The 115,343-nt window shown below is 44.8% G+C and carries 105 protein-coding genes and 2 tRNA genes (1 of these 107 running past the window's edge); 56 read left to right on the top strand and 51 right to left on the bottom strand.

The genetic code is table 11. The features are described 5' to 3' along the window. The 3 genes from flgA to flgN form a co-directional block, all read left to right on the top strand. Positions 1-84, top strand: the final stretch of a protein-coding gene (gene flgA / locus OPS25_RS03510) for a flagellar basal body P-ring formation chaperone FlgA (RefSeq protein ID WP_265616277.1). Its footprint begins 639 nt before the window's first position; 84 of the gene's 723 nt are visible here — the last part of the coding sequence; the start codon falls outside the window, past its left edge; its stop codon occupies positions 82-84. 111 nt (positions 85-195) lie between these two features. After that, positions 196-531 (top strand): flagellar biosynthesis anti-sigma factor FlgM, encoded by a 336-nt coding sequence (gene flgM, locus OPS25_RS03505; protein WP_265616276.1) that lies wholly within the window; start codon positions 196-198, stop codon positions 529-531. A gap of 9 nt (positions 532-540) precedes the next feature. Continuing rightward, a complete protein-coding gene (flgN, locus tag OPS25_RS03500; protein ID WP_265616275.1) occupies positions 541-972 on the top strand; it encodes a flagellar export chaperone FlgN in 432 nt (143 codons plus the stop codon). A 12-nt stretch (positions 973-984) separates the two neighbouring features. Here flgN and OPS25_RS03495 read toward each other — a convergent pair whose 3' ends face one another. Then, positions 985-1,452, bottom strand: coding sequence for an LPP20 family lipoprotein (locus OPS25_RS03495; RefSeq protein ID WP_265616274.1), 468 nt, complete (start codon positions 1,450-1,452; stop codon positions 985-987). Positions 1,453-1,823: 371 nt separating this feature from the next. Between OPS25_RS03495 and OPS25_RS03490 the strand changes: the two genes are divergently transcribed. Further along, a complete protein-coding gene (locus OPS25_RS03490; RefSeq protein ID WP_265616273.1) occupies positions 1,824-3,011 on the top strand; it encodes a flagellar assembly protein T N-terminal domain-containing protein in 1,188 nt (395 codons plus the stop codon). A gap of 11 nt (positions 3,012-3,022) precedes the next feature. Here the strand turns inward: OPS25_RS03490 and OPS25_RS03485 are convergent, their stop codons facing one another. Then, positions 3,023-4,015, bottom strand: coding sequence for a 2-hydroxyacid dehydrogenase (locus OPS25_RS03485; protein WP_265616272.1), 993 nt, complete (start codon positions 4,013-4,015; stop codon positions 3,023-3,025). Positions 4,016-4,318: 303 nt separating this feature from the next. Between OPS25_RS03485 and OPS25_RS03480 the strand changes: the two genes are divergently transcribed. Next, a tRNA-Arg gene (locus OPS25_RS03480) sits at positions 4,319-4,394 on the top strand. 100 nt (positions 4,395-4,494) lie between these two features. After that, the gene (gene smrA / locus OPS25_RS03475) at positions 4,495-5,079 is read left to right on the top strand and encodes a DNA endonuclease SmrA (RefSeq protein ID WP_265616271.1); all 585 of its coding nucleotides are present in this window, start codon (positions 4,495-4,497) and stop codon (positions 5,077-5,079) included. Positions 5,080-5,375: 296 nt separating this feature from the next. On the opposite strand, the gene purL is transcribed toward smrA, so the two are convergent. Then, complete coding sequence (gene purL / locus OPS25_RS03470; protein WP_265616270.1) at positions 5,376-9,275, bottom strand: phosphoribosylformylglycinamidine synthase; 3,900 nt, start codon at positions 9,273-9,275, stop codon at positions 5,376-5,378. A gap of 170 nt (positions 9,276-9,445) precedes the next feature. On the opposite strand from purL, the gene mltF reads away from it, so the two are divergent. Next, positions 9,446-10,852, top strand: a complete 1,407-nt coding sequence (gene mltF, locus OPS25_RS03465; protein WP_265616269.1) for a membrane-bound lytic murein transglycosylase MltF — start codon at positions 9,446-9,448, stop codon at positions 10,850-10,852. Positions 10,853-11,046: 194 nt separating this feature from the next. Here the strand turns inward: mltF and tadA are convergent, their stop codons facing one another. Further along, entirely contained in the window at positions 11,047-11,559 is a 513-nt protein-coding gene (tadA, locus tag OPS25_RS03460; RefSeq protein ID WP_265616268.1) for a tRNA adenosine(34) deaminase TadA, read from the bottom strand. Positions 11,560-11,773: 214 nt separating this feature from the next. Between tadA and OPS25_RS03455 the strand changes: the two genes are divergently transcribed. Further along, positions 11,774-11,998 (top strand): hypothetical protein, encoded by a 225-nt coding sequence (locus tag OPS25_RS03455; protein WP_407080213.1) that lies wholly within the window; start codon positions 11,774-11,776, stop codon positions 11,996-11,998. A gap of 511 nt (positions 11,999-12,509) precedes the next feature. Here OPS25_RS03455 and OPS25_RS03450 read toward each other — a convergent pair. Further along, entirely contained in the window at positions 12,510-14,480 is a 1,971-nt protein-coding gene (locus tag OPS25_RS03450) for a monovalent cation:proton antiporter family protein (protein WP_265616656.1), read from the bottom strand. A 160-nt stretch (positions 14,481-14,640) separates the two neighbouring features. On the opposite strand from OPS25_RS03450, the gene OPS25_RS03445 reads away from it, so the two are divergent. Further along, a complete protein-coding gene (locus tag OPS25_RS03445) occupies positions 14,641-15,546 on the top strand; it encodes a GGDEF domain-containing protein (protein WP_265616266.1) in 906 nt (301 codons plus the stop codon). Positions 15,547-15,581: 35 nt separating this feature from the next. On the opposite strand, the gene tilS is transcribed toward OPS25_RS03445, so the two are convergent. The 17 genes from tilS to rpsB form a co-directional block, all read right to left on the bottom strand. Continuing rightward, positions 15,582-16,919 (bottom strand): tRNA lysidine(34) synthetase TilS, encoded by a 1,338-nt coding sequence (tilS, locus tag OPS25_RS03440; RefSeq protein ID WP_265616265.1) that lies wholly within the window; start codon positions 16,917-16,919, stop codon positions 15,582-15,584. 34 nt (positions 16,920-16,953) lie between these two features. After that, a complete protein-coding gene (gene accA, locus OPS25_RS03435) occupies positions 16,954-17,910 on the bottom strand; it encodes an acetyl-CoA carboxylase carboxyl transferase subunit alpha (RefSeq protein WP_265616264.1) in 957 nt (318 codons plus the stop codon). 33 nt (positions 17,911-17,943) lie between these two features. Continuing rightward, a complete protein-coding gene (gene dnaE / locus OPS25_RS03430; RefSeq protein WP_265616263.1) occupies positions 17,944-21,408 on the bottom strand; it encodes a DNA polymerase III subunit alpha in 3,465 nt (1,154 codons plus the stop codon). A 10-nt stretch (positions 21,409-21,418) separates the two neighbouring features. Continuing rightward, a complete protein-coding gene (gene rnhB / locus OPS25_RS03425; protein WP_265616262.1) occupies positions 21,419-22,000 on the bottom strand; it encodes a ribonuclease HII in 582 nt (193 codons plus the stop codon). Beyond that, a complete protein-coding gene (lpxB, locus tag OPS25_RS03420; protein ID WP_265616261.1) occupies positions 21,993-23,144 on the bottom strand; it encodes a lipid-A-disaccharide synthase in 1,152 nt (383 codons plus the stop codon). Before lpxB ends, rnhB begins: the two co-directional genes overlap by 8 nt. Positions 23,145-23,150: 6 nt before the next feature. After that, positions 23,151-23,918 carry an acyl-ACP--UDP-N-acetylglucosamine O-acyltransferase gene (lpxA, locus tag OPS25_RS03415; protein WP_265616260.1) on the bottom strand — a complete coding sequence of 256 codons (768 nt, stop codon included), beginning with the start codon at positions 23,916-23,918 and terminating at the stop codon, positions 23,151-23,153. A 1-nt stretch (position 23,919) separates the two neighbouring features. Beyond that, on the bottom strand, positions 23,920-24,369 hold the full coding sequence (gene fabZ / locus OPS25_RS03410; protein ID WP_265616259.1) for a 3-hydroxyacyl-ACP dehydratase FabZ: 450 nt from the start codon (positions 24,367-24,369) through the stop codon (positions 23,920-23,922). Between the two features lie 180 nt (positions 24,370-24,549). Next, complete coding sequence (locus tag OPS25_RS03405) at positions 24,550-25,065, bottom strand: OmpH family outer membrane protein (RefSeq protein WP_265616258.1); 516 nt, start codon at positions 25,063-25,065, stop codon at positions 24,550-24,552. Between the two features lie 43 nt (positions 25,066-25,108). Beyond that, positions 25,109-27,583, bottom strand: coding sequence for an outer membrane protein assembly factor BamA (gene bamA, locus OPS25_RS03400; protein ID WP_265616257.1), 2,475 nt, complete (start codon positions 27,581-27,583; stop codon positions 25,109-25,111). A gap of 82 nt (positions 27,584-27,665) precedes the next feature. Then, positions 27,666-29,018, bottom strand: coding sequence for a sigma E protease regulator RseP (gene rseP, locus OPS25_RS03395; protein ID WP_265616256.1), 1,353 nt, complete (start codon positions 29,016-29,018; stop codon positions 27,666-27,668). Further along, on the bottom strand, positions 29,018-30,202 hold the full coding sequence (gene ispC / locus OPS25_RS03390) for a 1-deoxy-D-xylulose-5-phosphate reductoisomerase (RefSeq protein ID WP_265616255.1): 1,185 nt from the start codon (positions 30,200-30,202) through the stop codon (positions 29,018-29,020). Before ispC ends, rseP begins: the two co-directional genes overlap by 1 nt. After that, positions 30,202-31,065: a phosphatidate cytidylyltransferase gene (locus OPS25_RS03385; RefSeq protein ID WP_265616254.1), complete on the bottom strand. Its 864-nt coding sequence runs from the start codon at positions 31,063-31,065 to the stop codon at positions 30,202-30,204. Before OPS25_RS03385 ends, ispC begins: the two co-directional genes overlap by 1 nt. A 65-nt stretch (positions 31,066-31,130) precedes the next feature. Next, complete coding sequence (gene uppS, locus OPS25_RS03380; protein WP_265616253.1) at positions 31,131-31,934, bottom strand: polyprenyl diphosphate synthase; 804 nt, start codon at positions 31,932-31,934, stop codon at positions 31,131-31,133. Between the two features lie 7 nt (positions 31,935-31,941). Beyond that, entirely contained in the window at positions 31,942-32,499 is a 558-nt protein-coding gene (gene frr / locus OPS25_RS03375; RefSeq protein ID WP_265616252.1) for a ribosome recycling factor, read from the bottom strand. A 21-nt stretch (positions 32,500-32,520) separates the two neighbouring features. Continuing rightward, positions 32,521-33,261: a UMP kinase gene (gene pyrH / locus OPS25_RS03370; RefSeq protein WP_265608857.1), complete on the bottom strand. Its 741-nt coding sequence runs from the start codon at positions 33,259-33,261 to the stop codon at positions 32,521-32,523. A 214-nt stretch (positions 33,262-33,475) separates the two neighbouring features. Next, positions 33,476-34,348, bottom strand: coding sequence for a translation elongation factor Ts (gene tsf / locus OPS25_RS03365; protein ID WP_265616251.1), 873 nt, complete (start codon positions 34,346-34,348; stop codon positions 33,476-33,478). Positions 34,349-34,474: 126 nt separating this feature from the next. Continuing rightward, on the bottom strand, positions 34,475-35,206 hold the full coding sequence (rpsB, locus tag OPS25_RS03360; RefSeq protein ID WP_265616250.1) for a 30S ribosomal protein S2: 732 nt from the start codon (positions 35,204-35,206) through the stop codon (positions 34,475-34,477). 336 nt (positions 35,207-35,542) lie between these two features. Here rpsB and map point away from each other — a divergent pair, with 336 nt between their 5' ends. From map to OPS25_RS03335, 5 genes are all read left to right on the top strand, one after another. After that, positions 35,543-36,337 carry a type I methionyl aminopeptidase gene (gene map / locus OPS25_RS03355; RefSeq protein WP_265616249.1) on the top strand — a complete coding sequence of 265 codons (795 nt, stop codon included), beginning with the start codon at positions 35,543-35,545 and terminating at the stop codon, positions 36,335-36,337. Between the two features lie 110 nt (positions 36,338-36,447). Then, entirely contained in the window at positions 36,448-39,099 is a 2,652-nt protein-coding gene (gene glnD, locus OPS25_RS03350) for a [protein-PII] uridylyltransferase (RefSeq protein ID WP_265616248.1), read from the top strand. Continuing rightward, positions 39,096-39,920 (top strand): 2,3,4,5-tetrahydropyridine-2,6-dicarboxylate N-succinyltransferase, encoded by an 825-nt coding sequence (gene dapD, locus OPS25_RS03345; RefSeq protein ID WP_265616247.1) that lies wholly within the window; start codon positions 39,096-39,098, stop codon positions 39,918-39,920. The genes glnD and dapD overlap by 4 nt, the downstream gene beginning before the upstream one ends. Positions 39,921-40,413: 493 nt before the next feature. Further along, positions 40,414-41,133: an alpha/beta hydrolase gene (locus tag OPS25_RS03340; protein ID WP_265616246.1), complete on the top strand. Its 720-nt coding sequence runs from the start codon at positions 40,414-40,416 to the stop codon at positions 41,131-41,133. A gap of 279 nt (positions 41,134-41,412) precedes the next feature. Further along, positions 41,413-42,252 (top strand): alpha/beta hydrolase, encoded by an 840-nt coding sequence (locus OPS25_RS03335; protein WP_265616245.1) that lies wholly within the window; start codon positions 41,413-41,415, stop codon positions 42,250-42,252. A 247-nt stretch (positions 42,253-42,499) separates the two neighbouring features. Here OPS25_RS03335 and OPS25_RS03330 read toward each other — a convergent pair whose 3' ends face one another. The 3 genes from OPS25_RS03330 to OPS25_RS03320 are packed head-to-tail and all read right to left on the bottom strand — an operon-like array spanning position 42,500 to position 44,014. Next, positions 42,500-42,943, bottom strand: coding sequence for a flavodoxin (locus tag OPS25_RS03330; protein WP_265616244.1), 444 nt, complete (start codon positions 42,941-42,943; stop codon positions 42,500-42,502). 16 nt (positions 42,944-42,959) lie between these two features. Then, positions 42,960-43,697 (bottom strand): pseudouridine synthase, encoded by a 738-nt coding sequence (locus tag OPS25_RS03325; protein ID WP_407080207.1) that lies wholly within the window; start codon positions 43,695-43,697, stop codon positions 42,960-42,962. After that, a complete protein-coding gene (locus OPS25_RS03320) occupies positions 43,694-44,014 on the bottom strand; it encodes a YqcC family protein (RefSeq protein ID WP_265616242.1) in 321 nt (106 codons plus the stop codon). The genes OPS25_RS03325 and OPS25_RS03320 overlap by 4 nt, the downstream gene beginning before the upstream one ends. 100 nt (positions 44,015-44,114) lie before the next feature. Between OPS25_RS03320 and OPS25_RS03315 the strand changes: the two genes are divergently transcribed. Both OPS25_RS03315 and OPS25_RS03310 read left to right on the top strand, forming a co-directional pair. Further along, on the top strand, positions 44,115-45,167 hold the full coding sequence (locus OPS25_RS03315; protein WP_265616241.1) for a DUF3549 family protein: 1,053 nt from the start codon (positions 44,115-44,117) through the stop codon (positions 45,165-45,167). Beyond that, on the top strand, positions 45,164-45,469 hold the full coding sequence (locus tag OPS25_RS03310) for a DUF3301 domain-containing protein (RefSeq protein ID WP_265616240.1): 306 nt from the start codon (positions 45,164-45,166) through the stop codon (positions 45,467-45,469). The genes OPS25_RS03315 and OPS25_RS03310 overlap by 4 nt, the downstream gene beginning before the upstream one ends. Before the next feature lie 1,222 nt (positions 45,470-46,691). Here OPS25_RS03310 and OPS25_RS03305 read toward each other — a convergent pair. Then, positions 46,692-47,339 (bottom strand): GNAT family N-acetyltransferase, encoded by a 648-nt coding sequence (locus OPS25_RS03305; protein ID WP_265616239.1) that lies wholly within the window; start codon positions 47,337-47,339, stop codon positions 46,692-46,694. Between the two features lie 239 nt (positions 47,340-47,578). Then, entirely contained in the window at positions 47,579-47,941 is a 363-nt protein-coding gene (locus OPS25_RS03300; protein WP_265616238.1) for a DUF3192 domain-containing protein, read from the bottom strand. 209 nt (positions 47,942-48,150) lie between these two features. Here OPS25_RS03300 and OPS25_RS03295 point away from each other — a divergent pair, with 209 nt between their 5' ends. Then, a complete protein-coding gene (locus tag OPS25_RS03295) occupies positions 48,151-48,441 on the top strand; it encodes a hypothetical protein (protein ID WP_265616237.1) in 291 nt (96 codons plus the stop codon). A gap of 285 nt (positions 48,442-48,726) precedes the next feature. Here the strand turns inward: OPS25_RS03295 and syd are convergent, their stop codons facing one another. Further along, on the bottom strand, positions 48,727-49,275 hold the full coding sequence (gene syd, locus OPS25_RS03290) for a SecY-interacting protein (protein ID WP_265616236.1): 549 nt from the start codon (positions 49,273-49,275) through the stop codon (positions 48,727-48,729). A gap of 113 nt (positions 49,276-49,388) precedes the next feature. Between syd and queF the strand changes: the two genes are divergently transcribed. The 7 genes from queF (at position 49,389) to OPS25_RS03255 (ending at position 56,976) form a co-directional block, all read left to right on the top strand. Next, positions 49,389-50,237 carry an NADPH-dependent 7-cyano-7-deazaguanine reductase QueF gene (gene queF, locus OPS25_RS03285; protein ID WP_265616235.1) on the top strand — a complete coding sequence of 283 codons (849 nt, stop codon included), beginning with the start codon at positions 49,389-49,391 and terminating at the stop codon, positions 50,235-50,237. A 59-nt stretch (positions 50,238-50,296) separates the two neighbouring features. Further along, positions 50,297-51,808 carry a GGDEF domain-containing protein gene (locus OPS25_RS03280; protein WP_265616233.1) on the top strand — a complete coding sequence of 504 codons (1,512 nt, stop codon included), beginning with the start codon at positions 50,297-50,299 and terminating at the stop codon, positions 51,806-51,808. Continuing rightward, positions 51,808-53,172 (top strand): nucleotide 5'-monophosphate nucleosidase PpnN, encoded by a 1,365-nt coding sequence (gene ppnN / locus OPS25_RS03275; RefSeq protein WP_265616232.1) that lies wholly within the window; start codon positions 51,808-51,810, stop codon positions 53,170-53,172. The genes OPS25_RS03280 and ppnN overlap by 1 nt, the downstream gene beginning before the upstream one ends. Positions 53,173-53,251: 79 nt before the next feature. Further along, positions 53,252-53,626: a DUF3192 domain-containing protein gene (locus OPS25_RS03270; RefSeq protein WP_265616655.1), complete on the top strand. Its 375-nt coding sequence runs from the start codon at positions 53,252-53,254 to the stop codon at positions 53,624-53,626. Between the two features lie 5 nt (positions 53,627-53,631). After that, on the top strand, positions 53,632-55,278 hold the full coding sequence (locus OPS25_RS03265; RefSeq protein ID WP_265616231.1) for a hypothetical protein: 1,647 nt from the start codon (positions 53,632-53,634) through the stop codon (positions 55,276-55,278). 284 nt (positions 55,279-55,562) lie between these two features. Next, on the top strand, positions 55,563-56,570 hold the full coding sequence (locus tag OPS25_RS03260; RefSeq protein ID WP_265616230.1) for an isocitrate dehydrogenase: 1,008 nt from the start codon (positions 55,563-55,565) through the stop codon (positions 56,568-56,570). A 94-nt stretch (positions 56,571-56,664) separates the two neighbouring features. After that, positions 56,665-56,976, top strand: coding sequence for a ComEA family DNA-binding protein (locus tag OPS25_RS03255; RefSeq protein ID WP_265616229.1), 312 nt, complete (start codon positions 56,665-56,667; stop codon positions 56,974-56,976). A gap of 40 nt (positions 56,977-57,016) precedes the next feature. Here the strand turns inward: OPS25_RS03255 and galU are convergent, their stop codons facing one another. The 5 genes from galU to wecA all read right to left on the bottom strand — a co-directional run bounded on the left by galU (position 57,017) and on the right by wecA (position 62,207). Then, positions 57,017-57,910, bottom strand: a complete 894-nt coding sequence (gene galU, locus OPS25_RS03250) for a UTP--glucose-1-phosphate uridylyltransferase GalU (protein WP_265616228.1) — start codon at positions 57,908-57,910, stop codon at positions 57,017-57,019. Between the two features lie 2 nt (positions 57,911-57,912). Then, the gene (locus OPS25_RS03245; RefSeq protein WP_265616227.1) at positions 57,913-59,256 is read right to left on the bottom strand and encodes a UDP-glucose dehydrogenase family protein; all 1,344 of its coding nucleotides are present in this window, start codon (positions 59,254-59,256) and stop codon (positions 57,913-57,915) included. Between the two features lie 55 nt (positions 59,257-59,311). Beyond that, on the bottom strand, positions 59,312-60,169 hold the full coding sequence (locus OPS25_RS03240; RefSeq protein WP_265616226.1) for a glycosyltransferase family 2 protein: 858 nt from the start codon (positions 60,167-60,169) through the stop codon (positions 59,312-59,314). After that, positions 60,166-60,987 carry a glycosyltransferase gene (locus tag OPS25_RS03235; RefSeq protein ID WP_268741377.1) on the bottom strand — a complete coding sequence of 274 codons (822 nt, stop codon included), beginning with the start codon at positions 60,985-60,987 and terminating at the stop codon, positions 60,166-60,168. The genes OPS25_RS03240 and OPS25_RS03235 overlap by 4 nt, the downstream gene beginning before the upstream one ends. A 155-nt stretch (positions 60,988-61,142) precedes the next feature. Continuing rightward, complete coding sequence (gene wecA / locus OPS25_RS03230) at positions 61,143-62,207, bottom strand: UDP-N-acetylglucosamine--undecaprenyl-phosphate N-acetylglucosaminephosphotransferase (RefSeq protein ID WP_265616224.1); 1,065 nt, start codon at positions 62,205-62,207, stop codon at positions 61,143-61,145. Positions 62,208-62,879: 672 nt separating this feature from the next. On the opposite strand from wecA, the gene OPS25_RS03225 reads away from it, so the two are divergent. The 12 genes from OPS25_RS03225 (at position 62,880) to OPS25_RS03170 (ending at position 74,792) form a co-directional block, all read left to right on the top strand. Continuing rightward, entirely contained in the window at positions 62,880-64,709 is a 1,830-nt protein-coding gene (locus OPS25_RS03225) for a polysaccharide biosynthesis/export family protein (RefSeq protein ID WP_265616223.1), read from the top strand. Between the two features lie 2 nt (positions 64,710-64,711). Further along, entirely contained in the window at positions 64,712-65,491 is a 780-nt protein-coding gene (locus OPS25_RS03220; protein ID WP_265616222.1) for an ABC transporter permease, read from the top strand. Further along, positions 65,488-66,141: an ABC transporter ATP-binding protein gene (locus tag OPS25_RS03215; protein WP_265616221.1), complete on the top strand. Its 654-nt coding sequence runs from the start codon at positions 65,488-65,490 to the stop codon at positions 66,139-66,141. The genes OPS25_RS03220 and OPS25_RS03215 overlap by 4 nt, the downstream gene beginning before the upstream one ends. Before the next feature lie 22 nt (positions 66,142-66,163). Beyond that, positions 66,164-67,276, top strand: coding sequence for a capsule biosynthesis protein (locus tag OPS25_RS03210; RefSeq protein ID WP_265616220.1), 1,113 nt, complete (start codon positions 66,164-66,166; stop codon positions 67,274-67,276). Between the two features lie 445 nt (positions 67,277-67,721). After that, complete coding sequence (locus tag OPS25_RS03205) at positions 67,722-68,315, top strand: DUF2726 domain-containing protein (RefSeq protein WP_265616219.1); 594 nt, start codon at positions 67,722-67,724, stop codon at positions 68,313-68,315. A 116-nt stretch (positions 68,316-68,431) separates the two neighbouring features. Further along, positions 68,432-69,145, top strand: a complete 714-nt coding sequence (locus OPS25_RS03200; protein ID WP_265616218.1) for a 5'-methylthioadenosine/adenosylhomocysteine nucleosidase — start codon at positions 68,432-68,434, stop codon at positions 69,143-69,145. A gap of 1 nt (position 69,146) precedes the next feature. Further along, positions 69,147-70,112, top strand: a complete 966-nt coding sequence (locus tag OPS25_RS03195) for a cobalamin biosynthesis protein CobD/CbiB (protein WP_265616217.1) — start codon at positions 69,147-69,149, stop codon at positions 70,110-70,112. Next, a complete protein-coding gene (locus tag OPS25_RS03190; protein WP_265616216.1) occupies positions 70,113-70,925 on the top strand; it encodes a cobalamin-binding protein in 813 nt (270 codons plus the stop codon). A gap of 59 nt (positions 70,926-70,984) precedes the next feature. Further along, positions 70,985-72,376 carry an adenosylhomocysteinase gene (ahcY, locus tag OPS25_RS03185; RefSeq protein ID WP_320411947.1) on the top strand — a complete coding sequence of 464 codons (1,392 nt, stop codon included), beginning with the start codon at positions 70,985-70,987 and terminating at the stop codon, positions 72,374-72,376. Between the two features lie 127 nt (positions 72,377-72,503). Next, the gene (locus tag OPS25_RS03180) at positions 72,504-72,905 is read left to right on the top strand and encodes a DUF2721 domain-containing protein (protein ID WP_265616215.1); all 402 of its coding nucleotides are present in this window, start codon (positions 72,504-72,506) and stop codon (positions 72,903-72,905) included. Next, positions 72,892-73,467: a GNAT family N-acetyltransferase gene (locus OPS25_RS03175; protein ID WP_265616214.1), complete on the top strand. Its 576-nt coding sequence runs from the start codon at positions 72,892-72,894 to the stop codon at positions 73,465-73,467. Before OPS25_RS03180 ends, OPS25_RS03175 begins: the two co-directional genes overlap by 14 nt. After that, positions 73,464-74,792: an NAD(P)/FAD-dependent oxidoreductase gene (locus OPS25_RS03170; protein ID WP_265616213.1), complete on the top strand. Its 1,329-nt coding sequence runs from the start codon at positions 73,464-73,466 to the stop codon at positions 74,790-74,792. Before OPS25_RS03175 ends, OPS25_RS03170 begins: the two co-directional genes overlap by 4 nt. Before the next feature lie 6 nt (positions 74,793-74,798). Here the strand turns inward: OPS25_RS03170 and tyrS are convergent, their stop codons facing one another. Then, a complete protein-coding gene (tyrS, locus tag OPS25_RS03165) occupies positions 74,799-75,998 on the bottom strand; it encodes a tyrosine--tRNA ligase (RefSeq protein WP_265616212.1) in 1,200 nt (399 codons plus the stop codon). 192 nt (positions 75,999-76,190) lie between these two features. Between tyrS and OPS25_RS03160 the strand changes: the two genes are divergently transcribed. Together OPS25_RS03160 and OPS25_RS03155 are read left to right on the top strand one after the other, a co-directional pair. Continuing rightward, the gene (locus OPS25_RS03160; protein ID WP_265616211.1) at positions 76,191-77,507 is read left to right on the top strand and encodes an OapA family protein; all 1,317 of its coding nucleotides are present in this window, start codon (positions 76,191-76,193) and stop codon (positions 77,505-77,507) included. Between the two features lie 3 nt (positions 77,508-77,510). Next, positions 77,511-78,614: an anhydro-N-acetylmuramic acid kinase gene (locus OPS25_RS03155; protein WP_265616210.1), complete on the top strand. Its 1,104-nt coding sequence runs from the start codon at positions 77,511-77,513 to the stop codon at positions 78,612-78,614. On the opposite strand, the gene OPS25_RS03150 is transcribed toward OPS25_RS03155, so the two are convergent. Both OPS25_RS03150 and OPS25_RS03145 read right to left on the bottom strand, forming a co-directional pair. Continuing rightward, positions 78,611-79,042, bottom strand: coding sequence for an SRPBCC family protein (locus tag OPS25_RS03150; protein WP_265616209.1), 432 nt, complete (start codon positions 79,040-79,042; stop codon positions 78,611-78,613). The two genes, OPS25_RS03155 and OPS25_RS03150, sit on opposite strands and share 4 nt — an antisense overlap. A 110-nt stretch (positions 79,043-79,152) precedes the next feature. Continuing rightward, on the bottom strand, positions 79,153-80,931 hold the full coding sequence (locus OPS25_RS03145; protein ID WP_265616208.1) for a trans-sulfuration enzyme family protein: 1,779 nt from the start codon (positions 80,929-80,931) through the stop codon (positions 79,153-79,155). Between the two features lie 107 nt (positions 80,932-81,038). Between OPS25_RS03145 and OPS25_RS03140 the strand changes: the two genes are divergently transcribed. Then, positions 81,039-81,995 carry a D-2-hydroxyacid dehydrogenase gene (locus OPS25_RS03140; RefSeq protein WP_265616207.1) on the top strand — a complete coding sequence of 319 codons (957 nt, stop codon included), beginning with the start codon at positions 81,039-81,041 and terminating at the stop codon, positions 81,993-81,995. On the opposite strand, the gene OPS25_RS03135 is transcribed toward OPS25_RS03140, so the two are convergent. The 3 genes from OPS25_RS03135 to OPS25_RS03125 all read right to left on the bottom strand — a co-directional run bounded on the left by OPS25_RS03135 (position 81,992) and on the right by OPS25_RS03125 (position 83,971). Next, a complete protein-coding gene (locus OPS25_RS03135) occupies positions 81,992-82,564 on the bottom strand; it encodes a glutathione S-transferase family protein (protein ID WP_265616206.1) in 573 nt (190 codons plus the stop codon). The genes OPS25_RS03140 and OPS25_RS03135 overlap by 4 nt on opposite strands. Before the next feature lie 77 nt (positions 82,565-82,641). After that, positions 82,642-82,986 (bottom strand): iron-sulfur cluster insertion protein ErpA, encoded by a 345-nt coding sequence (gene erpA / locus OPS25_RS03130; RefSeq protein WP_265616205.1) that lies wholly within the window; start codon positions 82,984-82,986, stop codon positions 82,642-82,644. 283 nt (positions 82,987-83,269) lie between these two features. Then, on the bottom strand, positions 83,270-83,971 hold the full coding sequence (locus OPS25_RS03125; RefSeq protein ID WP_265616204.1) for a DUF6776 family protein: 702 nt from the start codon (positions 83,969-83,971) through the stop codon (positions 83,270-83,272). Between the two features lie 88 nt (positions 83,972-84,059). Between OPS25_RS03125 and OPS25_RS03120 the strand changes: the two genes are divergently transcribed. From OPS25_RS03120 to OPS25_RS03110, 3 genes are all read left to right on the top strand, one after another. Beyond that, positions 84,060-85,736 (top strand): chloride channel protein, encoded by a 1,677-nt coding sequence (locus tag OPS25_RS03120; RefSeq protein WP_265616203.1) that lies wholly within the window; start codon positions 84,060-84,062, stop codon positions 85,734-85,736. Positions 85,737-85,762: 26 nt separating this feature from the next. Beyond that, on the top strand, positions 85,763-86,191 hold the full coding sequence (locus OPS25_RS03115) for a CopD family protein (RefSeq protein ID WP_265616202.1): 429 nt from the start codon (positions 85,763-85,765) through the stop codon (positions 86,189-86,191). A gap of 79 nt (positions 86,192-86,270) precedes the next feature. Further along, positions 86,271-86,441 (top strand): hypothetical protein, encoded by a 171-nt coding sequence (locus tag OPS25_RS03110; protein WP_265616201.1) that lies wholly within the window; start codon positions 86,271-86,273, stop codon positions 86,439-86,441. A gap of 315 nt (positions 86,442-86,756) precedes the next feature. On the opposite strand, the gene OPS25_RS03105 is transcribed toward OPS25_RS03110, so the two are convergent. Further along, positions 86,757-87,392 carry a UPF0149 family protein gene (locus OPS25_RS03105; RefSeq protein ID WP_265616200.1) on the bottom strand — a complete coding sequence of 212 codons (636 nt, stop codon included), beginning with the start codon at positions 87,390-87,392 and terminating at the stop codon, positions 86,757-86,759. 105 nt (positions 87,393-87,497) lie between these two features. Between OPS25_RS03105 and OPS25_RS03100 the strand changes: the two genes are divergently transcribed. After that, positions 87,498-88,694, top strand: a complete 1,197-nt coding sequence (locus OPS25_RS03100) for an Nramp family divalent metal transporter (RefSeq protein WP_265616199.1) — start codon at positions 87,498-87,500, stop codon at positions 88,692-88,694. 6 nt (positions 88,695-88,700) lie between these two features. Here the strand turns inward: OPS25_RS03100 and OPS25_RS03095 are convergent, their stop codons facing one another. From OPS25_RS03095 to typA, 3 genes are all read right to left on the bottom strand, one after another. After that, positions 88,701-89,831, bottom strand: a complete 1,131-nt coding sequence (locus OPS25_RS03095) for a MalY/PatB family protein (protein WP_265616198.1) — start codon at positions 89,829-89,831, stop codon at positions 88,701-88,703. Positions 89,832-89,925: 94 nt separating this feature from the next. Continuing rightward, positions 89,926-90,309: a response regulator gene (locus OPS25_RS03090; protein ID WP_265616197.1), complete on the bottom strand. Its 384-nt coding sequence runs from the start codon at positions 90,307-90,309 to the stop codon at positions 89,926-89,928. Positions 90,310-90,707: 398 nt separating this feature from the next. After that, entirely contained in the window at positions 90,708-92,546 is a 1,839-nt protein-coding gene (typA, locus tag OPS25_RS03085) for a translational GTPase TypA (protein WP_265616196.1), read from the bottom strand. A gap of 447 nt (positions 92,547-92,993) precedes the next feature. On the opposite strand from typA, the gene glnA reads away from it, so the two are divergent. The 4 genes from glnA (at position 92,994) to glnG (ending at position 97,645) form a co-directional block, all read left to right on the top strand. Beyond that, positions 92,994-94,403: a glutamate--ammonia ligase gene (gene glnA, locus OPS25_RS03080; protein WP_265616195.1), complete on the top strand. Its 1,410-nt coding sequence runs from the start codon at positions 92,994-92,996 to the stop codon at positions 94,401-94,403. A gap of 107 nt (positions 94,404-94,510) precedes the next feature. Continuing rightward, positions 94,511-95,044, top strand: coding sequence for a DUF4124 domain-containing protein (locus tag OPS25_RS03075; RefSeq protein ID WP_265616194.1), 534 nt, complete (start codon positions 94,511-94,513; stop codon positions 95,042-95,044). Between the two features lie 110 nt (positions 95,045-95,154). Next, complete coding sequence (glnL, locus tag OPS25_RS03070) at positions 95,155-96,240, top strand: nitrogen regulation protein NR(II) (RefSeq protein ID WP_265616193.1); 1,086 nt, start codon at positions 95,155-95,157, stop codon at positions 96,238-96,240. Continuing rightward, a complete protein-coding gene (gene glnG / locus OPS25_RS03065) occupies positions 96,233-97,645 on the top strand; it encodes a nitrogen regulation protein NR(I) (protein WP_265616192.1) in 1,413 nt (470 codons plus the stop codon). The genes glnL and glnG overlap by 8 nt, the downstream gene beginning before the upstream one ends. A gap of 30 nt (positions 97,646-97,675) precedes the next feature. Here glnG and OPS25_RS03060 read toward each other — a convergent pair whose 3' ends face one another. Continuing rightward, a complete protein-coding gene (locus OPS25_RS03060) occupies positions 97,676-98,818 on the bottom strand; it encodes an HD domain-containing phosphohydrolase (RefSeq protein ID WP_265616191.1) in 1,143 nt (380 codons plus the stop codon). A gap of 165 nt (positions 98,819-98,983) precedes the next feature. Between OPS25_RS03060 and OPS25_RS03055 the strand changes: the two genes are divergently transcribed. From OPS25_RS03055 to OPS25_RS03045, 3 genes are all read left to right on the top strand, one after another. Beyond that, positions 98,984-99,709, top strand: coding sequence for a 1-acylglycerol-3-phosphate O-acyltransferase (locus OPS25_RS03055; protein WP_265616190.1), 726 nt, complete (start codon positions 98,984-98,986; stop codon positions 99,707-99,709). 34 nt (positions 99,710-99,743) lie between these two features. Beyond that, complete coding sequence (gene rraB / locus OPS25_RS03050) at positions 99,744-100,118, top strand: ribonuclease E inhibitor RraB (protein ID WP_265616189.1); 375 nt, start codon at positions 99,744-99,746, stop codon at positions 100,116-100,118. Positions 100,119-100,245: 127 nt separating this feature from the next. Further along, on the top strand, positions 100,246-100,962 hold the full coding sequence (locus OPS25_RS03045; RefSeq protein ID WP_265616188.1) for a choice-of-anchor H family protein: 717 nt from the start codon (positions 100,246-100,248) through the stop codon (positions 100,960-100,962). Here the strand turns inward: OPS25_RS03045 and OPS25_RS03040 are convergent. Further along, a complete protein-coding gene (locus OPS25_RS03040) occupies positions 100,959-101,171 on the bottom strand; it encodes a hypothetical protein (RefSeq protein ID WP_265616187.1) in 213 nt (70 codons plus the stop codon). The two genes, OPS25_RS03045 and OPS25_RS03040, sit on opposite strands and share 4 nt — an antisense overlap. 3 nt (positions 101,172-101,174) lie before the next feature. Next, positions 101,175-102,026 (bottom strand): SPFH domain-containing protein, encoded by an 852-nt coding sequence (locus OPS25_RS03035; protein WP_265616186.1) that lies wholly within the window; start codon positions 102,024-102,026, stop codon positions 101,175-101,177. 161 nt (positions 102,027-102,187) lie between these two features. On the opposite strand from OPS25_RS03035, the gene OPS25_RS03030 reads away from it, so the two are divergent. Next, positions 102,188-103,453 (top strand): ABC transporter substrate-binding protein, encoded by a 1,266-nt coding sequence (locus OPS25_RS03030; RefSeq protein ID WP_265616185.1) that lies wholly within the window; start codon positions 102,188-102,190, stop codon positions 103,451-103,453. 24 nt (positions 103,454-103,477) lie between these two features. After that, positions 103,478-106,171 (top strand): hybrid sensor histidine kinase/response regulator, encoded by a 2,694-nt coding sequence (locus OPS25_RS03025; protein ID WP_265616184.1) that lies wholly within the window; start codon positions 103,478-103,480, stop codon positions 106,169-106,171. A 34-nt stretch (positions 106,172-106,205) separates the two neighbouring features. On the opposite strand, the gene OPS25_RS03020 is transcribed toward OPS25_RS03025, so the two are convergent. From OPS25_RS03020 to pepA, 3 genes are read right to left on the bottom strand one after another with little or no spacing between them, the layout of a single operon-like run. Further along, a complete protein-coding gene (locus OPS25_RS03020; RefSeq protein WP_265616183.1) occupies positions 106,206-108,977 on the bottom strand; it encodes a valine--tRNA ligase in 2,772 nt (923 codons plus the stop codon). Positions 108,978-108,985: 8 nt separating this feature from the next. Beyond that, positions 108,986-109,411: a DNA polymerase III subunit chi gene (locus OPS25_RS03015; RefSeq protein WP_265616182.1), complete on the bottom strand. Its 426-nt coding sequence runs from the start codon at positions 109,409-109,411 to the stop codon at positions 108,986-108,988. A gap of 6 nt (positions 109,412-109,417) precedes the next feature. Then, a complete protein-coding gene (gene pepA, locus OPS25_RS03010; protein ID WP_265616181.1) occupies positions 109,418-110,923 on the bottom strand; it encodes a leucyl aminopeptidase in 1,506 nt (501 codons plus the stop codon). Positions 110,924-111,175: 252 nt separating this feature from the next. Here pepA and lptF point away from each other — a divergent pair, with 252 nt between their 5' ends. Both lptF and lptG read left to right on the top strand, forming a co-directional pair. Next, positions 111,176-112,279, top strand: a complete 1,104-nt coding sequence (lptF, locus tag OPS25_RS03005; RefSeq protein ID WP_265616180.1) for an LPS export ABC transporter permease LptF — start codon at positions 111,176-111,178, stop codon at positions 112,277-112,279. Next, positions 112,279-113,340 carry an LPS export ABC transporter permease LptG gene (lptG, locus tag OPS25_RS03000; protein WP_265616179.1) on the top strand — a complete coding sequence of 354 codons (1,062 nt, stop codon included), beginning with the start codon at positions 112,279-112,281 and terminating at the stop codon, positions 113,338-113,340. Before lptF ends, lptG begins: the two co-directional genes overlap by 1 nt. A gap of 12 nt (positions 113,341-113,352) precedes the next feature. On the opposite strand, the gene OPS25_RS02995 is transcribed toward lptG, so the two are convergent. Beyond that, positions 113,353-113,868 (bottom strand): RDD family protein, encoded by a 516-nt coding sequence (locus OPS25_RS02995; RefSeq protein WP_265616178.1) that lies wholly within the window; start codon positions 113,866-113,868, stop codon positions 113,353-113,355. 68 nt (positions 113,869-113,936) lie between these two features. Between OPS25_RS02995 and OPS25_RS02990 the strand changes: the two genes are divergently transcribed. After that, positions 113,937-114,131 carry a hypothetical protein gene (locus tag OPS25_RS02990; protein WP_265616177.1) on the top strand — a complete coding sequence of 65 codons (195 nt, stop codon included), beginning with the start codon at positions 113,937-113,939 and terminating at the stop codon, positions 114,129-114,131. Positions 114,132-114,244: 113 nt separating this feature from the next. After that, positions 114,245-114,331, top strand: a tRNA-Leu gene (locus tag OPS25_RS02985). A gap of 508 nt (positions 114,332-114,839) precedes the next feature. Here OPS25_RS02985 and OPS25_RS02980 read toward each other — a convergent pair. After that, entirely contained in the window at positions 114,840-115,103 is a 264-nt protein-coding gene (locus OPS25_RS02980; protein ID WP_265616176.1) for a hypothetical protein, read from the bottom strand. Positions 115,104-115,343: the final 240 nt, after the last annotated feature.

Here is a 115,343-nt window from a genome sequence, read left to right as displayed (position 1 = left end):
AGTATTCGGGTAACCAATGTGAGTTCACGTAAGTCTGTGATCGCACAAGTCGCGAATACGAATGAGGTTGTTGTCAGTCTTTAGCGAAGTTACTGAGTATAAGTTTTCATTACAATAAACGAAAATTTAGACTAAAGTATTGAAGACTGTTGCCGATAACCTAATTGAGGTGTTAACGGTAGTGGAATTTTTATTATGGCAATCAATAATGTAAACAATAATGGTGTACACAAAACACCATTAGACAATGCAAAGCTGAGTAATCAGCAGAACGCGAATCAGGCGGCTGCACAACAGCAGGCTGCAAAAGGTGCGGCTGCAACTGCGCCTCGTCAGGATTCAGTGTCTTTGACACAATCTGCACAGCAGTTAAATCAGGTGCAGAAGAAAAGTAATGAAGCGCCAGTTAATCAAGAGCGAGTGGAAAAGTTGAAAAAAGCCGTTCAAAGCGGTGAGTACAGCATCAATCCACAAGCTTTAGCAACAAAAATTGCCAGACTGGAAGCTGAGGTATTCGGTTCTAATTCATAAGGCCAGGTAATGGAACAATCATTGCAATCTTTGTTATCACAACAAGTTGAAAACCTTAATCAGCTTGCCGTGTTACTTGAACAAGAATTGCATCTAATTAGTTCCAGAGATGCTGAAGCCTTAATGAATTTGCTTAAGGACAAAGAGCAGACCCTCGAAGATATACAGCAACTAGATGACACTGTGAACAAGCAGTACAGCGATCTGGTTGCTACCGGCTCAATTCCAGGTGAAATCGAAGACCTGATAGCCGACGCCAAAGCCCTTTTGGAACAATGTCAGTACCGTACCCAAGTTAATCAGAAAGCTGTCGAACAAGGGCAGCTTCGTCTCACTCATTTGCGTAATTTGATGCTCGAACTTCGCGCTAAAGAATCGCTCACCTACGATAAAAGTGGTAAGCCCAGACCAAGTAGTTCTGGGAAAGGTGTTAGCGCCTAATCTTTTGCTCTGTTAGTAATACTTCACTTCCTTGATCTGACGCGGCTTAGCTGTGGATAGATACAATTGATAAACGGTTTCCATATCTAATTCGAGCTCAGTGGCATAGGTATCTTCGCCCACAGGATAAGATTTGACCACCCGAGCGCCACGAATAATCCCCTCGACCGACGCTTGTAGCTGCGTATCCCCCATCACCATATTGGCGATCGATTGATTGCCGGCGATGCGCTGACCATAAACTTGCTCCGCCAACTCACGATAAGCATCTAACTTGGATGCTTTCATCGCCATGATCTCCTTGATACTGGGTGTGGTTCCCTGTTGAGCATTTACCGGGGCATAACCCACCGCTGTTAACACGGGATACTCTTTTGGTTGAATCACTTCCCACTCTACATGTTTATCATACATACTGGTGCAGGCGCCCAGCGAAAGCACTAACGATACGGATAATAGAATTTTTTTGCTGACTGACATCCTGTTACCTACCCCTTGAAGGTGACAATGAACTGACACTGTAATAATGTTTTAATGAAAGGCAAATAACGTGCCTGAGTGTATAAAACCTATTTTCATAGGCTGGATTCGCCCAAAGATAATGTTTTTTCTACAGTCCAAAAAGGCCCCCTCCCCCTTAGTTTTTGTCCATAAATCTTCGTTCTACTGATGGTTGGAAATTTAAATAGTAGGTGTGGGGAGTGGCTCCATCATGGAGCAAGTCAGGTAAGGCTAAACCACAAGTTCGGTAAAACTCGTGGTTTATTTGCAGGCAAGGATAAAAATAGGAATACATTATGCTTTACACGTGGTGAGTCGAGATTATGGCGCGTAGTTAAGCAGGAAAAAACATGATAAGCAGTCTTTTAGAAAACCGTATTAGCAGTATAAAGATAATTAAAGGATGGTTACTACTAGCCTGCTTGTGTTTTTATCAAGGGCAAAGTCATGCCGTCTGGTATGAGGCGCGGGGGCAAGCGCTGGTCATATCAGGGGATAGAGAGCGTGCGAAAGAACAAGCAACCAATGAGGCAATCAAGCAAGCATTGTTGTTCGCCGGGGCATCCATACGCAGTGTCCAGACGTTGACCAATGGCCTTCTGCAAAACGAAGCGTTTCATATTGCGGCCAATGGTGAGATAGACAGTGTAGAGCTGGTTAGTGAAACCTGGCATGATGATTATGTCACCGTCACAATAAGAGCGGATGTTGTACCTCAAACAGCGCAATGCGAACCCGCGGCCTATTTAAAAACAATTGCAACTAGTTACTTACCCTTGCAGCATCCTCTGCAGGCACAAGATGGTCAGTTACATCGAATCGGTGAGGAAACCAGCCGCAGGCTGAAAACACAGTTTGATAATGCGACGGATACCGTCGTCATCAACTATATCGCCCCTTACTCAGCGCGTTGGGACGATGTAAATGTGGTGCGTCAAGCTCCAGCTTTAGCACGACAGAGTAAAGCACAATTCATTTTAGCGGGAACGATTACAGATATCAGTGTGGCGCGTAACCAACCTTCGTCTTATGCATTTTGGAAAGAAGAGGAAGCAAGTCGACACTTCGGATTAGATGTACAGTTGATTGATGGGATGAACGGTGCCACGTTGTTAAGAAAACACTATTCCACCACCGCGCACTGGCAATACGACCGTTTTGCGCAAATAGATACTAGCAGTCATACGTTCTGGCAGTCGTCCTATGGTCACGCCGTATCTTCTACACTCGCAGAACTGGTTGAAGATGTAGCCGACACCTTAATCTGTCATCCAGCTACTGGCAGAGTACTAAAAATTATCAATGACCAGATCCAGGTGTCCATTGGTCGAGAGCATGGTATTAAAGTGGGCGACGAATTGTCTTTATACCAAACGAATATGGTTGAGGATGCGTTTGGACAAGGCTTTTTGCAATATCGCTTATACCCCGGCAAAGTAAAAGTGGTCGCCGCGTTTGCGGATACTGCTACCGTCGAGCCGGTAGGTAATTTTATTATGGCTAATATTCAGCCAAATGATTTTGTCGCAAAGCGCTAAATCAGCCAGCGTTAGACAAGAAAGTTTTCTGGGTTAGCCTGTGGTGTATTGCAGGTCACCAGGTTGGCGACTACAGTACTGGCTATTTCATTCATGGCCTCAAGTGTGAAGAAGCCCTGATGCCCAGTGATAATTACATTGTGGAAGGTGGCTAACCTCTCAAATACATCGTCACCAATAATTTCAGTTGAGCGGTTTTCGAAAAATAAGTCTGACTCCATTTCATAAACGTCCAGGCCAAGATAACCGATTTTTCCGCTCTTTAGCCCTTTGATTACCGCCTGTGAATCAACCAGCCCTCCACGAGAGGTGTTAATCAACATTACCCCGTCCCGCATACGTGAGATTGATGTTTGATTTATTAAATGATAAGTCTTTTCATTGAGAGGACAATGTAGCGAAACAATATCGCTTTGGGTCAAAAGTCTATCCAGGTCAACGTAGGTTACGCCCATATCCATTATCTCTGGCGAGGGTACAGGGTCACAGCAAATTACCTCACAACCAAAGCCTCGCATAATGGTAACCAACGCCTTACCGATATGTCCTGTGCCGATGACTCCCACACGTTTATTTTTCAGGTTAAATCCCATTAAACCATTCAGTTCGAAATTACCCTCTCTGATTCGATTATAAGCCTTATGGATTTTTCGATTCAGCGTCATGATCAAGGCAACAGCATGCTCCGCTACCGCTTCAGGGGCATAAGATGGCACACGTGACACCCTGATTCCGTTCCGGCTTGCGGTCTCAATATCCACATTGTTATAGCCCGCGCATCGTAACGCGATATGGCGGATATTTTGCTTGGCGAGCATATTGACAACCTGACTATTCACGTCGTCATTAACGAAAACGCAAATAGCTTCGAACTTATCTCCTAATGTCGCAGTGATCGCATTTAGAGAATGGGTAAAATAGGTGAACTTCAACTCTGAGGTCTCTGACACCTTTGCTAACAGCGCTTTCTCATAGGATTTTGTGCTGAACACGGCAACTTTCATCCGGACTTTTCCACCTCTTAACTCAAGTACCTTAGATAGTAGTAGGTGGAAAGCGGAATGAAAGGAAATAATTTATTCTCACCTTCGGTATATACACAGCAAAAAGCTGACATTAATCTACGACGGGTCACAAGGCTAGGTAAACACCATTTTTTACTCACCTATTGATGCTTGAACTATGCCCATGGTAACCGCTGAGGTAGGCGGCTAATATGATGAGAATGCGTGTCCACAGCATTCGTATCGTTTTGGGGTGAGTCTTAACAAGACTTACAATTTTGACTACAATACTTGCGGCGTAACGTCCCTATAGTTTAACTGGATAAAACAAGAGCCTCCTAAGCTTTAGATCTGCGTTCAAGTCGCGGTGGGGACGCCATAATGTGATGTTCTGGTTAAACTTGCATTTTTGACCCATGGTCATAAATAGTACGTAAGACTAATTGAGATTATTGAGCAGTCATTCTCAGGAGGGGTACATGTCTTCATCAGATCACGATGATTTATCTTTTTTCGAAGCGTTTTCAGATGTAAAACCATTACCAGCTGATGACAAGATTAATCTTCACTCCCCAAAAAATAGCCTGGCGCAAAAAGCCAATAAGCTTGCACACAACAAAGACCGCAAGCCTGCCTTTGTCAATCCATTAAGCCTGGAGGCGGTGGTTCCCGTTTCTCCTGACGATTTTATTAGCTTCCAACAACCCGGCATACAAGATGGGGTTTTTAAAAACCTCCGGTTAGGAAAATATGCCCTCGAACACCGCCTGTCGCTAAAAGGCTTAACACTCAACCAAAGTCGAGATGTTCTTTACCAGACCGTGTTAAAGTGCCATGAACAGGGCATGCGAGCGATACTTATTCAACATGGCAAAGGAGAGCAGAGTCAACCTTTTCCCGGATTAAAGAAAAGTTATTTGAACAGATGGTTGCGTGAGTTAGACGAGGTAATAGCATTTCACACCGCGCAGCCAATGCATGGCGGTTTAGGCGCGACATACGCTTTATTGAAAAAACACCCAGATCAGAAGTTAATTAATCGGGAACGCAATCGCAGACGTTAAGTTATTTTGATCTAATTTAGCGGCTTTGGCAGAAGTACTAAATATTGCTGTCAAAATCATAAACAGCACTGCAATAGCAACCCCAGTTAAGCCGAAACCTCTTGTTGAGCGATTCATAGCCGTCTCTTTTTTATTTTTATAGGCTCATTGACTACCTGAACAATATGCCCAGACTAGCGCATTCGTTTTCCTTCATCTATTTGTGCATTCCTTAGCGAGACGCTACTTTAGACTAAATCAGTGGCGTTGACAAGATATGAGGCAAAAACCCACATCTTGTCAACACGTTATAGCAATTAGCCCACAAATACTCGTGCGTTTCTGAAAATTCTCATCCAGGCGCTATCTTCCTGCCAGTCGTCAGGATGCCAAGAGTTAGCAACCGTTCTAAATACGCGTTCTGGGTGAGGCATCATGATGGTACAACGCCCATCTTGTGAGGTTAGACCGGTAATCCCTTCTGGCGATCCATTAGGATTGGCAGGGTAACGTGAAGCGATTTGACCGTTATTATCAATGTAACGCAACGATACCTGATTTGCGGCATTCACCGCGGTTAACGCTTCAGCTTTGCTAAATTGCGCCAACCCTTCTCCGTGGGAAACCGCAATAGGCATCCTTGAGCCAGCCATATCAGTAAATAGGACCGATGCAGAAGGCTGTACTTCTACCATCGCCACGCGCGCTTCAAATCGTTCGGAACGGTTAGTAACAAAATGCGGCCAATGTTCCGTGCCCGGGATCAAACTCTTCAGGTTGGATAACATCTGACAGCCATTACATACGCCCAGACTGAAGGTGGCCTGACGGGCGAAAAACTTACTGAATTCATCGCGAGCTCGCGCATTGAAAAGAATAGATTTTGCCCAGCCTTCACCTGCGCCGAGTACGTCACCATATGAGAAACCTCCGCACGCGGCAAGGCCGTTGAAGCTATCCAAGGTCACCTGACCGCTTAGCACGTCATTCATATGTACATCTATTGCATTAAACCCTGCGCGGGTAAAAGCGGCGGCCATTTCAAGATGCGAATTCACACCCTGTTCTCGCAAAATAGCGACCGTTGGCCTGTGCCCTTTAACAATATAAGGGGCTGCAACATCTTCATTCACATCATAAGTCAGTTTGGCATGCAGTCCAGGATCAGCTGCATCCTGTTTAGCCTGATGCTCTTCATCTGCACACTCTGGATTGTCGCGAAGTTTTTGCATGATATGAGTGGTTTCAGCCCACATGGTTCTTAAATTCACACGACTATCAGAGAATAGTGCGATCCCATTTCGCTTTATTTCCACACTATCCTGACTATTCAACCGGCCAATAGAGTGCGTCAAGTTTTGCAATTCATATTCAGTTAAAATTTCGTTTACCTGAGTCCATTCTTCGTCTTTTACTTGAATTACCGCGCCTAACTCTTCGTTAAACAAAACGGCGATATCATCATTATCAAGGCTATCCAAGTCAACGCTGATCCCCGTTTTACCCGCAAACGCCATTTCTGCGAGCGTAACAAATAATCCGCCATCAGAGCGGTCGTGATAGGCATGTATCAGTCCCTTGCTAATGAGTTTCTGAATAGCCTTGAAAAAATTGAGTAGAATGGCGGAGCTAATAACATCCGCTGGTTTATCGCCTAATTGACCGTAAACCTGGGTCAAGCAACTTGCGCCTAGGCGATTATGTCCAGCGCCTAAATCAAGCAGCAATAAGCGACTTTCACCTATATTGGTTTTCAGTTGGGGGGTAAGCGTTTTACGCACATCCTGCACAGCACCAAACGCTGAGATAACTAACGACAGCGGTGCCGTTACTGCTTTTTCCTTACCTTCTTCATCGTGCCACGCCGTTTTCATCGACATGGAGTCTTTACCCACAGGGATGGTAAGTCCTAATGCCGGACACAACTCTTCCCCGACAGCCTTAACCGCTTCGTACAGCCCTGCGTCTTCACCAGGATGACCCGCGGCGGTCATCCAGTTTGCAGAGAGTTTAATACGCTTAATGTCCTGAATATCGGCTGCAGCAATATTGGTAAGAGCCTCGCCCACCGCCATTCTGGCAGACGCAGCATGGGAAAGGAGCGCTATCGGGGTGCGTTCACCCATTGCCATCGCTTCTCCCTGGTAAGTATCAAACGCTGAGGTCGTTACCGCAACGTCAGCAACCGGTACTTGCCAAGGGCCCACCATCTGATCACGCGCCACCATACCAGTAACCGAACGGTCACCTATGGTTATCAGGAACGTTTTTTCTGCTACTGTGGGTAAACGTAAAATACGCTGAGCGGCATCTTGAATGCTGACTTCACTGCGGTCAAACGCAGTACCCGCTACCGTTGATGATTGTACATCGCGATGCATTTTCGGTGGCTTACCTAACAACACATCCAAAGGCATATCAATAGGTTGATTATCGAAGTGACTGTCATTTAACAACAGATGACGTTCTTCGGTGGCCTCCCCCACCACGGCAAATGGTGCGCGTTCGCGTTCACAGATTGCCGTAAACCTCTCTAAATTCTCAGGGGCGACGGAAAGCACATAACGTTCCTGGGATTCATTACACCACAGTTCAAGCGGTGTCATACCTTGTTCATCACTGAGCACTTTGCGTAATTCAAATTTACCGCCACGCCCCCCGTCATTTACTAACTCAGGCAGGGCGTTGGATAACCCTCCCGCGCCGACATCATGGATAAATTGAATAGGATTTTGTTCGCCCAACTGCCAGCAAGCATCGATGACTTCCTGACAGCGCCTTTCCATTTCCGGGTTATCTCGCTGTACAGAAGCAAAGTCTAAATCTTCGCTGGATTGGCCAGACGCCACAGAGGAGGCAGCCCCTCCCCCCAGACCGATGTTCATCGCTGGCCCACCAAGTACGATAAGCTTAGCTCCTACCGTGATTTCACCTTTTTCCACATGCTCTCGGCGAATATTACCTAACCCACCTGCAATCATAATGGGTTTGTGGTACCCGCGTACTTCTACGCCATTAAAGCTATTGACTTTCTGTTCATAGGTTCTGAAATAGCCAAGCAAGTTAGGCCGACCAAATTCGTTGTTGAACGCAGCACCGCCCAATGGGCCATGGGTCATAATTTCAAGCGCACTGACAATTCGCTGTGGTTTACCGTAATCATGTTCCCATGGTTGTGGTGCATCAGGTAAGTTAAGGTTAGAAACGCTAAAGCCCACCAGGCCGGCTTTGGGTTTAGAACCTCTACCCGTAGCCCCCTCGTCACGAATTTCGCCGCCTGAGCCTGTTGCAGCTCCCGGGAACGGAGAAATCGCCGTGGGGTGATTATGGGTTTCGACCTTCATGAGAATATCTATATTTTCATGATGATATTCATATTGATGAGATTGGGGATCAGGAAAGAAGCGACCCGCTTTCCAGCCTTCCATTACCGCCGCGTTATCTTTGTAAGCCGAATAAACATGATCAGGACACATCTCATACGTGTTTTTGATCATTTTGAATAGCGATTTTTTCTGTTCTTCGCCATCAATGGTCCAACTTGCGTTAAAAATTTTATGACGGCAATGTTCTGAGTTTGCTTGTGCAAACATGTACAGCTCAACGTCATTTGGATTGCGATTCAAGCGAACAAAGTTGTCATACAGGTAATCCACTTCGTCATCTGCTAGCGCCAGTCCCAATTGGCTATTGGCTTGTTCTAAAGCAGCCTTACCTTGCCCTAGAATGTCTACAACCGAATAGGTCTTAGCGTCAGTATGAGTAAACAGAATATTGGCATCTTCCAGGCTTCGAAATACCGTTTCGACCATACGATCATGCAGTAGTGAAGCAGCTGTTTGATATTGTTCTGAGGTTAACGCCGTAGCGGTTTGCAGATAAAACGCGATCCCCCTTTCAATCCGCTCGATTGATTTTAGACCGCAGTTGTGCGCAATATCAGTTGCCTTTGACGACCATGGCGATATGGTTCCGGGCCTTGGGGTGACAAAAAATAAGGTACCTGTAGCGCCCTCATGATTTACTTCGTAAGCACCATATGTCAGCAACTTATCTAGCACACTGGCTTGCTGTTCAGTTAAAGGAGAGGTAGATGAAACAAGGTGAACAAACTCGCTGTGAATACCATCTACAGCAATACCTGATTGACCCAACAACTCAATCAGTTTAGTTTGTCTGAAAACAGACAGTGCAGGCGCGCCTCTTAGGACCAACATATCGCTTTACCTAAAGTAGTGTGGAAACCGTTTTCTGAAGAAAAATGGTTTCTAAAGTTTGAGAAGATTGCGGCGCGGATTATAGAGGAATTTGACGGAATTTTTAACCAGCAATAACATCACTTAAGTGATTTTTTATCTGGTTAAAAGATTTTGGCTTCGATGTGACAATGAAAAGCAGTTGGTTTATTAAATTTAAATACCTGGTCCCCTTATTAACCAGTCTCATGCTGACAAGTTGCCAGCCACTCCACGTTCCTAATTCGCTTAACGATCTGGTGGAGGGGAAAGTACTTAAGCTAGGTACCGTATATGGTCGTACGACATACTATATCGGGCCGGACGGCCCGATGGGTTTCGAATACGAACTGGCAAAGGGGTTTGCCGATTATCTGGGATTAAAACTGCAGGTATACCCCTTTTATTCCTATCCAGCATTACTTGCTCAGATCACTAGCGGTCATATGGATATTGGTGCATCCGGCGATGCCATCACCCCTGCTGTGTCTTCGCAATTTAAACTTGGCCCAGCCTATCAGCAAGTCAGTCATAAGCTGGTATTTCGCCAAGGGGAAGAACGTCCGCGTACGCTGACTGATCTTACCGATACGTTGTTAGTGGTTGAAGGTAGCAGTCATGCCCAGACATTATTGCATGAAGCAGCAGACATCCCAGATTTAACCTGGCAATCCACCGCAGATAAAGACGCAGAAGAACTTCTGCAAATGGTTGCAGAAGGGGCTTTACCGTACACACTAGCTGATTCCAATGCGCTTGCGATTCAGCGTAGGCGTTATCCGCAGTTAAGTATAGGATTCACTGTCCGCCCGTTGCTACCTGTGGCTTGGTTACTCAATCCTTCACAGGATGATTCTCTTCGTGCTGCTCTCATCGAATATTTTGGGCTCATTCAACAAAATGGTCGTTTCAGAGTGTTGGAAGACAAATATTTCGGCCATATTAGAAAATTTAATTATGTTGATACCCGCTCCTTTATCCAAGCGGCAAAAACAGAACTGCCACACTATAAAGACTGGTTTAAACAATACGCTGGTGACATTGACTGGCGCTTACTGGCTGCAATGAGTTATCAGGAAAGCCACTGGCAACCTGATGCCGTCTCAGTTACAGGAGTAAAAGGTCTGATGATGCTTACCCGAAATACGGCCAGGGATATGAATGTCACCTCAAGAATTGACGCTGAACAAAGTATCCGGGGCGGTGCACAGTATTTTTCCAGTTTGGTGAGTCGCATTCCTGATCGCATTCCCCTTCCGGATCGGTTGTGGATGGCGCTCGCCGCCTATAATCTGGGATTAGGCCACCTGGAAGACGCCAGAGTTTTAACCGAAAGACAGGGCGCTGATCCTGATCTGTGGGTAGAGGTTAAACAACGGTTGCCTCTGCTGAGGCAAAAGAAATATTACCGTACCACCAAATACGGGTATGCACGTGGTGATGAAGCAAAACAATACGTAGAAAACATACGACGTTATTTTGACACTTTAGTCTGGTTAGAAGAACGTCATTCAGCTGACGTAAAGCATGATCGAACAGAATTTGGGCTTTCCCCTTGAATTTTGTCACAAAAGCATCATCTTTAAGAGGTAGTTTTAAAATAATAAAAATAAAAATTCTCAACTAAAGCAAAGGATATGAACGAGTACCATGCGTAAAAATCTATCAAATTCAAATCGCAGAAAGAGAATGCTTAAACGCGAACACCAAAAAGTATTGCACCGTCGCAGGGTATTTATTGCCAGTGATCTGTTTACTCTGGTGGAGAAAGCTTCTTAATTGTTTTAGCGGCTTTTATTTGGGCGCGACGCTTTTTGAAAAAGGCTGACAGTTTGTCTCCACATTCTTCAGCCAATATTCCCCCCGTAATCTCTATTTGGTGATTAAGCTGAGGATGTTGCAGTAACTGGAGAATCGAGCCGGCCGCCCCCGTCTTTAAATCATACGCACCAAACACAAGCCGCGAGATTCGGGCGTGCACCAGCATGCCTGCACACATTGGGCAGGGTTCCAAGGTGACATACAAGGTGGAGTTGATCACCCGATAATTTTGAACCTTATTTGCTGCTGTGCGCAGCGCGTTCATCTCAGCATGTGCCGAGGGGTCATGTGACGTGATGGGAGTATTCCAGCCTTCACCTATAACACTTCCGTTTGTCACTACCACTGCCCCAACAGGAATCTCTCCCATTTGCTCAGCTTTATCAGCGAGTTGCAAAGCATGTTGCATCCACATTACATCTTGTTCATGAATTTCGTTATGCATTAGCAAAGTTGACCACTCAGTTGGCGAAAAAAACGATCTCACCTTTAAGGAAAATATTTAAAGCATACCTACCTTATTGAATATAATGATTTTTTTATCCTTGGCCAGTATATTGCTGTCTCAAGTTCAACTGAATTAGGCAAAAAAGAAGAATTTTTGTTCAATTCACATTAAACTCAAATTATATCGAACTGGTAAGGACAAAAAGATGAATATGACTGCTATCGCCATTGTGGGCATTATAGCCTGGGCAATTGTTTCAATAACAGACTCGTTGCGATCTAAAAACGTAAAAAAAGCCAGTAGGGATGTTTCACAGTTAGAATCTGAAGTCGCCCAGCTTAAAGAACGCATAGAGGTGTTAGAAAAAATCGTCACTGACAGTAACTATGACTTGAAAAAGCAGTTTGATGATTTAGAGAAAGATAAGGTGGCGTGATCGATCTCGCGTTGCTGCCCAACTAAACACTAAGCGACAAGGGTTCCCCTATCACTATTTTTACGCATGATAGATGTCAAACCGCATTGATGTTGGATCTGCGCAGAGATAGAAGCGGGTAACGAGTCAAGGCGCTTTGGTGAAAAGTGAAGGATGCTAGAACCCGTGGAGTCAGTGTAACGGGGAATAGATATCCATCTTAACCTTCCTTTGGCAGCGGCGCTTTGGACGTTTAGCAGCACCAATCGCGTTCGATTTAGACCCACTAAAATTTCATATAACTGGCTTGTCGAAAGTGAATAAATTCACGCGCTGAGTGAGCAAATTGTAGCGGGGATTAATGTAAATAGGCCCCTACATCCTGGTTATGGAGGGTAAACGTAATTATGCCCCGCCCAGGCATAGTGATGCCAAAAGAGTATCTGTTAAACACTGAGTCTCGCAGACATGCAAAGGGATCGTAAGTGCGCGAAAAGAGTTCTCCCGCGCATAGGAGGGTCGACAAGACGCATTAACCGCCTTCTAATAAGAAACGCTCGGCCCGCTCTACGCGTCTTGGTTTGCCGGCTATAATTAATACGTCGCCCTTTTGTAAAATTTCAGATTCAGCAGGATTAGTGGCCTCTTTTCCTTCTCTTCTAAGTCCCCTCACACTTATCCTTAAACGGGATAGATTGAGCTCCTCAAGGGATTTTCCCAAGCATGAGGCATGTTCGTTTAAAACGATTGCGTGAATAAATTCCAGTTTATCTTCTGTCCCATAGGATATTTCGGTGGTTTCCCCTGGGTAGAATCCATGAAGATGATCGTAACGGCCTTTTCGTTCTGCGCGTACCCTCTTGAGGATCCTTGACATGGGGACACCTGCATAATGCAACACCTGAGAAATCAGCATCAGACTTCCTTCCTGCATTTCGGGTACCACGTGTGAGGCCCCAGCCTGATAAAGCGCATCTAACTGGTAGTCGCGTTTTATTCTAACCATTACCTCAATATCGGGGTTAAGTTTTTTTGCAGCATCGATAAGCAAGATGGCTTTGTCAGGTAAGTCAAAGGTGATCAAAAGTAGTTTTGCCTGATCCAGTCCTGCCCCTGTTAATATATCTTTCTGACATGCGTCACCAAACATGATGGGTTCGCCAGCGTTACGGCTTTCATGTACTCTCACCGGATCAATATCAACCGCCACAAAGGGAATAGCTTCCATCTTTAATAGACGGGCGACCGACTGTCCGACTCTGCCAAAGCCTACAATAATCACGTGATTAAGCATTCCTTCACTAGAGAATCTTTCCTGTTCGTAAGACTCACCAAATTCAGGAATACCAACAAGTCTTTCAGCCAAACTACGACTATGATTTATTAACCACGGTGTGATCGCCATACTCACCACGCCCATACTGATTAAAATTGATGACAGTTGAGTAGAAAATACCCCCTCTGTGGCCGCCAGTGCCGCGATGACAAAACTAAACTCACCTATTTGGCAGAGCTTAAAACCTGCCGCCCAGCCCTCAATAGGATCGCAGTGGAATAAACGCGTCGCTAAACGTACTAACACCACTTTTACTATCATTAAGGCCAATACGCCTGGTACGATCCATATACCATGCGTAGCCAATACCGATAAATCTAGCTGCATCCCCACGGTTACAAAAAACAACCCCATTAATATGTCGCGAAAGGGACGGATATCGGCTTCGAGTTGGTACTTATACTGACTTTCACCCAGCATCATGCCTGCTAAAAATGCGCCTAACGCCATAGACAGGCCAAAAGCGTAGGTTAAACCCGCTGCCAGTAAGGCTATCAAAATGGTAGTGAGCACAAACAGTTCGTCTGTCCTACTGCGCGCGACTTCGCGAAAAATCCAAGGCAGCACCCACTTTCCAATGGATAAAAGCAATGCAACAACGAACACCCCTTTAAGTAATGCCTGGAATAGAACTGTAGTAAGACTTACGTGCTCACTAGAAGCCATAATTGGAATGGCGATAAGAAATGGGACTACCGCCAAATCCTGAAATAGTAAAATACTGATAGCAAGTTGTGTACGGCGATTGTTTAAAATGCCTAGCTCAGTTACCTGTTTTATAACAATAGCTGTTGAACTCAGCGCAAACATTCCTCCAATAATTAACGCGATAGGTACACTAAAATTAAAGAACAATAGAACTAAACTGAAAACCAGCATGGTTAAGAGCATTTGCAATAAGCCCACGCCGAACACCAAATTGCGCATGGCAAGCAACTTGGGAAGTGAAAACTCCAGACCAAGCGAAAAAAGTAGAAAGACAATGCCTATTTCTGCCAATAAATGCATGTCTTCCGGATGGGCAAAAAGGGAGGTAATTTCGGGACCGGCGATGAGGCCCGCAAACAAATAGGCCAGAATTGGCGGTAAGTGTATCCGTCTAAAAAGTGCCACACTCAGTACGGCAATAATCATAAGAATAACAACTTGTACAAATATATCGCCCAACACATCACTCCCTTTTAAAAATAACAGGCATAGTTTTTGCTGACACTTCTGTTAGCAGCTGCTGAGGGTAAAAAATCGTCAGAAATTTGCCATTCGACGAGTGTAGTAAGCACTAACACCAACCTCAGTATTTTTTAGATGTATATTCAGGAGCCTAGCCATGGATTTTTCCCATACTATCTACGATAGCACAGGTCAGGACAATTTTGTTTCACTCGCGCAAGCAAGCTCAGCATATTCTGCTCATCATATGAATACTTTTATGAAACAGCTGCTTTCAACTATCGATTTAGACACGTTAGGCTCCATTTATTTTCGCCACCTAAGTATGGCTTTACCTTTGGCAAAGATCGACTTGGCTTCTGTTAAAGAAGCTATGTGTTTTGGTCAAGAAAAAATTAGTGCGCCTTGTATAGTCACCCTTCCATTTGTGAATACCGCGATAACCACCAGCGGGGAAAACATTTTTGCTGTATACAGTTTTTACGAAGAGCTTGAGCGCCAGGAGCGCAACACGCTAGCCACTATGCACCAAATCTTCGCCAAGCCGTTACAACATGCGCTAGAGTTTGAACGATTAAAGCTTATGATGACAAAAGATGCGCTAACCGGTCTTGGTAATCGAGCAGGGTTCGATGAAGCAAGCAAGCGGCTTTCAAGTCGCTGCAATCGCCATCGCTCGCAGTTTGCTTTGTTAGTTATTGACTTGGATAATTTTAAGTCCGTGAATGATAACTACGGTCATTTGGAAGGAGACCGTGTACTTCAGGAAGTTGCCTCACACATCGCACACGCCTTGCGCCATTCAGATGAAGCGTTCAGGTTTGGTGGAGACGAATTTTGTTGCTTGATCGATTGCGAAACCTCGACGGACTTATTAGCAGTTGCAAACCGTTTACATCAACGAGTAAATAACTGCAAGTTTATGCAACAAAAGAATATTTCCTGCAGTATTGGAGGTGCGATTTTCCATCCTGAGGAGAATTTAGAAACTGTTTTCAAGCGTGCCGATGAAGCGCTTTACAGGGTCAAACTAACGGGTAAAAATGCTTATCTTGCCGCGTAAAGTGGCAATACCTTTCCCCTATACTATAAAAAATATTACTTATAGGTGAAATCTAAAGGTGGTATGTCAGGCGGCGTTTGAAGTACTAAAATCTCATGTTGTAAACACACTGCCACCGGCGTTTCTTTGAAAAAAATAATAGGTACCTGAATACGCTCCCAAGGCGGCACTTCCCATTCTTTTAACCACTCTTTAAGCCGTTTATTGTGCAGCTTTCCTAGCGGTCTGAATTTAATAGCGGGCATGCCAGTTACTAACGTAATGTGAGCGCGATCTGAAGTTGTATTATCGGGCCAGTTCACACAGAGGGTTTTCTCCCACATTGGTAAGTTAAGCCCGGCCTCTGGAATACTTAGTTGTTCGGGTAAATGGGAAAACCGACTAACACACCAGAGTTTCCCTCGAAAACGTCTCACGGAATAGTCACTCATCTCCACCAGCGGCTGACTATCCTCTCTGGCGGTTAACATCGTTTGGATCTGCGCTAACACTGCAGTGGACGGTGACAGAGGAAAAAACTGCCGCAGCCATTCACGTAAAATTTGCTTCTGCCACATTTCACTTAACGCAGTTAGTGCCACTACATCCAGTCTGCGTTCAGCATCTTGCAAGGTACATAGTTTTTCCCTGCATACCTGTTCCAGTAATACAGCCTGTTCATGGCAATGTTGCGCACTCCGGGCAATAGCTGCGGAAATAGCGGGCCACCTTGCTTGCAACTGGGGAATAATTTGCTGTCTCAAAAAATTGCGGTCATATCGCTCATCCTTATTGGATGCATCTTCAACCCAACTTAACCTTTTCGTATTGGCATATTGATTTACTGCGTCCTGCGCAATAGCCAGCATAGGTCGGATAATAGGTACTTGCTCTTTGTAACTCAAAAGCTGCATGCACGCTAATCCTCGCGGGCCAGCACCGCGTTTGAGTTGCAACAACATGGTTTCCATCTGATCATGTAAATGATGTGCCGTTACGATTGCGCCTTTCACTTGCTTGGTAAATTCAACCAACCGTTGATACCTGAGTTCTCTGGCTTGCGCTTCCAGGCTGGTTCGCGGTTTAGGTGTGATGGTGACAGCGCATGACTGAAAGGGAATATTCCGATGAGCGCAAATATGGGCGCAGTGCTGCTCCCAATCTTCAGCGTCTGAGCTTAAGCCGTGATTTACATGGAATGCGTATATAGAAGGTAAGGTATTTGAACCACCTTTCGTGTCATCCACTAAACGTGAAATAATATCTAATAAGACAACTGAGTCTTTGCCGCCACTTAACGCAATAACTAACGATTGCACAGACTCAGTCTTAGAGGTGATTGCTGAAAGTGCTGTTTGCAGTTCACTTACAACTGTAGCGCGGATTGTATCCAACCGTGTCTCCTGCCCCGCTACCTGATGGCTACCGTTAACAGTAGCCGAATGACATTAATCGCTGGTATCGCTCTTCCATCAAAGTGGACGTATCTAAACTCATAAGTTGGCTTAGCTGTTGCTTAAGCGTTGCTTTTAAGTTAGCAGCCATGCCATCGTGATCACGATGGGCGCCGCCTAACGGCTCTTCAACGATAGTGTTAATTAACCCTAAGTCTTTAATTTGTGGCGCACTGACCCCCATCGCTTCAGCTGCTAACGGTGCTTTTTCAGCGCTTTTCCACAGAATCGACGCGCAACCTTCAGGCGAAATAACCGAATAAGTTGAATACTGCAACATATTGACCCGATCTCCCACACCAATAGCCAGGGCACCACCTGAGCCACCTTCACCAATAACGGTGCAGATGATAGGTACCTCTAGTTCAGCCATTTCGAATAGGTTTCTGGCGATAGCTTCACTTTGACCGCGTTCTTCAGCCCCTACGCCTGGGTACGCTCCGGGTGTGTCAATCAGGGTGATGATAGGCAATTTAAAACGCTCTGCCATTTTCATCAAACGCAATGCTTTTCGATAGCCTTCCGGTTTTGGCATCCCAAAGTTACGTTTAATTTTTTCCGTAGTATCACGCCCCTTCTGATGACCAATAATCATAACTGGCTGTTCATCCAGCATCGCCAAGCCACCCACAATCGCTTTATCGTCTGCGTATGCACGGTCGCCCGCCAACTCATCAAATTCTTCGAAAACTTTACTAATATAATCAAGGGTGTAGGGGCGCATTGGGTGACGGGCCACCTGTGAAATCTGCCACGCTCCCAGATCGGAAAATATCTTTTTAGTCAGATCAGCACTTTTACCCCGCAGGCGATTAATTTCCTCTTCGATACCAATATCGAACTCACCGCCTTGATTGACCAGCCTTAACTCTTCTATTTTTGCTTCTAACTCAGCAATAGGCTGCTCAAAATCCAAAAACTGTATACTCATTCTGTACCCTTTTTTACTACCCTTTTGCTAGGCTCAATGATATTTAAGCGCTACGGCGTCTTCACCCAAGTATTGCTTCAGATCGTGCAGCAATTGATCTTCTGGTGTTACATACCATTGAGCACCACATGCTACGGTTGCCTCAGCATCCGCATGGATGACATCAAACTGGACCGGACAACTGCCGCCTTTAAAAGGTTGTAAAACCTTCTCCAATGCCCCAATACGGTCATTATGCCAATGCTGTAAATCAATTTTTAAGGACAATGCTCGTGCATGTTGTTCACGAGCTTGAATTATATCCATCACATCCCGGGCGGTGATTGTATTGCCGCCAGAGAAATCATCAAAGCTGACCTGTCCCTTTATCAGCAAAATTCTATCCGTTTCCAGTATACTTTCAAATTGTTCATATACATCAGGAAAAAATCTTACATCCATTCTGGCACTTTTGTCGTCTAACGTGACAATTGCCCAACGCCGACCTCTTTTATTGGTCATCACTCTAACACTGAGCACGAGTCCAACCAGCGATGCCATTTGATCTTTGCCGGTTGGCTTAGCGTCTACCAACCGACCATCTGCATAGTGACGAATTTCATCCGCATACTGATTGATGGGGTGGCCGGTTAAATATAGCCCAAGGGTGTCCTTTTCTCCTTCCAACCAGACTTTCTCGGGCCAGTGCGGCACATCTGCAAATGCCTGCGCGACTTGTTCCGGCTCTGTTGTCAATAGGCCAAACATGTCGGACTGTCCATACGATTCCGCTTTAGCATGCTGACCGGCCGCGGCTATCGCCTCTGGTAACGAAGCCATAATAGCAGCGCGATGAGGCCCTAGATTGTCCATGGCACCAGCGAGTACTAATTTTTCAAGTACCCGCTTATTGACGCGTTTGATATCCACTTTAGCACAAAAATCAAACAAATCAGTAAACTTACCGTGGTTTTCACGCGCCTCGATAATGGCTTCGATGGGACCTTCACCTACCCCTTTGATTGCCCCTATACCATACACAATGTCGCCATCCGTATTGACAGTGAACTTGTATAGGCCTGTATTAAGATCAGGAGGCAGAATTTTTAACCCCATACGGTTAACTTCATCTACCAGCGTAACAATCTTATCCGTATTGTCCATGTCAGCGGACATAACCGCTGCCATAAACTCAGCTGGATAGTGTGCTTTAAGCCAAAGGGTTTGGTAAGACACTAGCGCGTAAGCAGCAGAATGCGATTTGTTAAATCCGTAGCCGGCAAACTTCTCTACCAGGTCAAAGATCTTCATCGCTAAGTCAGGATCGATATTATTTTCTTTCGAACCTTCTTTAAATACGGCCCGCTGTTTTGCCATTTCCTCAGGTTTTTTCTTACCCATCGCCCGACGAAGCAAGTCGGCACCACCCAGTGAATAACCTGCCATTTCCTGGGCAATTTGCATAACCTGTTCCTGGTACAGGATAATGCCGTAAGTTGGGTTCAAAATTTCCTTGAGGCATTCATGTTGGTAATCCGCATCGGGATAAGAAATCTCTTCGCGACCGTGTTTTCGATCGATAAAGTTATCTACCATGCCTGACTGAAGCGGACCGGGTCGAAAAAGAGCTACCAGAGCAATGATATCTTCAAAACAATCAGGTTTGAGGCGCTTGATGAGCTCCTTCATACCTCGTGATTCAAGCTGAAACACCGCCGTTGTCTCTGCATTTTGCAGCATTTTAAAGCTACGTTTATCCACTAGCGGGATGGCAGTGATGTCGATTTCTTTACCCTTACCTGCGGCGATCATATCGATAGCCCACTGTATGATCGTAAGGGTTCTTAATCCAAGAAAGTCGAATTTGACTAAGCCTGCCGTTTCAACATCGTTTTTATCGAACTGGGTGACAGGATTTTTACCTTCATCGTCACAATAAAGCGGTGCAAAGTCGGTTATGGTAGTCGGCGCAATAACCACGCCTCCCGCATGTTTTCCGGCATTTCGGGTGACGCCCTCCAGAATCCGAGCCATATCGATAAGGTCTTTTACTTCCTCATCGTCGTTATAAAGCTCAGGCAATCGTGGTTCGACTTCAAACGCTTTTTTAAGTGTCATGCCAGGATCAGAAGGAATTAATTTGGAAATTCTATCTACAAAACCATAGGGGTGCCCTAGCACACGCCCTACGTCCCGCACCACAGCCTTCGCAGCCATCGTACCAAAAGTGATAATTTGCGAGACCGCTTGCCGGCCATATAGGTCAGCTACGTGGTCAATGACTTCATCTCGACGATCCATGCAAAAATCGACGTCGAAATCGGGCATTGAGACACGTTCAGGGTTAAGAAACCTTTCGAAAAGCAGATCGAATTCCAACGGATCCAGATCAGTAATGCTTAACGCATAGGCGACCAATGAGCCCGCACCGGATCCTCGGCCGGGTCCTACAGGGATACCATTGTCCTTACTCCATTGGATAAATTCCATTACGATAAGGAAGTATCCTGGGAATCCCATTTGGTTTATTACGTCTAATTCAATTTTTAAACGCTCGTCGTAGTCGCCACGTTTCGCTGCCCGTTCTTCTTCGTCAGGAAACAAGAATGCAAGACGTTCCTCCAGCCCTTCTTCTGCTTTTTTTACTAAAAAGTCTTCGGTGGTCATGCCACCGGTCGGAAACTGCGGTAAGAAATATTCGCCGAGGCGTACGGTTACATTACATCGTTTAGCTATCTCTACCGTATTTTCTATCGCCTCTGGAATGTCTTCGAACAGTTCCAGCATCTCTTCGGGTGAACGTAAATACTGCTGTTCACTGTATTTTTTCGGCCGACGATTATCATCTAAGGTAAAGCCGTCGTGGATACACACTCGAATTTCATGTGCCTCAAACCCTTCAGGTTCGATAAAGCACACTTCGTTGGTGGCAACGACAGGCAAACCACGTTGTTCGGCCAGTTCCACCGCTAAATGCAGGTAGTCTTCCTCACCACTTCTTCCAGTGCGAATAAGTTCAAGATAAAACCGGTCGGGGAAGTGGGTCTGATAAAAACTTATAGATTGCTCAAGCAGTTTGGCGTTATTTTTCGTCAGGGCAACACCCACATCTCCATGAGATGCTCCAGATAAAACGATAATGCCTTCTGCATGCTCGGCGAGCCATGCTTGATCGATAGCAGGCCGATGGCATACATACCCTCGAGAATAGGCTTTTGAAATAAGAAGGGTTATATTTTTGTACCCTTCATTGTTCATAGCCAGCAGGGTTAAACGAAAAGGTTCCGTCGCAAACTCTTCACTAATCACCCAGAAATCTGTGCCAATTATCGGTTTGATGCCGCGACTATGCGCTTCGGAATAATACTTGACCAAACCGCACATATTCATTTGGTCGGTAATAGCCACGGCTGGCATGTTCATAGCCGATACTTTTTCCAGAATGGGTTTAACTTTGTTAAGCCCATCCATCATGGAAAAGTCACTGTGAACACGTAAATGGATAAATGGAGATGTCATAGAGTAACCCTTACTTCTCAATACATGCAGTAAGGTGTGCCTGCACTGGTTTAAAACTTTTTCTATGCATGGGTAACACGCCATGCTTTGCTAAAGCAGCAAAATGTGCTTGGGTTGGATACCCCTTGTGACCGTCAAAACCATATTGAGGATATCGCTCGTGTAACGCTAGCATATCGTCATCTCTGGTGACTTTTGCCAAGATGGAAGCTGCTGAAATTTCCGCATGTAATGAGTCCCCCTTCACCACAGCTTCAGCAGCATAGGTCCACTGGGGGATACGATTACCATCCACTCTGACAAACGTTGGTTTGATAATGAGATTATCCACGGCCCGTGCCATTGCTAACAGAGTTGCGTGCAGAATATTGAGTGAATCAATTTCTTCAGGACTTGCCCTGCCAATTGCCCAAGCGATAGCATTTTGCTTAATAAGTTCTGCATACCCCTCTCTTTTCTTGGCGGACAACTTTTTAGAATCGGTGAGCCCTGCAATGGGTTTTGCTGGATCTAAAATGACAGCTGCCGTCACTACATCGCCAATCAATGGGCCGCGGCCAACTTCATCAACCCCGGCGATCAGTTTACTCATTCATCACCTCGACTATAGCCTGAGCCGCCTGTTTATCCGCATCTTGTTTTAGCTTCTGATGCAACAGCGTAAATTTCTCGACCAGTTGTGAATTATCTTGTTCCAGGAAATGCAGGAGATAGCGGGCCATATTATTTGCGTTCACTTCACTTTGTAATAATTCCGGAATGATACGCTCATCCGCAAGTAAATTGGGTAAGCTGAAGTACTTAGCCTTGTAGATTTTTTGCATGATGCGGTACGTCAGTGGAGCCAATTTATAGGCTGCGACCATAGGACGCTTACATAACATCGCCTCCAATGTGGCGGTGCCAGAGGCAAGTAAAATCGCATTACTTGCAATCATCACATCTCTTGCATGACCTTGCACTAGATGAATTGACGTATCCATTAACTCTGGCGCGTGAATGTGTAAAAATTCGCTTATCTGATCAAATCGTCGTTGGTTTACTGCCGGAATAAAAAATACGGTCTCTGGCTTACTGGAAAGTACTCTCTTTATAGTGGCGGTAAAACTGGGTAACAAAGTTTTGACTTCCCCCCCACGAGAGCCAGGTAACACGGCTATCATAGTAAGGTCATCCGCCAGCTTGAGCTTTGCGCGGGCTGCCTGTCTATCTGGTTTGAGGGGTATAGCATCTGCCATGGTATGGCCGACAAAAGAATACGGGACGTTGTAACGATCGTAAACCAGGTGTTCGAATGGAAACAGCCCCAATACCCGGTTAGTCGCCTTAGCAATTTTGTGAATGCGTTTTTCCCGCCAAGCCCAAACCGTCGGACTTACATAATGTACGGTCTTAATTCCGCGTTGTTTTAACGCCGTCTCCACACGCAGATTAAAATCAGGTGCATCCACCCCAATGTATACATCAGGAGGATGCTTAAGAAAGTGTTCCACTAATTGCTTTTTAACTTTTAGAATAGCAGGGAGGTGCGCTAGCACTTCGGTTAAGCCCATCACTGAAAGCGTTTCCATTTCAAAAAGTGAATGGCAGCCTTCAGCCTGCATATTATCCCCACCGATACCCTCTATGATGGCATCGGGGAAGAGCACTTTTAATTCCCGAATCAGCCCTGCTGCGAGTACATCACCGGAAGGTTCGCCGGCGACAATTCCAATTCGAACGGGAGTGGTCTTCATGAGTGCTTAACGAATGATACCGCGTTCAGTATTTTCAATGAAAGATACAAGAGGTTGGAGTTCAGTTTGGCTCTGAGCACTGGCTTTGATTATCTGCAACGCTTCAGCCAGGGTATTATTGTTTCTGTAAAGCGCTTTATATGCACGTTTGATGGCCATGATCGCCTCACTGGAAAATCCTCGGCGGCGCAAACCTTCAGAATTAATCCCCTGTGGAACAGCTTGATGACCCACCATGACAAATGGCGGTATATCGCGAAGAATAATTGCACCCGCACCTACAAAGGCATGAGCGCCAACTTTACAAAATTGGTGAATTCCGCAGGCGCCTCCCAGAATGGCAAAGTCACCAATATGAACATGTCCGGCAACCGCTACGTTATTGGCGATAATAATGTTGTCACCTAAAATACAATCATGGGCAATGTGTGCATTAACCATGATCAAATTATGGCAACCAATTTTTGTAAGACTCTGATCTTGAACGGTACCGCGATGTACCGTACAGCCTTCACGAAATATATTGTTATCGCCGATAACTAACCTGGTAGGTTCGCCAGCATATTTCTTATCCTGACAATCTTCACCAATGGACGCGAATTGATAAAAATGGTTCTTCTGACCTATTGTCGTTTCGCCTTTTATTACAACATGCGATTCGAGTACACAGTCATCGCCAAGCGTAACGTTGTCGCCGATATAAGAAAAAGGGCCGACCTTTACATTTTTTCCAATCTTCGCTTTGTCTGAAATGACAGCGGTTTGGTGGATCACGTTATTTCATCTCTCTCATTGCACACATAAACTCTGCGATGCAGGCATCTTCGCCGTCTACACTCGCTTTGCCTCTGAATTTCCAAATACCACGCTTCTCTTTGACAAGCTCAACATCAAATTCCAGGCGGTCCCCGGGTACCACCGGGCGCTTGAAACGAGCGTTATCTATTCCGGCATATAAGTACAACTTGTCGCTTTTGCCCATGGTTTTAAAGCCTAACACGCCTGCCGCCTGAGCCATAGCTTCGAGTATTAACACGCCAGGAAAAATAGGTTGACCAGGGAAGTGCCCCATAAAACATGGTTCATTAATAGTTATATTTTTATACGCTTTAATTGATTCGCCGGTAACATAATCGGTTACGCGATCAACAAGCAAAAAAGGGTATCGATGGGGTAATAGATCGAGAATTTCCTGAATATCGATCGTATTGAGTGAATTGGCCAAAAGTTTCTCCTATGCCACACCCTGCTTCAGCCCACATGGCGAAGCAGATTGCCGTTAATGTTATAAGCGCGGCAACCATACGCTTTTCATCGTTAAAAACAAATCAGACCAACGAAAGAAATATTGGTCTGATGTTTTTGCGAAGAATTTAGCACATCTAACAGGTGCTAACGAACCAAATTAGTTGGTTTTCTTAACCTGTTCTAATACTTGTTCTGATAAGTCATGCTCTTCTTTTGAATAAGCCACTGCCCCAGATGTAAGGACCAGGTCGTAATCGCCCTGTGCAGCTACCTTGTCGATCGCTTGCTTGATCAACGCAATTAACTTATTGCGTTCTTCGTTCTGACGGCGCTGAATATCCTGTTGTAAAGGCTGAGCCTTCTCAGTCAACTTTTCTCTAACGCCCATTATTTTGTCTTGCAGTTCTTTCTTTTCCTGCTCACTCATGGTGGCAGCATCACGCTGTAATCTCTCAGCGAAGAACTGGCCATCTTTTTGTAGTTGATTGACTGCGTCAATCTGATCTTTAAATTCTATTTGGATCTTATTAGCGATTTCAGCCGCCTGAGGCATTGCCTGAAACACACCTTGCACATCTACCAAACCAATTTTTTGCTCAGCCATGGCCGACGTACTAATAAGCGCACTACCAAACATCGCTGTCGCTACGATATGTTTTGCCAACTGTTTCAAAAGAAACTCCTTTCTTGTTGTTTACCGGTATGGACCGAAATTATTAAAATGTTTGTCCAATATTAAATGTAAAGAATTTCGCATCATCACCGTCACGTTCAGTTAACGCACGAGAGAAACTAAATACCATTGGACCCATAGGTGAAATCCATTGTACCGAAATTCCAGCGGAACTACGATACAGTTTCCAGTCAGAATAGTCTAATAAAGAACCGCCTCTAGGGTCCTGCTGCAAGGATTTGAATTCGTTATAATCAAACTCTGTATCCCACACATTTCCCACATCTACGAACAAACTTGTGCGTACAGAATTATCCATGCTCTCTTCTACAAAGGGTGTCGGCACAATCAATTCCAATCCGCCCAGGGCCATGGCATTTCCCCCCAGACTACGACGGGAAATAGAGATAGTGTCTGACATCGGGTCAGCAGGATAAGGTGTGCCGTCGGGACCTTGTGTAGAGACTGATGAAATTCTCGCTATACCGCGTGGGCCAACCGTATTATTTTCGAAACCGCGTAATGTATCCGAACCACCTGCGGTAAAGTTTTGTGTAAATGGCAGAATCTGATCGTTACCATTAATATCACCATATCCGTTACCATACCCTAAGCGAAGTCGGGTTAGCACCGACCATCTTTGATTTCGCGTGAGCGGGAAATAAAACTTGGTATCGAAAATAGTTTTAAAATAATTCACGTCTGAATCAGGCGTGGTGATCGAGAAAGATGCCTGTTGTGAGGAACCTGCTGTGGGGAACAACCCTCTGTTTAGCGTATTTCTGCTCCAACTAACACTAGCCAAGACACTGTCATATTCTACCGCTGCATCAGGATCACTGTCAGAGGTGAATTGTCTATAAAACTTTTCAGTTTGCTCGTAATAGCCTCTGTTGTATAACTCAACGTCTGAGTAGGTTAGGCCAAAATTAATCCGATTAAATTCGTTAATTGGATAGCCAATATTTGCGCCTACAGACCATTGCTTGGAATTGTATCGAATCACGTTGAAGTCCGATCCATCAAACTCACTATAACTAACGCTACCACCAAGGCTGATCCCATCAATGGTAAAATAAGGGTCGTTATAAGTGACTTGTGCGGAACGTTGATAGGAAACCGTACTGATATTAAAGCCCAGACGCTTACCGGTACCTAAAAAGTTATCCTGCTGGATACCCGCCTGGAGGCTCAACTTAGTTCTGTCGCCATAGCCAATACCTGCAGTAAATGAACCTGAGGGCTGTTCTTTGACATTAAAGTTCACATCCACCATATCGTCCTGCCCCGGAATACGAATGGTTTCAAATTCCACGTCTTCCATGTAAGTTAGCCGTGAAAGCGCATTTTTAGACGATTCTAATGTAGCATTGGACAACCAGGTCCCTTCCATTTGTACCACTTTTTGTCTAAGCACTTCATCTGACGTCACCGAGTTTCCATTAAAATTAATGCGTCTTACGTAAATTCGTTTTCCAGGATCCACGGACAGGGTTAATTTTACCGTTTTGTCTTCATCGTTGATTTCTGGAACGGTTCTTACGGTTGGGTAGGCATATCCAAAGCGCCCTAGATACTTGCTGATAAACTCTTCTGTATAAGTCACTTCAGCCTGGTTGTACAATTCACCAGAAGTGAGCGGGAGTACCTGCATAATATATTCTTCGTGACCAAGTACATCTCCCACCAGCTCGACGTCAGAGATGGTATATTGCTCTCCTTCAGACACGTTTAATGTCACATAGATACCATCTTTTTCTGGGGTCATCGAAACTTGCGTGGAATCTACATTGAAACGAAGGTAACCGCGGTCCAGGTAGTAATTACGCAATGACTCCATATCGCCTTGCAGGGTTTGTTGCTGGTAACGGGTTTCAGATAAAAAATCCCACCACGGAGTATCAAACTGTAATTCCCAATTTTCAAACAATTCTGCATCGGTAAAGAGGGTATTGCCCACCACGTTAATCTGCTGGATTTCAGCGGCGTCCCCCTCCTCAAACGAAAATTTCAAATCGACACGATTACGGGGAAGAGGCGTTACAATTGCATCAACTTCAGCGTTATATTTGCCGATGCTGTAGAAAAAGTCTTTCAGGCCATTTTCTATTGATACTAAGACAGTTTTATCGAGGGGTTCACCGACACGTATTCCATTCCCATCCAGGCTTTCCTGCAACTGTTCGTCTTTAATATCATCGTTTCCATCAAAGGTAATAGTGCTGATAGTAGGACGCTCAGAAACGCGCACTACCAGAGTATTACCTTCTCTTGCGACGGCAATGCGTTCAAAGTGAGTGGAGGAGTATAGAGAGCGGATCAGCTGGGTTACCCGAAAGTTGTTCAGCTGATCTCCCACTTGAATAGGAATATAAGTAAGTGCAGCACCTAAGGCTACACGTTGTAAACCTTCAACTCGAATATCTTCAACAACAAATTCACTGTCCGTTGTCTGAGCGTTGGCAAAGCTAGCACTGGATAAAAGGATTCCGGCTGCTACTAACTGTTTTAACTTCATCTATTTTTATTTTCCTGGCCGTGTTTGCTGATTTGCGCACCTAAGAGAGCTGGTTACTGTTTTACCTGGTACTTTTTACTCATCAGGTGATACGGCTTATATCATTAAATATGGCGATACTCATTATGGTGAACAATAACATACCACCGATTCGAAATCCCCACTCCTGCACCTTTTCAGGGACAGGTTTGCCGGTAATTAGTTCAATCATATAATACATTAAATGACCACCATCCAGCATTGGCAAGGGAAGTAGGTTGATAATGCCTAAATTGACACTTATCAACGCAAGGAAACTCAAGAAATAAACCAAACCGTACCCAGCGCTGACTCCAGCCCCTTGCGCGATTGAAATGGGTCCACTCAAACTTTTAACGGACACGTCACCGGTTACCAGTTTGCCAATCATCTGGACACTTAACGTAACCAGGCGCCAGGTTTTATCTGTTGCTTTAATAAATCCGTCGATAGGACCGTAATGATGAGTAAAAACATACCCTTCTGGCCAGGGGGAGAACTCTGGGCTTACGCCTAAATATCCCTGTAACCCCTCAGCGGATTCGCGTTGACCTATTTTAACTTGCACCTCTACGTCGTTATTCTCACGAACGATATCAATTTGAGAGGTCTCTCCAGGACGTTCCTGGATAATGGCCACCACGTCCTCCCAGCGGTCAACCGCCTTGCCATTTACCGCTTTTACCACATCGCCAACCTGAATATTAGCTTCGTCGGCAGGGCTTCCCTCACCTACCATACCAATCGTAAGCGTAGGTTCGGGCCTGAATGGGGTAAATCCCAGGCTACCCAACGCAGATTCCTTGTCGGGATCAAATTGCCAATGGCTTATGTCCAAAGTGAGTTGGCGAAGTGAGCCGGAAACTTTCCTCACTTGAAGAGGAAGTTGCTCATCGCCTATAAATGAAACCAATTCCAGATTGACTGACTCCCAATCTGAGGTTGGTTTATTGCCGACAGCAAGGATGGTATCGCCTGCTTCCAAATTGCCTTCGGCAGCAATACTGCTAGGCTGAATTTCGCCCACAACGGGTTTGACGGTCTCTATACCAATTGAATACATCAACCATAAGGCAAGAATTGCAAACAGAAAATTGACACCTGGACCGGCGGCGATAATTGCCATACGTCGGCCCAGTGATTGGTTATTGAAAGCGCGATGACGATCTTCAGCTTTTACTTGATCCACTCTTTCATCAAGCATTCTGACATAGCCGCCTAAGGGAATAGCGGCGATAACATATTCAGTGCCATCTTTACCAAGACGACGCCAGAGCGGCTTACCAAATCCGATGGAGAACCGTTCGACTTTCACCCCGCAACGTCGGGCGACATAAAAATGTCCCCACTCGTGCACGGCGACTAAAATACCCAGTGCGACGATAAACGCCCCCAGGCTCCATAAAAATGCGAACACTAACTCAAACCTCTGATAACTTCGTGGGCAACTTCCCGTGCGCGTCTGTCTTGCTCCAGAATCTGTTGGAGTGAAGAAACCCTGATTGGTTCCAACAAATTTAACGTTTCTTCGTTTACTTGACTGATCTGGGTGAATTTTATCCGTTTTTTGAGGAAAGCTTCAACTGCTACTTCGTTGGCGGCATTTAAACGGGTGGTTGCACACTGCCCGTCTGCACAGGCATCAATCGCCAGTTTCAGGCACGGATAACGTTCAAAACAGGGCGTATCAAAATCGAAGGAAGCGACAGTGGCAAAATCCAAGTAATCTACCCCCGCCTCAATTCTTGTGGGAAACGCCATGCCGTGTGCTATTGGCGTTCGCATGTCGGGATTTCCTAATTGGGCAATAACAGATCCATCAATATATTGCACCATAGAATGGATAGTACTTTGGGGATGAATTACCACTGATATGTCGTTTGGTTTGGCACCAAACAACCAGCAAGCTTCAATAAACTCCAACCCTTTATTCATCATGGTGGCCGAATCTACGGTGATTTTACGGCCCATATCCCAGTTGGGATGCGAACATGCTTCATCAACGGTAATATCTGCAAAGGTGGATAATTCCCGGGTTCTAAACGCGCCACCGGATCCCGTCAGCAAAATACTGTGAATACCTGAAGCTGCAAAATTCCCGTATTCATAATTATGAGGAAGACATTGGAAGATCGCATTATGCTCGCTGTCAATCGGCAGTATAGTCGCGTTGGACTGTTTCGCAGCTTCGATAAACAGAGCACCTGACATCACCAATGCTTCTTTGTTTGCTAACAGTACTTTTTTACCTGCACGCACTGCGGCAAGGGTTGGCATCAAGCCGGCTGCCCCTACGATAGCCGCCATTACGGCATCAACCTCTGAGGCACTGGCGACATCTTCTAGCGCCTGACTACCGCAGAGGATCTCTGAATGAAATTCACTTAGCGTTGCTGCGTATTCCACGGCCTTTTGATATGCTGATTCATCGGAAATCACCACATATCGGGCTGCACACGACTGCGCCTGGTTTAACAGCTTTTCAATCTGAGTATGCCCTGTTAAAGCAAAGACCCGGTATTTATCCGGGTGACGTTGAATGACATCAAGTGTACTTACACCAATAGAACCCGTGGCGCCAAGTATAGTAATTGTCTGCATTACGCCATCCACATGACATAGCAGAATGCGAATACGGGAAACGCTGCCGTCAAACTATCGATGCGATCAAGAATGCCACCATGACCAGGCAATATTCGACCACTGTCTTTTATCCCCTCACAACGTTTCAGCATACTCTCGTTTAAATCACCTAACGCAGATACACCCACGGTAATCCCGCCGATTAGTAAATGCAGCCAGATACGTGAAGGCTCAACCTGATAATGTAATGCAGCAAACGCTATAATGGCTAAAGATGCGGCAACTCCGCCAATCAGACCTTCAAATGTTTTACCTGGTGAAACATTGGGACGTAATTTGTGACGGCCAAATTTGACCCCGACGAAAAAAGCGCCAATATCCGCTGCCCATACAATACCTAACACATAGAATATGAGAGAGGCGCCATAGAGCGGATCAATATCAAACAAACTTGTACGTAACGAAACAACCCCTACCCAGGTTGGAATTAGGGTTAAAAAACCAAATACACTACGTAGCTTTACACTTTTTCGCCAATAACTGGAATAACGTGGGTAAGCAGAGATCATGGCCAGAGAAAACGCCCACCAGATAACGGCAATAAACAGGATAAACTGATACAGGCCATGCAGTTGGCCCTGATGCCAGATCAAACTATTATCCACCACCATTGCTAATACCATGCAAGAAAGAAACATTGCTACCATGAAAAGCAGCTTTTTAGGACGTTCCTTAATGCCCGACATGTTCGCCCACTCATATCCACCCAACCCGACCACCGCAGCAATCACTATTTCGAACCACCAGATGGGTAAAAACAGGATGGCAATAAGTGCCAGTGGGGCCAGAATTAACGCCGTTACTATTCTTTGTTTAAGCATGATTAGGGTTTCAGATTCGTCAGAGTGAGAACTGTCCTTGGTTATGTGTAATTAATACTGTTTGCTTAGCTGACTTGTTCACCAGTAAGACCAAAGCGTCGTTGGCGCGTTTTATAGTCGTTAACCGCCGCTTGAAATGCCTCTTCGTTGAAATCAGGCCAGAGTACATCGGTAAAATATAACTCTGCATAAGCACACTGCCATAATAGGAAATTACTCACCCGATGTTCGCCACCTGTTCTTATCAATAGATCCAGTTCAGGCATTCCGAAGGTGGAAATATGAGCATTAAATCGGCTTTCATCAATCTGATCAGGCTCAATCTTGCCCTGCTGAGTCTGCATAGCTAGTTGTTTGGCAGCATTAACTATATCCCAGCGTCCGCCATAATTAGCTGCAATATTTAAAACCAAGTGGTCATTCTGGGCAGTAAGTGCCTCGGCTTTACGAATTTTAGTTATAAGCTTTTCATCAAACGCTGATACATCGCCTATTACCTTTAAACGCACCCCATTTTTATTCAGTTTCTTAACTTCACTGTTGAGCACTAAGTTAAACAGATCCATTAACACGGACACTTCTTCTTCGGGGCGTTTCCAGTTTTCGCTACTAAATGCAAATAACGTTAAAGATTGAATATCCGTTTGACGCGCGAACCTCACTGCAGCTCTCACCGACTCTACACCGGCTTTGTGTCCAAAGGTTCTAATTTTCCCTTTTTTCTGCGCCCAGCGTCCGTTGCCATCCATAATTACAGCCACGTGCTTTGGACCCGCAACAGAATCAAGTGTTTGCGCGCTATTGTTTTCAGAGGTTGAAGCCTGACTTGCGTCAGGCTGTTTGGTTTGGCGAGACCGCTTTGCCAGCATAATCGGCTTAAACTTCCATTAACTCTTTTTCTTTGTCTGCCAACAGAACATCAAGCTTTTTGATATACTCATTGGTCAGCGTTTGAATATTTTCTTCAGCTGCACGACTTTCGTCTTCACTGATCTCTTTTTCCTTTAGCAATTCTTTTACATCACTATTGGCATCGCGGCGAATATTGCGCACTGCGACACGTCCCTGTTCAACCTCATTGCGAACTACTCGAATCAGATCCTTACGGCGTTCTTCGGTCAAAGGGGGCAAAGGTATTCTTATCGCAGCACCTGCACTCATTGGGTTGAGACCCAAATCGGATTGCATTATTGCCTTTTCGACGGCCTGAATAGCGCTTTTATCGAATACCGTCAGGGCTAAGGTACGGCTGTCTTCTGCCACCACATTGGCAACCTGTTTCAATGGTGTATCCACGCCATAGTAAGGCACCATGATGCCATCTAATAAGCTTGGATGTGCACGACCCGTGCGAATTTTACTTAATTGACTTTTTAATGCACTAACGCTTTTTTCCATACGTTCCTGGGCATCTTTTTCAATTTCATCAATCACAATCGTGTTCCTATTTTTCTACTAATTTAATTTTTCGGCGTGGTCGATCAACGTGCCTTCTGGCTCACCCATTACCACTCGCTTCAAACAACCCGGCTTATTCATATTAAACACTCTGATGGGGATTTTGTGGTCCCGCGCCAGAGTAAAGGCGGATAAATCCATAACTTTTAATTCTTTTTCCAGTACTTCCTGGTATGTCAGCTGACTATACAGGGTGGCATCCGGATTCTTGACGGGATCATCACTAAACACGCCATCGACTTTAGTGGCTTTCAATACTGCGTCCGCTTCTATCTCGATCCCGCGTAAACAGGCAGCGGAATCTGTTGTAAAGAACGGATTCCCCGTGCCCGCAGAAAAGATCACCACGCGACCGGACTTTAACAAGCTAATTGCTTCTGCCCAGTTGTATGCATCGCAGACGCCATTTAACGGGATTGCAGACATAAGCCTGGCGTTAACAAAGGCTCTGTGCAGCGCATCACGCATTGCCAGGCCATTCATCACCGTAGCAAGCATACCCATGTGATCGCCAACTACGCGATTCATACCCGCTTTGGCCAATCCCTCGCCACGAAAAAGGTTTCCACCACCAATAACTAATCCAACCTGAACACCAAGCTCAACCAACTCTTTAATTTCCTGCGCCATTCGATCCAATACTTTAGGATCGATACCGAAGCCTTCAGCTCCCATCAGCGCTTCCCCACTTAACTTTAATAAAATTCGACGATAAGCAGATTTAGGTGTGATACTCATTAGTTACATAATCCTCATCAAGGCGGCTGGTGTCATTTTTCGTTTAACAAAAAATCACAGCAATCGACTTCGCTAGACTGGTGTAAAAGTTTAGCGTTTTAATGCCTTAAGGCAAACATTCGCTGACGAGTCCCGTCACTTAAAAAAAAGCACCTCTAATGAGGTGCTTCGTAGTGTATCGGACATTCACAAAATGCAAAAGTCTAAGTCACACTTATTTCTTTGCAGCAGCCATTTGTGCAGCGACTTCTGCCGCGAAATCTTCAGATTTCTTCTCAATACCCTCACCCACTTCGAAGCGGATGAAGTTTATCACGTCAGCGTTTTTGCTTTTGACAAGCTCACCAACAGTCATAGAAGGATCTTTAACGAAAGGTTGACCCGTTAAGCTGATTTCGCCAGTGAATTTCTTCATGCGACCTGCAACCATTTTCTCAGCGATGTCAGCTGGCTTACCCGACTGCATAGCGATTTCGATTTGGATCTCTTTCTCTTTTTCTACGACTTCAGCAGGAACCTGCTCAGGTTTAGTGAACTGTGGGCTAGCTGCAGCTACATGCATTGCTACATCTTTTGCTAACTCTTCGTCACCGCCGTTAAAAATAGTGATTACGCCAATACGACCGCCATGTACGTACGCGCCTAGGTTGTCACCTTCCACGTTGATAACACGACGTGGTGAAATATTTTCACCAATTTTAGCCACTAACGTATCACGTACATCAGAAATTTTCTGACCATCAAGCTCTGCGTTATTCAGTTCTTCGATGTCGTTGATATTGTTTTCGTGTGCAACATCAAGGATCTGGTTACCGAACTTAAGGAAGCCTTCATCACGTGCTACGAAGTCAGTTTCACAGTTAAGTTCAAGCATCGTCGCACGGTTACCACTAACTTTCGTCAGGATTACACCTTCAGCTGCAATACGACCCGCCTTTTTGGCTGCTTTAGCCTGACCAGATTTACGCATGTTCTCAATGGCCAGCTCGATGTCACCATCAGTTTCCATCAGAGCCTTTTTACAATCCATCATGCCTGCGCCGGTGCGCTCACGTAGTTCTTTAACTAGTGCTGCAGTCACTGCCATTTTTCAATTCCTCAGCAATAAATTAATTTGATAGGTAAAAGGGGCATGTCGCCCCTCTAAATAAGTATTCTACTCACATCACTGACAATTAAGTCGAAACAAAACTCTCAGTTATTTATGTCAGTATTATTCAGCAGTTTCGACGAAGTCGTCTTGCTCAGCTTGTGCTTCAAGGTTGTTATTACGACCTTGATTAACCGCATCAGCAGCAGCATTTAAGTAAAGCTGAATGGCACGGATCGCATCGTCATTACCAGGAATGATGTAATCAACACCATCTGGGTTTGAATTTGTATCGACTACACCCACAACCGGAATACCCAGGTTGCGTGCTTCAGTTACTGCAATGTGCTCATGGTCGGCATCGATTACGAAGATACAGTCTGGCAGGCCACCCATATCTTTAATACCGCCTAAGCTGCTTTCAAGCTTATCCATTTCACGCTGTAACATAAGCGCTTCTTTCTTGGTCAGTTTCTCGAAAGTTCCGTCCTGGCTTTGCTGCTCCAGGTCTTTCAAGCGACGGATTGACTGACGCACTGTTTTCCAGTTTGTCAACATTCCACCTAACCAACGCTTGTTTACATAAAACTGATCACATTTTTGTGCCGCTTCCTTTACTGCTTCACCAGCAGCACGCTTAGTGCCAACAAAGAGGATTTTACCTTTCTTAGAAGCTACACCTGAAATGTAGTTAAGTGCTTCATTGAAAAGCGGAACAGTTTTCTCAAGGTTGATGATATGAACTTTGTTACGTGCACCAAAGATGTAAGACTTCATCTTAGGGTTCCAGTAACGAGTTTGGTGACCAAAGTGCACGCCAGCTTTCAGCATGTCACGCATTGAAACGTTTGCCATGTTTAATTCCTCAAATGGGGTTAGGCCTCCATACACCCTTTTTATCGATCCAATTCAATGGACACCCCGACAAAAAGTGTCGATGTATGTGTGTTATTTAAGTTAATTTACTCCAGTTTCATACTCGGAAGAAACGGAGTTTGCAAATTGCGGGCGCTTTATACCACGACCAGCTGCAAGACTCAAGTTAAAGGGGAAATAACAGTGTCAGCGGATGCGGATTCTATCCTCCCAGACTATACAGGTAGCCGACTTAACGCTACCATAAAAAGACATGAAGGCGGGTAAGCTTACTTGCTTTGCCGAACGGTTTAAAATTTGAGATTGAGGAATACAGTGGCAGCCATCATTAAAACAGCTGAAGAAATAGAAAAAATGCGCGTAGCTGGGAAATTAGCGGCAGACGTATTAACCATGATCACGCCTTACGTTAAGAAAGGTGTCACCACGGATGAGTTAAATACCTTGTGCCATGATTACATTGTGAATGTTCAAGGTGCCATTCCCGCCCCCCTCAACTATGGACACCCCCCTTTTCCGAAATCCATCTGCACGTCGGTTAATCATGTAATTTGTCACGGTATACCTGCTGATAAAAAACTAAAAGACGGTGACACCCTAAACATTGACGTAACTGTAATAAAAGACGGATATCATGGCGACACCTCGAAAATGTTTGTGGTAGGCAAGCCCAGTATCCTGGCCGAGCGTTTAATCCGAGTCACTCAGGAATGTTTATACAAGGCTATCAAATTAGTTAAACCAGGCATTACCTTAGGAGATATCGGGCATGCCTGCCAACAACACGCTGAAAAACATAACTATTCAATTGTGCGTGAGTATTGCGGACACGGCATCGGCGCAGGGTTTCACGAAGACCCACAGATCGTTCACTACGGAAAGCCTGGTAGCGGTGAAAAAATCGAAGCCGGTATGTGTTTCACTATAGAGCCGATGGTGAATGCGGGTAAACGTTACAGTAAATTACTACCTGACCAGTGGACCGTTGTAACAAAAGATCGCAGTCTTAGTGCACAATGGGAACATACGTTACTCGTCACCGATAACGGAGTAGAGGTGTTAACGTTGCGGGATGAGGAAGACCTGCCGCGTATTATCAGCCACGGCTGATAGAATATTGAATAACTATTCAATCTATTCGGCACTGTATGCGATCATTTGAAAAATGATACAGTGCCAGGATCTTTACCATTATTAATTGACCACACGGGACCAACAACTTGAGCCTGCAACCGCTAATTGACCAGATTGAAGACATTGATTCCATCAACGATATTGCGGCGATAAAGCAGTGTATTAATGACAGCTATAAATGGCTTAGCGACTCTTTCGCGCAAGTCGCAGTGAATCAACTGGTAACAGGTAGGGCTACTTTCGTGGATGCGGTGTTGTCGCATTTGTGGGAGCTTACAGGCCTGGATCAATATGATGATATTGCGTTATGCGCCGTTGGCGGTTATGGGCGAGGTCATTTACAGCCATACTCTGACGTCGATCTCTTGATTGTCAGCCAAAAGAACCTGCCTCATCCCGTGGAGGAAAAAGTCAGCCAATTTATTACTCTTTTATGGGACATTAAGCTTGATATAGGCCAATCAGTTCGAACAATTAAAGAAACGGTTAAGCTGGCCAAAGAGGATATAAGTATTGCCACTAATTTGGTGGAATCCAGATTACTGTGTGGTAATGAACAAGTCTTTGATGCTATGTGGGAGGCGGTTAATAATAAACAGGTTTGGACTTCCCAGGCTTTTTTTAAAGCAAAATATGAAGAACAAATAGCTCGACATGCTAAATTTCATGGTACGGCTTACAACCTTGAACCAAATATAAAAGAGAACCCAGGTTGTCTTCGAGATATTCAAACGATTGGCTGGGTAGCCAAAAAACATTTCAAAGAGTATGACGGCTGGAGTCTGGTAGGCCATGGCTATTTCACCGAACAGGAACATAGCGAACTGATTACCTGCCGCATGCATTTATGGCGAATGCGCTTTGCCTTACATTTGGTGGCGGGGCGGTCTGAAAACCGCTTACTATTTGATTATCAGGCTGATGTCGCTGAACTATTGGGTTATGGTGAAGAGAGTAAGCCAGCGGTTGAGCAAATGATGCGCGACTTTTTCCGTATTCTTCGCCAGGTTTCCGAACTCAACAGCATGTTATTAAAACGGTTTCGATACGAACTACTTGATCATAATGTGTCGCAGACTAAACAGGTCAACGACAAATTTTGTTTATTGGATGGCATGATATCGCCTCTTTCCGATGATGTTTTTTCTTCACCAGAAGATATTCTCGACTTTTTAAACACTGTAGCTAACACCCCTGATGTGGACGGGTTAGATACAGATTGTATTCGCCAGTTACGTAATGCCAGACAAAAATTCAGCGGACAGTATTTTGTCGAACGGGAGTCCTGTCGTACCCGCATGATGAAGCTGTTGCAGCAGCCCCACTTTTTTGATTTCGGCTGGGATATCATGCACAAATACGGCATTCTGCAGAGCTATTTACCCGAATGGGATGCTATCGTAGGGATGATGCAGTTCGACCTGTTTCATGCATATACTGTGGATGAACATACTCACAGATTGGTCAAAAACATCAATCGTTACTATTCCAAAGATAATACCGAGTTCCCACGATGCAGGCGTATCGTTCGCAACCTGGATAAACCCGAGCTACTGTACATCGCGGCCATATTTCATGACATCGCCAAAGGGCGAAACGGCGATCATTCATTGTTAGGGGCCGTAGACGTGCTGAAGTTTTGTGAAACTCATGAAATCGCTAAAGTCGATTCACAGCTTATCAGCTGGCTGGTCGAGAATCATTTGTTGATGTCGATGGTGGCGCAACGACGGGATATTTATGATCATGAAGTGATCAACGAGTTTGCTACAGCCGTTCGCACACATAAGCATTTGGAACTTCTTTATGCACTCACACTTGCCGATATTCGCGCGACTAATGATAACCTGTGGAATGACTGGAAAGCCTCGTTGCTAAAAGAGCTGTATTTAATGACTAAAAAGGCGCTGGATAACGGTCTGCAGTGTCGTGATACCCTTAACGACCGCATTGATTTACACCGAGAAACGGCGGCAAAGCTGTTAAACGCCAAAAACGTGGATGAACACGCGGTGGCACAACTGTGGGAACGATTAGAAGACGACTATTTCATTCGCTTTTCACCTGACCAGATAGCCTGGCATACGCAACACATTATTCACGCCCAAAACGGGCTGCTAAAGGCTAATCCTGAAGCCATTCTAGTCAAGGCCAGCGATGACATCGCCAAGGGCGGTACTGAGATATTAATCTATGGTAAAGACCGTAAAGCATTGTTTGCTCAGGTTGCATCAGTGCTCGATAGCCGTAATTGTTCAATTCACGATGCCCACATTACGGTCACCGCCGATGGCTATGTGTTTGACAGCCTGATTGTGCTGGAAAATGATGGTACGCGTCTTACCTCAGAATCGCGTATTCGTAATCTTGAAAAAGTCATTACTGAACAGTTATTAAAGCCTGGGCGCGCGCACAGTAATAGTCGCAAAATTTCCCGTCAGATGCGGCAACTCGATGTACCAACCAAGATTCGTTTTTTCGGTGCAGGGGATGATGCCACATTAGTTGAGCTAGAAGCGCTGGATGCCCCTGGTATCCTGGCCAAAATCGGCCATGCTTTTGTCGATTGCGGTGTCGTACTAAAGCTGGCGAAAATCGCTACAATTGGCGAGCGCGCAGAAGACATTTTTATCGTTTGTAACGATGAAGGCGAAGCCCTGTCACCGGAACAGCAAATCAAACTTAAAAAACGTATTTTATTTAAACTCGACCAACTTGAAGACATCAATATATCATGACTGACATTAAACAAATCATCGAAGACGCTTTCGAAGCCCGCGACACTATTTCTCCGTCGAAAGCTGATACTGAAGTAAAGGCGGCAGTGAGTGAGGCCATCCGTATGCTCAATAGTGGCGAAGCCCGTGTCGCGGAAAAAATGGCAGGTGAATGGGTAGTTCATCAGTGGTTGAAAAAAGCGGTTCTGCTTTATTTCCGCTTACATAATAATTCGGTCATAGAAGGCGCCGAAAGCCGTTTCTTCGATAAAGTACCGCTAAAATACACAGATTATACGCAGCAACAGTTCGAACAGGAAGGCGTGCGGATAGTTCCACCAGCGGCTGTTCGTACAGGCAGCTATGTAGGTAAAAACGTGGTGGTCATGCCCTCTTATGTCAATATTGGTGCCTATGTGGACGAAGGCTGTATGGTAGATACCTGGGCTACCGTTGGCTCATGCGCACAGATTGGCAAAAACGTGCACCTCTCAGGTGGCGTAGGTATAGGTGGTGTGCTTGAGCCATTACAAGCGAACCCAACCATCATTGAGGACAATTGTTTCATTGGTGCGCGCTCAGAAATCGTTGAAGGGGTGATTGTGGAAGAAGGAGCGGTTATTTCCATGGGCGTCTACATTGGACAAAGCACGCGAATTTATGACCGCGAAACGGGCGAGATTCACTACGGACGAGTTCCTGCAGGTTCTGTAGTGGTGCCTGGCAACCTGCCCGGGAAAGATGGTACATATAGCCTGTATGCTGCTGTGATCGTAAAGAAAGTAGATGCGAAAACGCGGGCAAAAGTAGGAATTAATGCGCTATTGCGAAGTGTTGAATAAAAGATGTTCACTGCAGTGTCATATTAATCCGCTTTGAACGCATACTTGCCGACAGGTTGAAGTAAGGGCATGGGCTGCCCTTACTCACTCTGCCCACTAATAGAATCTTCTTTGTTTTATCATCTACACAACATCATTTCTAACCGTTGAGCTGGCTGAGTTTTTCCTGCTCGACGCGTGTACGTTTCTCGTACTCTAGGGCTAAGGCGTGGTCTGCTAAAGAAATGAAGCTTAACGTGCCCCCCCCGAAACCACTTTAATTTTGTAATCGCAGAGCCTGCCACGAGGGCGTGTAATACCTAGTCGCAGGATGTTGCAGGGCAACTTAATTGCCCCAGCAGTCTATAATGCTATAGAGGCGATAACATCCTTGTCAGTCATAGGTTTTATGTGCACGAGTAAACTCTATTTAAGTGGGTTAATAATAATGGCTAACTTAAGCTTTGCTACAGAACGGGAGGCTACCGTTTGTGGCTGGTTTAAGGAAAGATTTATGTTTGCGTTATGGAGCGCAGCCACGCCCTCACCAGACAACGCGAGAGTAGCCAACAATACTCTGATTTCGCGCGTTAAATTTCGAACTGCTGACAACAGACTACTGGCGGGTTACAAGTATCAGGCCCACGCCACTGAGAATGAAAAGCCCAAAGGCTACGTTTTGATGGCACTTGGAAATGCAATGATCGCAGACCAGATGATTAATTATATGCAACCATTTTCCCAGCGAGGTTACGACGCATTTATTTATGATTATCGCGGTTATGGGCGTTCACAAGGAAAGCGCAGAATTAAGGCTTTTATACTTGATTATGAAGAACTGATTGAGGCACTTAACACGCAGTATGATCGACGTTTACTGTACGGTGTCTCGCTGGGGGGCGCCGTGATCACTAATGTAATCAGCAAGGGGGTGCAATACGACCGCGCCGTCATCGATTCGAGCCCGAGTCGGTTTTCACCTTATGGCTGCCCGGACTGGCTTGATCCGGTTAACAATATTCCAGAGAAAGTGCCAAACGTAATGGTTATAACCGGCTCTATTGATGGGGTTCTTGGTCCTGACATGACTACAGAATTAAGAGAGAAGGCCGTAGACCACGGCGCAACTGGTTTTAACGGTTCCAATTATAACCACCCCTTCATGGACACTGATGAATCGATTCATGCGCAAAGGATGGAGATGATCGTGAACTTTCTTGATACCCAGCACTAATACCGATCGCTTTTCTGCTGCTATGGGCCGACCATATGTTCCACGCTATTGTTACGTCGCCTAGGTCCTTGCAAAGAGGAATAGGAAGGTGAAATTCGTAGTCTACACTTGTCATACCTAATCATGTTAAACCGAATTGTCTTATATGGGCCACGACCTTCTTCATGGTCTTTATAAAGGGTATTTCCTCCCGTTTTAACAACCACTCATCCTGCTTCGCCATCCAATACGAGCAAATCCCTCTAAACTTATTGCATCGAACTGGTAGACACGATAGCAATGCAGCAGGCCATTTTTAAACTAATCGCGTTCTTGCTCCTGGTTATTTCATGCGAACTCAGCGCAGAATCGACTGAAGCGCCGATGGAGTATCTGCATGGTCTTGGTAAAGTGGATTACTTTTTGTTGGAAGACGTTAGAGAAGATGATTCGATTCAGGTCTATCATATATATGTCCGCAATTCTCCATCAGCTGCAGACGGTCATAAACTCCCAACAATTTATTTGCTGGATGGCGGCATAAATTTCCCCCTGCTTTCGGCTTATTATCAGTTGCTAAGACTGATGAATACTGTGCCTGAAATGCTGATAGTAGGAATTAGTTACGGCACTAGCGATTGGAAAAAAGGTAATGCGCGAGCGTTCGACTTTACTTTACCCGCGAAAAAGCAACAACACTGGGGCGGAGCGAAAAAGTTTGAAGCGTTTCTGGCTCATTCACTTATTCCACGAATTGAACAACACTATCCTGCGGATCCACACAAACGAATTTTGTTTGGTCAGTCAGTGGGTGGACAATTTGGATTATATACATCGATGTACGGCGAGTCGCCTTTTCATGCCATTATCGCAAGCAATCCCGCCTTGCACGAAAATCTCCCCTTGTTGATAACACCAATTCAAAACCCAACCGACCGACCTATGGCCTATATCAGTCTTGCAGAAAATGATAGTGCGCGATTTCGCCAGCCCGCATTAAAATGGAGCAAACACTGGTTTGAGCGTTCACCGGACTGGAAGCGAAAAGTAGTTCATCTTGAACAACATGATCATTTGTCTGCGAATCCGGAAGCATTCAGGCAGGGGCTGCGGTGGATTTTTGCACAGCCTTCATTTTAGATTTTAAAGGTAGCTATGATAACTTCTTCACTGCCATTTTTCATGGGGAGAACCTCCCCCGTATGGATGCCCCGTCAAAGTTAGTGGGTAAAGAGAAGCCTGTAGAATTCACCATATAGTTACCAACCTATAGTTTCGACTGTCAAATCGCTATAAGTTGATGGCTCAATGATGGTTTGTAGCATAAAGACTTCTGAAACAACCTAATCTTACGCGGCCAAGAGGCGCAACCGCCTCTTCACACTGTTTAAATTAAGTTATCTTTAATTCCAGCCACCCAATCTTTAACTATCTGTTCAGGCTCAAATGTCTCCAGTGCGTCAACCTTCAGCATCTCCGCTACAGGTTTCGCTTGAAGCTCGGTCAATAATTCCTGGAATTGAAGGCCGCCGCCACAGAACGTATCATAACTGCTATCGCCTAGCGCGGCCACGGCAAATGGTGTGTCCGTCAGCAAGGGGAAAGATGCTTTTAATTCAGCGTGAACGAATTCCAGGTTGGGGGGGATATCACCTTGTCCTGTAGTTGACGTGATAACCAGAATTGCATCTGCTTGGGTAAAGTCGTCAACGGAAGGATCAGAAAACAATTCACATTCCACTCCATCACGGGTGAGCATATCACTCACCTCTTCTGCTACGTGTTGTGCATTGCCGTATACGCTACCTGCAAATATATGTAACTTTGCCATTAACTGCCCTAAAAATTTATTGTTTAAACTGTTGCCAATCAGCAAGCAACTTTATCATGTCCGCGTGAGGCTGACACGTAATTGAACAAGACCGGTTTGCGATGGGGTGCAAAAATGTCAATCTCGTGCAACTCAAAGCTAATTGCTGAAAACCAAAGTGCTCGCGCAAAAATTTGTTCTGTTTACCATCGCCATGGGTCGTATCACCGATGATGGGGTGGCGAATGTGGGCTAAGTGCCGTCGAAGCTGATGCTTGCGACCAGTGATTGGATTAAGTTTAATTAACGCATAGCGCGCACTTTCATACCGACCAACTGGGTGAGGTATAACAAAGTTCTCTAAACCATGATACTCGGTACATGCGGGTTGAGGAGCGTTGTTTAAATGCTTACCTTTGTCGGCAAATTTATCGCGTTTGAACGAAAGTTCGTAATCTATCAGCCCCGCCCCCGTAACAAATCCTCTCACTATCGCGGTGTATTCTTTTCGTACTTGTTTTTGCATCCATTGCGCGCCTATTGCACTGACCAACTCAGGTGAAAAAGTGAACAGAAGAACGCCCGAAGTAGGCCGATCCAATCGATGAACGGGATAGACGTAACGTCCTACCTGGTCGCGGAGCAGTTGCACGGCGAATTCAGTTTCATGCTTGGCAATTGGACTTCGATGCACCAACAGTCCCGGCGGCTTATCAATGGCGATAAGGTTGTCGTCTTGATACAAAATCTTAAAGAAATCAGCCACGTGCGTCATTTCGCCATAGTGACATTGGCCATTACCAATTCATCTATTTTAAATAGTATTCGTTGAATTATTTCTTCGTCCTTGAGCCAAACCTGTGCTGCTGGGGCGATGGCCATATCTACAGGTAACGCTTGGCCGCTATGTAACAATAAGGTGAATTTTGGGATGAAGATAAACTGCAACCATTCAGTAAAAGTGAGCGTGTCACTCGCGAAAGGTTGTGTGCTGGTTAGCGCGGATGCTTCAGGTTCCACCGTAGACCATAATGCTCGACTTTTCATTTCCCTCTCAAGTTCTTTCAGCAATGGCAGTATATCATTGGGCATGGAGTATTTGCCTTAAAAGGCTACAAGTATAACACGGCTTTTTTATGTTTTTACTGGTAGAATAACTGCGGTTTTAGTTGAAAAGTAGTAAGGGGGAACGTTGACTTCGCCAGCAGATATCAATTCAATAAGCGAGTTTCTGCTCCATGCAGGCACCAATTTTCAGGTGTTCGATATGGGACGAGGGGTTCAGCCCATCCCGACTCAAACATTCTTAAACTGGGAAAGTGCGAGTGAAGTCGTCCCCCGCCCACGTCAACAACATGCTTGGTTTGGCATAGTTTTCTGGCAAGGTGAAGCTTCTCAATCGCATTTTATCTGGTTCGTTAAGCTTCCAATTGATGAGCGTGGCCTCATAATTTGCGCCGCCCGCAATCACTTTTTACAAATTGTGGTAGAAGCATTGGGAGAAAGTTTAGCGAATAACAACCAAGCCTTTGAATTGCCAGATAACCCTTACGTATTTAAGCCAGCTCAGCTACTCATGGCACAATTTGGAGCGTTATGTCGAAAAACACTTAATTTACCTGCCAGTGAAGACACTAAAAAGGCGGTGTATTATTTCCAGCAAAAAGCGAGCGTCAACTGGCAGGACCTATCGGTTCAAGGTATTGCAGATAGTTGTCTGCGTTTGAATGAATATAAGCTTGAACCTATCATTTGTAAGCACTTCGATAGCTATCCTAATCCTGTGAAAAAGGCGCTTCTGGAATCATTGGAAAATACGTTGCTGAATGATGGACTGTTTGGTGTGGTCAAGACTGAATTGGATAAAAGTGACCCAGAAACATTCCATGCAGCGCTGCAGGCGCTGCATTCAGAAACAGCTTCCCCCAGACTCCAGCAAGTTATTTCGCAAGTGATGCAAAATGAGGACGTCCTCAATATGGACACACTTAGCATTCTGGCTGCGCGACACTACACCCAGTTTACGCCCGCGTTGGTCCAACGTTTTCTCACTTTATGTGCACAATTTGATCAGCAAGAGAATTATGATGGCGCGTTATTCGCAGGATTCTTTTCCGATTTAGTGCAACTACCTGCTTTACGCACGTCTGTTTTGAGCCTTTTACGCAGCCCCGAACGCTGCGAAATACTCAGTCAAGCAATAGGGAGACTGTTCAGTCAAACCCAAGGACACGCTAAGCAATGAGTTTAAGTGAATTAATCTTACTATTAATTATTGTATTTGTAGCCTTTCAGTTCTGGCGCATTCGCAGTATTTCTGAAGCTGCCTACGCGTATGTCTCTTATTATTGCAAGAAAAATCAATTACAGCTGCTCTCGCTCTCCCGAAGAAGAACACGAATTTCAACAAAGTCTGGTCCATTGGATTGGTATAGCGAATTTGAGTTTGAGTTTTCCGGGACCGGCGATGACCGTTACACAGGTTCTATTGAAATGGTCGGTAAGCGAGTAGTGAGTACGTATACTCCAGCTCACCGGATGAATTAAAACTCATGCATTTTTTGCGGCTACGCGCTTCAACCATCCGCTAAATAGTGAAAATGAGATGCATCGTTGCGCAGTACACACTAACGAGTTCTAGTGTGACTGGCTGGAAAAGCAATGTATTTTGTCAGAGCGGATTGCTATCTGTGGCACTGCCATTAGACCTGCAGGGGTAACGTGTAATATAAATGCCAAATAAGCAGTTTGCGCAGGGACACAATAGTGCATTACTCAATGTGTCGTCCTAAAACAGGTTGAGCGTTTATAGGACGGGACACAATAAATAAAAAAAGCGGTAGTATATACTACCGCTTTTTCTATGAATTTTGAGCGTCCTTCTCAGCGATCCATTGCGACTAAAATCATCCAGATTAAAATCCCTATACGCCCCTTTCCTTCTTATCTCACAAAATCCTGTGCGAGCCACTCATCCTTAAGCGGGTCCCTTTCCTTTATTCCATTATTTAGCTACTCATCCCAGCAATAGCAATCTTCATCCTGAAGTGGTCCATCCGCGCAATCCATGCTACTCCCTTCATCCCTAGGATACTGCCCATCAATATGCAGCGCCTTCACCCTGAAAGTGTCCTATGCGCATCGTCCATTGCGCCGTCCCTTTCCTTCTATCTCCCTATCACCTGACATCCAGTCGTGGTATTCTCAATCCTCGAGTTGTCCTTCCGAAGTATCCTTTTGTCTTCCTGACTCATCGTGTTTCCTTGTGACATTATCTATATTAGTCTCTGCCACATTTTGCGCGACCTACTTTTTTAAATAAATTTCATCTTACCAAACGAGTAAAATTAAATTTTATTAATAATCATTCAGTTATAAATTTTAATAAAGAAAGCTGCAGTGATTTGATACAAAATTCTTACAACTTTGTACGACATGTCTTACATCGAACGGTTGAGTCATTCTCATAGTAAATAATGTACCGGTGGTTGCGCAGGAAGGATCTTTGTAAGCGATCCTTATATTTTAAACGGGTTGGGATAGGGGCCACGTCAAGCCCGTGCGATGGGCCAAGAAAATTAAACAGCTACTCGCCTTCATAAACATAGTGACATTAAGCAGATATGATACCAATAGTATCGTAGAAAATTTAATCCTCGCTTTTTATGAGGTTACTTGCTCTTGCACGTCCACCTTTCCACGCAAGTCATGCTTCAACACATTTTACGTAAATGGAAGTCTGTATGAGCAGTTTGCCGCTTTCCACCAATTACTGACTTTCCTTACGACGAAACATAATCTGGCCAATGATATGACCCACTGCTAAATCCTCAACGAATTCGTAATGTCCGTCAGCGAAAAATGAGAGGCACTTTGGAAGGGTGACATAAACGCCGACGCCTTCGCTTTTCGGATCCTCATGTAACACACTATCTATGGCCCCCATTAAGAGATGCCCTAACCCATGATGCTGATGATCGGGATGAACAGCAATAAAGGACAACATGTGGAAATGCTCAGCCGGCATTTTACTGCGTACTCTTTCCTCTTTTTCAATCATTTGACGAGTTCCAAATAAACCTGCTGTAAGTAACATTTTTAATCGCCAATGCCAGTAACGTCCCGCCCCAAACGCCACATCCGGCGAAGTAAGGCATGCCACCGCCAATAAGCGCGTGCCGTCAAATAACCCAATCATGGGCTGTTTGGCCACCCAGAATGCATTCAGTTCTTCCCGAATAGCTGAGCGAAGCCTGTTTTCATAACCTTCTTTTTCAGCCTGAAAAATATCAATAAAGAGAGGATCGTCGAAATAGGCATTATATAAAATAGATGCCGCTACTTTTAAATCATCTGCAGAAAGAAAAATGGCTTTTATTGAGTTGACGTCTAGTTCGGCTAAAGCAGCATTGGACATGGGCTTTCCTTTTGAAACTCGCAATAAGCTACATGCAGGGATAACCGCACGTAATAAAATTTGGTTGCTCCGCGATATTGACTGAACCCTCAAAACCGCAGCTTGAATGTTAAACAAATGTTAAGAGTAAGTACTATAGAGTTGTGATGAAAAAATGTCCACAACTGACGTCGATAGGTTGGCGAGAATGGAAGGAAATAAAAGGAAAATCCCTCCTAGAGGAGGGATTTTCTCAAAGCTTAAATTTCTGCGTAGGCTTTTTCACCCCAGCCGATTAAGCGGCCATCTCGAAAGACGAGCGGTGTGCACTCATCTTTAGAAGTCACTCCGTCATCCATGGTGCGTTGCGTTCGGTAATAGAGTACGCGAACCACGCCATCTTCTTTTTGATGAAGCTCGTTAAAATCTGCCACACCCATTCTTCGCACGACCGATTCGTAAGCCATATCGCGTTCGAGGTTGGCAATATGTTTTCGATTATTATATTCGCGTTCTTGCCAATCTGAGCTGTAACCGCTATCTCCATCCCCACCAACCGAAATGACACAACCTGTCAGGAAGGGGGGGGCCGATAGTGCTAAAAGAAGAGGGAAAAATTTCATTGTCTATCCTTATGTCATTATTTTCCACTATCTAATCAAATAAAGGGCCAACTTTTAACTGATTGAATTTTAAAGATATACCAGCCATACCAGATACAACAAACTGTGAAGAAAATAAAATATTAGTCATATTCGCCATTATATAGTGGATTTAAAGTTTCGCTTATTGCATAGTCGAATGAGGGTTACTCAAGAACTGTCCATTTTTAATGCAAGAGCTTAGCATTCACCACTCTTTACTTACTATCTGTAAGCAGTTAAATGAAAAAGGCATTAAGCCAACCGCTTCTATGATCAGAGCGAAGGCACCGTTTCAAACCAGTATCGCCGATGCCATCACAGCCGTGAGAGCATTTCAATCTGGGGAAGAAGTGGTAAGCGAGAGAAAATCAGAGGTGGCGGCTAGTCCTGCTGAAAGAATAGCTCAACTTGAAAAGCGCGTGGCGGAACTTGAAGCCGTTGTAGCCAGAATCGAGAAACGCGGCCCTGATAAAACCTAATATTAACCCGCATGGTCTGTGGTCAGCTCAGAGATAAGGGAATTCAGTTGATCAGGTCAAAATAGCTAAAAAAACCAGGATGGCAGGAACTTACGAGCCAACTTTAAGCAGAGTAGGTGGATGTCCTGTCTCCCTGGGTGCGCGCTTTGTTCAAATTTTGTGCGGCTCCAATACTGTTCGACTTGACGCCATCAAACCGTCACAAAATGGGTTCGTCAAAATTAGAAAGGCTCACGCGCTACGTGAGCTCAAATCCCTGCGAAGTGATAAAACGTGCACCACGCTTTACTCGGCAGCCTGCAACGAGGAAAGAAATGCCCCCAATGAAGGAGCTAGGATCCGCGTGGCAGGTTTACCTACCGGCTCAAGTACCACATTGCCGGTTTCGTTTTCGACGGACAACAGAAAATCCTCTTCGTCGGTTAATCCAAAAAACAGGGTGACGGGTTGTTTTAGCCGCCGTTTCATCAGTACATGTCCGATCAGGTTCTCCTGTAAGCGTTCAAAATCATGCACATTCCAGACTTGTAACAGCTCACACCTCCCATCAGGTGCCTGCGCTGAAAGGTTGTCGCTGAAATACTGCGTAAAGTAACGACAGAATTGAGGATCCAAAGTGAGTTCCAGCGCCTTTTCAAGCTGAGAGAATGAGCATTCGCCTTGCTGTAACACTGGCGTCCAGGAAACGAGTTGCCCCTGCTCCGCTTCTTCCTGATAACACGGAGATTGCCATTGCTTATCATACTCGATAGTTAAGGGCTGACTGCGCTTTTGACTTATCGCAAGGGTTTCCTGAATCAATCTCTCTAACTGACCTTTAATGTCATCTGACATATAATTAGTTTCACCATGGTATTATTTAGTTAACTAACCCTAGCAAATTTTATGTTTCCTGACATCAGGACACCTCTATTTTAAACGTAATGGTAAGAGAAAATTTCCAATTTATGAGCCACAGACAATCACCCGCACCCTTTGCATTACCCACACATCTAACCCTGGGCAAGACCGTGGGATACGAGAGTATCTACAATCCATCACTGTTGCAGTCTGTGCCACGGACATTAAATCGCGATTCATTGTCGATTAGCGCCGACAACCTCCCCTTTCATGGAGAAGATATCTGGACCGGTTACGAATTGTCCTGGCTACTGCCCTCAGGAAAACCTCAAGTGGCGATATTTGATTGTTTCGTACCCGTGACCTCTCCCAATATTATCGAGTCTAAGTCGTTCAAGTTGTATCTTAATAGTTTTAACCAAAGCGAATTCGATTCGGTGGAAGATGTCAGGGCGACGCTGAGTAAAGATTTAAGCGAGTGCGCTGCAGCACCCGTCCGCGTAGAGATTTTTACTCCACGTAATTTTACACAATTGGAATTTGCCAGGTGGGAAGGCACGTTAATTGACGATCTCGATATCAACGTAAAGACTTACCATCCTGATGCTAATCTACTTCAAACCAGCAGTGAGCAGGTAAGTGAAACCTTAATCAGTCACCTTTTGAAATCTAACTGTTTGATTACGCAGCAACCAGATTGGGCGAGTATTTTAATACGTTATTCGGGCAAAAAAATAAATCACGAAGCGTTATTGGCCTACTTAATTAGTTTTCGTCAGCATAATGAATTTCACGAACAATGCGTGGAGCGAATTTTTTGTGATCTAATGGAACATTGTGAACCTAAGCAACTAACTGTTTTTGCTCGTTATACACGACGGGGCGGATTAGACATAAACCCTTTCCGCTCGAATTTTGAAAATACCTACAATAATCATCGATTAGCCAGGCAATAGAAACTAATCTGCGTTAAAGTTAGCAAAAGAGCTGTTGACGAAATAATCAAAGGATGTAAATGGAAGAGAAAAGTTTGCAGTCGTTAAAGCAGCACAGCGAACTACTTGCACAATTTATAATTCGTCTATCAAAATTTTATGAAGGGTTTTCTCCCGACATAGATACAGAATTACAAAAATTGCGCGGGCACTTATCTGGCAGACCCGATTTCACGCTTGCCGCGGTAAGCGTGAAAAAATTAAATAAAACTTTACGTTTAGCCGATCTTACTGTCCGTAAGTATACCGCTGATACGCTTTCGCAATTGGAAGAGGCGGTTAAAAAGCTGCAACACTTATTAATTAGTGAACCGGCTCTTACCAAAGAAAGTGCCCAAATCCTAATTTCTCTCAATCAACCGGTGCAATCTTTGTTCGTGCTGCAGTCTTTATGCAATAAAGTGCTGCAACTGTTCCAATATGCATCAAATGTTGACAGCGAAGATACTTACGCAGCACGCAATGTCTCGACGTCGACCTTAGCCTTGCAAAAAGCCATTTTGGACGAATTGAGTCAGTTAATTGACACCTATACCAGTAAAAACCCGGAGGATGTGCAATTACAGGCACTAAGAGCCAAGCTTAAAAAAGGCATGACTGAAGACGAACTGTTGCAATCCTGTATCGCCATTGTTCGCATGGTAGTTCAAGATTCCTTATCTGAAGCGAGCTTGTCCGGTAAAGTCATTCAAAGCTTACACAATGCATTGGGCGACATTCAGGAAAACGTCAGCCAAAGTATCGAACGATCACAATCTAATTTTGCTGCTCGCCAGTCCAGCCATCAGGAAATCAAGGCTAAACTGGACTCCATTGAAGACCAGCTTAGACAGGCTGAGTCTTTGGAAAAGCTAAAAAAACAAGCGCAGGCGTACCTTTCCAGCATGGCTTCTACATTGTCAGAGCGAGAAGAGGCTGAGCAAAAGGAACAAGCCGAATTGATGACCTTGCTCAGCGCTATGCAGGGGCAATTAATCAAATTACAAAAACAAACTCAGCATTATCGTAAGAAGCTGGCTGAACAAATCGTGTCTACCCAGACAGATGCGCTAACCAAACTTGGTAATCGAAAAGCGTATGATGAGCGGGTAGAAAAAGAGTGTCAGCTCGCCATCGATAAAAAAACGCCATTAGCCCTTGCCGTGGTCGATATAGACTACTTTAAGTCAATCAATGATAAGTTTGGTCATGCGGCAGGCGATAAAACATTACAAATTGTAGGCAAACACCTTAAGTCATCGCTTCAGACTAAAGATTTTATCGCACGTTGGGGAGGCGAAGAATTTGTACTGCTCTTTCCTGAAACCGACACGAAAGAGTTGAAAGTTAAGCTGGAGAAAATACGAGTCTCCCTATCCAAGCTTCCCCTTAAGTTTCGTCAAGAAAAAATATCGCTTACTGCGTCTTTTGGAGGAACTTGTTACCGCGTAGGTGAAACCCCTTCCGCTATGTTTGAGCGGGCAGACCGCCTTCTTTATCGTGCCAAACATTCAGGCAGAAATTGCGTAATGATTGATCAGGAAACTATTTAATGAAAAAAGTGCAACTTAACCCTGTCGGGTGGATGAGCCAGCTTTCCCAGGTGGAAGTAGCCAAATTAGAAGATACCGCCAATAGCGCACTTTATGACATGTTTCGTAATTGTTGTCTGGCGGTACTCAATAGTGGCGTAGATGAAGACAACTACGAAATACTTTTCGCCCCCTATGATAACTTCGATGTGAAACTGGTACGCCGGGAACGAGGCGTCAAAATTGAACTCATTAACCCGCCTGAAGTTGCGTTTGTAGACGGCAAGTTAGTTAGAGGTGTTCACGAGCACCTTTTCGCGGTACTACGTGATTTACTGTACATGGGCAATAAATATGCTTTTTTACATAAAGCAGCGCCAATCGACGGTGTTAATATCTCAGACATGGTATTTGATATGCTGCGGCATGCTCAGGCTTTGGAAGGAAACGACAATCTCAATACCATAGTATGCTGGGGAGGCCACTCCATTAAGATGCATGAGTATAAATACACCAAGGAAGTGGGATATCAGATGGGATTGCGCAAACTTAATATTTGTACCGGGTGTGGTCCGGGTGCGATGAAAGGGCCTATGAAAGGAGCTGCTATTGGTCACGCTAAACAACGATATAAACAGGGACGTTATATCGGCATATCAGAACCCAGCATCATCGCAGCTGAGCCTCCAAACGCTATTGTGAATGAGCTTGTAATTATGCCGGATATAGAAAAACGCTTGGAAGCGTTTGTCAGGATCGCCCACGGTATTATAATTTTCCCTGGAGGAGTAGGCACTGCCGAGGAATTATTGTATCTGCTGGGTATCCTCATGAACGAACGCAATGCGCAGCAGCCATTTCCAGTAATTCTTACCGGTCCCGCCGGCTCAGAAGCCTATTTCTCTGCCATAGACGATTTTGTGGCCGCCACTCTGGGTAAAAAAGCACAAAGTAAATATCAGATTATTATTGATAACCCTACGGAAGTTGCCCAGTCAATGAGACAAGGACTTGAAAGGGTTGAAAAATATCGTCGCGCAATGGGAGATGCGTTTAGCTATAACTGGTCATTAAAAATTGACGAAGCTTTTCAGCATCCCTTTGTACCCACCCATGAGTCTATGGGTGCCTTAGCCTTACATCGTGATCAACCGGTGGCTGATCTTGCTGTGGTGCTGCGCAAAGCGTTTTCTGGCATTGTTGCCGGCAATGTGAAAGCCGAAGGGATAAGACAGATAAAGCAGCAGGGTCCATTTAAGCTTACTGGTGAAGCTGAACTTATGGGACGCATTGACAGCATGCTACAATCCTTTGTCGCTCAGCAACGGATGAAGCTGCCTGGTTCTGAATATGAGCCATGCTACACCATTAGCCAAGGTGACTGATGAATTTTGTTACGATTTCACCCTGTTTAATTTTTTTGAAGAAGGTAAACTTCCGTTAATCCTGAAACGGACAACGCTGATGAATAGTAATGTTTTTAAATTAATTTTATTAGGTGCGAGCGCTTACGCTTTATTTGTTTTTTTGGTGATATCCTTCTATCCAGATAAACCAGAAAACATGGACTGGAAAGATCGGGAAGAATATAACAAAGTTCAAATTACCAAACTAAGGCTAGGTAGTACGCTGGACGAAGTACTTGCACTGTTAGGTTCGCCAGACATAACCGAAGCAAGAATGGAAAAAGGAAGTTCCGTCCAAGTGATGTTTTATCGTACCCATCACGTTCGTGCTGATGGCATGACAACGTTGGATGAGTGCACGCCCTTACTTTTTGAAAATGATAAGCTGATTGCCTGGGGAGAAGGTGCTTATCAAAGCTTTCAACAATCTTAGAGCTTGTGTTTGACTTTGATGAGCAGCCCTTGCTCTGCGCCTATGAGCAATTGTTTGAATCGCAGCAAGAATATTGCAGTAAAACTTTTGTTAATCGTTGTCTGGCAGTAGCGAAGCAATGTCTGGAGGCCAGTCGGCAGCAGCCTCAGCTTGTGCTGGCGTTATTATCCAGCAAGCTGCTGGAATCCTCCCCTTCCCCTGTTTGTTTACGTGGCGCCCTGTTTCTCAGTATTACTACGCGACGTGATAAATTTAATGAGCATTTCGCTCAGCACCTTATAGCAAGTTTTATTTGTACGTTTGTGATCATGCATGCCAGGGAAAATTACGACACTAAGCCGGAGCTAAAGTCACTCGTTCGTTATTTTCAGTCTCTTGGTCTTTCCATCTGGAAAGAAACCATCAGAATTGCCAGATTACTCACCCGCAGACAGGCATTTCGACACTTATCCTCTGCCAGACTATCATACCGACAGCAATATCTATTATCCGCATGTGTAGTGGCTAGACATTTACCGCACAAAGAAATGCTTTCCATTTTTCGACTTCTAACCCATGCTGCCTCACCTAACCTATTGGACACGATCCGTAATTGGGCACAATTTCCCGGCGTATGGCTACCTGGCAGGGTGGTTAATATAGATAACGACACTGCGGTAATTTTAGTGCGTGAAAAACACAAAATTGCTTATTTGCCACTTCCCGCAAACACGAAAGCAGACACTTTAAAGTGGGCCAGAAGCGATGGCATATCCCTACTTAAGTGCCCGCAATCAGTGGAATTTAAAAAGTTCAAAAAATGGTCTGAGAATTTGGGTCTACAAGCAAAAACCACCATGTGGCCTTTTACGCCCTCCTTTGCGCTTAATCGCCCTCCTTCAAAACTATTGACAATAATCGACTTGCTTAAAGGTACAGAAACTGACATTACATTATTGTGCGAACACATAAAGCAAGAGCCCTTACTCGCCCAGTTTCTAACTGCTTCGGCCTCCAACGATAATAGGATGAAGTTACCCGTGCATGATGTTAAACAAGCGGTTTTAACATATGGCATGGAGCGTGTGGGAGACATGCTGATTCAGCAGGCCCTTTATCAACGATTAACACAAAAAAAATTCCCCATCTCATCGCTTTGCCAACGTCTACTTTTTCTTACTTCCACACTCGCAGCGCTAATTAGCTACGAAACCGATGCAAATATAACCCCACAGCGCGCCTCATTATTAGTTACGTTTGCAATCGCCCCGATTTTCTCCATTACTGGACTTAAAATTGCCTTAAACTGGCGCCCCGCTGCCACCCACCTTTATAATCCTGATTCACTCGCTCCGGCCGCGGAAAGATCAATAAGACAACAGAGTGTGCAATTACTGAGCGGCTGGCATCAAAGCAGCAGCTTGCTGGCCGCAGTCAATGAATCAAACCGCCTCCCTGATCAGTGCCATCAACGAATTCGTCAAGCAGTTAGTATACTAGGATTATCTTTATCCCTCGCCAGGCAGTGGCTATGGAATACGCCCCATTATTGTGAGTTGACCCATGAATTTGATACGCAAGCCAAAAAAGAGTTAGGTATCGATGACGGGTTACTGCTTACCATTCAACACCAACTTGGTCATCATATATGGTTACCGCTTAATCAGTCGTGAAATGTAAGCCCTGCAACGTCGGCCTTTTTTCATCCATACCCAGGAACCTTGCATAAATATGATATTTCTCCTGCCTATGGGCTAGGCTTCATCGCCTTGTTTAGTTAGAATAGCGTCCAATTTTGCAAGTGACATCGTTAGCTCGTCATAGTGTTTTAACTACACAACTTACGATAATGGTTAATTGGTCACTGAGCATATCATTAAAACCAGCATTGTTACTTGATTCCCCAGTAAGCTGGATTACCATTTATTCAGAAACATTTAATAAAGGATAACTCCTCATGGCGCAACAACGCGTAACTGTCATTCGTGGTGATGGTATCGGCCCCGATATTATTGACGCTACTACTCAGATCCTAGACAAGGTGGGTTGTAATTTCGCTTACGATTATGCGGATGCAGGGCTTGTCGCACTAGAAAAACATGGGGAATTACTTCCCCAGCAAACCTTAGATTTAATAGCAAAAAACAAAGTTGCGTTAAAAGGTCCTCTAACGACACCCGTGGGTGAAGGTTTCACGTCGATAAATGTCAGCCTGCGTAAACAATTTAAATTGTATGCAAATGTACGCCCGGTATTATCTTTCAAGGGCACAAAAGCGCGCTATGAAGATATCGACATCATTACCGTACGCGAAAATACTCAAGGGATGTATTCAGGTCTTGGGCAGACTATCTCAGAAGATGGCAATGAAGCAGAAGCCATGAGCAAAATTACCCGAGATGGTGCTGAGAAAATCGTCACATTTGCATATGAACTTGCTCGTCGGGAAGGACGCAAGAAAGTCACCGCGGTTCACAAAGCGAACATTCTTAAATCCACCTCGGGCTTGTTTTTAAAAGTGGCACGAGAAGTAGGTGAGCGCTACCCTGATATTGAATCAACGGAAATGATTGTTGACAATACATGCATGCAATTGGTGATGAATCCCCATCAATTCGATGTCATTGTGACTACCAATCTATTCGGCGATATCATATCTGACTTATGCGCAGGTCTGGTGGGTGGCCTTGGAATGGCACCCGGTGCAAATATCGGCGAGGAATGTGCCGTGTTTGAAGCGGTGCACGGTTCGGCACCTGATATTGCAGGTAAAAATCTTGCTAACCCCACATCGGTCATTTTGGCAGCCATTCAGATGCTGGAGTATTTGAAAATGGCAGATAAAGCTGAAAAAATTCGCAGCGCTTTGAAAGATGTCATAGAAAGTGGCGATCGAACTACTCGCGACTTAGGTGGCGAACATGGTACCACTGAGTTTACTCAAGCAGTTTTAGACAGGCTTTAAAAAACTGTACTTAAACTGATCTGGTCACATTTTATTCCTTGGTTAAGATTCATTTGTACATGTGTACGAATTTAATTTTGACCAAGGAAGAAAAATGAAAAAATTGATATCCCCTCTACTTATCTCTCTTTCTCTAATACCCTGTATAGCGACAATGTCAACAATTGCGGCGCCGCTGGAAAGTGAGGTTGCTGCGGTCAGCACGGCCAACGGCCTTCTCGATCTGAATACTGCAAGTCTCGAGCAACTGAAAGCGTTGCCAGGGATCGGTGCCAGCAAGGCGCAGGCTATTATCGACTATCGTGAAGAGAAAGGGCGATTTTTGGAAATTGAACAATTGACCGAAGTGCGAGGTATTGGCAAGAAAATGCTAGAAAAAATCGCGGATAAGATTGAAGTAAGATAAATAATAAGAGCCGATAGCGTGGCGCTATCGGCTGACTATGCTAACAATTAAGTGACGATAAATAGGTTTTAAATTCATCCTTTAATGCTGGATGTCGTAACGCATATTCTACATTAGCTTTCATATAACCCAGTTTTGAGCCGCAATCGTGACTTTTACCCTTCATGTAATAGGCATCCACTTGTTCGAGTTTCATCAAAGCATCAATAGCGTCAGTTAATTGGATTTCTCCACCTGCTCCTGGAGGAGTAAATTCAAGAAGATCCCAAACCTTTTCAGACAGCACATAGCGTCCTACAATGGCTAAATCTGAGGGCGCTTCGTCGAGACTTGGTTTTTCCACCATACGATGAATCTTGGCTGACTCACCAGGTTTAATTGACGCCCCCTCCAAGTCCACAATACCAAACTTGGTTATATTTTCTTGCGGAACTTGCTCAACCATAACCTGACTCACTCGAGACGTGTTAAATTTCGCGACCATATCAGCAAGATTATCTTTGCGTGGGTCACTGGCTGCATCGTCGATAATTACATCAGGCAGCACCACTGCAAATGGTGCATCACCAACAAGGGGCTGGGCGGCTAAAATAGCATGACCTAAGCCATTTGCATGCCCTTGCCTAACATGCATAATGGTGACGTCTTTGGGACATATCGACTGCACCTCTTCAAGTAACTGCCTTTTTACTCGCTTTTCAAGGGTGGCTTCCAACTCAAAAGAAGTATCAAAATGATTTTCTATACTGTTCTTACTCGCATGAGTAACTAGAATGATTTCTTTTATTCCAGCCTGCACACACTCTTTCACAACGTATTGAATCAAAGGTTTATCCACTAACGGCAACATCTCTTTTGGTATTGCCTTTGTTGCAGGAAGCATTCGTGTTCCTAAACCCGCTACTGGAATTACCGCTTTTTTCACCTGACTCATGTTTACTGATATCCTTTTACTGACAAGCCCCTGCCGATGGCATAGTACTGTAATCCATATTCCTTCATTCGGGAAGGTTCATACAAATTTCGGCCATCAAAAACCAACGGCTGTTTAAGTTTATTCTTAATTAATTCAAAATCCGGTGCTCTGAAAGCCTGCCACTCTGTGCAGATGACAAGACAATCAGCCTCAGCTAGTGCTGCTTCTTTAGTACCCATTAATTTAAGATTGGGTTGATCGGCATAGATTCTCTGTGTTTCTTCCATGGCTTCCGGATCGTACGCTTGTACACGCGCACCTGCTTCCCACAGCTTCTCCATTAGAACTCGACTCGAAGCTTCACGCATATCATCCGTATTGGGTTTAAAGGCTAAGCCCCAAAGAGCAACGGTTTTTCCTTTAACATCATGATCAAAATGTCCCATGATGTATTCGAAGAGTTTCTCTTTTTGGGTGTAGTTCACCGCTTCTACCGATTCTAGGATCTTAGCCTGGTAGCCAACCGAATTAGCGCTGCGAATTAACGCCTGCACATCTTTTGGGAAACATGAGCCCCCATAGCCACAACCAGGATAGATAAATTGATAACCTATTCTTGGATCAGAACCGATACCACGGCGAACATTTTCAACATCAGCACCGAAACGCTCAGCCAGGTTTGCAATTTCATTCATAAAGCTGATTTTTGTCGCCAGCATGCAGTTTGCAGCATATTTTGTCAGTTCGGCACTACGAATATCCATGACAATAACTTTGTCGTGATTTCTATTAAACGGTGCATAAAGCTCACGTAATTTCGTTTCTGCTTTGGCGCTATGCGTGCCGATTATGATTCGATCCGGGCGCATACAGTCATTAACAGCAGCACCTTCTTTTAAAAATTCAGGATTAGAAACGACGTCAAAATCAATATTTTTATTTTTCGTTTGTAAAACGGTCGCAATTTTTTCTCTGACCTTGTCCGCTGTACCAACGGGAACAGTAGATTTATTGATCACGATCTTATATTTCTGCATATTGCTAGCGATAGTTTCAGCAACAGCCAGTACATATTTAAGGTCTGCAGACCCATCTTCATCGGGAGGCGTTCCTACCGCAATGAAAATTAAGTCACCATGCGACACGCCCTCGCTAGCATCTGTGGTGAATTTGAGACGACCTGACTGGTAATTGGATTGCACTAGAGGAGTTAGACCAGGCTCGTAAATCGGTATTTCACCATCTTGGAGTCTTGCAACTTTATTTTCATCCACATCCACACAAACAACATCATGGCCTACTTCTGCCAGTACCGCGGCTTGCACTAACCCAACGTATCCTATTCCAAAAACTGTAACTTTCAATTTCTTTCCTTCTTCGTTTTGACGCAGGCAAACGGCACACTGCTACATCAATAAACTATACGTTTATTTTCCCAGATCGATTTTTTATACCATCGCGAAATCCTAGTTTGGTGTACTTACCGCGCAGAGGACCATCGGGAAATAAAAAACGATTGACTACCCATCTCAAGGGTAACGCCAGCAAATTTCTAACTTTCCATCTTATAGGAACGTAATTTCGCCGGCAAAGTTTAAGCACATTCCGTACCTGGTAGTATAATCTGATAGGGGCTCCACGCTTAAACGTTATGCCAAAGTAGGTATGTCGCGCATCACCTTGTTTATGATGCATAAGAATATTTTTTGCTATTAAGATGGCAAATCCTTTACTTCGAGCCCGCCAGCACCATTCATGGTCCACGCCATCTATAAATAACGATTCATCTTTGAGCCCAATTACATTCACATGGGCAAGAAAAATTAACATGCCTGAGGCAATAATTTGACTAACACTAATTAAATCACCACTTTCGTGAGCATATTTGAGCTTAGGAATTTGTGCAGTCTGGTTGAAGCCGCAGATCACTGTCGGACCGATAGCTGCTATTTTAGGATTTTCTTGAATGCTGGCCTGAAGTTGTGCAATTAATCCGCACAAGAGCTGTTGTGTCAGGTGACTGTCTTGGTCAAAAACAAATGCTGCGTCATAACCTGAATCTCTAAGCGCAATAATGCCTGCGTTTTGAGCAGCGGCAATACCGACATTTTCAGGGAAGTGTAAATAATTTACATGGGAAGGGAATATTTCAGCATGGCTAAAGGCGGAATTATCCACTACAACTGTAAAGATATCAGAAGCTCTCAGAGTTTCCAGCATCGAGCACAAATGCTTCGCATCTGGATTGTAAAGTACTATTATTGCGCCAGTTTTCAATGCTTTAAAAATTTATCTAAAAGAATTCTATCAAGTTTATAAGCAAATTTTACAATTTTAGATGGCATCAACCTTAATGTAAGTACTCCACATGCGTATGCCACATTCAAAATAGTAAATCGTCTTAATTCTTTCATCGCCAAAAATCTGGCTCGAAACTCATTAATTGATTTGGAAATCCCTCTTCGCTTGTAAAAATTGTTAACTCTTCGAAATGAAAGTAATTTATCTTTTAAATTTCGAAATACATAACCTTGTTTTGCTAGCGTTATCCAGAAAAAATAATCCTGAGTATTTTTCAACGCTGCGTTATAACGATTTCCGTCTTTAAATACATTATAGCGTATGGTGACGGTAGGATGATTCAACGTGCAGCGGCGAGGTAACATTCTAACAATTCGTTTATGTGAGGTAGGCATTACACGTTGTCCTACGCGCCTGCCATTTTCATTAATTTCCTCGAGCGCTGAGCCTAACACCGCAATTTGTTTATGCGATTGAAGATAAGTTATCTGGCGACTCAAACGATTTGGATATGCTATGTCGTCGGCATCCATTCTGACGAAAAAATCTGGATTAAATTGCATGCCCCATTCGACCGCAAAATTCATCGCGGCAGCTAATCCATTATTAACATTGCACTTCGCCAGTACTAAGCGTTTATCCTTTTCAGTATATTCGTTTAGTAACTTATGCATTGAATCACTGATATCACCGTCAATGATGATAATAAATGAAAAATCCCGGTAATCTTGGTTCAGAATACTGTCAATGGCCTGTTTAACCCACCGTACTTTATCATGCTCATAAATCGCCATCGCCACAATCGTCTCTACATAGAGCTGACTAATGCTTTGACTTATAACGGTATATTCAACTGACGGGTGTTTTTTCACTATGCGCACAACATGGTAAGGGGGGAAAGAAAAATGACGGTAACTGCTACTTTATGCATATCATCATTGTGAAAGAGCTATGCATGCACAAGCTTTTTAAAAATTCTGATCACTGACCAGATGTTTTGAATTACAAAACTATAGATAATCAATAATCCCACAAATGCAGCGAACATTATTGATTCAGCAACTTGGTAAATCTCTCCGAAAATACCGATAACACAATAGCAGAATCCCATTGCTAAAATAGCAATTAGTGCTTGGGTTGAGCTAAAACCCGCCCGCATAAATATATTATGCAGATGTTTTCTATCAGGGCGAAGCACCGATTGTCCTTTCATCGCACGACGATACATAATCGCCGCCATATCCATCAACGGCAGGCCTATTAACCAGACCGCAGTAATTGGGCGAAAGGCTGGGTTGGTAGCCTGGGTATGATCTACCAGCAACCAGACTATTGTCAATCCGACAAACATACTGCCTGCATCGCCCATAAAAATCTTGTTCCCTTTGAACCCTTTCCAGCTCAGGTTAAACGCTAAAAAAGGGACAATCGCAGCGACAATTATGAGAGGTTCCATTACCGCTTCACCATTACCTGTAGCGAGTAAAAATCCCACTACCGTTAACAATATGATTAAACTCATACCGCCGGCGAGACCGTCAATTCCATCAATCATATTGAAAGCATTGATCACACCTACCACACACACAATGGTAAAAAAGTAGCCGCCCAATCCAAGAGAAATATTTCCGATTCCGATAATATCTCCTAGATCAGTGATATAATTTTGCGCACTCCAGGCCATGATTGCGGCCACACCGAATTGACAAACCAGGCGCCCTTTCGCACTCAGATCAAAACGATCATCCATCATGCCTAGAAGTACAATAAACGCAGAGGCAGTAAAGAAAAGAGGATTATTTTTCATCCATACATCGGTAACGATACTCGCAACGAGTACCGCCATAAAAATAGCCACACCACCGGTAAGCGGAACCATACCAGTGTGCTTTTTCCGATAGCTTGGCTGATCAACTAAACCAAATTGATGCGCTAACGGGGTCATCACCACTAACAGCACTAAAGCAACAAAGAATGCTGTAAAAAGCGGGACAAATTGAAAATAATCGAACATACCTAACTGTAATCCTTACTTCCCAGTGTTACTGCATGTCGCCGAATAACTAACTCGAACGCTTTACAAAAGCCTTATATAGAAAATAGAAACATTCACTTGTTTCAAAAGCATTCGAATTTTCTAGCATTGCATGAGTAGGACATACTTAAACGCGCATATGATAATAGACAACGTGGAATAAGACTAGACTAATGTGCAAAAATACTTGTGGTTATTTATATAATGACTTCAATAAGTTTTTAAAAAGTAAGATATGTGCTTTCGGTTCACTATGGTATTCTTTGTAAAAATAGCTCAAATATAATTAGTTGTTTATGTATTCTAATTACTTCGTTGTACCTTTTTGTGCCCTTATTACAGTATTATTATCTGCTTGTGCTGCGCCGCCTCCGCGGGTATATGCCAGTGTGCCTATGGTATCATCTTCGCAGACAGTTGATATTGAGTTAGCTTCAGGTAACCATGAACAGAATTTGCCTGCTCCCGCATTACCTGGGAATGATGAGGCAATCCAAGTCCACTCTCGCTATACTTCTGCGTTGAACCATGATTGCATAGTAACTAAAAAGAACAGTAATAACGAAAAAAGTCACTATTGCTGGAAGAGCGGCGAGTGGGTAGAGCTAAAAGCTTTAAACTAAAAAACATTAGATAAAATACGATATACAAATGAAAAATTTTTTAAGTGCTGTTGTTTTCTTATTTCTGACTTTCACTATATTTGACTCATTTGCTCAATCATTGGAGCAAATGCAGGAACTCAGAAATCAATCGCAGAACCAGTCTCAGCAACAATCAGGTAATACAGATCAGCAAGGCACGCCAAATCAGATTTCCCCTTTTGAATTGTCTACAGATGTGGAATTACCCCAAATGCAAAACCAACGGGATAGCATGGGACGTTTTACCAGCAAGCCTCGCAGTGGTATCTATTTGCCTGGGGAGCCTACCGTTCAATCTGTCTTCCCTTTGCGATCGTCGTTGCTTGCTCCTCCTTTCGCCGCTAACCTTTTTATTGGTGGATTTGAATCAGAACGTACAACAGGTATTAACGAAAACTATTTAATTGCGCCTGGTGATCAAATTTCTATCTGGATGTGGGGTGCAGCAAACTACTCGGCCGTAGCTACAGTGGATAATCAAGGCAATATTTTTATTCCTAATGTTGGACCCATCCATCTTGCCGATGCACCTGCTAGCAGCGTTAACGCGCTTGTTCAACGCAAGATCCGCGAAGTATATACAAATGATGTGGAAATTTACATCGACCTGCTCACCGCCACGCCTGTATCCGTGTTTATTTCGGGCCCAGTGGTAAGACCGGGGCAATATGCAGGTCAGGCCTCGGACAGCGTGCTTTATTATTTAAGAAGAGCGGGAGGGATTGATTTCCAAAGAGGTAGCTTTCGTAACGTACAAATTATTCGTGAAGATCAGGTAGTTACAGAGGTAGATTTATATGAATTCGCAAAGTTTGGTAAGTTACCTGATCATCAGTTTAAGGATGGCGATATTATCCTGGTACGTCCTATCGGCAAGACGGTAACGGTCGAGCGAGGGGCGAAAAATGGATTCACCTTTGAATTCGAATCGGCCGAATTAACTGGTGAAAAGCTCAATACCTATGCGCTTCCCGATGATTTTTCCAATCATGTGGCGATAACCGGTTTACGCAATGGGAAACAGTTTGCCCGCTACTTGACCATAGAGCAATTCAACGATATTTCACTGAAATCAGGGGATATCATTGAATATATGCAGGACCATGAACAAAATGTTTATAGAGTAAGTGTAGCGGGCAGTTTTTCAGGGCAATCTCAGTTTATTGTGAAGAAAGGCACTAGAATAAAACAGTTGCTAGACTATATCTCGGTTACGCCTTCACTCTCTGATACAAAAAATATCTATCTCCTTCGCGAAAGCGTGGCGGATAAGCAGGCTGAGATCATTGAAGCAGCCTTGCAACGGCTTGAGCGCAGTATTTATACTGCACCTATCAGTTCATCCGGAGAGGGAGCAATTCGTGTTCAGGAAGCAAGTCTTGTCTCTGATTTTATCGAAAGAGCGCGGGAAGTTGAGCCGTTAGGCAAAGTAATAATTTCTGAAGATGGGGCAATCGCTAATATTCTATTAGAGCCGAATGATACGATTTATATCCCTGCAGCGACGGATCTTATTCACATTGGCGGCGAAGTATTAGTCCCCCAGTCAGTTGTATATAACCCAAATGCAGATATGGAAGATTACCTTGCATGGGCCGGAGGTTTCACCCAGCGAGCAGATAGCGACCGTATTCTTATCATTAAGAAAAATGGGAATGTTCAAATCACCTCACTGGACTCTGGCTTTTGGTTTAGCGGAAGTGGTGATGTCAATATTGAAGCCGGCGATCAGGTAGTGGTTTTACCCTCAATCGAAATGAAGTCCTTGCAAGCGATCAAGGATATTACTCAGATAATTTATCAGATTGCTATCGCAGCAAACGTCGCTGTTCGTTGATTATGAACTCTTTATCAGCCCAGTTAAAAGGGTGGCGAACCGTTATTTTTGCCCTTTTTCTTCGAGAATTACAGAGTAAATTCAATGATAAGTTGGGATTGAGCTGGGCATTTATTGAACCTGCTCTTTTTATACTCGTGTTATCTTTTATCAGGGGGAAGGTGACAGGCGGAGATGTTCACTCCATTCCCATCTTCATATTCATGCTTATAGGGATGATTGGAATTCAGTCATTCTTAAGTTCTCTCAATAGCATTTCCACGGCGATTAAAAAAAATAAACCTTTATACGCCTTTAGACAGGTGCATCCCATCTCTGCAATAATAACCTCAGCATTTCTGGAGTTTTCAATAAAAACGGTAGTCATTTTTTTACTTTCTATTGCCGTATATTTGATGCGGATGCCTTATTCATTTGATAACCCCGTAATGTTAGTGGGTGTTTACCTTTTGCTCTGGATTTTTGCCACTAGCATTGCACTCTTATTCAGTATCGCTGCGGCTTATATTCCAGAAATTGATAAAATTAAAAATTTTATATCGCGCCCCATGTTCTTTATCTCGTGCGTTTTTTTTAGCCTTCAGGATATTCCCAAAGAGTACTGGCATTACTTCAACTGGAATCCGGTGGTGCATTATATTGAACTTGCACGTTACGCATGTTTTACATCCTACGGGAATGAAGGGGTAAGTTTAGCTTATGCTGCCATGTGTTCCCTGGTTTCGTTATTTTTCGCCTTGTCCATCTATCACCTAACATGGAAGAATATTCTTTCAAGATGATCCAAATCAAAGCACTAACAAAAAGCTATCCGAGCGTTCAGGGTCGCCAGTATATTTTTAAGGACTTAAATTTTACCTTTCCTACTGAAAGTAACGTGGCGATTTTAGGAAAGAATGGTGCTGGTAAATCTACCCTTTTTCGTATGTTAGCAAAAAGTGAATATCCCGACAGAGGCCAAATTATAACGAAAAAGTCTATGTCATGGCCCGTTGCGTTACAAACTGGTATTCATCCACAAATGACAGGACGAGAAAACACAAGATTTATTGGAAGAATTAATAATGTTCGTTCGCTCAGCGAATACGAAAAAAATGTACAAACATTTGCCGAATTGAAAAACAAATTCGATTTACCAGTCAAAACCTACTCTTCAGGAATGCGAGCTAAGCTAGTATTCGCTTGTTGTATGAATATAAACTTCGATATCTATCTAATAGATGAAGCAACTTCTGTTGGGGATCCTCATTTCCGAAAAAAGGCAAAAAAAACCCTGAAAGACAAAGCTAAACAAGCCGGCGTTATTATGGTCAGTCATGAACTTGATCAAATTAGAGAATTTTGCACTTCAGCGGTCATAATTAGAGACGGAAAGCTGAAATATTACAAAGACCTTGAAGAAGCTATTGCAATATACACGGGTGAAAATTAATGAAAATGGACGGGACATTTTTGTGACAGATAAGTTAACCAAAATCAAAGCTTTCATATTAAGACGACCTAGTTTGCTAGTGCTTTCTATATGGCTTATATATGCATTCTATCTGACATTTATTGCGTCGAATCAATTCGAAAGTGAAAGTAAGCTAATCATAAAAGCAAGTGATGGTGGTAGTGCATTTGATCCCTCATCATTGCTACCAGGGCTTTCTGTAGGTACACCATCTGATGAAAGTGATGTGATTATTGCTTTTATTGAATCAGCTGACATGGCGAATTATCTTGATGAAACCTTAGGAGTAAGAAAACATTATTCATCGACGGATTATGATTTTTTTAGCAGGCTACCTGCCAATGCATCAAGAGAAGAGTTCCAAGAGTTTTATCGCAATCATATTGAGGTCTACAAGGACGATTTATCATCAATCATTTCGTTACAGGTTAGGGCATTTAGTCCCGAATTTGCTCAACTAATTAATAAAACAGTTATTAGCCAAGCAGAAAAATTTGTCAATAAAATCAATAATGATTTAGCAGTTAGTAAACTTGAATTCGCTAAAAAAGAACATCAAAAGATCGAAGAGAAACTAAGACAAGCAAAAACAGATTTACTCTCATTTCAATCTGAGTATGAAGTCTTGGACCCTACGATGCAAGGGGCCGCATTACAGCAGCTCACATTTTCATTAGAAGCAACGCTGGCTCAAAAACAAACTGAGCTTAACGCACTATCAACTATTATGTCGCCAAAGGCACCAGAAATCATGGCAGTCCAGCGGCAGATAAAAGCAATACAAAACCAAATAGCTGAACAGAAAAACAAAGTAGTGAAAGGTAAGCAATTAGAGAGTCAACTTTCAACCACAGAATTAATGGCGCGATTCTCAAACATAAAAATAGAACTTGAATTAGCCCTACAAGCCTACTCTACCTCCCTAATGTCGTTAGAAAATATACGTGTTGAAACCTACGAACAATTTCAACATCTTGTTACCGTGGATAATGCAACCCTACCCGACAAAAGTCAGTATCCAGATATACTATATAATTTAGTTCTGTTCGGTCTCATTCTTTTCATGATTTATGGCGTAACTAGAATTGTCATTGCCACCATCCGAGAGCTTTAATTTTAAAAGCTGACGTACTGATCGGATTAACATCAGTGTAAGGGTAAGAGTGCCATCACTACGATGTCACTCTTACCCAGCATAGGAGCTGGTTTTGTGCTGTAACTATAGTGATAGGATAGCATTTTCCTCATTCCGGAATCCTGAGTTAAAGTATCAATTTAAAATGAACGCTGGTATGCGAATTGTCTCCTAGGGAATGGCCCTTAAATCGCCAAGATTTGAACAAGCTAATCCCTACTGTTATCTGACTCAATCTGTCTAGTTTACCGCTCCTTCGCATACTGCGGTAGCGCGAGAAACAATTACCCTACCCATGTAGTTCCGCTTTATTTTTACTGTGGCACTCCCTTTGCAATATCTAATTAAACATTCAAACCGTTGGCATTTGCCTTCGAAAACGTCAATTTATTGTCGCTTTAAAAAGAATCATTGCGAGGAAATTATGGAACTGGCCATCATATTAATGATTTTACTAGTTGTTGTTGCAATAAGTGCCACAAAATTGTCAGATAATGGCGTAACGTTTCCGTTTCGCCGAAAGCCCACATTGTTCACACCAGTTGAGCATACATTTCTTAATTTAATTGATCAGGCTATTGGAAACGAATTTCGCGTATTGTGTCGCGTTCGACTGAATGATTTGCTGATGGTAAAACACAGTATCAGCCGCAAGCAGGCCAGCTCAGCGCTCTCCCGTGCTTCAGGCAGACAATTGGATTTTGTGTTATGTTCAAGGCATGATATGAGCCCAGTACTTGCCATCGATTTAGTGCACAATAGTGGTAAAGAAGGTTATAAGACACAAAAAGACTGGTTTGTTTCAGGTGCGTTGGACTCAGCGGGAATTCCTCATGCGCGGATAAAGGTCCAGGCAGGCTATACTGTTGAAGATATTCGTGAATGCATTGAAACGAAACTTATTCCTTATCGTCGAAATCTGCAAAAACTAGCCCAAGCCCCGACACATAATCCAGCTCCTCCCCGACGCCCTACCCGCCCGGTTCGTTCTGTTCGTTCAAATAAGGCTGCTGCATAATCCCGTTATGCAGCTTTGCGGCAAATCTCTGTCAGTTTAACGACATTCATTATAGAATTATGCGCTTTTAATGTTAGCCGCTTATTTACAGCGGCTGAAGCTTACGGTTTTTTCATATGAAAATTGGTATTTTAGGTGCGATGGATCAGGAAGTCGCTCTACTCAAAGCGTCTCTTGAAGATGTGACGACATCAGTGTGGGCCCATTTAACTTTTTACTCTGGCCATTTACACGGCGTGAATGTAGTAGTGGTAAAGTGTGGGATCGGTAAAGTCGCGGCATCCGTGGCCACTGCCATGATGATTGATCGCTTCGGCCCGGACTTTGTCGTTAATACCGGTTCCGCAGGGGGTTTTGATACCAATCTGAAAGTGGGCGATCTCGTCATCGCTAGCGGTGTCCAGCATCATGATGTCGATCTTACCCACTTTGGCTACGCTCGTGGCCAGGCAAGTGGTATGCCCGATATCTACCCTTGTGATGAACGTCTGATTGCCGCGGCTGAACACGCTGCGGCAGATGTAGTACACGTCACTTCAAAACGCGGTCTAGTGTGCACTGGTGATGCTTTTATCGGGTGTGACGAAGCAGCATCTCGGCTGCGCGCTCTGTTTCCGGCTATGTGCGCCGTTGAAATGGAAGGTGCAGCAATTGGACAGACGTGTTTTATGCTGGATACACCTTTTGTAGTTATCCGGTCGTTATCGGATATTGCTGGTGTAACCTCAACAATGTCCTTTAGAGATTACCTCGATGTGGCCGCAAAACATTCTGCTGAACTTGTGATGGGCATGATTAAAGAGCTGTCGGAAGACCCTTTGCTGAATTAACATGGAAGCGTTGATAACAGATTCGGTACTTGGCACCCTGGCTATACTCTGGCTAGTGGTTCTGCTGGATTTTATTTGGCGCTGGCCGTCCGCATACCATCCGTTATCTTTATTACGAATAATGGCTAACAATATGGCCAAGAAGGTCCTGCCATTGAAGCAGGACCCCTCACTCCAACATTATATTTCAGGGGCACTTGGTGTGATCGTTTTGATCACACCATTCGCCGTACTGGTGGGATTGTTGGTCTATATTGCGGAATATCCGTTGTTTTTCGAAGCAGTATTAATGCTTGCGCTAGTAGACTTCAGCCACATCCGTTTTCAATATGCACGTGTGGTAGCGGCAGTGGGTAATCATAAAAAAATGCTCAGCCGGGAAATGCTCAACCCCATCGTTTATCGTGATTGCACGAGGCTGACTGATATTGGTATTGCCAAGGCTGCGATTGAGTCATTAGTACTGCGGTTTTGTTACCAATATTGGGGCGTATTATTCTGGTTCTTAGTGGCTGGGCCAGTAACTGCCTTGGTATATAGAATGCTGCTTACCCTAAATTGGGAATGGCACTGGCGCAAACCGGGATACTTGCGCTTTAGTCAACCCGTCCATAATCTGACAAAAGCCCTGCGAGCAATACCTGCTTTTATCGCAATAATCGCCTTATGCATGGTAACGAATCCCCTCAAAGCATGGCGAGCACTAATGAATACAAAGGTACGGGACCAGAGCTCGTTAATACTTGCTGTAATGGGCGGAGGGCATGATATTAAATTAGGCGGACCTGCATTTTATCATGGTCACATGAATCGCTATCCAAGAGTAGGAGGGCAAAGAGAGGTTCGCTACTCAGATATGATTTATTGCCAACGCGCGATTACGCGGGCTTCACTGCTGCTGATTGCACTCTCGACCCTACTTCTACTAGCCATATGGGAAATTCCGCCGGTAACGAGTTTCTATTGAATGATAAAATTTAAGAATTTGCTTCTTTTAGCGTTATTTCTCTCCGCTAGTGTTGCGTCGACTGAACGTATCATCACCCTATCCCCCCACCTGACTGAATGGGTATATAGTCTTCAAAGTGGTGACAAACTAGTGGCGGTAAGCGAATTCAGTGATTTTCCAAATGAAGCGAAACAACTGCCTGTCGTCGCCAGTCATCACGGGGTAAACTTTAAACGTTTAATCGCGCTAAAACCCACTTTTATTCTCGCCTGGGATGGTGGCAACAAAACTCAGGATATTGCTCGGTTGCGCGCATTAGGCTACGAGGTTTTCACCTCCTCGCCCAATTCGCCAGCAGGCCTATCAAGCGAGATCCGTCAGTTAGCAAAACGATTAAATAAAACCGAATTGGCCAAAGAACTTACTCATCGCTTTACACAGGATATTGCGGAAATCCGGCAGCAATTTGGTTCGAAAAAGCAGCGCGTATTTTATTACTATTGGGAAAAACCATTGATGACAATAGGTGCAGGTACCTGGGCAAATCAGTTACTTAACTTGTGCGGTGCACAAACGATTTTTAGCGACTCACCCGTTGATTTTCCAGAAGTTTCTCTTCACGACGTATTAAAACGCCAACCCACCAAGTTGATCGCGTCCAGTCACCATTCACAGCAAGTGCTTGAACAATTTTGGAAGCCTCACAGAAACGTTCTGAAAGCCCCCTTGATCAAGGTAAATCCGGACATTTTCGGTCGTTTCACGTTGCGTTTACCAGGAGAACTGCTACAGGTATGTGAAAAAATCGCTTCAGAACCATCCCCACACTAGCTACATTTCCTAAGCTGTTCTACTTTTAACCAAACTACCACTAAAATTAGAGCACAACAATGAAGTACGAAAACCATGTGATGGCTTCGGGTGATTATAAAGTCGCGGATATCTCGCTGGCGGATTGGGGGCGAAAAGAGCTCACCATTGCTGAAAGCGAAATGCCCGCCTTGATGGCCATTCGAGAGAAGTACAACAAAGAGAAGCCTCTAGCAGGGGCAAAAATTCTCGGCTGCATTCATATGACAATTCAGACGGGAGTACTTATAGAAACGCTACGCGCATTAGGGGCAGAAGTTCGCTGGTCCTCCTGTAACATCTTTTCAACGCAAGATCACGCTGCAGCAGCGATGGCAGCAGCAGGGGTGCCGGTCTTCGCCTGGAAGGGTGAATCCGAAGCCGATTACGAATGGTGTCTTGAACAAACCATTATGAAAAATGGCGAGCTCTGGGAGGCCAATATGGTGCTGGACGATGGTGGCGACCTGACTGCCCTATTACACCAGAAATTTCCCCAGGTGCTAGCACGTGTGCACGGCATTACCGAGGAAACCACTACCGGTGTACACCGTTTAATGGATATGCTCAAACGCGGTCAATTAAAAGTTCCAGCAATCAATGTGAATGATTCCGTTACAAAATCTAAGAACGATAACAAGTATGGTTGTCGGCATAGTTTGAATGATGCGATTAAACGTGCAACGGATCATTTACTGGCTGGCAAGAAGGCTTTAGTTATCGGCTATGGCGACGTTGGCAAAGGCTCCGCACAATCTTTGCGACAAGAAGGTATGATCGTGAAAGTGTCTGAAGTGGATCCTATCTGTGCCATGCAAGCCTGCATGGACGGGTTTGAAGTGGTATCCCCTTTCTACCATGGCATCAACACTGGAGGCAAACAAGCTATTGATACAAGTTTGTTGAGCAGGATTGATTTGTTAGTGACCACCACTGGTAATATCAATGTCTGTGATGCCCACATGCTCTGCAGCATCAAACGCGGAGCGGTAGTATGTAATATCGGCCATTTTGATAATGAGATTGATACAGCCTTCATGCGTCAACACTGGCGCTGGGAAGAAATAAAGCCGCAGGTGCATAAGGTATACCGCAGCGACAATGAAAACGACTATATCCTGCTGCTCTCCGAAGGCCGTTTAGTAAATCTAGGAAACGCGACGGGTCACCCTTCCCGTGTCATGGATGGTTCGTTTGCCAACCAGGTGCTCGCGCAAATACATCTTTACCAACAGGCTTATGCTGCACAAGACTCGCAGACTCAGCGGGAGCTGCTGCGCGTGGAAGTGTTGCCCCGACAGTTAGACGAGGAAGTTGCTCGCTATATGGTTGAAGGGTTCGGTGGGGTTATAACTGAACTGACTAACCAGCAGGCAGAGTATATTGGAGTAGATAAACAGGGCCCCTATAAACCCGAGCATTATCGCTATTAAAGAACGTGTTTTACGGCAGTCATCACACTGTTTCACCATAGTCAGAATGACGAAATGGGATAAGGTGGATGAAGACGGCCCAGGTTTGCTAAACTGCTGAAAAATTTAATTAAGCAAGCAAACATTCATGAATATTGATTTAGCGACACCAGCGATGCTTTTTCCAGCCATTTCGTTGTTGCTTTTGGCCTATACAAACAGGTTTTTAACCTTGGCAACGATCATTCGTAACTTTGCCAAAGATGAACTGAATAACAATACCGCCGCGCAAATCAAAAATTTACGCCAACGCATTCAGTTAATCAAACGCATGCAAATTGCGGGCGTCGCCAGCTTTTTTCTATGCGTGCTCGCAATGTTGGCAATCTACTTAACGTATCAGGAAATAGGTAGCTGGATTTTTGGTATCAGTTTAGTGTGCCTGCTTTATTCCTTGTGGATGTCAGTCAGAGAAATTCTGATTTCGGTGGAAGCATTAGATGTACATTTAGCCGGTGTAGCGAGGAAATCAAAACATGAAGAGTGTTAAGCAGATCGATTATGTGCAATTCGACCCGACGCATTTTGACGGAGTGCTCGAGTTAGGTAACCGAGTACATGGTGATAATTACCTTACCACTGAATCGATAAAAACAATTTATGAAGACAGCTGGCAAGATGATATCAATGCTAGCTGGGTGGCATTACTTGAAGGTAAAGTCGTCGGCTTTCGTCTTACTTACGCCGCATCAAAATGGATCCCCAGTGAATGGTGCTCACCAGAGTTATGGCCGTTCCCCCCTCATCAGGTGTGTTATTTTAAATGTAATACCGTGGACAAGTCTATCCGTGCTCACGGCGTGGGCAGTAAGTTATTGAAACGCTCTATTGAACGAGCCAAACTACAGGGAGCCAAAGCTGGACTGGCTCACATATGGCTGGCTAGCCCGGGTAACAGCGCATTTAAATACTTTTCAAAAAATGGGGGGAAGTTAGTAAAAAAGCATCCTAACCGGTGGCGATATGCATCCATTCACGAAGGCTACGACTGTCCCGTCTGCGAAGGGTATTGCGAATGTGTGGCCGCTGAAATGATATTGCCGTTCAAATGAGTTATGACCCATTAACTGCTAACGCAGTCAGCCCGCAATACCCACATCCTCCCACTTACTGGCGATCAACTCATCAGGTATTGGCGAGGGACTCGCTTCGACAAGACATACATTGTGAATGGTTGATCATTGGTGCCGGCTATACCGGTCTTAGTGCAGCGTGTGAGCTTATGCAGAGGTCCGCTAATGCTGACGTGCTCGTTATCGACAGCCATGATGTCGGTTTTGGCTGCGCTGGGCGAAACGGCGGTTTTGTGCTTTCTGGTACTGGCCGTTACAGCTTATCAGCCATTGCTAAGAAGTGGGGAAACGCTGTCGCGGAAAAGATGCATCGTGAATTTCAAAATGCAGTCGACGAAGTGGATAAGCGAATCCGCCAGGGGGATATTGCGTGCGATATTAATATTGGCCCTTACTTAAAAATTGCTCATAATCCTAAACAAGCAGAATTATTACGTAGAGCTGTAGAGACGAACAATCAGCAATTTGGTGCAAGTGCGACTTTTTTATCTGCGCGTGAGCTTAACGGCCAATTATCTATCAAGCAAGCGTATGGCGCTTCCGCACAGGCAGGAAAAGCTCTTAATCCTCTAAAATACATTGATGGTCTGGCCGCATTAGCCGAACGTGAAGGGGCAAAAATTTATACCCGCACGCCAGCTGAGTCTATCGAACGCACAGCAAATGGCTGGCAAGTGAAAACACCACAGGCCACCATTACCGCTGAAAATATTCTTTTAGCCAGTAACGCGTACAGTCCGCGTAAATTCCATCCGCTTATCGACCAGCGTCAGTTTCCTGTGCAATCCAGTATCATTGTTACGGCGCCGATCCCAGCCCCCGTAAAAAACCGTACTGGTCTCAATCAACCGATCACCATGATGGATACAAGGATGATGAAATATTACTATCGCACCTTACCTGATGGTCGCTTACTGTTTGGTGGCAGAGGTGCGGTGACGGGTAAAAATGCGGATAGTCCACTATCAAGACAACGGTTAATTAGTGCTATGACCGCAAGCTTTCCAGCGCTAAACGTGGTTGACGTTGATTATTTCTGGAGTGGGTGGGTGTCGGTGGCGTTTGACAGTATGCCACGGGTCATATTCGACGAGTCACAACGCATTGGCTATTCCATGGGTTATTGTGGTTCGGGGGTTTCATTTGCCACCTTGGCAGGTGCCCGACTGGCGCAAAGAGCACTAGGGGAAAACGTAGACGTCAGCTTGCCGCTTTACAAAAACGCGTTACCTAAATATCCCCTGCCAGCATTGCGCAGGGTGGGACTGCGAGCCCTTTACACCTGGGCTCACTGGTTTGAATAAAACGTTTTATTTTAAAGTGATACGGGCAAATTTTCGTTTACCCACCTGATAAACCGCTTCACCTGCTTCAGTTAATTGCAAGCGTGGATCGTTTACCTTTTCCCCATCAATTTTCACCGCCCCTTGCTTAACCATGCGCATGGCATCAGAGGTTGACCCGACGAGTGCCGCTTCTTTTAATAGGTTACCCAACCCCAATCCATCCGCGCCAAGTTCAAAGGTAAATTCTGGCATTTCATCAGGAATAGCATTCTTTTGGAAACGCTGGATAAAATCCTCATGGGCAGCGGTAGCAGCATGATCATCGTGGAAGCGGGCAATGATTTCTTTGGCTAACAAAATTTTAAAGTCTCTTGGGTTTGCGCCATCCGCCACTTGCCGCCTATAGCCTTGTATCTCCTCTAATGGACGGAAACTGATCAAATCATAATAACGCCACATTAACTCATCCGATACTGACATCACTTTCCCAAACATGTCGTTTGGCGCATCGGTTATGCCGATATAGTTGTTCAGCGACTTGGACATCTTTTTCTCTCCGTCCAACCCTTCCAATAACGGCATCATAACAATAGCTTGCTGTGCTTGCCCCTGATCTTTTTGCAATTCACGCCCCATCAGAAGGTTAAAGCGCTGATCCGTCCCCCCCAGTTCCACATCTGCTTTTAAGGCCACTGAGTCCCAACCTTGTACCAGCGGATATAAAAATTCGTGGATGGCTATCGGCTGCCCATTGGCGTAGCGCTTTTTAAAATCATCCCGCTCAAGCATTCTCGCAACCGTTTGACTTGCGGCAAGTTTGATCATACCGTCTGCACCCAGCGTATCCATCCACTCAGAGTTAAAGCGAATTTCAGTCAGTTCAGGATCGAGTATTTTAAAGACTTGTTCTTGATACGTACGTGCATTTTCTAATACCTGTTCGCGAGATAACGGCTTGCGCGTAACATTTTTACCAGTAGGATCGCCTATGAGGCCAGTAAAATCTCCGATCAGAAAGATCACTTTGTGACCGAGTTGCTGGAATGTTCGTAGCTTGTTGATCAGTACAGTGTGACCTAAATGCAGGTCTGGCGCGGTAGGGTCGAACCCGGCCTTTACCGTAAGCGTTTTACCGGTTTTAAGTTTGTCTATCAGGTCCTGCTCTGGCAGGATCTCATCGGTTCCACGCTTTATTTCAGCTATTGCTGTTTGCCAGTCAATCATTTATTTTCTCACATCTACTGGGTATCACGGTTAAATCTGGGTGGCATTTTACGCATGGATGGGAACCTTTAAAAGGTTTGGTGTTCATATTTGAGCGCAATCTGCCGATAAAAATAATAATCTGCCCACTATTTGAGCAGCACAAGTAAGAATGACCATGTTGAATGCTTTATTCTCTAATTAGGTTGTACGATGAGAATCAATTTATATAAAGGTGTGAAAAACACCGTAACTCAATTGCCTTCGCCACACCGCACCGGGCTAGCTATCGCCAGTGCAATTCTCTGTGGGATGATTTTGCTTCCTTCTGAGCCTGTGGAGGCCAGTCGACATGCTGAAGCAGCCATATTAGATGTGGGTGTCAGGTATCCGCTGAAATTGGAAGTAACACGCAATACCGACATCGCCCTACCAGAAGAAGAATCAGGCTGGCACGTATATAAAGTAGGACGCGGTGACACGCTGGCGAAAATTTTTCAACGTGCCGGTTTTTCCCCGCGTGATACCTATGATGTCAGTAATTCTGGAAAATTAGCCAAGACGCTGGTTACTATCTTACCAGGGGACGAATTATGGTTGAAGAAAGGCGATGATGGCAGTTTTGCAGGGTTAAAGTACAAACTCTCAGCGCAGGAAACCTTATCAATTTCACCTTCTGATGAAACAGCGACCTTGGTCGCAGAACTTCAGACAAAAGAAATCGAAGTGCGGCATAATTTCGCCCAAGGAGAAATTACTTCCAGTTTTTGGCATGCCGGTGTATCAGCGGGCCTAACCGATAATCAAATTATGCATCTAGCCGGCATTTTTGGCTGGGACATCGACTTTGCTATGGAGATTCGTCAAGGTGATGTCTTTAACGTGGTGTTTGAAGAGCAGTATATCGACGGTGAATTTGTCGGATTCGGTGATATTGTTGCCGCAGAATTTATCAATCAGGGTGAAAAGTTTGTCGCGATAAAGCACAGCGACGGAAACTATTATACTCCTGAAGGCCGTAGCATGCGGAAAAGCTTCTTGCGCGCGCCAATTAACTTTAAGTATGTCAGTTCCAACTTCACTAAAGCCCGCTTCCACCCGGTACAAAAACGCTGGAAAGCACATCGTGGCACAGATTATGTGGCGGCAGCCGGCACCCCAGTTATGGCTGCCGGTGATGGCAAGGTCGTTAAGGCTGGGTATGACCGATTTAACGGAAACCATGTGTTTATTCAACACGGAGAGAAATACACGACCAAATATCTGCACTTCAAAAAGAATGCAGTCAAGGTAGGCGATGCCGTCAAGCAAGGGCAGGTTGTGGGCTATCTGGGCAGTACGGGTATGGTGACTGGAGCTCACTTGCATTATGAATTTCTAGTCGATGGCGTTCATCGTAATCCACGTACGGTGGAATTACCTAAAGCGTTGCCGATTGCAAAAGAAGAGCGTGCAGCGTTTGAAGTGATTGCTGAGAACCGTCTTGGTCAGTTAGACACCAACAAGCGTATTATGCTGGCAATGCACTAGACGATGGCCTACTACATTGGACTGATGTCTGGTACCAGTATGGACGGCATTGACGCCGTCCTCTGTGACATTTCTCATCAGCGCATCTCCAGCAAGCACTGCCTGTCTTTACCCTACCCTGCAGAATTGTTAGACCAGTTAACTAATCTGTGTACACCCTCTACTGATGAACTTTGTCGTATGGCCATGGTTGATCGCGAAGTGGCACAGGTCTTTGCCGAGGCGGTGAATCAATTGCTCGCTGAGACGAATCTCAAACCCGCTGATATTGTCGCTATCGGCTCGCACGGTCAAACAATTCGCCACCAACCTAAGACTGAAACCCAATCAGGATATTCCGTTCAGATAGGCGATCCGCATACTATTGCGACCTTAACCGGAATTGATGTCGTGGCGGATTTCAGACGCAGGGATATAGCAGAAGGCGGGCATGGTGCACCATTGGTCCCAGCATTTCATCATCAGGTATTCAGTTCGGCATCAGTATCGCGGGTTATTGTTAACATTGGCGGTATTGCCAACATTACCTATTTACCAGCGAATTGTTCGTCTATGGTTACAGGGTTTGACACGGGACCAGGTAACCGGCTCCTGGACTATTGGTGTCAGCGACATACGGGTAGACATTTTGACCAAAACGGGCAATGGGCTGCATCTGGTAGCATCATCCCAGACTTATTAACAAGCATGCTCGAGGATCCCTATTTTCACCGAAAGCCCCCTAAAAGCACCGGTCGAGAGTATTTTAATGACAGCTGGCTGACTCAGTTTGATCGACTGAATGAGTTTCCAGCCCATGATGTCCAAGCTACTTTACTGTCGTTAACTGCGCAATCAATTGCCGACGCTATTCGCAATTTAAAACAGGTTGACGAAGTATACATATGTGGTGGCGGTGCCTTTAATTTGAACTTGTTAAAAGTACTTTCGTTACATACTGCATTGGATGTTCAAACCACCCAAAGCTTGGGGGTTAATCCGCAGTGGGTTGAAGGAGCCGCCTTCGCGTGGTTAGCCTGGGCGTTTAATCATAGGGTGCCAGGGAACCTCCCCGCGGTAACAGGGGCAAGAAAATCGTGTGTGCTGGGGGCACTCTATCCCGCTTAATGAAATCGAATAGCAGGCAGCTTTTCTAAGCAGCGTTTCCACTCTGAAAAATGCTGGTCTCTCGCGCTTTCGTTGGTGAACCCAGAGTGGATTAAAATAATTTCAGTAGTGTTTTCATCCAACTCTTCGAACTGTATATCAACGCTCGTTACCCCGGGTGCTGCCACTAAGTTTTCCCAGGCCCACGAAAACATCAGTTGGTCGTTACGGCGAATGCGGGTGTACTCTCCGTGTAACAGAAAAGATTGACCAGAGGTATCCTCTAATACCACCCGATACATACCACCTTCTTCAAAGTCAGAAACCACATGTACCACGCGCATGGTTGAGGGTGCCATCCATTGGCTAATTAAGTCAGGCTTGTGAAATGCATCAAACAGCTGAGTGATGGGAAGGTAAAACGTCTTATTAATTTTAAAATTATACATGCCGGTTTCTTCTACAAAAGTCTCTGTTTTTTTTGTGTACGTGAGAAACCGGCATTTATACTACTCCGCGATACAGTTTGAGTAAACTTCACAACAGAGTAGTATCACCATCACTCCTGAAGAATTTCTGCGATACCGGGCACCGCGGTATAGTGTTGTTCACATACCTGCATACTCACCTTTTGGTACAATGCGTCAATTTCAGCATTGCTCATAAAGCCTTTACTAAAGCCTTCTACCGCTGGATCGATAAAGTGACGGGCCGCCAACATGAAATGTGCGATCAATTGCTTCACATTGTCTGTTCCCATAGCGATGCGCATCGTGGTCAACTCTATACCCGCTTTACGCTGTTCCTCTGTACTTAACTCAGAATGCGACGTTAATGCAGGACACAGAATTATGGTATTGGTTTGCCCGATACTCACTTGATGACTAAAAGCAGGCTCTAATGCATCAAAAAAACGGGTAAAAATTTCTCGCTGCAAATTAGCAGGTGCCATATCTACTGTGAACAACGGGCACGGCCATCCATGCTTATGCTGCTTGCGCTTTAGCTCAGCATTAGCGTGATTGTCTAATGCGTGGCTGTTAACACGGATTTTGGGGTGGGCAGCGAGAAACTCGGTAAATACCTGCGTATTGATAACTTTTGAAATAATGCGCTGTTCTAGGGTCTTCATACCGTTGAGGACATCAAAGGCTTTTTCTGAGTCGAGAAAGGCTCCCTTAATATAATACACGTCCCAGAATAAGGTTTCCGACCACTTAACGCCATTCACTTCGTCGCCTTTAGACTGGAACATACGATGGTTTTCGCCAATGACCACACCAGCGGTTGTCGCACCACTTCCGCATATATCTTTAGTGTAACTATGCACTACGTAATCTGGGCGAGCTGCACGATTCTCATGTTGGAGAGGCTGATGCAGCACTGGCGTTGCCAGCGTTGAATCCAGCATGACCAACGCCTCTACCTTATGAGCTTCTTCACAGATAGCGGGGACATCCAGCACGTAACCATGTGGGTTACATGGCGATTCCAGGTACACATGCATCTTTGCGCCTTTTTCCAGTCGCTCAGCATTTTCTTTACGCGTTTGCGTCATAAAATCCACAAATTCATCTTTAGAGTACCCGTCGAACCATGCGACCTGTATATCCATGCGGTTACTACGCGCAAAGTAATCGTGCAATAACTGATAGGTGCCACCATAAACATTCCTGGAAACGATCAATACATCCCCATGTGTCAGCACGTTAGAAAGTAACGCATCAATAGCCGCCATCCCCGAGTTAAAGTTCCACGCCATATACTCAGAGGCAAACTTACCCGCTTCACGATCTACAATGGCGTTGGCCAGTGAAATATTAGTAGGATTTAACAAACGAGAATAAATTTGATGGGTAAATTCTTTACCTTGAAAAGCATCGTCTACCCACTCAGTGCATGCGTATACGTAGGTCGCTGTTCGCACCACAACCGGCGTAGCAGAGAAAAGAGCAGTAACGTTATCAAATAGAGGGTAATGCCCTTGAGAGTTATCGCCGGAAGACAAGCTCTGATAGGTTTTTCGGAATGGGTTTTGTAAGGTATCGAGAATTTTAGCTATTTGGAAAGACAAAAACTTTTTAGCATTGAAATAAGCGACACGATCTTCTTTGTTTAATGAGCCCAGTGTATTGGTAGTGATGTCCCATAATGTCATCACATCAGCTTGCGCCTGATAAAGATTGCGCGCAGTATTGCTCAGTGCCTTGCCGTAATCTGTGTTAGCGTCAATGCCAAAGTGGGCAAGCTGCTCGCTAACTAATTCTTCCAGTGAATTAGCCTGCGTTGTATTTCTTCTGGGTGACAGGCACTTGGCTGATTGTAATGTATCCTTCATTTCGATTATCTCTGGTTATTTGGGATAAGCGAATGTAAATTGTTAATGAGAATTTATAAATATGAAACTGATTTGTACTCCCCCTGCTAAGGAAAGAATTGTTTACAATGAAAAAGGATAATGCAGTCAATCAGGTCAACCTGACAATTCTATGCACCGATGCAGATCAATACAAAGACCTGATAGAAGCGGAAAAATTCCCACACGTCAACATTGTTCAAAGTGCTACCCATGTTAATGAGGTTGACACTGAGAAGGTAGCATGTCTGCTAGCATCTCCTGACATGGCCGCCGAAATATTAGATGAGTGCCCCCACCTTCAATGGTGTCAGTCAACGTGGGCGGGCAACGCTCCTCTCCTGGACCACCCTCGGCGGAATTATTGGCTTACGGGCGTGAAGGGGGTATTTGGTCAACAAATGCGTGAGTATGTATTCACTTACTTGCTTCACTTCTCCCGTAACGTAGAATTATTCAAACAGCAGCAGCATACACAGACATGGCAACCACTTCACTATGACTATATTGCGGGCAAAACCTTAGGCGTATTAGGCGCGGGATCTATTGCTCGTTCGCTAATTTCACCAGCATTAGCATTTGATATGCGGGTGATCGGCCTGAATTCATCAGGTCAATCGGTCCCCGGGTTCGATCAGATATTTAGTGCTGAGCAAAAAGAACATTTCGCTCGTGAGTGCGATTTTGTATTAAATTTGTTACCCGATACTACCGCGACACAGAATTTCATTGATAGTCAGTTTTTAGCCGCACTACCTTCTCATGCAGTTCTTATCAATGCAGGAAGAGGCTCTGCCATTGAGGAAAAAAGTCTGCTAAGGGGACTGGATGCAAACCACCTTCGGGCCGCGGTGCTGGATGTCTTTAGAGAAGAGCCTTTACCGCACGATCATTTATTTTGGCATCACCCTAAAATCATTATCACCCAGCACACTGCTGCTGAATCACGACCCCAGGACATCGTGACCCTGTTTTTAGACAATGCCGAACGGTATGTGGCGGGGCGGCCACTTCGTTTTCAATTCGACTTTGAGAAAGGCTATTAGTTGCGAGGATCAGTAGCCGTCACTTCGATACGATCAACATGGCGTTCTCTGAACGCCTTTAAATTATCGAATGCCTTCAAATTATGCATCTCGCGAAATTCAATCCAATCTATTAATGTAAACAGACAAATTGCAGGGTAATCCCATCCTTCGAAACCGTTTAAGCTAACCTGCTTGTCCAGCTCCTCCAAGGTGGCTTGCACACGCTCTTTTTGCAGCCGGTAATAAAGTTTGTCTTCGCTGATATTAAACTCAGAACGTTTGAGTAACAAAAGTTGTACTAAAGAATCGTTGGCAGAATCAATTAATGTTAGCTGGTTTTCCTGATCCCAATTAAGCGGCGTATACCCGAACTTTTCTGCTAAGTACCGATAAATGACCCGCGAATCGAAGATGACACTACCCTCATCTTCTAAACAGGGAATTTTAAGGGTTGGGTTGCGCTCTGCCAGGGTAGCCCGGTCATCGCCCTGAAAAATTTGCAGATTTACAAATTCGTGAGGCGTTTGGGCCAGTAAAATACGAAGACGACGAACATAAGGAGAAGTAGTAGAGCCAAATATTTTCATGATAACTGACAGACCTCAATGCACACTCATATTTTAGTTATAGCAGTTATAAACCCGGTACAACAGCCCGGTCACCCTTAAACGCTGAAACTGGCGCCGCACCCGCACGTAGTGGTGGCATTAGGATTATTAACCACGAAACGTGAGCCTTCAAGACCATCTATGTAATCCACAGTTCCTCCAACAAGGTATTGTAAACTCATAGGGTCGACCACCAGCGTTACTTCATTTTTTGCTATAGTCATATCGCCGTCGTTAACTTTTTCGTCGAAGGTAAAACCGTACTGGAAGCCTGAGCAGCCTCCTCCCGTTACGTAAACACGTAGCTTAAGCGCAGGATTTTCCTCTTCCATTACCAGCTCTTTTACTTTACTGGCAGCAGCGTCAGAAAATTCAATTGGTAGTGCAGTTTCAACAGTCATAGTTACCTCTAGTGTTTGCATGGCAATTATCTAATAGATAGCTACAGCTATCAACAGCTATCCGATAACATCATTGAGCCACGTTTTCATGACCACCGGCAGGTGAGGGGAACTAATTTATGCGCGTTATCTTAAATTCGTTATTTTCAGAACACTTGCGTCGGCTGGGTTCCACTTACGCCCGTCTCTGTCACCATATGCCGCTGCGGAACACCACGAAACCAATACGAAACGCACAAGAGATTTGAATGCTTTGTTAAACAAAAAACTTTTCCACTATTGCTTAGCTGTCAATTAATTTCCATTCAAATCGCTTTTTATATTGCCCGCGCAAGGTAGTGAATTGAAAAACATGGGTTTCTACTTCCACAAACTCCGGTATAAAATCGTCAGGTAGAGAAAACTCAACCTGTTCAGCCTGAAAAAACCTAAATCGGTAAAACAGTTTCCCTTCCGGTAACAGGTATGCCGAACCAGCTTCTACACTTGCCGGCCGCCCTGATTGAGACCCGCGCAACACTATGTTTAAATCGCCTTTTATCACCGCTTTATTCTGTCGCTGTTGTAACAAAATAAAGGACATGCGATAACGATTTACCCCCGCAGCTTTGCTTATTTTTAACTGCTCCAACGCAAAGCCCTCCTGGGTGGTTTCCGGGGCTATAATTCGTTCGTATAATGAAAGGGTGTCGAGCAACTCGCTTTGTTCAAGATGGTATTCTTCAATGGCTGCACTTAACTCATCGTTGGTTTCCTGTAGTATCGCCAACTGCGCCTGAAGTTGATTAACTTGAGTGGTAAGGGTGTTATTCTCAGCGGTCAATGCGTTGACCGCTAACTCCGAGGCTGTAGCAATGCGATCTCGCTTTTCTGCAAAATAGTTTGCCAGTAAATACCCGAAAGCCATCATCATTAGCAGGGCACTGAACACAGAAAGTTTAGTAGAAGAAACGGCCCGTTTGTCGGTACCTTGGGATGTTTTCATTTTATTAAGCTGTTCTACGGGTTAAAGCATTTGCAAAGCAAACACTTGTGATAAGCTATAGTCAAAGTTTGGCAGATAGTAACATGACATGCGTCTTTCGGCTCTACGAAAAGAATTAGCCCATCCCCGCACTTCCATTCAGATATGTTTATTGGGTATTGTTGGAGGAGTGAGTGCTGCGCTTTTAATCATCCTGTTCCGTCTCTGTGTAGAGTGGGTCCAAACCAACGCACTCCATCAACTTTCCAACGTTTTTTCCTCACAGGGCTTAGTATGGATGACCATGCCCTTACTGGCAGTATTATTCATTCTCGTCATTGCCTACCTCACAGGTTTTAAACACTACAGGATGGGGATCCCCTTTGTTATCCACCGGGTGAAGTATTACTACGGTCATATCCCTTTTCGCACCACTATCAATCAGTTTTTTGGCGGCATGCTAGCGCTCGCTGGGGGGTTTGTAGTAGGACGGGAAGGCCCCTCAGTTCACCTTGGAGCGGCGGGCAGCAGCTATTTCGGCCAATGGCTTCGCTTACCCTTTAATACAATCCGAATACTCGCCGGTTGCGGCATAGCCGCAGGGATTTCAGCATCGTTCAATACGCCCTTCGCTGCGGTTATCTTTGTCATGGAGGTTGTGCTCAGAGAGTATAAGATTCATATATTCGTTCCCGTCATGCTGGCAGCAGCATGCGGCTCGGTTATGACCCGTTTAGTGTTTGGATCGGTGAATGAACTTTCCTTTCTTTCGTTCAATGATTTCAGTGAGTGGATGTACGTTTACTTAGTCGGGTTGGGAATTGTGTTGGGCTGGCTGGCAACCCTTTTTAATAACCAACTTATGCGAATAGTAAAGCTCTTCCGACCTGTCAGTATGATATGGCGACTGGTGCTGGCGGCTATTATCACAGGCGTTGTCATCATGCTTTTACCAGAAGCAAGAGGCGCGGATTTCGTCGATATCCACAGTCTTTTTGAAAGCTCTCCGGGTGTATGGCTGTTACTTGCAGTATTGATTGCCAAGTTCGTTCTGGCTGTTTTTGCGATCGGTCTGGGTATACCAGGCGGTATCATGGGGCCAGTTATGGTAATTGGTATGTTAGCTGGCGCTATTTTGCTATTGCCCGTAAGTCACATTTTACCTGTTGAAGAGTACACGAGCAGTTTCGCGCTGTTGGGGGTTGCCGGTATGTTGACGGCAGTTTTGCATGCGCCATTGGCTGCATTATCCGCCGTGATGGAATTATCCTACAGCCCGCAAATAATCTTACCTGCGATGCTGGTTATCGTCCCGGCATATGTAACCTCAACGCAGTTTTTGGGGAACCGTTCTGTGTTTATCAGACAGTTGGATTATCAAAACTTGCCCTATGCGATTTCATCCATCCGAGAATCACTTGAAAAGACAGGTGTGATGGCAGCCATGGCTGAAGATTTTAAATTGTTTCGGGATGCTCCTGAACACGTGCTGTCAAATTTCCTTTCTCAGGAACCCACCACTTTGGTCGTGCAAATGGAAAAGTTTGAGCTTGATGTACAATATAAGCTGGTTAGTCTCGATGTTAGCCTTGGCCACGATTCGAAACCTATTATATTAACGGAAATGGAAGGGGTCAGTGCTCAATCTACCCTGCATGAAGTGTACGAAATTCTCAAAAAAAGTCGTTCCGGAGCTGTGTATATTTATGATCAGGAACCTGATGGGCTAATAGGTCTAATAACGTGGAATACTCTGCAAAGTTTTCTGCAGAAAGCACAATATTAATTATAACGATTACGACATAGAAAAACATGAATATACTTTGGATTAAGGCACTACATATTTTTTTCGTCCTTGCATGGATGGCAGGGCTATTTTATTTGCCAAGAATATTTGTCTATCACGCCGAATCCACCACCCCATCAGTACATGAACAATTCAAAATTATGGAACGCCGTTTATGGTGGTTTGTAACCCCGTTTGCAATATTAGCGCTCGTGCTGGGGGTGTGGCTGATTGCTTTATATGGCACGAACTGGTTTGCAGCATCCACTTGGCTGCACCTTAAGCTAACGTTATTAATTGGCATTTACGGGTATCATTTTTATTTGTATAAACTGGTCAAAGACTTTGCCCGCAACGAAAACAAGCATAGCGCAAAATTTTACCGATTCTTGAATGAGGTCCCAGTTCTTATCATTTTAGTTATCGTCTTTCTTGCGGTGGTTAAACCAATCTAAAATACTTTCAGTATAAAACTAATAATGCACTTTATAAGCAATTGCATTTTACTGTCTTTTTTATATTGCGAGAGAAAACATGGACGTACAGAATGAGCATCTCAAAAGCTTGCTGGATCGCACAGATTTGGCATTTAAAGCGCTTATGCAGGAACCGAGCTCAATAGAACGTAATTCTAATTATGAGGATGCCAAACGAGAACTGGACTCCTTCGTGGCGAGGTTGCGCTCAATCTTAGCAAAGCGATAGTTTTCCCAGAAGCTTGAAACCACCTCGCAGCAAAGAATGACCCCCATCCGTAATAGTGTTTGGTATAAGAATCACCCAGAGAAAAGGATGTGTGCTAACTAAGCACGTTAGCATAATGGCGGTAAAACCGGCATTAACCTGGTGAACATCCCTAGCTTTGCATTTTCCCATTTTCCTCGCTGCTGGTACCCGGCTTCACTCAGGTAGGGATTCCGCTGGATAAGCTCAATTCACTTCCCTACAGCCGCAAGGAAACGGAGGTAACTAAAATGAGAAAAGCTATCACTAACCGACCCGCAGCAATGTCAATTTACGTTATTCGGTGGCTTTAAATGATTCAAATTGATTAGGTAATAACGCGGCTAATTCGCCTGCTAAGGTGACATATTCGGTTAGCATCATCGGTAACTGCTTATATAACGCTGGCAGTTTTTCACGAAAGAGCTGTGCCTGCGATCCCGTGCGAGCATGCAAAGCAAGATCAATGTCCGCCAGCGAGCTGAAAAATTTCAAACATCGCGTCAACCGCTTTGTGGGGGTTTCATTTTCAGTACTCGATGAGCAGGTGGACTGAGCGCTAAGCCACGCTTGCTGCCAACAATTCTCGACAGACTGATGGCCCATCAACAAACCGGTTAACCACTGCTCCGCATCAGCTCGCTTTGATTTATCCTCTGTCCAAATCACGTAATCGGGTAGTAATACTTTGCCATCCCGCATGGCGCTTAACGTATCCCGCAACATAAACATCATGCCGTCGGCTAATTTATTTACTTTAGCTGCATCAAGCGTACTACTACTCCCATTTACCAAACCCGGCATCCATTGTTCAGGCAAGGGAATTTCCGGGGATGCGGCAATAGCGAATATATACCCTTCGCTAAACGCCTGAGAAGGCAAAATATCAGCTAAAGCCGGGTCTTGATATACGCTACTTAATGGGGAACTCACTCAACTACTCTTTTGCCAAAACCGTTTAAGGATAATCTAATCACACTATCCTTGCTGCATCCAGCCGAATGACGGTATTCTGGGTCAAAAACAATAAGAGTAGATTTGATGAAAGACAAATCAGGATACATCATTGCCGCCGCATTTATTGGCCCTGGAACCATTACGACCGCTAGTTTAGCGGGAGCTAGTTACGGGTTTCACCTGGTCTGGGCATTAGTTTTTTCGATTATTGCGACCATGGTACTACAGGATATGGCTGCCAGACTAGGGCTAGTGACAGGTCAAGGGTTAGCCGATGGTCTTACTAAAAGCCTTGCATCCCCTGTCGTAAGAAAGTTAATGGCCGTTTTGATTGTGGCCGCTATCGGTATCGGCAATGCGGCTTATGAATCAGGTAATTTAACTGGTGCGGCCATGGGCTTACATCAACTTATCCCACTGGGGCTATCGTCCTGGTCAGTAATTTTGGGGTTGCTAGCAGGGGCGTTACTGTACACTGGGCGTTATAAACTCATCGAGTCCACCTTGGTGGGGCTGGTATTTCTCATGGCGCTTGTATTTCTGATCACCCTGCTATTTGCCAATCCAGATTTCAATCTTATGTGGCAGCAATTTAGCTCACCGCTGCTCTCACTCCCTTCTTTAACCATGGTTCTCGCACTGATAGGCACTACCATTGTTCCATACAACTTGTTCCTGCACGCGAGCTTAATGGCTCAATTCAAGCCAAATAACAACCTTCCAAAGGCGATAGCCGAGTGCCGTCAGCAGTCGATACGAGCGATCGGATTTGGCGGACTGATCACATTGGTTGTGATGGCAACGGCGATGACCGCTTTCTTTGGTAGCGATAGTGCGCTGTCAGCTACCAACCTAAGCAAACAGCTTGAGCCTGTGTTAGGCGAATACGCGCAGTGGTTTTTTGCTATTGGATTATTTGCCGCAGGACTTACCAGCGCAATCACGGCCCCACTCGCTGCTGCCTACGCTGTATGTGGCGCCTTGAACAGGCCGGTCGAACTAAACAACAGAGTTTTCAGATCAGTCTGGATGGCGGTAATTACCGTAGGGGTAATTGTAGCCAGCGCAGGATTCAAGCCTCTTGCTGCTATCTTGATTGCGCAAGCTGCAAACGGGCTGCTGCTACCCATTGTGGCTATTTTTCTACTCGTTGTAATGAACACACATCCCAGCCTAGGCGAGTTTCGCAATAAAACTTTTTCAAATCTGGTGGGCGGCATTGTCATCCTTCTCATTCTACTGCTCGCACTCTATAAACTTGCCCACCTGATTTTGTAATCAATATTATGAGCCCAAGCGCTTAACAATACTCTCAAGCATCCTGCGGCTGCAGCCATAGTTTATGCGGAAGAAATCGGGGGCATTAAAATCTGTTCCAGGTGAGGGCCCCACTCCCTTTTGTTCTGCCCACTGCTGCACATTTTTTTCTCCCAGCCCCGTAGCGTCAATCCACCCCAGATACGTGGCTTGGGGAGTCACCATCGACAACCCATTGATGGCATTAATTTGCTCCACGAGCAGGTCGCGGTTGCCCCGCAAATATTCTAATAATGCCGAGTGCCAATTATCGCACTGGGTAAAGGCAGCTTCCGTAGCGACCAAGCCGATTTTTGAGACCCATGGCAACATCCCCATGGTGGCATTGATAAACCGTTGTCTAATCTGTTTATTTGGGATGATCGCAAAAGCCGTACCCAATCCAGCAATGTTAAAGGTTTTACTTGCCGCCATTAATGTCACGCTTCGATGCTTAAGTGAAGCTAACCTGCCTGCTGGTATGTGTTTAATATCTGGTTCCAGAATAAGATCACAGTGCACCTCGTCAGAGCACAATATCAAATCATGCCTTTCACATATCTGCGCGATACGCTCAAGTTCTGCATGGTTGAGCACAGAACCCACCGGGTTCATCGGATTACACAGGATTAATTGCTTACAAAGAGGGTCCGCCGCTTGTGTTTCAAGTTCACTAAAGTCCAACGTCCATCTACCATCAACTAGTATCGTGCCCACTTCCTGTCGCGCTAATCCATTGAGCTTAGGCGCCGCCAGCAAAGGCGGATAATTAGGCGCCTGTACTATCACCTTGCTGTTTGGCTGGCTAAATGCTTTACAAAAAACATTAAACGCTGGGACCACACCAGGCACCCAGACTATCCAGTCCGCATCCACGTCCCAGTCGTGCTTATCGGCCAGCCAACGTTTCACTGCGTCTTTGGCGGGGGTGTATTGGTCCGGTAAAGTGTAACCTAACGCACCGGTGCTGATCTCTGCTTGGGCGGCATCTAAGATAGGGCTGGCACATTCAAACTCCATGTCAGCGACCCACGCAGGAATAATGTCCTTCCCTTCGTACTTTTTCCATTTAAATGAATATGTATTGGCACGGGAAGGCGGATTATCAAAATTGAACACGGTGTGACAAGCTCCTTGCTAAAACGTACTTTCAGTCTAACTAGCTAAGCGCGCAGAAAAAAGGGCTATTTTATTATAAATTAGCAGGATATGGTCATTGGGGCAGTTTTAAAACAGTTTGGACCTTTGCAATTAGATTATCTCTTTTGATAGGTTTGGCAATATATCCATCTACACCAAGTTGCCTGGCCCTTACCACCGTTTCCCGGGATGCATCCGCTGTCAGTAAGATAAACGGAACATTCAGTTTAACTGCATTGCACATTTTCAATAATGTCAGCCCATTATATTGAGGCATGTTCTGGTCGCTGATGATTAATTGTAATGTCTCGGGAGATTGTTTAACCAGGAATTCGCGTGCCTGTTTACTCCTTGAAAACGTGTAGACATAGGCATCCAAAGACTCTTCAAGAATATTTTTAATAATTTCCAAGGTTATGTCATCGTCATCAATTGCGACTATGTTTAATTCAGACATTATAAATATTTACGGTTTATGATTATAAGAGAATACACGTTGATTCTTGGCTCGCAAGTTTTTACTCAATGGCAGAGAAGCGGGTTCATTCTGCGCGCTATAATCTCTACCATGCTACGAGCATTTGCTCAAGCTAGATGGGACTTAGGCGAGCAAAATGAGGATTTATTAATAAAAAGGCCAGTTTTTTACTACGACAATAAGGGGTAGGACTCCTTTATATAACGCTTAATTTGGCTTTAATGTTTCCTTAAGTCTGCCTGTATGCCAGTGATTACAGAATAAATATATTCACTGTTCGAAACGTCACCACGTCTAAACACGAATTCGATTTCGCGTGCTAGAAAACCCAATAAAAAAAGGGCGCTTATAGCGCCCTTTATGCATAAACTAAAAATTTAGCTCTTACTCTTTTCGCGAGAAGCACGTTTACGATCATTTTCAGAAAGCAATTTCTTACGAATACGAATGCTCTTCGGGGTAACTTCTACCAATTCATCATCGTCGATAAATTCAAGCGCCTGCTCGAGCGACATGACAATAGGTGGCACCAAAGTTTGTGCCTCATCAGTGCCAGATGCACGTACGTTAGTAAGCTGTTTACCTTTTAGCGCGTTAACTGTTAGGTCATTATCGCGGCTATGAATCCCGATAACCATACCTTCGTAGACTTCAACACCGTGACCGATGAATAGGCGACCGCGTTCCTGTAAATTAAATAACGCATTGGTTAATGCTTTACCTGGTGCATTGGCAATCAATACTCCATTTTTACGTTGGCCTATTTTCCCACCTTTATGAGCAGCATAGTGGCTGAACGTGTGGTAGAGCAACCCAGAACCAGAAGTCAGTGTCATAAACTCTGTCTGGAAGCCAATCAAGCCTCGGCTAGGAATGATGAAATCAATCCGCACCCGGCCTTTACCATCCGGAGACATGTCGGTCATTTCGGCTTTACGAATACCAAGCTGTTCCATAATCGAACCTTGATCTTCTTCTTCACAGTCAACCGTTAGTGTTTCGAACGGCTCCTGTAATTCGCCATCCACTTCCTTAAGAATAACTTCTGGACGCGAAACGGCCAGTTCGTATCCTTCACGGCGCATATTCTCGATAAGAATACCCAGGTGTAATTCACCACGACCCGACACACGGAATTTATCCGGGTCATTCATTTCTTCCACTCGCAAGGCAACGTTATGGACCAATTCATCCTTTAGACGATCCAGTATATTACGTGAAGTAACATATTTACCTTCTTTACCTGAGAATGGAGACGTATTCACCTGAAATGTCATAGTGACCGTTGGCTCATCCACAGTAAGGGGGGGTAATGCTTCAACGTTGTTTACATCACAAATGGTGTCAGAAATTTTCAGTTCTCCCAGCCCTGTGATAGCAATAATATCGCCGGCATGGGCAGAGTCGACCTCATGGCGCTCAAGCCCTAGATAACCAAGAACCTGTCCAACTTTTCCATTACGCTTTTTGCCATCGGCAGTTACCACAGTGACCTGCTGGTTGATTTTGACGCTACCGCGTTTAATTCGGCCAACACCAATAACCCCAACATAAGAATTGTAATCCAGTTGAGAAATCTGCATCTGCAGCGCACCATTTGGATCGGCATTCGGTGCTTCCACCTGATCCACGATGGTTTGAAATAAAGGCGTCATATCAGTGCCTTTAGTATCTGAATCCAGCGCCGCCCAACCGTTTAGTGCCGACGCATAAACTACTTGGAAATCCAGTTGGTCATCTGTTGCTCCCAAGTTATCGAACAAGTCGAACACCTGATCAATTACCCAATCAGGGCGGGCACCAGGCTTGTCAATTTTATTAATAACGACAATTGGTTTCAGTCCTTGAGCAAACGCTTTTTGCGTCACAAAGCGAGTTTGTGGCATCGGCCCTTCCTGTGCGTCAACCAACAGCAACACGGAGTCAGCCATGGACATTACGCGTTCTACTTCACCACCAAAATCGGCGTGCCCGGGAGTATCAACGATATTGATACGGTAATCATTCCAATTGATAGCCGTGTTCTTGGCCAGAATGGTAATGCCCCGCTCTTTTTCAATGTCGTTAGAGTCCATGACTCGCTCTTGCGCTTCACCGCGACTTTCCAGCGTACCGGACTGCTGAAGAAGCTTATCAACCAGAGTTGTTTTACCGTGGTCGACGTGAGCAATGATGGCGATATTTCTTAATTTATTGATATCAAAACTTGTATTCATGTATAGCTACTTTAAATGGCGTGCCATAGTTGGAGCAAATATTTGCTAAAGACTTGCTGGGTTGCACAATTGGGCGCGGATTGTACAGAAATTTGAAAGGAATTGCGCACTATTTTTACGAAATTTATACGAGGCAATCCTAGATTTTGATTTGTATATGATTTATCCGTTTCGCACACTGATCATTTTAGTCTCATTTTCAGTACCCAATGGTTAGACAAAACTGATTAGATTGGACGACATACTTTTTTGCACCATTTTGGTGCTGCGTTGCACCTAAAAGATCCCTGATTGATGCGCCTCTTTCCTGTGATTGCGCGTTAGCCCTTGCAATCTCATGCCCTGCGACATGGCATGAATATCGCTAAACGGTGTAAATGTCGGATAAATACTACCTGTAACTAATCAGGGAATTCGACCCATTTTTTTTATTCGCTGGAGGACACGATGTCAGTAGAAAAGGCATTAGAACTAATCAAAGAAACAGAAGCCAAGTTCATCGATTTACGTTTCACCGATACTAAAGGAAAAGAACAACACGTGTCTATTCCTGCATCACTGATTGACGAAGAGTTTTTTGAAGAAGGCAAAATGTTCGATGGTTCATCCATTGCGGGCTGGAAGGGTATTAATGAATCAGACATGGTGCTGATGCCGGATCCCACGACGGCAGTTCTCGATCCGTTTGCTGAAGAGGTACAGGTAAACATTCGTTGTGACATTCTGGAACCCAATACAATGGAAGGCTACGAGCGCGATCCTCGTTCGGTGGCACGTCGTGCAGAAGAATATCTAAAGTCAACAGGCATCGGTGATACCGTACTGTTTGGTCCTGAACCAGAATTCTTCATCTTTGATGATGTGCGCTTCCATACTGATATGTCCGGCTCTTTCTTTAAAATTGACTCTTCAGAAGCAAAATGGAACTCTGGCGCTGAATTTGAAGGCGGAAACATGGGTCACCGTCCTGGCGTGAAAGGCGGCTACTTCCCCGTTCCTCCTGTAGATTCTGCACACGACACCCGCGCCGCAATGTGTATGGTAATGGAAGAGATGGGTCTTCATATCGAAGCGCACCACCATGAAGTGGCGACTGCAGGACAAAACGAAATTGCCTGCAAATTTAACACTATGGTGACCAAGGCGGATGAAATTCAGATTTACAAGTATGTGGTACACAATGTGGCCCATGCATATGGTCAAACTGCGACCTTTATGCCCAAACCGCTGGTAGGTGACAACGGCTCTGGCATGCACTGTCATCAGTCCATCTCTAAAGACGGCGTGAATATCTTTGCCGGAGATAAATACGCGGGCTTATCCGATGAAGCGCTTTATTATATTGGCGGTATCATCAAACATGCACGAGCGATTAATGCATTTACGAATGCCTCGACCAACTCTTATAAGCGACTGGTTCCAGGGTTCGAAGCGCCCGTTATGTTAGCTTACTCAGCGCGCAATCGTTCTGCGTCTATCCGTATTCCATACGTTACCAGCGACAAAGCACGTCGTATTGAAGTGCGCTTCCCTGACCCTACGGCTAACCCTTATCTGGCCTTCACCGCTATGCTCATGGCTGGACTTGATGGTATTAAAAACAAGATTCATCCTGGCGATGCAATGGATAAAAATCTCTATGATTTACCACCAGAAGAAGCTAAGGACATCCCCACCGTGGCCAGCTCGCTGGAAATGGCATTAGATGCTTTAGACAACGACCGCGAGTTCCTTAAATCAGGTGGTGTTATGACAGATGATATGATTGACGCTTACCTTGAAGTGAAAAGAGAAGAAGTGGAAAAAGTGAGAATGACCACTCACCCCCTCGAATTTGACCTTTATTACAGTGTGTAATTAATCAATTATACCAACCAATACCTAAGCCCGCCTTCGCGGGCTTTTTTTTATTCGGTAAACTAGAATATGATGTAGCCACACGAAACTGCGCGAGGAAGTGATTTATGCGAAGCCCGATTAGCTGGATGCTAATGGCACTCCTGTTTGTTTTATCGAGTGCAATTGCTGACCCTGTTTACAGAGTCGTACAGGAAGACGGTACACTGTTGTATACCAGCGAACCCCAACCCGGCGCAGTAGAAGTCATGTTGGATGGAACCACAAAGAATGCTGTTCCTCCACTGTCTTCGCAAACTGCGACTCGAGTGAAGCCCCTCCCGGCTACTAAGGCCCAACCTGATGTACAGATAAGCATTCTGTCGCCCGCGCCAGAAGCGACCATCCGGGACAATCAGGGAAATATCGTGATCAAGGCACAAGCCACCGCGAATGCCCGAGGTCAATATCAGCTATGGCTCGATGGCGAAGCGGTGAAGACCAACCAAACGGGAATTTTTGCGTTACAAAATGTGGATCGGGGAGCACACGATTACCAGGTCAGGTTCATTGACAATAAGGGCAAGACTCTTGCATCGTCTCCTCAACAAACATTGTACCTACATCAAGCCTCTGCTCTGATTAATACAAACCGGCAATAACCCCGCCAGTCGGGCCGGGATTATAGCCGGGAAAAATCTCCGCAGCGGTGCATACAAAATGTCGGAATGAGGTACAATGCACCATGATTGTGCAAAGGAGACCTCTTCAGTTGCAAACACCCCATTTTAATCACGAAAGTTTGCTTAATTTTATGAACACCGCATTGGTGATGGTTAACCGTCACTTGTGCATCGTGTTTGTAAATCAGGCTGGTGAAGCACTGTTTGAAACAGGCAGCAAACATCTGGTAGGGCATCCTTTAGCTGATTTCTTCATGCCAGACTCCATTGATGTAAATCGTCTAAAAGCAGCTATGCGCCGTGGTGAGGACTTTACTGAAAACGAATTGGAATTACGTTTTCGTGATGACCGAGGTGTTATGGCTGACCTTACGGTGACGAATGTACAGTTTAATGAGCAATCCCATCTGCTTTTTGAACTTCGCCGCATCGATCGACAAAGCCGTATTTCACGGGAAAATATGCAAAACGCCCAACATTTTGCAGCGCGAGAGCTTATTCGTGGTTTGGCGCATGAAATCAAAAATCCACTTGGAGGTATTCGTGGCGCTGCGCAATTGCTGGAAAAAGAGTTAAACGACAATGAACTATGTGAGTTTACCCAAATGATTGTCGAGCAATCTGACCGTTTGCGTAATCTGGTTGATCGGCTGTTAGGGCCCAATGCGTTACCTCGTTTAACCTGGTGTAATCTTCACCAAGCGCTTGAGAAGGTACGCTCATTGATGAAGATGGATGCCGAGCACGCCATTACCATTGTTCGTGATTATGACCCCAGCATTCCTGATGTGCGCGTCGATCAGGAAATGATCCAGCAGGCTGTACTCAATATTCTCAAAAACAGTATCCAGGCTTTGAGCGAGGCACATACAGCTGCCCCCCAAATAAAACTCATTACGCGGATCGGCAGACAGCTTACCATTCAAGGCAAGCGCCATCCCCTCGTGGCGAAAATACACATCATTGATAATGGCCCCGGTATTCCGAATGCTATACGGGATACCTTATTTTACCCGATGGTCAGCAGTAAACAGAGTGGAAGCGGACTGGGACTTTCTATCGCCCAGACATTAATCAATCATCATGGTGGCCGCATTGATGTGGAAAGCCGCGTTGGTCACACAGCGTTCACCCTTTACCTGCCGATCGATCGCAAGGAGTTAACCCATGAATAACGAATCCGTTTGGATTGTTGATGATGACAGTTCAATTCGCTGGGTTTTGCAAAAAGCATTACAGACCGCCAATATTAGCTGTTGTTGTTTTGATAATGCCAATGATTTGCTTCGTCAATTAAATAGTGGACGCACCCCGGAAGTGATTATTTCAGATATCCGAATGCCTCAGATGGATGGAATGACGCTGTTAACCGAAGTGCACCAGACGAATCCGTTGATTCCGGTAATTATTATGACTGCGCATTCAGATTTGGACAGCGCCGTTAACGCATATCAAAGTGGCGCGTTTGAATACTTACCCAAACCCTTCGATATTGACGAGGCAGTCACTTTAACTCAACGTGCACTGACGCATTCCCGGGAACAATCTCGTGATCGGCAGCCTCCGCAGGCAGAAGCGGCAACGGAAATAATTGGTGAGGCGCCAGCCATGCAGGAAGTGTTCAGAGCCATTGGCCGTCTGTCACGATCATCTATTAGCGTGCTTATTAATGGTCAGTCAGGTACCGGTAAAGAGCTTGTAGCGCAAGCCCTGCACCGTCATAGTCCGCGCGCACGCAAACCTTTTATTGCGCTTAATATGGCGGCTATCCCCGCTGATCTGGTGGAATCTGAATTATTTGGACACGAAAAGGGCGCATTCACCGGCGCGCAATCAGCCCGGCAAGGCCGATTCGAACAAGCCAATGGCGGTACATTGTTTCTGGACGAAATTGGCGATATGCCGCTCGATGTGCAAACACGGTTGTTACGCGTGCTTGCGGATGGTCAATTTTATCGCGTAGGCGGGCACCAATCAGTCTCCGTCGACGTGCGGATAATCGCCGCTACCCATCAAAATCTTGAACAACGCGTGGCCGAAGGTAAATTTCGCGAAGACTTATTCCATCGATTAAACGTAATTCGCGTCCACTTGCCGTCTCTTGCCGAGCGGCGGGAAGACATCCCCCTGTTAGCCCGCCATTTTTTGCGAAAAGCGGCCAAAGAGCTTGATGTAGAGGCAAAAACTTTTAGTCCAGCAGCCGAAAAAGCGATGAGCCAACTGGCTTGGCCAGGTAACGTCAGACAGTTAGAAAATGTGTGCCGTTGGTTAACCGTGATGGCAAGTGGAAAAGAAGTCTTGGCTTCCGATTTGCCGCCAGAAATCCGCGTCCCCCCCCCCGCTGCTGTGCAAACCAATGCCGAAGGAGAATGGCAACATTTGCTTGCTGAATGGGCAGATAAAGCATTACGAAGCGGGCGCTACAATATACTAAACGATGCCATGCATGATTTTGAAAAAATCCTGCTGGAAAGAGCGCTGGATTACACTCGCGGGCACAAACAAGATGCGGCCAAACGTTTAGGATGGGGGCGTAATACCCTAACCCGAAAGTTAAAAGAACTTGCTATCAATGAGTAGCCCTTATCTGTAATCGCCACTCAGTTTAAATTAATTGCGGGTGAGTAGCGACGTCATGGCCTGATTAAAAAAGCGCACCCACTTCATACTGAATTGCCCTTTGGCCTGGCGGTTGATCTCGATCACCGCCTGCTTTCTGGATAACTGCTTATCTTTATTGTGCGAGCGGGAGTGGGTCATGGCATCGTACGTATCTAAAATAGCGAGCAACTTAGCGCCTTCACAGATGTCATCTTCCTTAATGCCTAACGGATAGCCTGAACCATCTGTTCGTTCATGATGCTGCATCACTATTTTGCGTGCCTGGTCCCACTGATCCAAATGTTCCAACAGGCGGGAGCTTTTATACACATGAGAACGCATTAAATTAAATTCGTTATCCGTAAAAGGATCTTTTTTATGCAACAATTTAAGCGGCATAAATGCCATCCCAAAGTCATGCACGTAACAGGCGACCGCCAACTGATCTTCTTCAATTGGTTTTTCCGCTAACCCGTTTATATGCAATGCCAATTTAGCGATCCTGTCACCGCGCCCTGACCAATAATTGGAACGATGCTCAATGGTTTTCATCATTTCTCTGAAAAACAATATATCCATTTGTTTTTCAGCACTGATATCCTTTGGAATACCTGTATTAGCAAGGGTTTTAGTAACACCGGTTAATTCTTGGTTTTCCTGTGACCCCGGCTCAGCAGTTAAATCCAGATTGGGGTTTAGCATCAAAACGGCTTCGCTTAATAAGCGCTCGTGATCGGCAGGGTTGTCGGGTTGAATCCGTGCAATTGCGATAACCAATTGCTCGTGTAGGGTTTTATCATATTCAGCAGTGCCTTTGGCCATGATGCTTTCAACAAATGCCTTCACCCTGTCCATGGTTAACAAGACCAGGTCACTCATGGTACTGGTATATTCAATCTGACCTTTGCGTAGAAAATCCAGCAATTCTTCAACGTGCTGCAACAGGGGGATAAGGGGTGAAAAGCCCACCAGCCCGAGATCGCCTTTGATTGTGTGAACAGACCGAAACAGGGCGCGCTGTAATTCGTTATCTTGTGGACGTAATTCCAGTTCGATCAGCGTTTGCTCACTGGCCTCGTAGAGTTCGTTAATCTCTTCCATCAGATCATTAAGAATGTCTTCTTCGACTTCGTCCGGTACAAATTTTTGCATAATTCTATTTAGCCAATTAACACATAACCCCTCATTTATAACATCAGACATTACCTTTCGCTAACTAATTGCTAAATTTCTAAGCTAAACTACAGTGACTGATCGGACATGTGGGAAGCCCCACATGCCTTATACTGCGCGGCAAATTTTTAATTAGGTACAAATGTGTTAGCTATTCTCCGAGTTGTTCTCATGTTTTTTGCTTTTCTGGCAATTAACATCGTGGTTTTTATTGTTTGTTTAGCGCGCCCTTTTCATCGCGATAACGTACATTTTGCCGGCCAGGCTTACAGCCAGATGGCAAAAATTCTTGGCCTGAAAATCGTGATTCAGCGTTCTGACGCCGTCAAGCCACGAGTACCTTATGTGTTTATTGCTAATCACCAGAATAGTTATGACATCATTACCATTTGTAAAGCCGCGCTGCCGGGCGTAGTAACAATTGGTAAAAAAAGTTTGAAATGGATCCCTATTTTCGGTCAGATTTATTGGCTGGCCGGCAATATTATGATTGACCGCAAAAATTCAGGCAAAGCACGTGACACCCTTAAAATTGCTGCACGCAAAGTCAATGAAAAGCACACGTCAGTATGGTTATTTCCAGAGGGAACCCGCAGCAGTGGTCGCGGCCTGTTGCCTTTTAAATCCGGCGCATTTCGCTTGGCCCAAGATACGGCTGAACCTGTGGTGATGGTTACCGCAAGTAATATGCATGGCAAGATTAAATGGAATCGTTGGAACAATGGAATCCTGTTAATTGATATCGCCGCGCCTCAACCGCTTACCGATGAGCACAGTATCAGAGAATGGACGGACATTTTTTATAGCCGAATGAAAGCCAAGTTTGACGAATTAAATTTACTCGTCGCTGAAATGGAAAAAAAGCAGTAAACTTAGTTTCTCTCTCTTCTAAATTCAGGTTGTTATGAATCAAATTGACGAACGTGAAGAATGGTACGCCTTTAATCAGGAAACCATTGACGCTTTGCTCGAAGATGGTAGTGAAGCCGATGCGGACTACACTATCGAGCACCATTTTGCGTCTACTAATTTTGATAAGTTGGAAAAAGTAGCGGTAGATGCCTTTAAAGCGGGTTATGAAGTTACCGATGCAGAGGAAATGGATCTGGATGATGGTGGCACCGTGTATTGTTTCGATGCTGTTGTACAACGTAAATTAAATTGCGAGCTTTTAAACAAAGACACTGATGCACTACTCGCTATCGCGAGTAAACATGGTGTGCATTATGATGGATGGGGGACTTTTTTCATGCCCCGCGATGACGAAGAGACAGATTAATAAATGTTTTACTGCCGTCGGCGTGCGGCAGTTTTGTCCGTTTTCAATAAATTAAGATTCGTTTCAGTTTTTGTTCAGTTTGTTCGGTCCACACTTACTTTAAATAATTAAAGGAAGCATGTGAGCAATGAAACACCTTACCAAACGATTGAGCTGGCTGTTGGTGCTGACAGCAATTACCTGGTTACCGACCACTCAGGCGGAACAACGAATCGTAAAAGTCTCAGAGAAGATAGCCTCCCCTGATCTGCAAGCAGCAAAAAAATATACCAAACAAAATAATAAGACGTTATCTCAGTTTTCAAAAAAGACGCGAGACGAAGTCATGTCTCAGTCAATTTACAATGATTTTTGGATATACGATAGCTGGATCACCCTGCTTGATGATCATGATGGTGACACCTTCTACTCCCGGTTTTTAGTTGAATTCGACGTCGATACTATTTATGTGGAAGCTCCTGTGTATGCGGTAGTTTATTTAGGGGATGCAGAAGAATACGAAGCCATTCATGTTTCCGATACGTTTTGGGTATATGGGGAAACCACTGGCGATAGCTACATTGTAGACAGCGAGTTAGTGGCGGGATTCAGACCCTTTGATTATGACATTCTCATTGAAATTTATGACGCAGATACGGATGAACTGGTTGCCTTCAGTGATGGGTTTGAGGATGCCGATTTAGCCTTGGTTAGCCTGGAAAGTCAAAACCGTGATATTTACAGAGAAACAGTTGTCGTTACCGCCCATGCCCACGGTGGAAGTATCCTCTTTTCATCGCTTGCATTTTTAGCAGTGATGTCAGGCTATCGAATGCTACACAAACGCCCTACGGCTTCTCGTTAGTCTTTTTTGAGGTCACGCGACGGCTCAAGCTCAGTGACCTCGTTCTCAATTAACTTAACGCGCTTGCTTTTGACCAACGCATCTCGCAACACGAACTCAATTTGTGCATTTAGGCTTCTTAATTCATCATCCGCCCACCGCTGCATGGCAGCCAATACTTCTTCGTTCATACGCAGCGGGTAGGCTTTCTTTTTTATACCTGAAGCCATAAATTAATACAGACTACCCGCATTAACCACGGGTTGGGTGGCCTTATCTCCACACAACACAACCAGTAAATTACTTACCATACTTGCTTTGCGCTCCTCATCAAGCTCCACCACATTGTTTTCACTCAATCGCGCTAGTGCCATTTCGACCATACCCACTGCCCCATCTACAATTCTGCTGCGGGCTGCAATAATTGCGGTGGCTTGCTGTCGCTGTAACATGGCACTGGCTATTTCTGCTGAATAGGCAAGGTGACTGATGCGTGCTTCATGCACCGTGATTCCGGCCTTATTGAGTCGGTCTTGTATTTCTTTTTGTAGCCGATTCGAAATTTCTACAGGATGGCTACGCAACGCCACTTCGGCCATTGCATCATCGCGGGGATCATAGGGAAAATCACTGGCCATATTGCGGATGGCCGATTCACTTTGAATAGTAACGTAACTTTCATAATCCTCTACCTCAAATACTGCTTCAGCTGTATCGGTGACTGACCAGACAATGATAGCGGCAATTTCCACAGGGTTGCCTTGATTATCATTCACCTTCATTTGTGCACTTTCAAAATTGCGAATTCGAAGTGAAACCGGCTTACGCATAAAAAACGGAATTGTCCAGCGTAAACCATTTCTGCGTTCGGTGCCCATATAGCTGCCAAACATTGTAAAAACCTTGGCTTGGTTCGGTTGTACCATGAAAAAGCCGGCCCAACTCCCAACTACCAGCAGCACAAATAATAACTTTGGAATACTTGGCCCTGCGTTCATCAAGTACACGGAGAATAACTGAAGTGGCATTAACAGCAACAGCCCTACCATATACCCGTTTAACGAAAATCCTTGTTTCTCATTCATACTGATTCACCTTGATATCATTTTGATATCAATTAAATAAGAGGATTCAGATACTGTCAAACATTTTGATTTTTGAAGTCTTGAAAAAGTGGTAAGTCGTTGAATTCTGAGCCACACTAAGCGTTAATATCTACAATCCGAATGATTATGGACAAATATTAATGCCCCCTGTAAAAGAGGTTACCAGACGAACATTTATTAAAGGGTCAGTGGCACTGGGTACCACAGCAGCCGTAGCACCGTTTGCTATTGGCAGGCAAAAGCCTGTAGTGAGGGTGTTGGGAACGCATGTGACATTACAAGAAACCTTGCGTAAACGAGCAATGGAAGATTTGGGCATAGAATTGCACTTTGAGCCTAAGGGAAGTGCTGCAGTGTTGCAAAAAGCGTCCATGAACCCTTCCAGCTTTGACCTATATGAACAATGGTCGAACAGTATCAATGTTTTGTGGCGTTCAAAGGCTATTCAGCCAATCGAAAAAAAACGACTGAACTATTGGGATGAGATAAACAGTCTCACCAAGACAGGAAAAATTACTGCCAACGCTCGCATGGGGGCGGGCGACGCTCCCCATAAAATATTACACATACAATCTGATGGCTCACTGGGAACTAATCATACCGATACCGTGAGCTTCTTACCTTATGTGCATAATGTTGACTCATTTGGTTACAATACTTCTTTACTGGGCAGCGGGTTCGACCAAAACCAAGAAAGCTGGGGTTGGTTGCTGGATTCAAGATTATCCGGCAAGGTAGGGATCGTAAATGACCCCACTATAGGTTTATTTGATTTAGCACTTGCCGCCGAGGCCAAAGGTTTTATCAAATTTCAGGATATAGGTGCCATCACCAATCAAGAGTTAGACGAACTATTCACTATTCTTGTTGAATTAAAACAACTTCAGCATTTCAGTGGTTTTTGGACTTCTGTTCCTGAGTCCGTTCAGTTTATGCGCTCTCAGCGTGTGCATATTGAGAGCATGTTTTCGCCGGCGGTATCGGTATTGAATGGAGAAAACATACCTGTTAGGTTTGCCGCCCCAGTTGAAGGCTATCGCGGCTGGCACGGTGTAATGTGTTTGTCGTCGTCTACCACAGGCAGGGTAAAAGACGCATGCTACGAATACATGAACTGGTGGTTATCAGGTTGGCCTGGCGCATTTATTGCCAGACAAGGTTACTACATTTCTAACCCACAACGATCCGCGGCATTTCTTACCAAGGCGGAGTGGGATTACTGGTACCAAGGGTTGCCGGCGTCAGAAGAGTTAAAAGGTCCGGATGGCAAGGTATCAGTGAAAAAAGATGAGCAGCGGTCAGGCGGAAGTTATGAAGATAGATTCAGTAATGTTGCTGTGTGGAATACAGTTATGCCATCGTATGAGTACAGTTTGCAAAAGTGGTACGAATTTATCACTTCTTAACTTAATAAGGATGAATAACATTCTATGTTAGCGTCTATTCGCGGCCAGCTTTTTTTAATCCTTGTCGCACTTGTTATATTACTGATCCTGCAAGGTTACATCGCCCGCACGAATCAGCTCGTGCTGTCAGAGGGCTTGGAACAAATTAATCGGGCCTTCACCGATGTTGGCTTGGTACGTCAGCTTGAAAGAGATGTCATCGATTTACAGCGTAACGTACTTATCTTTAAAGAAACTACCAGTGAATCTGCCGTCACGCGCTTCGAGCGCTTAATGCTCTCCATTCAATCAAAACTTTCTTCTTTAGAGAAATCCGCCAATAAAAGTTTAAAAAAAATGGGTGCATCTGATGTGCTCAGAAGGATGAGAGGTCATCTTGCCGACTATCAGGAAAATTTTGGGCAAGTGGTAGACGCACGTTTCAGGCGAGACAACTTGATTGCGTCAGGAACATTGGCTGAATTATCCGCCCTGAGAAACGAAATAGCTCAGTTTGGACCTAACTCATCCTTAAACTCATTGACGCAGTCTGCGCTAGCGTTACACATATTAGAAGCAGAGAATGCTGCGTTGCAATATGTGGCGCGACCTAATTCAACCCAGATAAAGCATTTTAATGAAGCCATTGAATCCATCAAATCCATTGGTGAAACTAATCCAGGCGCCTTTTCGGAAGAATTTGCAAACCAGCTTAATTTTCTTGAAGAACACTTTCGCGAACTGACCCAGATAACGCAGGGTAACCTGTTTTTAGTGAATGTTGTTATGGCGGGCTCAGCCAATGAGGTGTTGTTCTTAAGTGGAGAACTTGCCGAACAAGTTTCCAACCGCAACCAACAAATTAAGCTGGAAACGGAACGTTCTGCGATTGATGCCCAACGTAAAGGCGAACTTTCGACCATAGTGGCTATCTTATTAGCGCTAATCGCCGCGGCTTACACATCTTTCAGGATAATGTCTCCCATTCGGTCTATTACGAATGTATTTATCAGGCTTTCTGCAGGAGAAAATGTTGAATCCATACCCGCTCGCAAGCGTAAGGATGAGATTGGCCAGCTTGCCAATGCCGCACATGTTTTTAGTGAGAAAAACAAGCAAACCAAGCAATTACTGGCAGATGCTCAAGAGGTCAATACAACCTTGGCTCAATTAAATACTGAATTGCATGAAGCCAAAGTGAAAGCGGAACAAGCGACTGCTTCAAAAAGTATTTTTTTAGCAAATATGAGTCACGAAATTCGCACGCCCATGAACGGCATTATCGGGTTGCTTGAACTCGCCCAACAACAACCTATGTCACCGGTGATGAAAGAGTACCTTGATAAGGCGGCTTATTCCGGGCAGATTTTGATGAGTGTTATTAACGATATACTCGACTTTTCGAAGATTGAAGCCGGTAAACTGGATATTGAAGAAGTGAGTTTTTCACTTCACTCCATTTTTGACAATATTCTGGCCGTGATAGGTTTACGTGCTCAAGAAAAAAATCTGCAGGTTCGTTTGGAAGTTGAGCCCTCACTTCCCGCTCAAGTAATTGGTGATCCATTACGCATTTCGCAAATCATACTCAACCTGGCTTCCAATGCAGTGAAATTTACGGAAAGAGGGACGATAAAAATTGGATTTAGTGGAACCTTAAACGAAAAAGGTAACTTGCTCAGCTTGGAAATGACGGTGACAGACTCGGGTATCGGCATGAGTGACGAGCAGCTCTCCAGAATTTTTCAACCCTTTACCCAAGCGGATGGCGCTACAAACCGGAAATATGGTGGTACGGGATTGGGTCTCACAATCGTAAACCAGCTAACGGAGTTAATGCATGGAAAAATGGAGGTTTCTTCTATTTTAGGCAAAGGTTCAAAATTCACTATCACCCTTCCTCTACGCGCTTTTAAAAATCAGAAAGGTGTACTGTCTGAATTGGCTAGCCTGCCGCCTAAAAGCCTGTATATAACCGATGGTCCTTTGTTACCTGCTAGTTATATTGAACTGCTGAACGTCAATCAGATCCCCCTGCATGAAGTGGATATCTCCCCTAATAATCATGAACTGACCGTTCCCGTACTCATTTTAGATGCTCCAGAATATAAGTCCGTTCGCAATCAGCAAGAACAGCTGCAAGCGCTTAAAAGCAGCGGGCGTGTGATCGGTTTAATCGCGAATTCACAAACAGGCCATATGCAGTCTAAATTTAATGACTTGTGGCAAGGCCCTATCTTGTTTCATCCCTTTACGCCTATTCAGTTTTCGCGGTTTGTAAAAGAATTATTAGGAGAGAACACCTCGTCTTTGATAATCGGTAAGAGTGATGAAATCGATGAGCCGCTGATTGGTCACGTTTTACTCGTAGAGGACAACAATATTAATCAAGTCGTCACAGGAGAAATGTTAAGCTCTCTTGGTCTGACTTATGATATTGCAGAGAATGGGGAGCTGGCGATTGCTAAAATGACCAACTCGCCGGATTATGATCTTGTGCTTATGGATGTTCAGATGCCAGTAATGGATGGCTATCAAGCTACCAAGATTTTACGTGAACGCGGTTTTACAGAAGTTCCCATAATAGGCTTGTCGGCTAATGCCATGAAGGAAGACCGGAATAAAGGGCTACAGGCGGGTATGAACGACTATTTAACCAAGCCTGTTAAACGCCAGGCGATGAGTAATACTTTGCTGAGATATCTTGCTAAGGGCCATAAAAAAAGCCCGCTCGATTAAGAGGCGGGCCTTAGTTAACTCTAATTACACAGTATCATAATTCAGCAATCGTCTGGTGTTGCTCGCGCAGCTTAACAAGCTGCATTTTGGCTTGCGCCAGCTTCGTTCGCTCTTTTTCAATAACTGCCTCTGGGGCATTACTTACAAATTTTGCATTTGCCAATTTGCCTTCAGTACGGTCAACATCCTTTTGCATCTTTTCAATTGCTTTTTGCAAACGTGCAAGCTCTGCATCCTTGTCGATCAAGCCCGCCATCGGAATAAGTACTTCCATTTCGCCAATCAATGCGGTCGCACTTGCGGGCCCTTTTTCACCTTGCATTAAGTTATCTATTTTCTGCAGTTTGGCCAACTTATCAATAAAAGGCCGAGTGGCTTTTAACTTACGGATATCTTCATTGCTGGCATTTCTTAACAAGGCATCTAAAGGCTTATTCGGGGAAATATCCATCTCACCACGAATGTTCCGAATACCCAGAATAAAGCGTTTCACCCATTCGATATCTTCCAGCGCCTGCGCATCTATTCTGTCTTGCTCAACTGCAGGGAATGATTGCACCATGATACTGACATTATCGGGCAATGATTTACACAGGGGGGCAACACGCTGCCAAATGGCTTCTGTGATGAAAGGCATAAACGGATGCATTAAGCGTAAAAGATTTTCGAGGACATTAATAAGCGTATGGCGGCTGCCACGTTTTTGCGCGTCGGAACTATCTGGATTATTCAAGATTGCTTTCGTTAGCTCCAGATACCAATCGCAGAACTGGTTCCAAGTAAACTCATAAGCCACCTGTGCCGCTATATCAAAACGATAATCGGCGATAGCCGTCTCAAATTCCTGAACAACCTGCTGGAATTTTGCCCACACCCAGCGATCAGCCAGGCTTAATTCCATCTTGCCACCGTTAAGACCGCAATCTTCATTTTCGGTATTCATCAGTACAAATCGAGACGCGTTCCAAATTTTGTTGCAGAAATTACGGTAGCCTTCTACCCGCCCCATGTCGAAATTAATATCACGACTAGTGGACGCCATGGCGGCGAAAGTAAATCGCAGGGCGTCTGTTCCATAGGCATTAAACCCATCCGGATATTGCTTGCGCGTACGCTTAGCCACTTTCTCCGCTAGCTGGGGTTGCATCATGCCCCGGGTTCGCTTGGCCACCAGTGCGTCCCCATCAATGCCATCAATGACATCAATAGGATCAATCACATTGCCTTTCGATTTGGACATTTTATCGCCGTTCTCGTCCCGAATAAGACCGGTAATATAAATTTCTTTAAAAGGTATTTGGCCAGTAAATTTTTTCGTCATCATTATCATTCTGGCCACCCAGAAAAAGATGATGTCAAAGCCGGTAACCAATACTGAGGTGGGCAAATAGGTTGCAAGCTCGGGCGTTTTCTCTGGCCATCCTAATGTGGCGAATGGCCACAACGCCGACGAAAACCAGGTATCAAGCACATCGTTATCTTGGTGCAATACCAGATCGTCTGCCAGCTTATGCTTTTCGCGTGCTTCCGCTTCCGTGCGGGCAACGTATATATTGCCTTGGTCATCGTACCACGCTGGCACGCGATGGCCCCACCACAACTGGCGTGAAATACACCAGTCCTGAATATTGTGCATCCATTGGTAATAGGTCTTGTTCCAATTTTCAGGGACAAAACGGATTTCACCTGCTTCAACCGCTTCTATGGCGGGTTTAGCCAGCGACTCTACTGCTACGTACCACTGGTCTGTTAAATAAGGTTCGATTACTGAGCCAGAACGATCTCCCCGTGGTACCTTCAGCTTGTGCGGTTCAACTTTAAGTAATAAATCGAGGTCTTCAAGGTCGCTGACAACCTGTTTACGCGCATCGAAGCGATCCATTCCCCGATATCGTTCGGGAGCTTCATCATTAATACGCGCATCTTCCGTTAAGACGTTGATCATGGGTAAGTTATGTCTCTTACCCATTTCGTAGTCATTAAAGTCATGGGCGGGCGTAATTTTGACGCAGCCTGTGCCGAACTCTGGATCGACGTAATCATCAGCGATAATCGGAATGAGACGATTCGTCAGTGGCAATTTAATATTTTTACCAATGAGGTGCTGGTATCGCTCGTCGTCAGGATGAACTGCCACGGCAGTGTCTCCTAACATTGTCTCAGGACGGGTGGTGGCGACGATAATCGAGTCGCCACTCTCTTCCAGAGGATAGCGAATATGCCACATGTGGCCATTTTCTTCCTCGTTCAGTACTTCTAGGTCAGACACCGCCGTCAACAACACAGGATCCCAATTTACCAGGCGTTTGCCACGGTAAATCAACCCTTCCTCATGAAGCTTAACAAACACTTCTGTGACGGCTTTCGACAAATTTTCGTCCATCGTAAAGACTTCCCGATCCCAGTCACCCGACGTACCCAGCCGCCGCATTTGCTGGGTGATAGTGCCACCACTTTCTTCTTTCCATTCCCAGATTTTTTTGACGAAATCTTCACGTCCTAAATCATGGCGGGTTTTACCTTCTGCATTTAACTGTCGCTCGACTACCATTTGCGTGGCAATACCCGCGTGGTCGGTGCCCACTTGCCATAATGTATTGTCACCTTTCATACGGTGATAACGGGTAAGTGCGTCCATAATAGTGTGCTGGAATGCATGGCCCATATGCAGGCTACCCGTGACATTTGGAGGAGGCAGCAAAATGCTATAAGGTGTGCCTTCACCTGAGGGCTTAAATAACCCGGCCGTCTCCCACTCCTGGTAACACTGCTTTTCAATGGATTGTGGTTCGAAGGTTTTATCCATACTAATTCTCAATTCTCCACCGACTCAAACTGCATGGCAAAGCCGGCTTGTTGATAATGTTTGTAGCGTAATCGCGCTTTCTGTTTGGCCTCTTCTTCGGCCGGCACGAAATCATAAATAAATAAAAACCGCTGTGGTTGACTTACCAATTCATCCGTTAGGTTGATAATCACATGGCACTTTTCCACCTGATCCGGCAGCCAACAGATTTCTACAGGGGTGCCGGAAGTGGGCCCTTCACCATGTAGATTGTGAGGAATAAACCTGTCTGCAGGCATTTGCCACAGTAGTTCGTCAACGTCTTCAGCTTGCTTCTGACTTGCGCATAATATGCGACATCGCTGACGTTTTGAATATGCGTCAGCGACCAGTTCACAAGCGCGATGAGAGGCTTGTTGCGCTTTTCCAAGCGCATAAAATACAACCTGCGGCATGGATACTTAGTCCTCGTGATTCACGCCTGCTCGGTTCATCAAAAACTGAGACAACATTGGGACGGGGCGGCCTGTGGCGCCTTTATGCTTGCCACCGCGCCAGGCAGTACCAGCGATATCCAGATGGGCCCAGTTATACTTTTTCGTGAAGCGAGAGAGGAAACACCCAGCAGTAATGCTACCCGCCGGACGTCCGCCTAAATTGGTCATATCGGCAAACGGACTGTCTAACTGAGACTGATACTCATCCCAAAGGGGCAAACGCCAGGCACGATCTGAACTTTGCTCTGATGCATTAAGGAGTTCGTGGGCCAATGGATTGTGCTGGCTCATCAAACCAGTAGCGTGCGCCCCTAATGCAATTACGCAAGCGCCGGTCAACGTCGCGACGTCTATAACCAATTCAGGCTCATAGCGTTCCACATACGTCAACGCATCACATAACACTAATCGGCCTTCTGCATCAGTATTAAGTACTTCAACCGTTTGTCCTGACATTGTGGTCAGGATGTCCCCTGGCCGATATGCATTACCATCAGGCATATTCTCACAACCTGCCAATACGCCAATGACATTAATAGGCAAATTCAGCTCTGCAACAGTGTGCATCACACCCAGCACAGAGGCCGCGCCGCCCATATCGTATTTCATTTCGTCCATCGCCTCGCCGGGCTTGATTGAAATACCACCAGAGTCAAACGTTAACCCTTTACCGACCAAAACAATAGGAGCCTGATTCGCAGCGCCACCTTGGTGATGAATAATACTCATCATTGATTCATTGTGCGATCCACGCCCCACCGCTAAATAGGCCTGCATGCCAAGCTCGTTCATTTTGGCTTCGTCAACCACTTCGGCCGAAATAGAGCTATAATTTGAAGCGAGTTCCTGGGCTTGTTCCCACAAATAGCCAGGATTACAGATATTGGGTGGCATATTGGCCACATCTTTGGTTACTTTAGCACCGGCGGCTATTGCCAGACCGTGCTCGACAGCGCGTTCGCCAACCGTTAACTCTCTGCGCGTGGGGACATTAAATACAATTTTACGTAACGGCCTGCGTGGTTCACCTTTCTTGGTTTTCAATTGCAAAAAGGTGTACAACGAATCCTGGGTAGCTTCGACAGCCTGGCGCACTTTCCAATACGTATCACGCCCTTTCACATGCAATTCGGTCAAAAAGCAGACCGCTTCCATGGAACCGGTTTCGTTTAGTGTTTTGATGGTGCGGGCGATGATTTGCTTATACTGCCTTTCATCCAGTTCACGCTCTTTTCCACACCCCACCAGTAATACACGCTCACTTAATACGTTAGGAACGTGATGCAGCAGTAACATCTGCCCTGCTTTACCTTCCAGGTCGCCCCGGCGTAGCAGGTTGCTAATATATCCTTCACTGATTTCATCTAATTGCTCGGCCACCGCTGTTAGTCGTCGTGGCTCGAATACACCCACTACGATACAGGCGCTGCGTTGTTTTTCGGGACTGCCACTTTTTACACTAAATTCCACGATATCTCCTTTGCTATTTTCTTTGTTCTGGCATAGGGTTCAAAATCACGTAACGTTTTGCGCGCGGTTATGGTTTAATACACACGCTGACAGCCTTTTGCCCATTTTATTATATGGCCTGACTGCTGAGCTAAATTGAACTAAAGCCAAAGCGAATCGTTTTAAGGTTAATTGCTTAACTTGTAAAAATACAAAGTTTACTCAAGATTGTGCGCTTTTTCACTATAAATCCAAATTTTCATTGGGAGTGGGATGTTAATATTTCGCTATTTGCTTAAGGAAACACTTAAGTCCCAACTGGCCATTTTTCTCATTCTAATGGCTATATTTATTACATTGCGTTTTGTTCGTGTATTAGGTGATGCTTCAGATGGAGATATCCCCGCCGGGCTGGTAGCAGGATTTCTCGCCCTTTATACTCCTATTCTGGCGTCCTTAGTGATGCCTATAAGCGCGTATCTGGGCATTATGCTCGCCCATGGTCGCCTTTATGTTGACAGTGAAATGACCGTGATGCGCGCGTGTGGGGTCAGCGAATGGTATGTTACTCGGGTTATGTTGTTTTTATCACTGATTATTATGTTGGTGACAGGTTTTATCACGCTTTATTTAGCCCCTACCGCCGCCCAAAGTGAATTTGAACTAAAAGAAAAGGCCCGTTCCGAAGCAGGCTTTTCTGCCATTATTCCTGGACGCTTCCAGCAAACAGGTAACGAAAAAGCCGTTATTTTTGTTCACGATATCGATAAAAAGGATGATTCCTTAAAGCGCGTTTTTCTGTCCCAGCATCAAAGCGAGACAGCCGCAGGAAAGGTTCGTGTGGTGTATGCGGATGCAGGAAGGATAAGTAACGAGCGCGATGGCACCCGCACTCTGGTACTAGAGGACGGCGTGCAATATGAAGGAGAGCAGCGCAAACATAGCTACCGCAAAGTGGCTTTTGACGAATACCACATCCAAATTGCCGATGAGGTACAAGAAGAAACTCGCGTCAAAATAAGTGTGCTTCCCACGCAAGAACTGTGGGGAATGGAGTCGTTGGAAGCGCAAGCGGAACTGCAATGGCGCCTGGCAATTCCGCTGTCGATCCCCTTTCTGATTTTAATTGCAGTGCCGCTAAGTTCTGTGGACCCACGTCAGGGCCGTTTTGGCAAAATGTTTCCTGCGATTCTTCTGTACTTGGGTTACTTCCTTCTATTGCTTGCCAGCCGTAGAGTGTTAGAAGACGGGCGCATTCCTGTTCAACTTGGCCTATGGTGGGTGCATGCCATTATGTTAATAATAGGCTTAGGTCTACTGGTTCGAGACCGCAAAACGGGTGCGCATATACGTGCACTAATTTTTAGGAAGGGATAATGTTTCGACTTTTAGATTTATACATTGCCCGTACATTACTTGGCACCATTACTGTCACCCTCTCAGTCTTAGTGGGGCTTAGCGCCCTTATCAAATTTGTTGAGCAACTGCGCAAGCTCGGTGAAGGGGATTACGACATGGTCACTGCCGGCCTTTTCGTATTGCTAAGCTTACCACGTGATCTCGAACAATTTTTTCCTATGGCCACCTTGCTTGGCGGCTTAGTGGGTATGGGATTACTTGCCAGTAATAGTGAGCTAGTGGTAATGCAAGCAGCAGGCTTGAGTCGCTGGAATATCATCGCATCGGCTATGAAATCTACTGTGATCATGATTTTGGCGGTGATGGCAATTAGTGAATGGGTGACGCCATTTAGTGAATCGCGGGCCAAGGAAATTAAGACAGAGGCAATTACAGGCGGCAGTTTATTTTCTTCAGATCAATTAGTGTGGGCGAAAGATGGCGATCAGTTTGTCAGTATTGGGCAGGTTTTCACCCGCGAATCGTTAAAAGACATTAGTATTTTTTCGTTTCACCCGGACTTAACCTTAAATACGATAACGTACGCCCAATCGGGTATCTTCGAAAACAACAAATGGTTTTTAGAAAACGTTGATATAACGCAGTTTGGTGAGGAAAAAATTAATATCCAAAGCCACCAGCGGCAGCAGTGGGATTCGTCCCTCACACCAGACAAGTTAGGCATTGTCGCGGTAAAGCCTGAGGCGTTATCAATTGAAGGGTTGGCTGACTATATCGGCTATCTTGAGAACAATGACCAAGACGCTTCACGCTATGAGCTAGCGCTGTGGCGCAAAATTTTGCAGCCCATTTCTATAGGCGTCATGATGTTGATGGCTCTATCATTTATTTTTGGACCACTCCGCAGTGTGACCATGGGCGCGCGAGTTATAATGGGGGTCTTGACGGGGTTTGGATTTTTTATCACCAACGAAGTATTTGGACCATTAAGTCTGGTGTACCAACTTCCTCCCGTTTTAGGGGCGATATTGCCGAGTTTACTATTTGCGGCAATTGCTACTTATCTACTAAGACGCTAAGAGGCTAAGAGGTTACCAACTTTTGTGGTCGTTCTGAGTTTTGGTCAATTGCAATACTTCGGTACCGGCCACTCTGTCTTGCAATGATTGTTTATTTTTGTAATCGAGCAATACCAACAAGGTGCCCAGCCCACCCAACGAAGCAATTAAACGCAGAACCAAGCGCGTCCAGGTGATGGGCGTGTCTTGGGTATTGTAAATTTTCAGACGCCAGGCTCGCATCCCTATGGTCTGCCCTCCCCGCTTCCAAAACCATAAGAAAAACCCAATCACCCAGGCGATAACCCACCCCTGAATAAGTAACTTGATTTGCCAGGATGCTTGAATGGCATCTGCCGGTTGTTCATGTGCCCCCATATCCAGGACACCATTGTGGAACAAAATAACCAAGCTGACGATGATTACCATCGCCGCACACATGCCCACTGCCGTCGCAACAAGGGTGTCATAAATCATAGCCAACAGCCGTTTAACAAAACTTGCGCGGTTAAGACGATGAGTTTGATTAACAGATTCAGATTCGGTCACTACAATTAAATAAACTAAATAAATTCAATCTGCAAGTGTGCCACAGGCTGGTGTAAATCAAAAATGATTTGCGCGGCGTTAACTATCGCACCCTTGAACAGGTGAATAAACCATCACTTGAAGCGTTTATTGCCAACGATTTGCAAAAAACGCTTGTCAGCGAATGGCATAACGCTATAATGCGGCAGCAATCAAAGCACATCTATCCATGCCAGAGTGGCGGAATTGGTAGACGCAGCGGATTCAAAATTGAACGCGTCTAGCAAGTCAGTCTGGACAAGTCATTGAAAGGTAAGCCCCTTTTGACTCAAACAAGTTAAAAAATGCGTGCAAAGATTTGCAAAGTTTTAATGCTTTGCTAGGCATGGATACCAAAGCCAGAGTGGCGGAATTGGTAGACGCAGTGGATTCAAAATCCACCGCCCGCAAGGGTGTGCCGGTTCAAGTCCGGCCTCTGGTACCATCCATTTAATCTTTGCAAAATTTTGGCTCTACCCCATAAACGGGCGCTCAACATTCATCTCACTCGATTAATTACACCATCCCATCCGGGTAACCGGCGCGCACAATGGGTCATTACTCTTATTCTGTAATTTTTAAAGTTCTTAAAACCATAGGCTCTTCTTAATATCATTGCCGTTTTGTTATGGTATCTCCCGGTAATGCGGCTACTCCCTGAGACCGGTAAAACTGTAATATAAGTAAGGAAGCCGTTAATTGTATCTCATCTGAGTCTGGTAAGCTGATCAAAGACTTTAAAAAGAGTGAAGGTTATAAAACTGACTTACACTCTTTTCGAAGTGACTTTGTAATAGCATTTAATCAGATTGGTTGTCCTGTAGAGATCGCTGCGCGGCTTGCAGGACACAAGCAGCTATCCTTTACGTATAACCTTTACAGTAAGTTTAAGAACAAGGATGAGCAGTGGCGCTATGTCGAGAAGATTCATGAGACTGATTGCTTGAAATCCATTATAAAATGTTGAGAGCTTTGGTTGTAATTAAAGCTATGGGAGTCAATACCGCAAACACCAATGCCCCTAGGCATCCTGAAGCTTTTTCCTTGCTATTCTGTAAGGGCTTGGAAGAGCGTATTGTTTGAGCTTGGGCTTTGGTAGGTTCGAAATAGACATGCTTTTTAAGTAGATCTCTTATAGTTTTATATGCAATTGTGTTCATACTTCCACCAGTCACAACCCATCCATCAGGGGTAGTCCATTCACCAAACCAAATCATGTCACTACCTTTGTAGCCTTTAACCGACCTTATGACCCTGCTATCCTCCATTGCCATGTCCACGATGGCTTGTATTTCCTCATGGTCTGGCGAGTCTATATGAGTCTCAGCGTTTCCTTTTACTAACTTAAGATAGACTCTATAGGTGAACCAACTTAGTAACTGAATCGCGCCGGTAAATTCGGAGGCGGATTTGTTTGAGTCATGCTGCCGTATCTTCGGCTAATTGTCGATAATAGT

The sequence above is a fragment of the Alteromonas aquimaris genome (genome assembly GCF_026183695.1).
GTDB lineage: Bacteria > Pseudomonadota > Gammaproteobacteria > Enterobacterales > Alteromonadaceae > Alteromonas > Alteromonas aquimaris.
Note: the sequence above shows the minus strand (reverse complement) of the source record. Positions and strands in the feature narration are given on the sequence as shown.

Excerpts from the sequence above, each read along its gene's own strand:
- OPS25_RS03030 (WP_265616185.1), top strand. The coding sequence starts at position 102,188 with ATGCCCCCTGTAAAAGAGGTTACCAGACGAACATTTATTAAAGGGTCA.
- pyrH (WP_265608857.1), bottom strand. The coding sequence starts at position 33,261 with ATGAGTATCACACCTAAATCTGCTTATCGTCGAATTTTATTAAAGTTA.
- OPS25_RS03205 (WP_265616219.1), top strand. The coding sequence starts at position 67,722 with ATGGAACTGGCCATCATATTAATGATTTTACTAGTTGTTGTTGCAATA.
- accA (WP_265616264.1), bottom strand. The coding sequence starts at position 17,910 with ATGAGTATACAGTTTTTGGATTTTGAGCAGCCTATTGCTGAGTTAGAA.
- OPS25_RS03330 (WP_265616244.1), bottom strand. The coding sequence starts at position 42,943 with ATGGCAAAGTTACATATATTTGCAGGTAGCGTATACGGCAATGCACAA.
- OPS25_RS03320 (WP_265616242.1), bottom strand. The coding sequence starts at position 44,014 with ATGCCCAATGATATACTGCCATTGCTGAAAGAACTTGAGAGGGAAATG.
- OPS25_RS03295 (WP_265616237.1), top strand. The coding sequence starts at position 48,151 with ATGCAAGAGCTTAGCATTCACCACTCTTTACTTACTATCTGTAAGCAG.
- typA (WP_265616196.1), bottom strand. The coding sequence starts at position 92,546 with ATGAATACAAGTTTTGATATCAATAAATTAAGAAATATCGCCATCATT.
- OPS25_RS03310 (WP_265616240.1), top strand. The coding sequence starts at position 45,164 with ATGAGTTTAAGTGAATTAATCTTACTATTAATTATTGTATTTGTAGCC.
- tsf (WP_265616251.1), bottom strand. The coding sequence starts at position 34,348 with ATGGCAGTGACTGCAGCACTAGTTAAAGAACTACGTGAGCGCACCGGC.
- OPS25_RS03485 (WP_265616272.1), bottom strand. The coding sequence starts at position 4,015 with ATGAAAGTTGCCGTGTTCAGCACAAAATCCTATGAGAAAGCGCTGTTA.
- OPS25_RS03225 (WP_265616223.1), top strand. The coding sequence starts at position 62,880 with ATGAAAAATTTTTTAAGTGCTGTTGTTTTCTTATTTCTGACTTTCACT.
- OPS25_RS03195 (WP_265616217.1), top strand. The coding sequence starts at position 69,147 with ATGGAAGCGTTGATAACAGATTCGGTACTTGGCACCCTGGCTATACTC.
- mltF (WP_265616269.1), top strand. The coding sequence starts at position 9,446 with ATGAAAAGCAGTTGGTTTATTAAATTTAAATACCTGGTCCCCTTATTA.
- rpsB (WP_265616250.1), bottom strand. The coding sequence starts at position 35,206 with ATGGCAAACGTTTCAATGCGTGACATGCTGAAAGCTGGCGTGCACTTT.
- OPS25_RS03300 (WP_265616238.1), bottom strand. The coding sequence starts at position 47,941 with ATGAAATTTTTCCCTCTTCTTTTAGCACTATCGGCCCCCCCCTTCCTG.
- tyrS (WP_265616212.1), bottom strand. The coding sequence starts at position 75,998 with ATGATTGACTGGCAAACAGCAATAGCTGAAATAAAGCGTGGAACCGAT.
- rnhB (WP_265616262.1), bottom strand. The coding sequence starts at position 22,000 with ATGAGTAAACTGATCGCCGGGGTTGATGAAGTTGGCCGCGGCCCATTG.
- dapD (WP_265616247.1), top strand. The coding sequence starts at position 39,096 with ATGACTGACATTAAACAAATCATCGAAGACGCTTTCGAAGCCCGCGAC.
- OPS25_RS03280 (WP_265616233.1), top strand. The coding sequence starts at position 50,297 with ATGGAAGAGAAAAGTTTGCAGTCGTTAAAGCAGCACAGCGAACTACTT.
- bamA (WP_265616257.1), bottom strand. The coding sequence starts at position 27,583 with ATGAAGTTAAAACAGTTAGTAGCAGCCGGAATCCTTTTATCCAGTGCT.
- OPS25_RS02980 (WP_265616176.1), bottom strand. The coding sequence starts at position 115,103 with ATGATTTGGTTTGGTGAATGGACTACCCCTGATGGATGGGTTGTGACT.
- ppnN (WP_265616232.1), top strand. The coding sequence starts at position 51,808 with ATGAAAAAAGTGCAACTTAACCCTGTCGGGTGGATGAGCCAGCTTTCC.
- OPS25_RS03305 (WP_265616239.1), bottom strand. The coding sequence starts at position 47,339 with ATGTCCAATGCTGCTTTAGCCGAACTAGACGTCAACTCAATAAAAGCC.
- OPS25_RS03335 (WP_265616245.1), top strand. The coding sequence starts at position 41,413 with ATGCAGCAGGCCATTTTTAAACTAATCGCGTTCTTGCTCCTGGTTATT.
- OPS25_RS03340 (WP_265616246.1), top strand. The coding sequence starts at position 40,414 with ATGTTTGCGTTATGGAGCGCAGCCACGCCCTCACCAGACAACGCGAGA.
- OPS25_RS03235 (WP_268741377.1), bottom strand. The coding sequence starts at position 60,987 with ATGGCGATTTATGAGCATGATAAAGTACGGTGGGTTAAACAGGCCATT.
- OPS25_RS03025 (WP_265616184.1), top strand. The coding sequence starts at position 103,478 with ATGTTAGCGTCTATTCGCGGCCAGCTTTTTTTAATCCTTGTCGCACTT.
- OPS25_RS03215 (WP_265616221.1), top strand. The coding sequence starts at position 65,488 with ATGATCCAAATCAAAGCACTAACAAAAAGCTATCCGAGCGTTCAGGGT.
- OPS25_RS03040 (WP_265616187.1), bottom strand. The coding sequence starts at position 101,171 with ATGGCTTCAGGTATAAAAAAGAAAGCCTACCCGCTGCGTATGAACGAA.
- ispC (WP_265616255.1), bottom strand. The coding sequence starts at position 30,202 with ATGCAGACAATTACTATACTTGGCGCCACGGGTTCTATTGGTGTAAGT.
- OPS25_RS03090 (WP_265616197.1), bottom strand. The coding sequence starts at position 90,309 with ATGTCTGAATTAAACATAGTCGCAATTGATGACGATGACATAACCTTG.
- OPS25_RS03045 (WP_265616188.1), top strand. The coding sequence starts at position 100,246 with ATGAAACACCTTACCAAACGATTGAGCTGGCTGTTGGTGCTGACAGCA.
- OPS25_RS03260 (WP_265616230.1), top strand. The coding sequence starts at position 55,563 with ATGGCGCAACAACGCGTAACTGTCATTCGTGGTGATGGTATCGGCCCC.
- OPS25_RS03175 (WP_265616214.1), top strand. The coding sequence starts at position 72,892 with ATGAAGAGTGTTAAGCAGATCGATTATGTGCAATTCGACCCGACGCAT.
- OPS25_RS03180 (WP_265616215.1), top strand. The coding sequence starts at position 72,504 with ATGAATATTGATTTAGCGACACCAGCGATGCTTTTTCCAGCCATTTCG.
- glnA (WP_265616195.1), top strand. The coding sequence starts at position 92,994 with ATGTCAGTAGAAAAGGCATTAGAACTAATCAAAGAAACAGAAGCCAAG.
- OPS25_RS03135 (WP_265616206.1), bottom strand. The coding sequence starts at position 82,564 with ATGAAAATATTTGGCTCTACTACTTCTCCTTATGTTCGTCGTCTTCGT.
- smrA (WP_265616271.1), top strand. The coding sequence starts at position 4,495 with ATGTCTTCATCAGATCACGATGATTTATCTTTTTTCGAAGCGTTTTCA.
- tadA (WP_265616268.1), bottom strand. The coding sequence starts at position 11,559 with ATGCATAACGAAATTCATGAACAAGATGTAATGTGGATGCAACATGCT.
- OPS25_RS03145 (WP_265616208.1), bottom strand. The coding sequence starts at position 80,931 with ATGAAGGATACATTACAATCAGCCAAGTGCCTGTCACCCAGAAGAAAT.
- wecA (WP_265616224.1), bottom strand. The coding sequence starts at position 62,207 with ATGTTCGATTATTTTCAATTTGTCCCGCTTTTTACAGCATTCTTTGTT.
- flgN (WP_265616275.1), top strand. The coding sequence starts at position 541 with ATGGAACAATCATTGCAATCTTTGTTATCACAACAAGTTGAAAACCTT.
- syd (WP_265616236.1), bottom strand. The coding sequence starts at position 49,275 with ATGTCAGATGACATTAAAGGTCAGTTAGAGAGATTGATTCAGGAAACC.
- OPS25_RS03140 (WP_265616207.1), top strand. The coding sequence starts at position 81,039 with ATGAAAAAGGATAATGCAGTCAATCAGGTCAACCTGACAATTCTATGC.
- OPS25_RS03385 (WP_265616254.1), bottom strand. The coding sequence starts at position 31,065 with ATGCTTAAACAAAGAATAGTAACGGCGTTAATTCTGGCCCCACTGGCA.
- OPS25_RS03455 (WP_407080213.1), top strand. The coding sequence starts at position 11,774 with ATGACTGCTATCGCCATTGTGGGCATTATAGCCTGGGCAATTGTTTCA.
- OPS25_RS03220 (WP_265616222.1), top strand. The coding sequence starts at position 64,712 with ATGAACTCTTTATCAGCCCAGTTAAAAGGGTGGCGAACCGTTATTTTT.
- OPS25_RS03170 (WP_265616213.1), top strand. The coding sequence starts at position 73,464 with ATGAGTTATGACCCATTAACTGCTAACGCAGTCAGCCCGCAATACCCA.
- OPS25_RS03325 (WP_407080207.1), bottom strand. The coding sequence starts at position 43,697 with ATGACGCACGTGGCTGATTTCTTTAAGATTTTGTATCAAGACGACAAC.
- OPS25_RS03020 (WP_265616183.1), bottom strand. The coding sequence starts at position 108,977 with ATGGATAAAACCTTCGAACCACAATCCATTGAAAAGCAGTGTTACCAG.
- lpxB (WP_265616261.1), bottom strand. The coding sequence starts at position 23,144 with ATGAAGACCACTCCCGTTCGAATTGGAATTGTCGCCGGCGAACCTTCC.
- flgM (WP_265616276.1), top strand. The coding sequence starts at position 196 with ATGGCAATCAATAATGTAAACAATAATGGTGTACACAAAACACCATTA.
- OPS25_RS03490 (WP_265616273.1), top strand. The coding sequence starts at position 1,824 with ATGATAAGCAGTCTTTTAGAAAACCGTATTAGCAGTATAAAGATAATT.
- glnG (WP_265616192.1), top strand. The coding sequence starts at position 96,233 with ATGAATAACGAATCCGTTTGGATTGTTGATGATGACAGTTCAATTCGC.
- OPS25_RS03035 (WP_265616186.1), bottom strand. The coding sequence starts at position 102,026 with ATGAATGAGAAACAAGGATTTTCGTTAAACGGGTATATGGTAGGGCTG.
- queF (WP_265616235.1), top strand. The coding sequence starts at position 49,389 with ATGAGCCACAGACAATCACCCGCACCCTTTGCATTACCCACACATCTA.
- erpA (WP_265616205.1), bottom strand. The coding sequence starts at position 82,986 with ATGACTGTTGAAACTGCACTACCAATTGAATTTTCTGACGCTGCTGCC.
- OPS25_RS03495 (WP_265616274.1), bottom strand. The coding sequence starts at position 1,452 with ATGTCAGTCAGCAAAAAAATTCTATTATCCGTATCGTTAGTGCTTTCG.
- OPS25_RS03200 (WP_265616218.1), top strand. The coding sequence starts at position 68,432 with ATGAAAATTGGTATTTTAGGTGCGATGGATCAGGAAGTCGCTCTACTC.
- rraB (WP_265616189.1), top strand. The coding sequence starts at position 99,744 with ATGAATCAAATTGACGAACGTGAAGAATGGTACGCCTTTAATCAGGAA.
- OPS25_RS03150 (WP_265616209.1), bottom strand. The coding sequence starts at position 79,042 with ATGTATAATTTTAAAATTAATAAGACGTTTTACCTTCCCATCACTCAG.
- OPS25_RS03445 (WP_265616266.1), top strand. The coding sequence starts at position 14,641 with ATGGATTTTTCCCATACTATCTACGATAGCACAGGTCAGGACAATTTT.
- ahcY (WP_320411947.1), top strand. The coding sequence starts at position 70,985 with ATGAAGTACGAAAACCATGTGATGGCTTCGGGTGATTATAAAGTCGCG.
- OPS25_RS03160 (WP_265616211.1), top strand. The coding sequence starts at position 76,191 with ATGAGAATCAATTTATATAAAGGTGTGAAAAACACCGTAACTCAATTG.
- OPS25_RS03255 (WP_265616229.1), top strand. The coding sequence starts at position 56,665 with ATGAAAAAATTGATATCCCCTCTACTTATCTCTCTTTCTCTAATACCC.
- OPS25_RS03015 (WP_265616182.1), bottom strand. The coding sequence starts at position 109,411 with ATGCCGCAGGTTGTATTTTATGCGCTTGGAAAAGCGCAACAAGCCTCT.
- dnaE (WP_265616263.1), bottom strand. The coding sequence starts at position 21,408 with ATGACATCTCCATTTATCCATTTACGTGTTCACAGTGACTTTTCCATG.
- OPS25_RS03110 (WP_265616201.1), top strand. The coding sequence starts at position 86,271 with ATGGACGTACAGAATGAGCATCTCAAAAGCTTGCTGGATCGCACAGAT.
- OPS25_RS03190 (WP_265616216.1), top strand. The coding sequence starts at position 70,113 with ATGATAAAATTTAAGAATTTGCTTCTTTTAGCGTTATTTCTCTCCGCT.
- OPS25_RS03125 (WP_265616204.1), bottom strand. The coding sequence starts at position 83,971 with ATGAAAACATCCCAAGGTACCGACAAACGGGCCGTTTCTTCTACTAAA.
- galU (WP_265616228.1), bottom strand. The coding sequence starts at position 57,910 with ATGAGTCAGGTGAAAAAAGCGGTAATTCCAGTAGCGGGTTTAGGAACA.
- uppS (WP_265616253.1), bottom strand. The coding sequence starts at position 31,934 with ATGCTGGCAAAGCGGTCTCGCCAAACCAAACAGCCTGACGCAAGTCAG.
- OPS25_RS03060 (WP_265616191.1), bottom strand. The coding sequence starts at position 98,818 with ATGCAAAAATTTGTACCGGACGAAGTCGAAGAAGACATTCTTAATGAT.
- OPS25_RS03075 (WP_265616194.1), top strand. The coding sequence starts at position 94,511 with ATGCGAAGCCCGATTAGCTGGATGCTAATGGCACTCCTGTTTGTTTTA.
- OPS25_RS03120 (WP_265616203.1), top strand. The coding sequence starts at position 84,060 with ATGCGTCTTTCGGCTCTACGAAAAGAATTAGCCCATCCCCGCACTTCC.
- lptG (WP_265616179.1), top strand. The coding sequence starts at position 112,279 with ATGTTTCGACTTTTAGATTTATACATTGCCCGTACATTACTTGGCACC.
- OPS25_RS03270 (WP_265616655.1), top strand. The coding sequence starts at position 53,252 with ATGAATAGTAATGTTTTTAAATTAATTTTATTAGGTGCGAGCGCTTAC.
- OPS25_RS03155 (WP_265616210.1), top strand. The coding sequence starts at position 77,511 with ATGGCCTACTACATTGGACTGATGTCTGGTACCAGTATGGACGGCATT.
- OPS25_RS03115 (WP_265616202.1), top strand. The coding sequence starts at position 85,763 with ATGAATATACTTTGGATTAAGGCACTACATATTTTTTTCGTCCTTGCA.
- lptF (WP_265616180.1), top strand. The coding sequence starts at position 111,176 with ATGTTAATATTTCGCTATTTGCTTAAGGAAACACTTAAGTCCCAACTG.
- purL (WP_265616270.1), bottom strand. The coding sequence starts at position 9,275 with ATGTTGGTCCTAAGAGGCGCGCCTGCACTGTCTGTTTTCAGACAAACT.